Source organism: Bacillus sp. MYb209 (assembly GCF_002975175.1).
Taxonomy (GTDB): Bacteria; Bacillota; Bacilli; order Bacillales; family Bacillaceae_G; genus Bacillus_A.
This window is the reverse complement of the sequence record NZ_PCNZ01000003.1, coordinates 1-115,343: the sequence shown is the minus strand read 5'-3', so window position 1 is coordinate 115,343 and position 115,343 is coordinate 1. Positions and strand designations below refer to the sequence as shown.

The 115,343-nt window shown below is 32.3% G+C and carries 109 protein-coding genes, 11 pseudogenes, 2 riboswitches and 1 other annotated feature (1 of these 123 running past the window's edge); of the genes and pseudogenes, 78 read left to right on the top strand and 42 right to left on the bottom strand.

The window, feature by feature from the left end:
• Positions 1 to 369, bottom strand: partial view of a cell wall hydrolase gene (locus tag CQZ94_RS07500; protein ID WP_105584869.1) — the 5' portion only. It extends 60 nt beyond the left edge of the window; the window shows 369 of its 429 coding nt (coding positions 1-369); the start codon lies at positions 367 to 369; its stop codon lies beyond the left edge, outside the window.
• Between the two features lie 160 nt (positions 370 to 529).
• On the opposite strand from CQZ94_RS07500, the gene CQZ94_RS07495 reads away from it, so the two are divergent.
• The 4 genes from CQZ94_RS07495 to CQZ94_RS07480 all read left to right on the top strand — a co-directional run bounded on the left by CQZ94_RS07495 (position 530) and on the right by CQZ94_RS07480 (position 4,360).
• A complete protein-coding gene (locus CQZ94_RS07495; protein ID WP_105584868.1) occupies positions 530 to 1,444 on the top strand; it encodes an acetamidase/formamidase family protein in 915 nt (304 codons plus the stop codon).
• A 126-nt stretch (positions 1,445 to 1,570) separates the two neighbouring features.
• Complete coding sequence (locus CQZ94_RS07490; RefSeq protein WP_105584867.1) at positions 1,571 to 2,278, top strand: response regulator transcription factor; 708 nt, start codon at positions 1,571 to 1,573, stop codon at positions 2,276 to 2,278.
• Positions 2,275 to 3,258, top strand: coding sequence for a sensor histidine kinase (locus CQZ94_RS07485; RefSeq protein ID WP_105584866.1), 984 nt, complete (start codon positions 2,275 to 2,277; stop codon positions 3,256 to 3,258). The genes CQZ94_RS07490 and CQZ94_RS07485 overlap by 4 nt, the downstream gene beginning before the upstream one ends.
• Positions 3,259 to 3,460: 202 nt before the next feature.
• On the top strand, positions 3,461 to 4,360 hold the full coding sequence (locus CQZ94_RS07480) for a LysR substrate-binding domain-containing protein (protein WP_105584865.1): 900 nt from the start codon (positions 3,461 to 3,463) through the stop codon (positions 4,358 to 4,360).
• A gap of 115 nt (positions 4,361 to 4,475) precedes the next feature.
• On the opposite strand, the gene CQZ94_RS07475 is transcribed toward CQZ94_RS07480, so the two are convergent.
• Entirely contained in the window at positions 4,476 to 5,465 is a 990-nt protein-coding gene (locus CQZ94_RS07475; protein WP_105584864.1) for an aldo/keto reductase family protein, read from the bottom strand.
• A gap of 670 nt (positions 5,466 to 6,135) precedes the next feature.
• Between CQZ94_RS07475 and abc-f the strand changes: the two genes are divergently transcribed.
• From abc-f to CQZ94_RS07450, 5 genes are all read left to right on the top strand, one after another.
• Entirely contained in the window at positions 6,136 to 7,764 is a 1,629-nt protein-coding gene (abc-f, locus tag CQZ94_RS07470) for a ribosomal protection-like ABC-F family protein (protein ID WP_105585136.1), read from the top strand.
• Positions 7,765 to 7,837: 73 nt separating this feature from the next.
• Positions 7,838 to 8,443 (top strand): GNAT family N-acetyltransferase, encoded by a 606-nt coding sequence (locus tag CQZ94_RS07465; RefSeq protein WP_105584863.1) that lies wholly within the window; start codon positions 7,838 to 7,840, stop codon positions 8,441 to 8,443.
• A gap of 440 nt (positions 8,444 to 8,883) precedes the next feature.
• Positions 8,884 to 9,654 carry an ABC transporter ATP-binding protein gene (locus CQZ94_RS07460; protein WP_105584862.1) on the top strand — a complete coding sequence of 257 codons (771 nt, stop codon included), beginning with the start codon at positions 8,884 to 8,886 and terminating at the stop codon, positions 9,652 to 9,654.
• Positions 9,629 to 11,560: an FtsX-like permease family protein gene (locus CQZ94_RS07455; RefSeq protein WP_105584861.1), complete on the top strand. Its 1,932-nt coding sequence runs from the start codon at positions 9,629 to 9,631 to the stop codon at positions 11,558 to 11,560. The genes CQZ94_RS07460 and CQZ94_RS07455 overlap by 26 nt, the downstream gene beginning before the upstream one ends.
• 67 nt (positions 11,561 to 11,627) lie before the next feature.
• Positions 11,628 to 12,299, top strand: coding sequence for a lipoprotein BA_5634 family protein (locus tag CQZ94_RS07450; protein WP_142395775.1), 672 nt, complete (start codon positions 11,628 to 11,630; stop codon positions 12,297 to 12,299).
• 75 nt (positions 12,300 to 12,374) lie between these two features.
• Here the strand turns inward: CQZ94_RS07450 and CQZ94_RS07445 are convergent, their stop codons facing one another.
• Positions 12,375 to 12,716: a DUF3914 domain-containing protein gene (locus CQZ94_RS07445; RefSeq protein ID WP_105584859.1), complete on the bottom strand. Its 342-nt coding sequence runs from the start codon at positions 12,714 to 12,716 to the stop codon at positions 12,375 to 12,377.
• A gap of 279 nt (positions 12,717 to 12,995) precedes the next feature.
• Between CQZ94_RS07445 and CQZ94_RS07440 the strand changes: the two genes are divergently transcribed.
• From CQZ94_RS07440 to CQZ94_RS30845, 9 genes are all read left to right on the top strand, one after another.
• Complete coding sequence (locus CQZ94_RS07440; protein ID WP_105584858.1) at positions 12,996 to 14,237, top strand: esterase/lipase family protein; 1,242 nt, start codon at positions 12,996 to 12,998, stop codon at positions 14,235 to 14,237.
• An 87-nt stretch (positions 14,238 to 14,324) separates the two neighbouring features.
• A complete protein-coding gene (locus CQZ94_RS07435) occupies positions 14,325 to 15,350 on the top strand; it encodes a homoserine dehydrogenase (RefSeq protein ID WP_105584857.1) in 1,026 nt (341 codons plus the stop codon).
• A 96-nt stretch (positions 15,351 to 15,446) separates the two neighbouring features.
• Complete coding sequence (pdxR, locus tag CQZ94_RS07430) at positions 15,447 to 16,895, top strand: MocR-like pyridoxine biosynthesis transcription factor PdxR (RefSeq protein WP_105584856.1); 1,449 nt, start codon at positions 15,447 to 15,449, stop codon at positions 16,893 to 16,895.
• 4 nt (positions 16,896 to 16,899) lie between these two features.
• Positions 16,900 to 17,814, top strand: a complete 915-nt coding sequence (locus tag CQZ94_RS07425) for a D-alanine--D-alanine ligase (RefSeq protein ID WP_105585135.1) — start codon at positions 16,900 to 16,902, stop codon at positions 17,812 to 17,814.
• Positions 17,815 to 17,887: 73 nt separating this feature from the next.
• Positions 17,888 to 17,993: riboswitch (TPP riboswitch) on the top strand.
• Between the two features lie 126 nt (positions 17,994 to 18,119).
• Positions 18,120 to 18,806 (top strand): thiaminase II, encoded by a 687-nt coding sequence (gene tenA, locus CQZ94_RS07420; protein WP_105584855.1) that lies wholly within the window; start codon positions 18,120 to 18,122, stop codon positions 18,804 to 18,806.
• Positions 18,807 to 19,135: 329 nt separating this feature from the next.
• Positions 19,136 to 21,517: a pPIWI_RE module domain-containing protein gene (locus CQZ94_RS07415; RefSeq protein ID WP_105584854.1), complete on the top strand. Its 2,382-nt coding sequence runs from the start codon at positions 19,136 to 19,138 to the stop codon at positions 21,515 to 21,517.
• Positions 21,518 to 21,746: 229 nt separating this feature from the next.
• Positions 21,747 to 22,514 carry a DUF3959 family protein gene (locus tag CQZ94_RS07410; RefSeq protein WP_105584853.1) on the top strand — a complete coding sequence of 256 codons (768 nt, stop codon included), beginning with the start codon at positions 21,747 to 21,749 and terminating at the stop codon, positions 22,512 to 22,514.
• 159 nt (positions 22,515 to 22,673) lie between these two features.
• Entirely contained in the window at positions 22,674 to 23,090 is a 417-nt protein-coding gene (locus CQZ94_RS07405; RefSeq protein WP_105584852.1) for a DUF3995 domain-containing protein, read from the top strand.
• Between the two features lie 988 nt (positions 23,091 to 24,078).
• Positions 24,079 to 24,261, top strand: a complete 183-nt coding sequence (locus tag CQZ94_RS30845) for a hypothetical protein (RefSeq protein ID WP_142395773.1) — start codon at positions 24,079 to 24,081, stop codon at positions 24,259 to 24,261.
• A 213-nt stretch (positions 24,262 to 24,474) separates the two neighbouring features.
• On the opposite strand, the gene CQZ94_RS31655 is transcribed toward CQZ94_RS30845, so the two are convergent.
• From CQZ94_RS31655 to CQZ94_RS07390, 3 genes are all read right to left on the bottom strand, one after another.
• Positions 24,475 to 24,666 (bottom strand): hypothetical protein, encoded by a 192-nt coding sequence (locus CQZ94_RS31655; RefSeq protein WP_000369808.1) that lies wholly within the window; start codon positions 24,664 to 24,666, stop codon positions 24,475 to 24,477.
• A gap of 162 nt (positions 24,667 to 24,828) precedes the next feature.
• Complete coding sequence (locus CQZ94_RS07395) at positions 24,829 to 25,284, bottom strand: MarR family winged helix-turn-helix transcriptional regulator (RefSeq protein ID WP_105584851.1); 456 nt, start codon at positions 25,282 to 25,284, stop codon at positions 24,829 to 24,831.
• Positions 25,285 to 25,521: 237 nt separating this feature from the next.
• Complete coding sequence (locus CQZ94_RS07390) at positions 25,522 to 25,734, bottom strand: hypothetical protein (RefSeq protein ID WP_105584850.1); 213 nt, start codon at positions 25,732 to 25,734, stop codon at positions 25,522 to 25,524.
• Positions 25,735 to 26,019: 285 nt separating this feature from the next.
• On the opposite strand from CQZ94_RS07390, the gene CQZ94_RS07385 reads away from it, so the two are divergent.
• The 6 genes from CQZ94_RS07385 (at position 26,020) to CQZ94_RS07360 (ending at position 31,380) form a co-directional block, all read left to right on the top strand.
• Entirely contained in the window at positions 26,020 to 27,024 is a 1,005-nt protein-coding gene (locus CQZ94_RS07385) for a DUF1835 domain-containing protein (protein ID WP_105584849.1), read from the top strand.
• A gap of 156 nt (positions 27,025 to 27,180) precedes the next feature.
• Positions 27,181 to 27,585, top strand: a complete 405-nt coding sequence (locus tag CQZ94_RS07380) for a hypothetical protein (protein ID WP_002110206.1) — start codon at positions 27,181 to 27,183, stop codon at positions 27,583 to 27,585.
• A gap of 160 nt (positions 27,586 to 27,745) precedes the next feature.
• A complete protein-coding gene (locus CQZ94_RS07375; protein WP_105584848.1) occupies positions 27,746 to 28,981 on the top strand; it encodes a cytochrome P450 family protein in 1,236 nt (411 codons plus the stop codon).
• Between the two features lie 267 nt (positions 28,982 to 29,248).
• Positions 29,249 to 30,532: an MFS transporter gene (locus tag CQZ94_RS07370; RefSeq protein WP_105584847.1), complete on the top strand. Its 1,284-nt coding sequence runs from the start codon at positions 29,249 to 29,251 to the stop codon at positions 30,530 to 30,532.
• Positions 30,522 to 31,151, top strand: coding sequence for a Vat family streptogramin A O-acetyltransferase (locus tag CQZ94_RS07365; protein WP_105584846.1), 630 nt, complete (start codon positions 30,522 to 30,524; stop codon positions 31,149 to 31,151). The genes CQZ94_RS07370 and CQZ94_RS07365 overlap by 11 nt, the downstream gene beginning before the upstream one ends.
• Positions 31,152 to 31,224: 73 nt before the next feature.
• Entirely contained in the window at positions 31,225 to 31,380 is a 156-nt protein-coding gene (locus CQZ94_RS07360; RefSeq protein ID WP_000046091.1) for a DUF1540 domain-containing protein, read from the top strand.
• Between the two features lie 102 nt (positions 31,381 to 31,482).
• On the opposite strand, the gene CQZ94_RS07355 is transcribed toward CQZ94_RS07360, so the two are convergent.
• Positions 31,483 to 31,980, bottom strand: a complete 498-nt coding sequence (locus tag CQZ94_RS07355) for a PadR family transcriptional regulator (RefSeq protein WP_105584845.1) — start codon at positions 31,978 to 31,980, stop codon at positions 31,483 to 31,485.
• Positions 31,981 to 32,120: 140 nt separating this feature from the next.
• Between CQZ94_RS07355 and CQZ94_RS07350 the strand changes: the two genes are divergently transcribed.
• From CQZ94_RS07350 to CQZ94_RS07320, 7 genes and pseudogenes are all read left to right on the top strand, one after another.
• A complete protein-coding gene (locus CQZ94_RS07350; RefSeq protein WP_105584844.1) occupies positions 32,121 to 33,335 on the top strand; it encodes a cytochrome P450 in 1,215 nt (404 codons plus the stop codon).
• 113 nt (positions 33,336 to 33,448) lie between these two features.
• Positions 33,449 to 34,027 carry a cysteine dioxygenase family protein gene (locus CQZ94_RS07345; RefSeq protein ID WP_105584843.1) on the top strand — a complete coding sequence of 193 codons (579 nt, stop codon included), beginning with the start codon at positions 33,449 to 33,451 and terminating at the stop codon, positions 34,025 to 34,027.
• Positions 34,028 to 34,211: 184 nt separating this feature from the next.
• Complete coding sequence (locus tag CQZ94_RS07340) at positions 34,212 to 35,063, top strand: Cof-type HAD-IIB family hydrolase (RefSeq protein ID WP_105584842.1); 852 nt, start codon at positions 34,212 to 34,214, stop codon at positions 35,061 to 35,063.
• Positions 35,064 to 35,395: 332 nt separating this feature from the next.
• Positions 35,396 to 37,174 carry a PAS domain-containing sensor histidine kinase gene (locus CQZ94_RS07335; protein WP_105584841.1) on the top strand — a complete coding sequence of 593 codons (1,779 nt, stop codon included), beginning with the start codon at positions 35,396 to 35,398 and terminating at the stop codon, positions 37,172 to 37,174.
• 249 nt (positions 37,175 to 37,423) lie between these two features.
• The gene (locus CQZ94_RS07330) at positions 37,424 to 39,550 is read left to right on the top strand and encodes a peptidoglycan D,D-transpeptidase FtsI family protein (RefSeq protein ID WP_105584840.1); all 2,127 of its coding nucleotides are present in this window, start codon (positions 37,424 to 37,426) and stop codon (positions 39,548 to 39,550) included.
• A gap of 76 nt (positions 39,551 to 39,626) precedes the next feature.
• Positions 39,627 to 40,156 (top strand): annotated as a pseudogene (gene lepB, locus CQZ94_RS07325) (signal peptidase I).
• 255 nt (positions 40,157 to 40,411) lie between these two features.
• Positions 40,412 to 40,534: pseudogene (locus CQZ94_RS07320) on the top strand (macrolide family glycosyltransferase); the annotation flags it as partial.
• A gap of 119 nt (positions 40,535 to 40,653) precedes the next feature.
• On the opposite strand, the gene CQZ94_RS07315 reads toward CQZ94_RS07320, so the two are convergent.
• Positions 40,654 to 41,337: an aspartate/glutamate racemase family protein gene (locus tag CQZ94_RS07315; RefSeq protein ID WP_142395772.1), complete on the bottom strand. Its 684-nt coding sequence runs from the start codon at positions 41,335 to 41,337 to the stop codon at positions 40,654 to 40,656.
• Positions 41,338 to 41,487: 150 nt separating this feature from the next.
• A riboswitch (SAM riboswitch) is annotated at positions 41,488 to 41,603 on the top strand.
• 139 nt (positions 41,604 to 41,742) lie between these two features.
• Between CQZ94_RS07315 and CQZ94_RS07310 the strand changes: the two genes are divergently transcribed.
• The 4 genes from CQZ94_RS07310 (at position 41,743) to CQZ94_RS07295 (ending at position 45,028) form a co-directional block, all read left to right on the top strand.
• Positions 41,743 to 42,291, top strand: coding sequence for an ECF-type riboflavin transporter substrate-binding protein (locus CQZ94_RS07310; RefSeq protein ID WP_105584838.1), 549 nt, complete (start codon positions 41,743 to 41,745; stop codon positions 42,289 to 42,291).
• Between the two features lie 10 nt (positions 42,292 to 42,301).
• Positions 42,302 to 44,002 (top strand): ABC transporter ATP-binding protein, encoded by a 1,701-nt coding sequence (locus tag CQZ94_RS07305; protein ID WP_105584837.1) that lies wholly within the window; start codon positions 42,302 to 42,304, stop codon positions 44,000 to 44,002.
• Positions 43,995 to 44,795 carry an energy-coupling factor transporter transmembrane component T family protein gene (locus CQZ94_RS07300; RefSeq protein WP_105584836.1) on the top strand — a complete coding sequence of 267 codons (801 nt, stop codon included), beginning with the start codon at positions 43,995 to 43,997 and terminating at the stop codon, positions 44,793 to 44,795. Before CQZ94_RS07305 ends, CQZ94_RS07300 begins: the two co-directional genes overlap by 8 nt.
• Positions 44,796 to 44,929: 134 nt before the next feature.
• Positions 44,930 to 45,028 (top strand): YjcZ family sporulation protein, encoded by a 99-nt coding sequence (locus CQZ94_RS07295; RefSeq protein WP_000007808.1) that lies wholly within the window; start codon positions 44,930 to 44,932, stop codon positions 45,026 to 45,028.
• A 104-nt stretch (positions 45,029 to 45,132) separates the two neighbouring features.
• On the opposite strand, the gene CQZ94_RS07290 is transcribed toward CQZ94_RS07295, so the two are convergent.
• Positions 45,133 to 46,452, bottom strand: a complete 1,320-nt coding sequence (locus CQZ94_RS07290) for a sensor histidine kinase (protein ID WP_105584835.1) — start codon at positions 46,450 to 46,452, stop codon at positions 45,133 to 45,135.
• A 46-nt stretch (positions 46,453 to 46,498) separates the two neighbouring features.
• The gene (locus CQZ94_RS07285; RefSeq protein ID WP_105584834.1) at positions 46,499 to 47,380 is read right to left on the bottom strand and encodes a protein kinase family protein; all 882 of its coding nucleotides are present in this window, start codon (positions 47,378 to 47,380) and stop codon (positions 46,499 to 46,501) included.
• Between the two features lie 126 nt (positions 47,381 to 47,506).
• On the opposite strand from CQZ94_RS07285, the gene CQZ94_RS07280 reads away from it, so the two are divergent.
• The 15 genes and pseudogenes from CQZ94_RS07280 (at position 47,507) to CQZ94_RS31645 (ending at position 62,463) form a co-directional block, all read left to right on the top strand.
• Complete coding sequence (locus CQZ94_RS07280; protein ID WP_105584833.1) at positions 47,507 to 48,025, top strand: GrpB family protein; 519 nt, start codon at positions 47,507 to 47,509, stop codon at positions 48,023 to 48,025.
• A 108-nt stretch (positions 48,026 to 48,133) separates the two neighbouring features.
• A complete protein-coding gene (locus CQZ94_RS07275; RefSeq protein WP_105584832.1) occupies positions 48,134 to 48,664 on the top strand; it encodes a hypothetical protein in 531 nt (176 codons plus the stop codon).
• A gap of 12 nt (positions 48,665 to 48,676) precedes the next feature.
• Entirely contained in the window at positions 48,677 to 49,351 is a 675-nt protein-coding gene (locus tag CQZ94_RS07270; RefSeq protein ID WP_105584831.1) for a response regulator transcription factor, read from the top strand.
• The gene (locus tag CQZ94_RS07265) at positions 49,348 to 50,763 is read left to right on the top strand and encodes a HAMP domain-containing sensor histidine kinase (RefSeq protein ID WP_105584830.1); all 1,416 of its coding nucleotides are present in this window, start codon (positions 49,348 to 49,350) and stop codon (positions 50,761 to 50,763) included. The genes CQZ94_RS07270 and CQZ94_RS07265 overlap by 4 nt, the downstream gene beginning before the upstream one ends.
• A 309-nt stretch (positions 50,764 to 51,072) precedes the next feature.
• Positions 51,073 to 51,672: an undecaprenyl-diphosphatase gene (locus CQZ94_RS07260; protein WP_105584829.1), complete on the top strand. Its 600-nt coding sequence runs from the start codon at positions 51,073 to 51,075 to the stop codon at positions 51,670 to 51,672.
• Positions 51,673 to 51,908: 236 nt separating this feature from the next.
• Complete coding sequence (locus tag CQZ94_RS07255; RefSeq protein ID WP_105584828.1) at positions 51,909 to 54,047, top strand: penicillin-binding protein; 2,139 nt, start codon at positions 51,909 to 51,911, stop codon at positions 54,045 to 54,047.
• A gap of 192 nt (positions 54,048 to 54,239) precedes the next feature.
• Positions 54,240 to 54,498, top strand: a binding site (T-box leader).
• A 65-nt stretch (positions 54,499 to 54,563) separates the two neighbouring features.
• Positions 54,564 to 55,802, top strand: a complete 1,239-nt coding sequence (locus CQZ94_RS07250; protein WP_105584827.1) for an MFS transporter — start codon at positions 54,564 to 54,566, stop codon at positions 55,800 to 55,802.
• Between the two features lie 110 nt (positions 55,803 to 55,912).
• Positions 55,913 to 56,938, top strand: coding sequence for a serine hydrolase domain-containing protein (locus CQZ94_RS07245; protein ID WP_105584826.1), 1,026 nt, complete (start codon positions 55,913 to 55,915; stop codon positions 56,936 to 56,938).
• A gap of 4 nt (positions 56,939 to 56,942) precedes the next feature.
• A pseudogene (locus CQZ94_RS31650) lies at positions 56,943 to 57,124 on the top strand (GNAT family N-acetyltransferase); the annotation flags it as partial.
• Between the two features lie 36 nt (positions 57,125 to 57,160).
• Complete coding sequence (locus CQZ94_RS07235) at positions 57,161 to 57,784, top strand: VanZ family protein (protein WP_181149462.1); 624 nt, start codon at positions 57,161 to 57,163, stop codon at positions 57,782 to 57,784.
• An 81-nt stretch (positions 57,785 to 57,865) separates the two neighbouring features.
• A complete protein-coding gene (locus tag CQZ94_RS07230) occupies positions 57,866 to 58,372 on the top strand; it encodes a DUF3189 family protein (protein WP_105584825.1) in 507 nt (168 codons plus the stop codon).
• A 199-nt stretch (positions 58,373 to 58,571) separates the two neighbouring features.
• Entirely contained in the window at positions 58,572 to 59,378 is an 807-nt protein-coding gene (locus CQZ94_RS07225) for a DegV family protein (protein ID WP_105584824.1), read from the top strand.
• A gap of 157 nt (positions 59,379 to 59,535) precedes the next feature.
• Positions 59,536 to 60,759: a methyltransferase domain-containing protein gene (locus tag CQZ94_RS07220; protein WP_105584823.1), complete on the top strand. Its 1,224-nt coding sequence runs from the start codon at positions 59,536 to 59,538 to the stop codon at positions 60,757 to 60,759.
• 113 nt (positions 60,760 to 60,872) lie between these two features.
• The gene (locus tag CQZ94_RS07215) at positions 60,873 to 62,168 is read left to right on the top strand and encodes an MFS transporter (protein ID WP_105584822.1); all 1,296 of its coding nucleotides are present in this window, start codon (positions 60,873 to 60,875) and stop codon (positions 62,166 to 62,168) included.
• A 163-nt stretch (positions 62,169 to 62,331) separates the two neighbouring features.
• On the top strand, positions 62,332 to 62,463 hold the full coding sequence (locus CQZ94_RS31645) for a hypothetical protein (RefSeq protein ID WP_258166010.1): 132 nt from the start codon (positions 62,332 to 62,334) through the stop codon (positions 62,461 to 62,463).
• Between the two features lie 265 nt (positions 62,464 to 62,728).
• Here the strand turns inward: CQZ94_RS31645 and CQZ94_RS07210 are convergent.
• Both CQZ94_RS07210 and CQZ94_RS31135 read right to left on the bottom strand, forming a co-directional pair.
• A pseudogene (locus CQZ94_RS07210) lies at positions 62,729 to 63,515 on the bottom strand (sulfotransferase family 2 domain-containing protein).
• A 290-nt stretch (positions 63,516 to 63,805) separates the two neighbouring features.
• Positions 63,806 to 63,970, bottom strand: coding sequence for a hypothetical protein (locus CQZ94_RS31135; RefSeq protein ID WP_105584821.1), 165 nt, complete (start codon positions 63,968 to 63,970; stop codon positions 63,806 to 63,808).
• Between the two features lie 421 nt (positions 63,971 to 64,391).
• Between CQZ94_RS31135 and CQZ94_RS31640 the strand changes: the two are divergent.
• Together CQZ94_RS31640 and CQZ94_RS07200 are read left to right on the top strand one after the other, a co-directional pair.
• A pseudogene (locus tag CQZ94_RS31640) lies at positions 64,392 to 64,469 on the top strand (Holliday junction resolvase RecU); the annotation flags it as partial.
• 356 nt (positions 64,470 to 64,825) lie between these two features.
• On the top strand, positions 64,826 to 65,020 hold the full coding sequence (locus CQZ94_RS07200; protein ID WP_105584820.1) for a hypothetical protein: 195 nt from the start codon (positions 64,826 to 64,828) through the stop codon (positions 65,018 to 65,020).
• Between the two features lie 126 nt (positions 65,021 to 65,146).
• Here the strand turns inward: CQZ94_RS07200 and CQZ94_RS07195 are convergent, their stop codons facing one another.
• Positions 65,147 to 65,845, bottom strand: coding sequence for a hypothetical protein (locus tag CQZ94_RS07195; RefSeq protein WP_105584819.1), 699 nt, complete (start codon positions 65,843 to 65,845; stop codon positions 65,147 to 65,149).
• A gap of 518 nt (positions 65,846 to 66,363) precedes the next feature.
• Here CQZ94_RS07195 and CQZ94_RS07185 point away from each other — a divergent pair.
• Both CQZ94_RS07185 and CQZ94_RS07180 read left to right on the top strand, forming a co-directional pair.
• The gene (locus tag CQZ94_RS07185; protein WP_105584818.1) at positions 66,364 to 67,164 is read left to right on the top strand and encodes a GNAT family N-acetyltransferase; all 801 of its coding nucleotides are present in this window, start codon (positions 66,364 to 66,366) and stop codon (positions 67,162 to 67,164) included.
• Positions 67,165 to 67,210: 46 nt separating this feature from the next.
• The gene (locus CQZ94_RS07180) at positions 67,211 to 68,086 is read left to right on the top strand and encodes a glycerophosphodiester phosphodiesterase (protein WP_105584817.1); all 876 of its coding nucleotides are present in this window, start codon (positions 67,211 to 67,213) and stop codon (positions 68,084 to 68,086) included.
• Between the two features lie 30 nt (positions 68,087 to 68,116).
• On the opposite strand, the pseudogene CQZ94_RS07175 reads toward CQZ94_RS07180, so the two are convergent.
• Positions 68,117 to 68,530, bottom strand: a pseudogene (locus CQZ94_RS07175) (hypothetical protein).
• Positions 68,531 to 68,669: 139 nt separating this feature from the next.
• Complete coding sequence (locus CQZ94_RS07170; protein WP_105584816.1) at positions 68,670 to 69,137, bottom strand: DUF2306 domain-containing protein; 468 nt, start codon at positions 69,135 to 69,137, stop codon at positions 68,670 to 68,672.
• Positions 69,138 to 69,304: 167 nt separating this feature from the next.
• Between CQZ94_RS07170 and CQZ94_RS07165 the strand changes: the two genes are divergently transcribed.
• The gene (locus tag CQZ94_RS07165; RefSeq protein ID WP_105584815.1) at positions 69,305 to 69,835 is read left to right on the top strand and encodes a DUF4269 domain-containing protein; all 531 of its coding nucleotides are present in this window, start codon (positions 69,305 to 69,307) and stop codon (positions 69,833 to 69,835) included.
• Positions 69,836 to 69,880: 45 nt separating this feature from the next.
• On the opposite strand, the pseudogene CQZ94_RS07160 reads toward CQZ94_RS07165, so the two are convergent.
• Positions 69,881 to 70,102 (bottom strand): annotated as a pseudogene (locus CQZ94_RS07160) (PLP-dependent aminotransferase family protein); the annotation flags it as partial.
• Between CQZ94_RS07160 and CQZ94_RS07155 the strand changes: the two are divergent.
• The 11 genes and pseudogenes from CQZ94_RS07155 to dnaN form a co-directional block, all read left to right on the top strand.
• Positions 70,100 to 70,405: pseudogene (locus tag CQZ94_RS07155) on the top strand (EamA family transporter); the annotation flags it as partial. The pseudogenes CQZ94_RS07160 and CQZ94_RS07155 overlap by 3 nt on opposite strands.
• A 263-nt stretch (positions 70,406 to 70,668) precedes the next feature.
• The gene (locus CQZ94_RS07150; RefSeq protein ID WP_105584812.1) at positions 70,669 to 71,592 is read left to right on the top strand and encodes a nucleoside hydrolase; all 924 of its coding nucleotides are present in this window, start codon (positions 70,669 to 70,671) and stop codon (positions 71,590 to 71,592) included.
• Between the two features lie 76 nt (positions 71,593 to 71,668).
• The gene (locus CQZ94_RS07145) at positions 71,669 to 72,127 is read left to right on the top strand and encodes a GNAT family N-acetyltransferase (RefSeq protein WP_105584811.1); all 459 of its coding nucleotides are present in this window, start codon (positions 71,669 to 71,671) and stop codon (positions 72,125 to 72,127) included.
• Positions 72,128 to 72,190: 63 nt separating this feature from the next.
• Positions 72,191 to 72,637: an NUDIX domain-containing protein gene (locus CQZ94_RS07140; protein ID WP_105584810.1), complete on the top strand. Its 447-nt coding sequence runs from the start codon at positions 72,191 to 72,193 to the stop codon at positions 72,635 to 72,637.
• Between the two features lie 199 nt (positions 72,638 to 72,836).
• Positions 72,837 to 73,118 (top strand): heterocycloanthracin/sonorensin family bacteriocin, encoded by a 282-nt coding sequence (locus CQZ94_RS07135; protein WP_105584809.1) that lies wholly within the window; start codon positions 72,837 to 72,839, stop codon positions 73,116 to 73,118.
• A gap of 113 nt (positions 73,119 to 73,231) precedes the next feature.
• Positions 73,232 to 74,260 carry a serine hydrolase domain-containing protein gene (locus CQZ94_RS07130; protein ID WP_105584808.1) on the top strand — a complete coding sequence of 343 codons (1,029 nt, stop codon included), beginning with the start codon at positions 73,232 to 73,234 and terminating at the stop codon, positions 74,258 to 74,260.
• A 31-nt stretch (positions 74,261 to 74,291) separates the two neighbouring features.
• Positions 74,292 to 74,435: a hypothetical protein gene (locus tag CQZ94_RS31130; protein WP_105584807.1), complete on the top strand. Its 144-nt coding sequence runs from the start codon at positions 74,292 to 74,294 to the stop codon at positions 74,433 to 74,435.
• Between the two features lie 278 nt (positions 74,436 to 74,713).
• Positions 74,714 to 75,922: an L-lactate MFS transporter gene (locus CQZ94_RS07120; protein WP_105584806.1), complete on the top strand. Its 1,209-nt coding sequence runs from the start codon at positions 74,714 to 74,716 to the stop codon at positions 75,920 to 75,922.
• Between the two features lie 183 nt (positions 75,923 to 76,105).
• Positions 76,106 to 76,522, top strand: coding sequence for a GNAT family N-acetyltransferase (locus tag CQZ94_RS07115; protein ID WP_105584805.1), 417 nt, complete (start codon positions 76,106 to 76,108; stop codon positions 76,520 to 76,522).
• 152 nt (positions 76,523 to 76,674) lie between these two features.
• The gene (locus tag CQZ94_RS07110) at positions 76,675 to 77,118 is read left to right on the top strand and encodes an NUDIX hydrolase (RefSeq protein ID WP_105584804.1); all 444 of its coding nucleotides are present in this window, start codon (positions 76,675 to 76,677) and stop codon (positions 77,116 to 77,118) included.
• Positions 77,119 to 77,148: 30 nt separating this feature from the next.
• Complete coding sequence (gene dnaN, locus CQZ94_RS07105) at positions 77,149 to 78,279, top strand: DNA polymerase III subunit beta (protein ID WP_105584803.1); 1,131 nt, start codon at positions 77,149 to 77,151, stop codon at positions 78,277 to 78,279.
• A gap of 225 nt (positions 78,280 to 78,504) precedes the next feature.
• Here the strand turns inward: dnaN and CQZ94_RS07100 are convergent, their stop codons facing one another.
• Positions 78,505 to 79,467, bottom strand: coding sequence for an MBL fold metallo-hydrolase (locus CQZ94_RS07100; RefSeq protein ID WP_105584802.1), 963 nt, complete (start codon positions 79,465 to 79,467; stop codon positions 78,505 to 78,507).
• Positions 79,468 to 79,771: 304 nt separating this feature from the next.
• Here CQZ94_RS07100 and CQZ94_RS07095 point away from each other — a divergent pair, with 304 nt between their 5' ends.
• The 3 genes and pseudogenes from CQZ94_RS07095 (at position 79,772) to CQZ94_RS07085 (ending at position 82,337) form a co-directional block, all read left to right on the top strand.
• Entirely contained in the window at positions 79,772 to 80,767 is a 996-nt protein-coding gene (locus CQZ94_RS07095) for an LAGLIDADG family homing endonuclease (RefSeq protein ID WP_105584801.1), read from the top strand.
• On the top strand, positions 80,710 to 81,792 hold the full coding sequence (locus CQZ94_RS07090; RefSeq protein ID WP_105584800.1) for a hypothetical protein: 1,083 nt from the start codon (positions 80,710 to 80,712) through the stop codon (positions 81,790 to 81,792). The genes CQZ94_RS07095 and CQZ94_RS07090 overlap by 58 nt, the downstream gene beginning before the upstream one ends.
• Positions 81,793 to 81,905: 113 nt before the next feature.
• Positions 81,906 to 82,337 (top strand): annotated as a pseudogene (locus CQZ94_RS07085) (RidA family protein).
• A gap of 780 nt (positions 82,338 to 83,117) precedes the next feature.
• Here the strand turns inward: CQZ94_RS07085 and CQZ94_RS07080 are convergent.
• From CQZ94_RS07080 to CQZ94_RS07055, 5 genes are all read right to left on the bottom strand, one after another.
• Positions 83,118 to 83,936 carry a YwqG family protein gene (locus CQZ94_RS07080; protein ID WP_105584799.1) on the bottom strand — a complete coding sequence of 273 codons (819 nt, stop codon included), beginning with the start codon at positions 83,934 to 83,936 and terminating at the stop codon, positions 83,118 to 83,120.
• Between the two features lie 78 nt (positions 83,937 to 84,014).
• On the bottom strand, positions 84,015 to 84,422 hold the full coding sequence (locus CQZ94_RS07075; protein ID WP_105584798.1) for a DnaJ family domain-containing protein: 408 nt from the start codon (positions 84,420 to 84,422) through the stop codon (positions 84,015 to 84,017).
• Positions 84,423 to 84,882: 460 nt separating this feature from the next.
• The gene (locus tag CQZ94_RS07065) at positions 84,883 to 85,248 is read right to left on the bottom strand and encodes a hypothetical protein (protein ID WP_105584797.1); all 366 of its coding nucleotides are present in this window, start codon (positions 85,246 to 85,248) and stop codon (positions 84,883 to 84,885) included.
• Between the two features lie 392 nt (positions 85,249 to 85,640).
• Positions 85,641 to 86,012, bottom strand: a complete 372-nt coding sequence (locus CQZ94_RS07060; protein ID WP_105584796.1) for a YxiJ-like family protein — start codon at positions 86,010 to 86,012, stop codon at positions 85,641 to 85,643.
• Between the two features lie 11 nt (positions 86,013 to 86,023).
• Entirely contained in the window at positions 86,024 to 86,875 is an 852-nt protein-coding gene (locus tag CQZ94_RS07055; protein ID WP_105584795.1) for a patatin-like phospholipase family protein, read from the bottom strand.
• Positions 86,876 to 87,054: 179 nt separating this feature from the next.
• Here CQZ94_RS07055 and CQZ94_RS07050 point away from each other — a divergent pair, with 179 nt between their 5' ends.
• Positions 87,055 to 87,432 (top strand): PH domain-containing protein, encoded by a 378-nt coding sequence (locus tag CQZ94_RS07050; protein ID WP_105584794.1) that lies wholly within the window; start codon positions 87,055 to 87,057, stop codon positions 87,430 to 87,432.
• Positions 87,433 to 87,554: 122 nt separating this feature from the next.
• Here the strand turns inward: CQZ94_RS07050 and CQZ94_RS07045 are convergent, their stop codons facing one another.
• The 4 genes from CQZ94_RS07045 to CQZ94_RS07030 all read right to left on the bottom strand — a co-directional run bounded on the left by CQZ94_RS07045 (position 87,555) and on the right by CQZ94_RS07030 (position 90,055).
• Positions 87,555 to 88,079 (bottom strand): GNAT family N-acetyltransferase, encoded by a 525-nt coding sequence (locus CQZ94_RS07045; protein ID WP_105584793.1) that lies wholly within the window; start codon positions 88,077 to 88,079, stop codon positions 87,555 to 87,557.
• Positions 88,019 to 88,540 (bottom strand): YfiT family bacillithiol transferase, encoded by a 522-nt coding sequence (locus tag CQZ94_RS07040; protein ID WP_105584792.1) that lies wholly within the window; start codon positions 88,538 to 88,540, stop codon positions 88,019 to 88,021. The genes CQZ94_RS07045 and CQZ94_RS07040 overlap by 61 nt, the downstream gene beginning before the upstream one ends.
• Positions 88,541 to 88,561: 21 nt before the next feature.
• Entirely contained in the window at positions 88,562 to 89,083 is a 522-nt protein-coding gene (locus tag CQZ94_RS07035) for a GNAT family N-acetyltransferase (RefSeq protein WP_105584791.1), read from the bottom strand.
• Between the two features lie 192 nt (positions 89,084 to 89,275).
• Positions 89,276 to 90,055: an undecaprenyl-diphosphate phosphatase gene (locus tag CQZ94_RS07030; RefSeq protein WP_002119708.1), complete on the bottom strand. Its 780-nt coding sequence runs from the start codon at positions 90,053 to 90,055 to the stop codon at positions 89,276 to 89,278.
• A gap of 158 nt (positions 90,056 to 90,213) precedes the next feature.
• On the opposite strand from CQZ94_RS07030, the gene CQZ94_RS07025 reads away from it, so the two are divergent.
• The gene (locus CQZ94_RS07025; protein WP_105584790.1) at positions 90,214 to 90,420 is read left to right on the top strand and encodes a hypothetical protein; all 207 of its coding nucleotides are present in this window, start codon (positions 90,214 to 90,216) and stop codon (positions 90,418 to 90,420) included.
• A gap of 126 nt (positions 90,421 to 90,546) precedes the next feature.
• On the opposite strand, the gene CQZ94_RS07020 is transcribed toward CQZ94_RS07025, so the two are convergent.
• The 5 genes from CQZ94_RS07020 to CQZ94_RS07000 all read right to left on the bottom strand — a co-directional run bounded on the left by CQZ94_RS07020 (position 90,547) and on the right by CQZ94_RS07000 (position 95,627).
• The gene (locus tag CQZ94_RS07020; RefSeq protein WP_105584789.1) at positions 90,547 to 90,927 is read right to left on the bottom strand and encodes a nucleotide excision repair endonuclease; all 381 of its coding nucleotides are present in this window, start codon (positions 90,925 to 90,927) and stop codon (positions 90,547 to 90,549) included.
• Between the two features lie 77 nt (positions 90,928 to 91,004).
• On the bottom strand, positions 91,005 to 91,568 hold the full coding sequence (locus CQZ94_RS07015) for a GNAT family N-acetyltransferase (RefSeq protein WP_105584788.1): 564 nt from the start codon (positions 91,566 to 91,568) through the stop codon (positions 91,005 to 91,007).
• A gap of 68 nt (positions 91,569 to 91,636) precedes the next feature.
• Complete coding sequence (locus CQZ94_RS07010; protein ID WP_105584787.1) at positions 91,637 to 92,209, bottom strand: YybS family protein; 573 nt, start codon at positions 92,207 to 92,209, stop codon at positions 91,637 to 91,639.
• Positions 92,210 to 92,386: 177 nt separating this feature from the next.
• On the bottom strand, positions 92,387 to 93,817 hold the full coding sequence (locus tag CQZ94_RS07005; RefSeq protein WP_105584786.1) for a PQQ-dependent sugar dehydrogenase: 1,431 nt from the start codon (positions 93,815 to 93,817) through the stop codon (positions 92,387 to 92,389).
• 91 nt (positions 93,818 to 93,908) lie between these two features.
• Entirely contained in the window at positions 93,909 to 95,627 is a 1,719-nt protein-coding gene (locus tag CQZ94_RS07000) for an alpha-keto acid decarboxylase family protein (protein ID WP_105584785.1), read from the bottom strand.
• A gap of 359 nt (positions 95,628 to 95,986) precedes the next feature.
• Between CQZ94_RS07000 and pssA the strand changes: the two genes are divergently transcribed.
• Complete coding sequence (gene pssA / locus CQZ94_RS06995; RefSeq protein WP_105584784.1) at positions 95,987 to 96,478, top strand: CDP-diacylglycerol--serine O-phosphatidyltransferase; 492 nt, start codon at positions 95,987 to 95,989, stop codon at positions 96,476 to 96,478.
• A gap of 458 nt (positions 96,479 to 96,936) precedes the next feature.
• Here the strand turns inward: pssA and CQZ94_RS06990 are convergent, their stop codons facing one another.
• The 6 genes and pseudogenes from CQZ94_RS06990 to CQZ94_RS06965 all read right to left on the bottom strand — a co-directional run.
• Positions 96,937 to 98,052 (bottom strand): NAD(P)/FAD-dependent oxidoreductase, encoded by a 1,116-nt coding sequence (locus CQZ94_RS06990; RefSeq protein ID WP_105585132.1) that lies wholly within the window; start codon positions 98,050 to 98,052, stop codon positions 96,937 to 96,939.
• 125 nt (positions 98,053 to 98,177) lie between these two features.
• Positions 98,178 to 98,831 (bottom strand): YdeI/OmpD-associated family protein, encoded by a 654-nt coding sequence (locus tag CQZ94_RS06985; protein ID WP_105584783.1) that lies wholly within the window; start codon positions 98,829 to 98,831, stop codon positions 98,178 to 98,180.
• A gap of 162 nt (positions 98,832 to 98,993) precedes the next feature.
• Positions 98,994 to 99,761, bottom strand: a complete 768-nt coding sequence (locus CQZ94_RS06980) for an arylamine N-acetyltransferase family protein (RefSeq protein ID WP_105584782.1) — start codon at positions 99,759 to 99,761, stop codon at positions 98,994 to 98,996.
• Between the two features lie 183 nt (positions 99,762 to 99,944).
• Positions 99,945 to 100,313 carry a DUF4180 domain-containing protein gene (locus CQZ94_RS06975; RefSeq protein WP_105584781.1) on the bottom strand — a complete coding sequence of 123 codons (369 nt, stop codon included), beginning with the start codon at positions 100,311 to 100,313 and terminating at the stop codon, positions 99,945 to 99,947.
• A gap of 408 nt (positions 100,314 to 100,721) precedes the next feature.
• The gene (locus CQZ94_RS06970; protein WP_142395771.1) at positions 100,722 to 101,402 is read right to left on the bottom strand and encodes an HAD family hydrolase; all 681 of its coding nucleotides are present in this window, start codon (positions 101,400 to 101,402) and stop codon (positions 100,722 to 100,724) included.
• A gap of 89 nt (positions 101,403 to 101,491) precedes the next feature.
• A pseudogene (locus CQZ94_RS06965) lies at positions 101,492 to 101,748 on the bottom strand (DinB family protein); the annotation flags it as partial.
• Positions 101,749 to 102,057: 309 nt separating this feature from the next.
• Between CQZ94_RS06965 and CQZ94_RS06960 the strand changes: the two are divergent.
• Positions 102,058 to 102,723, top strand: coding sequence for a response regulator transcription factor (locus CQZ94_RS06960; protein ID WP_105584779.1), 666 nt, complete (start codon positions 102,058 to 102,060; stop codon positions 102,721 to 102,723).
• Positions 102,716 to 104,188, top strand: coding sequence for a sensor histidine kinase (locus tag CQZ94_RS06955; RefSeq protein ID WP_105584778.1), 1,473 nt, complete (start codon positions 102,716 to 102,718; stop codon positions 104,186 to 104,188). The genes CQZ94_RS06960 and CQZ94_RS06955 overlap by 8 nt, the downstream gene beginning before the upstream one ends.
• A gap of 244 nt (positions 104,189 to 104,432) precedes the next feature.
• On the opposite strand, the gene alo is transcribed toward CQZ94_RS06955, so the two are convergent.
• The 3 genes from alo to CQZ94_RS06940 form a co-directional block, all read right to left on the bottom strand.
• On the bottom strand, positions 104,433 to 105,971 hold the full coding sequence (gene alo / locus CQZ94_RS06950; RefSeq protein WP_105584777.1) for an anthrolysin O/cereolysin O family cholesterol-dependent cytolysin Alo: 1,539 nt from the start codon (positions 105,969 to 105,971) through the stop codon (positions 104,433 to 104,435).
• 327 nt (positions 105,972 to 106,298) lie between these two features.
• Positions 106,299 to 106,622 (bottom strand): hypothetical protein, encoded by a 324-nt coding sequence (locus CQZ94_RS06945; protein ID WP_181149447.1) that lies wholly within the window; start codon positions 106,620 to 106,622, stop codon positions 106,299 to 106,301.
• Between the two features lie 205 nt (positions 106,623 to 106,827).
• Positions 106,828 to 108,120, bottom strand: coding sequence for a hypothetical protein (locus tag CQZ94_RS06940; RefSeq protein ID WP_105585131.1), 1,293 nt, complete (start codon positions 108,118 to 108,120; stop codon positions 106,828 to 106,830).
• Positions 108,121 to 108,589: 469 nt separating this feature from the next.
• Here CQZ94_RS06940 and bla point away from each other — a divergent pair, with 469 nt between their 5' ends.
• Together bla and CQZ94_RS06930 are read left to right on the top strand one after the other, a co-directional pair.
• On the top strand, positions 108,590 to 109,522 hold the full coding sequence (gene bla / locus CQZ94_RS06935) for a class A beta-lactamase (protein WP_105584775.1): 933 nt from the start codon (positions 108,590 to 108,592) through the stop codon (positions 109,520 to 109,522).
• A gap of 328 nt (positions 109,523 to 109,850) precedes the next feature.
• Positions 109,851 to 110,033 carry a hypothetical protein gene (locus tag CQZ94_RS06930; RefSeq protein WP_105584774.1) on the top strand — a complete coding sequence of 61 codons (183 nt, stop codon included), beginning with the start codon at positions 109,851 to 109,853 and terminating at the stop codon, positions 110,031 to 110,033.
• A gap of 294 nt (positions 110,034 to 110,327) precedes the next feature.
• Here CQZ94_RS06930 and CQZ94_RS06925 read toward each other — a convergent pair whose 3' ends face one another.
• Both CQZ94_RS06925 and CQZ94_RS06920 read right to left on the bottom strand, forming a co-directional pair.
• Positions 110,328 to 111,005 (bottom strand): ABC transporter ATP-binding protein, encoded by a 678-nt coding sequence (locus tag CQZ94_RS06925; RefSeq protein ID WP_105584773.1) that lies wholly within the window; start codon positions 111,003 to 111,005, stop codon positions 110,328 to 110,330.
• Positions 111,006 to 111,016: 11 nt separating this feature from the next.
• Positions 111,017 to 112,453: an ABC transporter permease gene (locus CQZ94_RS06920; RefSeq protein WP_105584772.1), complete on the bottom strand. Its 1,437-nt coding sequence runs from the start codon at positions 112,451 to 112,453 to the stop codon at positions 111,017 to 111,019.
• A 537-nt stretch (positions 112,454 to 112,990) separates the two neighbouring features.
• On the opposite strand from CQZ94_RS06920, the pseudogene CQZ94_RS06915 reads away from it, so the two are divergent.
• Together CQZ94_RS06915 and CQZ94_RS06910 are read left to right on the top strand one after the other, a co-directional pair.
• Positions 112,991 to 113,395 (top strand): annotated as a pseudogene (locus CQZ94_RS06915) (N-acetyltransferase family protein).
• Between the two features lie 522 nt (positions 113,396 to 113,917).
• A complete protein-coding gene (locus CQZ94_RS06910) occupies positions 113,918 to 114,919 on the top strand; it encodes an alpha/beta hydrolase (protein ID WP_105584771.1) in 1,002 nt (333 codons plus the stop codon).
• Positions 114,920 to 115,343: the final 424 nt, after the last annotated feature.

The following is a 115,343-nucleotide window of genomic DNA, read 5'->3' as shown; positions in this document are numbered from 1 at the left end:
AAATTGCCCTGCAAACGGCTGATTATACCATTCAGGCGGACAAGCTCCAACTGGACGGAAATACCAAAGAGCCCATCGTGCTGGCCAGCGCCATTCACCTTGTAAAACTTTTCTTGCAATTTCTTTTTCTGAATCGCGAGCGCGTTGGTAAAAATATCCGTATTGCACTGCTTCGAATCCGCCGGGGCTTTGATATACTGCATCACTTACAGATCGAAGTTGTTTGAAATCTAAGCAATCACAAAATACACGGTTTACTACAACACATCCGACAAGTTGTTCGCCTTGCCGACCTTCACCTTCAGCCTCAGCACGAATTAAACGAGCTAGTAAATCAACGTCACTTTCGTTGTATGGGATAAGGGGCATAGTGATACCACCTTTCTATAACTGTTATAGTAAAGAGTGTATGTTTCAAAATGAGCTAAGTGCTTTTGTAATCTGAAAATAACTTTTAATTTTAACAAGGAGCTTGTATGAATTAAAGCTAATTAGCTATAGAAGATAATAATGAAAAGGGAGAGGTAGTATGTATCGTATTCATAAAGAACATAGCATTTATGCAATGTCACCAAATAATGAGCCATGTATAGAAGTAGACACTGGGAGTCGGATTGTATTTGAAACGTACGACTGCTTTGAAAATCAAATTGACTCGGAAAATGTCGTATTTCAAGAACTCGATTGGAATCGAATTAATCCAGCGACTGGACCTGTATATATTAAAGGGGCAGAACCTGGTGATATATTAGTCGTAATGATTGAAAAGATTAAAATTTCAGAGCAGGGTGTTTTAACTACAGGAGCGAACCTTGGTGTAATGGGTAATGAGCTAAATGAAAATACAGTGAAAATTGTTCCAATCCAAAATGAACATGTAATATTTTCGGATGAACTACAAATACCAATTAATCCAATGATTGGTGTCATTGGCACGGCCCCTAAAGAAGACAGTATTTCATGTGGTACGCCGCATGATCATGGCGGGAATATGGATTGTAAAGAGATAAAAGAAGGAACAACATTACTATTACCAGTCAATGTCCCTGGGGCACTATTAGCGTTAGGTGATTTACATGCTGCGATGGGTGACGGTGAAATTGGTGTAAGTGGAGTAGAAGTCGCTGGGGAAGTAACCGTAACAGTTCAAATTATAAAAGGAAAGCAATGGCCACTACCGATGGCTATCCAAAAAGAAAAAATGATGACTATTGCTTCAGAGAAATTGTTAGATGATGCAGTGAATCGTGCTGTACATAATATGGTGACATTTTTACATGAAGAATTAGAAATGCCTAAAGCTGATGCAACTCTTTTATTATCAGCAGCAGGTAATTTAAAAGTTTGTCAAGTTGTGGATCCACTGAAAACGGCGCGGATGGAACTAGGAATGGATTATGTGGAGAAACTTGGATTTACTTTGAGGGAATTTAATATTAAATAAGAAAAAATAGAAGAAGGATACTTTTGTATAAAAGCATCCTTTTTTAATTTACGGATTTAATGAAAAGAGGTAGTATTTATTTTATATAATTGTATATGAGATTGTAGATCGAAAAGGAGTTAACAAATGGTTAAAATTATGATTGTAGAAGATGATATGAAAATTGCAGAGTTATTATCAACATATGTTGCGAAATACGGTTACCAAGGAATTATTGTATCGGATTTTCAAAATGTATTAGACACATTTTTAGAGGAACAACCAGAGTTAGTTTTATTAGATATCAATTTACCGAGTTTTGATGGGTACTATTGGTGTCGTCAAATCCGTGCGGTCTCCACATGTCCGATTTTATTTATTTCGGCTCGTGAAGGCACGATGGATCAAGTTATGGCGTTAGAAAATGGTGGCGATGATTTTATTCCGAAGCCTTTCCATTATGAGGTTGTAATGGCGAAAATTCGTAGTCATTTAAGACGTGCTTACGGAGATTATGCACCGAAACTAGAAGAACGAATGGTTGAGCAACAAGGTCTTTGTTTATATCCCGAAAGACTTGTATTAAAACTGAGGAATCAAGAGATTGATATTACGAGAAACGAAGCCATTTTATTAGAAATGTTAATGAAAAATTATCCGCGTGTTGTGAGCAGAGAAGTGTTATTAAATAAATTATGGGATAGTGAATCCTATGTTGATGATAATACATTAAGTGTAAATACAACACGTGTGCGTAAAAAGTTAAAAACATTACATATTGAAGGAGCGATTGAAACGATTCGTAGTGTTGGATATAGATTACATATTACTTGGGATAATGGTATAGAAAAATGATAAGGCTGTTTATACGTGATCATATACCACTTATTTGTTTTACAGTGTTCCAACTACTAGCCATATTCCTTGTTTATTGGTTTGATGGGCATAATCATATTACAACGGCATTATATGCAATGTTTTTAGGTGCTTTTTTTATGGTAAGTTATTTAGTATTTCGTTATTTTACACATCGTTCTTTTTATGAGCGTTTAGCAAACCCAATGCAATCTTTGGATGAATCTGTTCAAAAATCTGATTTTGCAGTTTTATCAACTGCTCTCCAAGATTTGCTCGAAGCGCAATATCGTCATTATCAAAATCAACTGCAATTACAAGAGAGAAAAAATAATGATCATTTAACCTTTATGAATCAGTGGATTCATCAAATGAAAACACCTCTATCTGTAATAGAATTAATTACACAAGATGAAGTGGATTCGCGTTTTGAAAGTATTAATGAGGAAACAGATAGGTTGAAAAAGGGGTTAGAGATGGCCCTCTATGTCGCGCGTTTAGAAGCATTTACACAAGATTTTTATGTAGAAAGAGTACAACTACATAAAATAGTAAATCATTCCGTGCATGAACATAAACGCTTCTTTATCCGGAATTTTGTATATCCAGAGCTTGAAATTGATAAGGATATTACTGTAGAAAGTGATGCGAAATGGTTACAATTTTTAATTGGACAAATTATATCGAATGCGATTAAATATTCATCAGGTAGTAGAGAAAAGATTAAAGTGAAAGCATGTAAGGAAGGTAATACAGTTGTACTTGAAATTATTGATAGTGGCGTAGGGATACCGAAGCAAGATTTGCCAAGAGTATTTAAACCTTTCTTTACAGGAGAAAACGGTAGAGATTTTAAAGAATCAACTGGAATGGGACTATATCTTGTATATGAAATTACGAAACAATTAGGACATAGTGTAGAAGTCCATTCAGAAGTTGGTAAAGGTACCGTTGTACGAATTAAATTTTGTAATGTGTAAAAAGTAAACAAGGCTAAAGAACTTTTGAAATAAGTTTTTTAGCCTTGTTTTGTACCCTTGATAAAATTCCAGAATGAAAGGTTATTTACATAAGAGAAGCAAAACAATTTTGTTAAAGATAAAAGTAATACTAGATACATTAAGGTTTTTTTGTAATAAAAGAGAATATTTTTTTATTGATTAATGAAAGGGGTGTATTGAAATGGATATTCGAAAAATGAGATATTTCATAACGGTGGCAGAAGAATTAAACTTTAGTCGTGCAGCAGAACGTCTTATGATGGCACAGCCCCCTTTAAGCCAAGAAATTCGTAAATTAGAAGAAGAATTAGGAGTTCAACTTTTTCATCGAACGAAAAGAATGGTTGAACTTACCGATGCTGGAAAAATATTCTTAGAAGGTGCACGGCAAACGTTGCTTCTAGTAGATAGAACCATTAAAGAAACACAGCTTGCGGATGAAGGGAAGATAGGACATTTAATCATCGGTTTTGTCGATTCTACAGAAACCGTTATAGACATATTAAAAACATTTCGAGAACGGTTTCCTAAAATTCAGCTCATATTACGTGAGATGACAACAGACCAGCAAATAAAAGCACTCTATGAAAAACAAATTCATATTGGATTTATCCGTTCCAAGCAGAATAATGAAATATTAGTTTCCGAAGTTTGTTCTGAGGAATGTTTAAAATTAGTTTTGCATGAAAATCATCCTTTAGTTTCGTTACATAAAATTTCAATCAAATCATTAGTTGATGAACCATTTATTTTATTTCCCCGTCATTTCGGTACAAACTTTTATGATTTAATTATTAGCTACTTTTGGGAACATGGGGTAAGTTTAAATATTGTTCAAGAAGCGATTCAAATGCAAACGATTGTGAATTTAGTTGCAGCAGGAATGGGGATTTCTGTCGTTCCATCATCAGTGAAAAGTTATAAAAAATCGGGAGTCATATATAAAGAAATTCAAGATAATACACCGAAAATAAATTTATATGTTGGATGGAGACAAGATGAAAAGTCTGTAGTGTTAGAGAACTTCTTAACAGTTGTTAGAGAGGTTTATAAGACTTCACAATTTGAATTTAAAGAGTAAAAGCCCATCTTGAAAGGATGGGCATCGGGAACTTGTAAAGGAAAACTTCTATTTTTATTTTAAACTTAGACTACAAAGATATTTCGTGGTTTTTATTAATAAATTCACTGATGATTCAACCTGTTTTGCTCGGATCATACTCAACGAAACCTTTTAGTACATTATCAATCTGATCCATAATTTCAGGTTGCAATTTAACACTAGAAGCAATTACGTTTTCTCTTATTTGCTCCGGATTTGATGCGCCAATAATTGCAGAGGAAACAGCTGGATTTTGTAGTACCCAAGCAACTGCGAGTTGAGATAGGGTAAGATTAGTTTCCTGCGCGATAGGATTAAGTTTCTGAATTGCAGTGAGTACATCATCACTCATCCAACGTTGCACGAGTTTGTGGAAAAATGGTTTACCAGCATCGGAGTTAGCACGTGATTGAGTCGGTATTGGTTTACCAGGTTGATATTTTCCTGTGAGAATACCTTGTGCAAGGGGGGACCATACGATTTGACCAAGTCCCTCACGTTGACATGTTGGTATCACATCAGTTTCAATAACTCGCCACAACATCGAGTATTGAGGTTGGCTAGCGATAAGTGGAATGCTCAATTCTCGAGCAAGTGCTGCACCACGTGTAATTTGTTCCGATGTCCACTCACTTACGCCAATATAAAGGACTTTACCTTGTCTTACAAGATCTGAGAAAGCTAACATTGTTTCCTCAAGAGGAGTTGTTGTATCAAATCTATGTGCATAATAGACATCGATGTAGTCTGTCTGCAATCTGTGTAAAGATGCATTACAATTTTCTAAAATATGCTTTCGTGATAAGCCTCTATCATTTTTTCCGGGTCCAGTCGGATGGCATACTTTTGTACATAGTTCTATACTTTCTCGGCGTATACCTTGCAAAGATCGGCCAAGTACTTCCTCGGCTATAGTGTCCGAATAAACATCAGCAGTATCGAACGTTGTAATTCCAACATCTAGTGCGGCTTTCACACAATCATTTGCAGTATCTTCGTTTACTTTTCCGCCATGGTTAATCCAGTTCCCGTATGCAATCTTACTTACTGTTAAACCACTGTTTCCTAGTTTGCTAAATTCCATTGTAAAATCCCCCCTTAGAAATGATATCTTTATTATAAGAACGGAAATGTAATATGTATAATATATAATTAATGATAAATTTATATAAAAATTATATAAGGGGGAGTGCTTAGAAGTGTACTACAAGGGAAATATAAAGCCAGTAGTACAACAAATGTTGTTTGTGATTGATCGATATGAAGTGCAGAAATGATAAAGTGAAACTATAATCAGTGGGGGTTTTGTTCATCCCCCACTGATTATTAGCCCTCACCAATCGGGCGTTTACGGGCAGTTTATCTCCCACCTAACTTCTTTGCTCCAGCTGGATTTTGAGGTGGGAGTCTTACTGTCCGCAAATAGCAGGATAAATAGACCTAAAAGAAAGCAATTTTTTTAACTGCACATATAATTGCATTTACTCATACAGTACTACCATGGTACAATATGGTTACTAACGACGGAAAGGAATGATGGGTGGACGATGATTAACTAATCTTATTTTTAAATGTTGAAATTCAATAAATTTCAATTTATAAAAAATAGGATTAGTCTGCCCAATTCCATTCAACGGTATTGCTATTTGTTTTGCGTAATAGCTTATTTGGGTATAAATAATGTAACGACTAATCCTGCCAAAATTACTTTGGGAGGATTTTTTTGTTCTCCCTTAATGAAAGGGATCGGTAATATGAAAGAACTTTTAAAATTAAATGATGTTTATGTTGAAATAATGGAAAATACTTTGGTAGAGAAAATGAATGTTACAGTAAAACAAGGGGATGTTATCGGATTAATTGGTAAAAATGGTGCCGGTAAATCAACATTGCTTCAATTAATTAATGGGAAGATTGAGCCATCAAAAGGTACTGTTGAATGGCAGCAAATGAATATGACAACGGCATATGTTGAACAAGAAATAGAATCCTTTATTAGTAATGATGTGATTGCAAAAGAAGCAGAACTTCTTGCGAAATGGGGCGTGCCAACGAACGATTTTCATACTTTAAGTGGTGGTGAAAAGCTGAAAATTCGATTAGCAAAAGGATTTTCCGAAAATCCTAATGTCTTAATATTAGACGAACCGACAAATCATTTAGATGAGATGAGTACGGAATTTCTCATTAAACAAATAAAAAATATGAAAGGTACTGTTATCGTTGTATCACATGATCGATATTTTTTAGATGTTGTCGCAACAAAAATATGGTCAATTGAGGATAAAAAATTAATTGAGCATACTGGTAATTATACGAGTTATATGAAAGCACGTGAGCAAAAAAGAATGACGCAGCAGCGTGAATATGAAAAACAGCAAAAAAAGATAGAACAAGTAGAATCACAAATAAACGAATTAAGTTCATGGTCACAAAAGGCACATGCACAGTCTACAAAACAAGAAGGAGTTAAAGAATTTTATCGTGTGAAAGCGAAGCGAATGGATGCGCAAGTTAAGTCGAAACGAAAACGCCTCGAAAAAGAGCTTGAGAAAAAGAAAGTAGAACGTGTGAAAGAAGAGTATTCAGTTGAGTTCTCTATTCAAGCGAATAAAAAAGTAGGAAAACGCTTTTTAGAAGTAAAGCAATTAAAAAAAGACTTTCATGGAAAAACATTATTTGAAAACGTTAATTTTACAATTCAGCACGGTGAGAAAGTTGCGATTGTTGGACCGAACGGTTGCGGGAAAACGACCTTATTGAAGATGATTATGGGAACAGAAACTGTTCAAGGAGAAATATGGATTTCACCATCTGCAAACATCTGTTATTTAACACAAGAAGTATTTGATTTACCACTTGATAAAACACCAGAAGATTTGTTTTTTAAAGAGACATTTGAAGAAAGAGGAAAAGTCCAAAATTTAATGAAACATTTAGGGTTTCAAGCTTCTCAATGGAAAGAGCCGATTGAGCATATGAGTATGGGAGAACGAGTGAAGTGTAAGCTAATGACGTATATTTTAGAAGAAAAAGATGTTCTTATTTTAGATGAACCGACAAACCATCTAGACTTACCTTCAAGGGAACAGCTTGAAAATACATTAGCTGAGTATAATGGAACACTAGTTATAGTTTCTCATGATCGATATTTTTTGGAGAAAACAACTAACACGAAACTTGTGTTTTCAAATAATACGATACAAAAGCAGCTAGAAGAGTCTATTAAAACAAGAGATGATATTGAAGAGCTACGTTTAACGTTAGAAACAGAGAGACAAGAAGTATTAGGTAAATTAAGCTTTTTAACTTCTAACGACAAAGACTATAACGAACTTGACGAACGATTTAAAGAACTTACGAAGCAGATAAAGGCACTTTAATGTGATTATGAGTACCTCTAGCTAGGAGGTATGTATAATTACTGATTTTTAAACGTGATTAAGGGGGATTATCATGGGAGAAGAAAATTCGACTAAGTTATTTAGACTAGATTGTGGTGATATTTACTTACAAGAATTTTCCATGAAAGATGCGGAGAGTATTTATAAAATATCGAATCAACCAGAAATAGAAAAGTTTTTGCCAGACTGGAAATCAACGAAAGAACAACGAGTTAATTGGGTTACAAATTATGAAATACCAGCAAATAAAGTATTTCTTGATGCTGCTACAAATTCATCAAACATAGATGGTCATTTTTTAAAACTAGGAGTATTTATAAAAGATACTAATGAATTTATTGGATGGTGCTGTACGGGCATTAAAGAAGAACTCCCTTCACCGAACAGAGAAATTATGTATGCTATTTCAAGCGAGTATCAAAATAATGGTTACGCTACGAAAGCGACTAAAGGGTTGATTGACTATTTGTTCAAAAATACAACTTTAGATGTCCTAAATGCAATTGCTTTAATCAACAACATATCATCAAATAAAGTAATTGAAAAATGTGGGTTTACTTATCTGAGTCAACAGACGATAGAAAATCAACTATATAACCATTATATATTGAGCAAATCAGAGTGGATAAAAAATGCTTCTCTAATAGAATCATTATAAAAAAAGAAAGCTTAGGGCTAAAACTCTAAGCTTTTTACGTTCTATTTACTGTTTGATTTAACTTATAAATTATACGTTGTAATTCACCGCTTTGAAGTTATATATTTATTCTTTATAATCTTTCACACTTTGCTAATAAAGAATGTAAGGGATAAAACAATTGCCACTATTAATGACGCTAAACATCACTTCAGTCCACACATATTCTAAACGAGAAATTCATTTAATTAATAAGGTCATGAATATTAGAAATAAGTAGCGTTGTATTTCATACTACTTTACAAATAATATAAGATAAATAGGTATTGGTTATAGATGTATTGTCTGTTTTTTTAGAAATCTTACAAGCGTGTAAGATAAATGAAAGATGAATCAATATGAGCTGTAAGACAATTCCTTTACACTTTGTAGTGAGCAGTGCAAATGAAGGGAGAATATAAATGGAAATTTTACATGCAAAAAGTATTAGTAAAGTATATAAAGGAAAAATACCTTTTAAAGCATTGGTAGATATTGATTTATCAATTCAAGAAGGTGAATTTGTAGGGATTATGGGGCCATCTGGAAGTGGGAAAACAACGTTATTAAATATGGTATCTACTATCGATTCTCCAACATCGGGAGAAATATTAATAAATGGTACAAATCCTTTCCAGTTGACATCAGAAGAATTAGCTTTATTCCGTAGAAAAAAATTAGGATTTGTTTTTCAATCATTTAATCTTCTCAGCACACTTACAGTAAAAGAAAACATTGTATTGCCAATGACATTAGATGGTGTTTCTGTACAAGAAATGAACAAACGAGTGGAAGAAGTTGCAGATAAATTAAATATTACAGATATATTGAGTAAAAGAACGTTTGAAATATCAGGGGGGCAAGCTCAAAGAACGGCAATCGCTCGTGCAATCGTTCATAAGCCGCAATTATTACTTGCAGATGAACCGACAGGGAACCTAGACTCTAAATCTTCAAATGATGTAATGGAGATGTTAGATACTCTTAATAAGGAAGAAAAGGCAACAATGATGTTAGTTACACACGATCCGTATGCTGCGAGTTTTTGCAGCAGAGTCATATTTATTAAAGATGGTCAACTATATAACGAAATTTATTGTGGTGAAAGCAGGCAAGCATTTTATCAAAAGATTATGGATGTCCTTTCTTTGTTAGGGGGGAAAAGGCATGACTTTTCGTCAGTTCGCATTTAATAATATTTTTCGTAATAAGCGTACGTATGCTGCTCACTTTTTAAGTAGTGCATTTTCTATTATGATTTTCTTTACGTATGCTCTTTTATTATTTCACCCTGATTTACAAGGCGAGTTAAAATCGACAAGTGCAACAATAAGTGCATTGGGTACAATGGGATTTACAATTTCGCAAGGTTTGATTTTTATATTTTCATTTTTCTTCATTCTATATTCAGTAAGTTCATTCTTAAAAACGCGTAAGAAAGAATTTGGCATATTAATGATGCAAGGTATGTCAATGAGACAGCTTAAAAAATTATTATTGATTGAAAATATGTTAATTGGATTTGGTTCAATTTGTATAGGCATTCTCATAGGCCTCATATTTTCTAAACTAGTTTTGTTGATAAGTGCAAGTGTATTAACGATTAGTAATGGCTTACCTTTTTATATACCAGTGCAGGCTGTATTATTAACAGTCATCACATTTTTTTTCTTATTTTTAATTGTTTCGCTAGTTACATTTAAAATGATAAAAGTAACAGAACTGGTGGAACTTATACAAGCAGAGGAAAAGCCAAAGCCAGAACCGAAAGCTTCCATTTTATTATCGCTACTTTCTTTAATTAGTATAGGGTTTGGGTATTTTTCAGTATTCCGTTTTATTTCAAGTCATAGTTTTATTTTGCTTGGAACCGGTGTACTTTTAGTAATTATAGGGACGTACTTTTTATATACGCAATGTAGCGTTTATATATTGTATCTTGCGAAAAGAAGTGAATCTTTCTTTTTAAAAAGAACAAATATACTAACATTTTCAGAATTGATTTATCGTATGAAAGATAATGCAACGATGTTTTTTATAGTATCTATTATTTCAGCAGTTGCATTTACAGCAATTGGTACAACAGCCGCTCTTGGAAATCAAGAATTGGTAAGAATGACAAATCCGTATACATTTCTATATATAGGTTCTGAAAAAGACAAAATGGTAGAGAAACATCTCTCTATTATAAAAAAACACCTGTCTGATGCGAATATTTCATATCGAATGGCTTCAACTTCATATATATATACAGAAAGTAACGTATTTGTAATGAAATTGAGTGAATATAACGAACTTGCGAGAGCGCTTGGATATCAACAAGAAACGATTGAAAAAGAAGATGAAATTTTATTAATCCCTGGAGTCGTATCACAAAAACAAGAATTTAAAAATGGGGATTATAAAAAGAATATAGAAGTCATTCAAGGAGATTGGACAAAGACGTTTCATGTGAAAAAAGCTTTAGAAAATTTAGTTTTACCACATGATTCTAGTAGTATATATATCGCTGTTCAAGATCATGTATATGATGGAATTCCTTTTAATGTTAATCAAGATGATATAGTTGGTCAAAATCGTACGTACGGATTTGTTGTAGATGATTGGATACAGACGAAAGAGATTTCGAATCAATTAAATAGTATATTCAGTGAAAATGCTAGTGAAGGTGATTTCTATTTTCAAGCTTTAACATTAAAGTTGTTAGAGGCAAAACAAACAAATGGATTATTACTTATGGCAAGTGTTTTAGTTGGAATCGTCTTCTTTACATTTGCTGCTAGTTTTATTTATTTCCGACTATATACGGATTTGGACCGCGATCAACAGCAATATAAAATGATTTCGAAAATGGGATTAAGTAAACGAGAGTTAAAAAAAGTTGTAACGAGACAGTTATTATTAATGTTTTTCTTACCGATTATCGTTGCAGTGATTCATACTGTAGTTGCTTATACGGCATTACAACAATTAGTCGATTTTTCTATTTTAAATAGCTCTATCGTTATTTTAATTTCATTTATATGTATACAAGTTTTATATTTCTTTATAACCCGTTGGCGTTACTTGCAAAAGCTTTATAAAACTATGGAGCAATAGAGTATATCAGCTAGTAAGATTACACAAAAGTATGTAAAAAATGAATTGAATTATGAAAGGAACTGTGATGAAAAGAACTTTAACTATTTCAATGTTAACTATACTACTTTTAATAAGCTTTAGTGCATGCTCTAATAAGGACAACCCATTTCCTGCAAACGGTGTATTAATCATTGGAGATGAAAATAAAACTTCACCAATTATTAATCGTTATCAGGAAATTACGAAAGAAAATGAAGTATTTTCTGTGAAAACAGGTAAATATGGAAAAGGACAGGTGTTAATTTTAAATGAATCTACAGCACAAGCATTAATTAAAGCACAGGTTTTTCGTAAACGAGAAAATGGATCCAATTTTAGACCTATAGATACGTTACCGAAATTCCCAAAAGAAGGTTCGCTTTTGTTTGCAAATGAAGAAGAAAAGGCTATGAAAAGTATTGAATTAGAAGGAAAAGAGATTCCTGTTACATATGATAGTGACACTTGGATAGGTAATAATCGTAAATATCCAACGCAATGGTATGTGATTGTAGCGAAAAATAGTGTATATAAAGAAATAAAAGTAAATGAAACGAAAATGCAACTTCTTCATCTAAAAAAATCTCTAGGTGATGAAAAACCTAAAATGTCAACAGATAATACATTGATTAATGAAAATGTAAAAGTAGAAAAGTTAATTGAAGGTTTTAAAGGGGAAATATCAGTTCAGTTTGTAACGATTGGAGAAAAATCTTAAAAAAGAGTTCGAAGTTGATAGAAACTTTATCAACCTCGAACTCTTTTTAGTTATAGAGCAATTAGAAAATATGTTTTACATTACTTCATTTAATCGAGTCTCGCTCGTTTCTTCAATCACATTTGAACTTTGAACCGAACTATTTTGAGCTTCCTTTTCTTTACGGGATTTTTGTAGCATTTCAAGTATGATCCATAAAGGAACACCTTTATCTTTCAACATCTTCCATAAATCTAATTCGTTAAATTTATGCTCAGGTTGTTTCATTTCTTTTTCAGATGAACGAATATCAAATTTGATTGGATCATTTGATTTCTTATCTTCAAGTTTAGTAGAAGAGATAGTATTATGCTCAAGACTAGAAGGAGTAATTTTAGTAGGTTGAGATAATGTATGAATGTTTAATCCGATTTGCATGCTTTTTTCCTCCTTTTCAAGCAATGAAATTAGTTTTCTTATGATTTCTAAATCCAGTTAACATGAGGAAACTATATTTAATTATAAATTCAAATAATCAGATTTACAAGTTGTATTGTAAAAAGTAAATACTAACTTGAATTAATATTTATCAACATTTGTGTATGTTTTCTATATATACAACGTATATAAAATACTTTACATTATGTTTAAGTTAATAACTAATTGTGTAAATCTTTTTCATAGAAAAATGTAAACGTTTTATTAGGGGGAGAAAGTATGGGGAAATTATATTTAAAAATATGTTTTTTTGCGTTAGTGACCGCTTGTTCATTCGCAGCGAAAACAACTTACGCTGAAGAGAGACAACAAAATAATTATCAGATCATTTTAGTGAATGGATTTGCTGGATGGGGTAGAGAGGAAATGCTAGGGGTTAAATATTGGGGTGGTGTTCATGATATACAGGAAGATTTAAAAAGAAATGGTTACACAGTACATACAGCTGCTGTTGGGCCTGTTTCTAGTAACTGGGACCGGGCCTGTGAATTATATGCGCAAATTAACGGTGGAACAGTAGACTACGGTGCCGCACATGCTGAGAAACATGGACATAATCGTTTTGGCAGAACTTACAATGGTTTTGCACCAAATTGGAGTGAAACAAATAAAGTTCATTTAGTTGGACATAGCATGGGTGGACAAACGACAAGAACATTAGTGCAGCTATTAAAGGAAGGAAGTTTTGAAGAAAAGAATTATGTGAAAAATCATCCGAACATAAATATATCACCGCTATTTGAGGGTGGTAAATCATATGTTCATAGTGTTACAACTTTAGCAACTCCTCACAATGGTACAACACTTGCGGACGGAAGTCTTCTGTTGCCGTTTGTTAAAGATTTACTCATTACAGCTGCAAGTTTAGGAGGAAACAATAATTTATCATTATATGATTTTAAATTGGAACAATGGGGTATAAAAAAGAATGCTGGAGAGTCCTTTTTCCAATATAGTGATCGTATTCTAAATAGTTCAATTTGGAAAAATACAAAAGATATAAGTCAATGGGATTTAAGTACTGATGGTGCAAAAGAGTTAAATAATTGGGTAAAGACGCAATCGGATGTATATTACTTATCCTATAGTGGACATGCATCGCAAGCAGCACCTATAACAGGTTTACATTTACCTCATATAACGATGAATAAAGTGTTAATGGGTAATGCATTCTTCTTAGGTTCCTTTGCAAGATATGAAGAAAATCGACCATTAATAGATACTTCTTGGTGGCAAAATGACGGTGTAGTAAATACAAATTCTATGATTGCGCCTTCGTCTAATATTGCTGCAAATGATAATGAGTCATTACAGATTGGAAAATGGAATCATATCGAAACGAAAGCAAATTGGGACCACCTCGATATGGTAGGATTAAGCGTTTCAGACACGTTAGGATTTTCTAATATTCAAGAGTTTTATAGAACAATTGCAGAAAAATTATCACGGTTACCGAAATAGATAATAATAAAGCGCTCTCGATGGAATTCGAGGGCGCTTTATATTATATTGAAAGAGGGATTTGGTAGAAAAATATGGGGGGATATTATGAAAATTCAAGTTGTATTATCAGGATATGGGACAGTAGGAAGAGAGTTTATAAAATTATTAAACGAAAAATATTTATATATATATGAAACATATGGAATTCATTTAGTTGTAAGTGGCGTATTAGGTAGAAATATTGCAATACATAATGAGGAAGGTTTATCTATTCATCATTTATTGATGTATGGTGGTGGTACTGCTGCAATTGAAAAATATATAGAACATCATCCGAAGGAACGCGCAACAAATAAGATAAGTGGTAATGTATTAGTAGAATCAACAGTTACAAATCTTAAAGATGGAAATCCAGGAAAACAATATATAAAACAAGCGATTGAGAAACATATGGATATAGTTGCAATTTCTAAAGGTGCCCTTGTTACAAACTGGAGAGAAATAAATGAAGCAGCAAAAATGGCGAATGTACGAATTCGATATAGTGGTGCCACTGCAGCGGCACTACCGACACTAGACATTGGGCAATTTAGTTTAGCAGGTTGCAATATTGAAAAAATAGAAGGGATATTAAACGGGACAACAAATTATATTCTAACAAGGATGTATGAAGAAGATAAAACGTTTGAAGAAGCGTTGCAAGAAGCACAAAATAAAGGGATTGCCGAGACAAACCCGTTATTAGATATAAGCGGGATGGATAGCGCTTGTAAATTATTACTTTTGACGAATAGTTTAATGGGAACAGATTATTCACTAAAAGATATACAAATAAACGGAATAGAGCACGTTACAGCACAACAAATTCAAAATGTAAAGGAACAAAATAAATCTATTAAATTAATTGCATCAGCGTATAAAGATGAGGATGGCAATGTGAACCTTAATGTTGAACCGAATGAAATAGATAAAGATCATCCGTTAGCAAAAGTAAATGGGACAGAAAAAGGAATTACGTTTTTTACAGATTCAATGGGTCAAGTTACTACAATTGGTGGAGCTTCTAATCCACGAGGGGCAGCGGCCGCTGCTTTAAAAGATGTAATCAATTTATATCGAAAGGATTTATAGGCTTTATAACCGTACCGCTATTCATAAAAAATACATATGTGGTGGACCTTTTGAGAATGAAATAAATATGCAAAAATAATTGCAGGGGGTAAGGAATTGTTTAAGGATTTTAAAGTTGTAAAAGATCGTCCCGTTTATATTCAATTAAAGGATTATTTGAAAAAGATGATTATGAAAGGGCATTTGTTAGGGAACCAAAAAATCCCATCAACCCGAGAACTGAGTGAATTACTATCTGTGAGCAGAAATACCGTACTCGCTGCTTATGCGGATTTAGAACAAGAAGGATTAATTTATGCAGTTAAAGGAAAAGGAAATTTTGTTGCGAAGGTGGATATAAGTAACACTTCGTCTGTTGAAATAGATTGGAAAAATAAACTCAATACAGTTACCGCATTAGCGGATGAATTAGATTTAATGAAACATGGTGTTCGCTGGGAAAAAGGAATGATTGTTTTTAATAGTATAGCTCCGGATGAAAAGCTATTTGATGTTGAAAATTTCAAAAGAGCTTTTCTTACTCGCATGTCCATTGAAGGGGATATAGTATTGAACTACGGATATGCAAAAGGTTATAGACCGTTAATGAATTATTTACTTCATTACATGGAAATGAAAGGTGTAGATATTGCGAACAAAGATATTCTAATTACAAATGGATTTACAGAAGGATTAGATATTGTATTATCTTCTTTATCGAAGAAATCAGGGCGTGTTATTTGTGAGAATCCCACTCACCATGCTGCATTGAAGCTTTTTCGTTTACATGGACTTGAAGTTCAGGGAATTAATATGAATGATGATGGTATTGATACGAATGAAGTAGAAAAAAGTTTGCGTGAAAAGGATTTTGATTTCGCGTATTTAATCCCTTCTTATCATAATCCAACCGGTATTGTTACGAGTTCGGAGAAAAGAACGGAATTGATGAGATTATTTTCAAAATATAAAGTTCCTATTATAGAAGACGGATTTAATGAGGAATTACGTTATTCAGGTTCACATTTAGCGCCATTATTAACTTTTGCTGGGGCCGGTAATAATGTGATTTATATTAGTAGCTTTTCAAAGGTACTTTTCCCTGGTTTACGTGTAGGTTGGATCATTGCAGATAAAGAACTGATACATTATTTAGAAAGTGTAAAAAGAGCAAGAACGATTCACACTTCTACGTTAGATCAAGCTGTTCTGTTTCAATATTTACATGAAGGATATTTTGAAAAATATTTAAAAAAAGCAAGATCTGTTTATAAGAAAAAATATGAGTTAGCTGTTGGGGCATGTAATCAGTACATTCCGTTTAAAAGAATGACTGGAGATGGTGGACTTCATTTGTTTATAGAGTTGGAAGAAAAAATTCAAGCCCGCACACTTTTACAAAAGTGTTATGAGAAAGGAGTTACGTTTTCTCCTGGAGATGTTTTTTACTCTGATGGAGGAGGAGCGAACACATTCCGATTAGGATTTTCACGTTTGAAAGAAAAGGAAATTGTTAGCGGGATTCAAATAATTGGTGAAACATTAAAAAATGAAACTTGGAGTTGAGAAAATGAGAATTGGCGTTATTATGGGAGGAGTATCCTCTGAAAAACAAGTATCAATTATGACTGGGAATGAAATGATTGCACATTTAGATAAGAGTAAGTATGAAATAGTTCCAATTACGTTAAATGAAAAAATGGATTTAATCGAAAAAGCGAAAGACATTGATTTTGCACTGCTAGCATTACACGGAAAATACGGAGAAGATGGTACAGTTCAAGGAACACTTGAAAGTTTAGGTATTCCTTATAGCGGCAGCAATATGTTATCTAGCGGTATATGTATGGACAAAAATCTTTCGAAAAAGATTTTGCGTTATGAAGGAGTAGAAACACCAGATTGGATTGAACTTACAAAAATGGAGGATCTAAAGCTTGAGGAGTTAGATAAATTAGGATTTCCGTTAGTGGTAAAACCAAACTCTGGCGGCTCAAGTGTTGGAGTTAAGATTGTCTATGATAAAAATGAATTAATCTCTATGCTGGAAACTGTATTCGAATGGGATTCTGAAGTAGTAATTGAGAAGTATATAAAAGGTGACGAGATTACATGTTCAATTTTTGATGGTCAACAGTTACCTATCATTTCGATTCGACATGCTGCTGTGTTCTTTGACTACAATGCAAAATATGATGATGCTAGTACAGTTGAAGAAGTTATCGAACTTCTAGCTGAAATAAAGGAACGTGTAAATAAAGCGTCACTGGCTTGTTATAAAGCATTAAAATGTAGTGTTTATGCAAGGGTTGATATGATGGTGAAGGACGGAATTCCATATGTAATGGAAGTTAATACATTACCAGGGATGACACAATCAAGTTTACTGCCAAAAAGTGCGGAAGCAGCGGGAATTAGTTATAGCAAACTATTGGATATGATAATTGAAACTTCTTTAAAAGTAAGGAAAGACGAAGGTTTTTAAGATAATTGTACAATTAAAACTTTTGATAGTTCCACGAAGTATGCTATGATAATTACAATACGACAACTAAATATTTATCCACTAGGGGGGCCTTTTATAGGCTGAGATCAAATGTAATTTTGAGACTCTTAATACCTGATCTGGTTAATGCCAGCGTAGGAAAGTGGGGGAGACATGATATTTAATGCATAAATTAATATTGTCTATTTCACTTTCTTTACGCCTGTAAAGAAAGTTTTTTTATTTTATAGCTTTAATAAATGTGGATAAATACTTATATTTTATAAATTATTGGAGGGATTTAAATGACTTTTTCACAATCATTACGTAAAGAAGTAGATTCAATTTGGGAAGCGAGTTTCAATCACCCTTTTGTAAAAAAACTTGGCGAAGGAACGTTAGATTTAGCTAGTTTCCGTTATTATGTGCTTCAAGATTCATATTATTTAAGTCATTTTGCTAGAGTACAAACGTTAGGTGCTGCAAAGGCTCCTGAATTAGAAACGACGGCCCGTATGGCGCATCATGCACAAAATACGTATGAAGCTGAGTTGTCATTACATGAGAATTTCGCAAAGAAATTAGGGATTACGAAAGAAGAAAAAGATAATTTTATTCCTGCGCCAACTGCATATGCATATACATCTCATATGTATCGTGCAGCTTATGAAGGGCATTTAGGAGATATTATTGCGGCTATTTTACCTTGTTATTGGTTATATTATGAAATCGGTGAACGATTAAAAGAATGTCAACCAGAAGAGCCAATTTATCAAGAATGGATTTCTGCATATGGATCGGATTGGTTCCGTACTCTAGTAGAAGAGCAAATCACACGATTAGATACTATTGCTGAAAAAGTAACAGAGGCAGACCGTAATCGTATGAGACAACATTTTATTTTTAGTAGTCAATATGAATATTTATTTTGGGAAATGGCATATACATTAGAAAAATGGCCGGTGAATGAAGAAGTTAAAGGTATTATTTAATAAAGAGTATATAAAAGGTATCGCTATATAAAGAGGCGTTACCTTTTATTATATTTAATTTCTGTAAATATTTTGTAAAATATAGATATAAAATACAATAATGTATTATAATAATTTCATAATATATAAAGTGACATAAGGAGGTAGTTATATGTTAATAGTAACTTTTTATTAATTTAGTTTCTGTAATGTATTATTTGTATAATTTAATTTAATTATTTCCTAAAATATGCTTGGTTTAAATTTGATTCGTTTATGCTTAAAAAAATTGGTATCTTTTCTAGTATTATTCATGATCAATATAAATTAAGAGAGGAAGTATTAATAATATGGAAAAATTACGGTTATTAACATTTAAAAATATAGTAGAACCCCTCTATAATGAGAAAGTATCGTATATTTACTTTCCTATTGAATGGCTTGAGATTGTAGAGATACATTATAGAACATTTTTATTAACGAGCAAATTAAAACTTGTAAATGAAAGATTGTATGATATGTTTTCTGATATATTATTCATTCAGCATAATCCATATATATTAAAGGAAGATACACCTTGGATTGTGGCTAAGGAACCAATGAGACAAGAACAGTTAGACTATATTTTCCAAAGCTGGTATGAGGTTATTCATGATTGGAAACCGAATAAATTAATAGATCCACCACATTTAGAATGGCAGTATGATTTAATTAGTAATTTACCAGTATTACATGATAAAAAAACGTTTTCTAAATGGGTACCAGCTCTAATTACTCATATTTTTTGCGAGCAGCCTTTACGTATGGAAAATAAGAATGAGGAAGAAATATATTTTTCGCCACTGCGATCACAACATGTTTCTGAAGCGATGTCTGAGCCAATTATAGATGAAGAAACACATGATTATTTCGCTTATGTATATCGGTTTGAATACGTAACTCGTGGAGGTGAGAATATTCCGCTATTAAAAGTATCCGTAGGGATTAGGCGATTTTATCAACAATATAATCATAAAGATATTCCTATACTTTTAGGGCGAAAGCGGAGCCAAATACTGATTTCAACTCCTGAATTTGAATTAAATAAGAAAAAGCAAAGGTTTATAAAGTTAAAAGTGCAACAAGCTGAAAAAGGAATAAAGTGGATTAAACGTTTTAGAAATTTAAAAGATGATTATAGGATAGGGGGAGAAGTTAAATTAGAGGACATTCTCCAATGTCCGAAAAAGTATATTAGAGGAACTAATGTAAGAGTGCTTCTTCCATATAATGAAAATATATATAAAGTTCAAGGAACAAAAATAAAATTTGGTATAAAAGTAAGAGAAAAAGAGGAACTTTTTAATGAATTCCAACTAAGCTTCCCATATTTCACATCACTTCCAGAATGTGAAAAAGTATTAACTAATAATGAGAATGAGTTATTACCTTTATTTGCCCCAAAGGGATTAGACACAATTACGTTAGAAGTATGGTCAGATGATATAGTAATAGAGATAGAACAAGCGTTATTAGATAGCAAAATAGTTTTAGCTCAAAATGGAGATTCATCCTATGTATTAAATTCAGATAATCCGGTGTTGTTAAAAATAGTAAGATACAACATTGAAAAATTATTACAAAATCCATATAGAATGCAATATAGCCATAAAAACAAAAAGAAACTAGTAGACGATGTCGTAAAAGCTGTACATGCTACGGCAGGTGAGCAAAATGAATTGAAATTAGCATTAATTGCAATAAAAAATTGTGATGGTCGAGAAAAAATTAATCCAAAGCAAATCATTCGGGAAGGATTCGCTCGAACGCAACGTATTTCAGCATTTATTAATTTATTTATTGGACAAAGTGTATCTAAAAAAGAAATTATTAATGCTATTCTTAGTTTATTAGAACAAAAGGGGTTCTTAAAGCGTAGTTGGAATAAGATAAAATTACCGGGTATAATTGTAAATTTATCAATTGAGAAAATATCTAAATATGATTTCTTACCTATTTTTTCAAAAATAAATGGGAGAGAAATATTATATAAATTATATGGTCAAGAAGAATGGGGCACAATTGATCATACTTTATTAAATATAGGTAATAATAAAGTGTTTTTACCACAACCATCAAAAAGGAATGATATAGGAGTCCGTTTTAAGCAATTTATATCAGAAACATTAGTTGAAATTTCACAAGATGCACATAAACAAAATAAAGAAGTTTATTTTATTGTAGATGCAAATATGAGGAAATATTGGATAGAGGAATTGCAAAATGAAAGCGTTAATATTGGGGTTTCACCTGAAATATTCTCAAATTTTAAAGAGGATATAAACATAATTAGAATTAATACTAACTCAGATGTACCGAACTATATTGTTAGGGACCAAGAATATGTTATGGATGAAACGAGATTATTTGTAGATCAAATAGGAATTTACTATAGCACGGCTGCATACGAATTAAATTGTAATGGGATAGTACAGCAGTACATACTCGAAGTTATCCCGTTTGGTGTAAAATCTGAGGAAAGAGAAGAAATCGCCAAAATGATACATTACATGTGCTGTAAATCAACCTTGCTCTCGGAACAAAATATTCATAATACGCATGTAATGCATATGGTTAAATTAATTAAAAATTATACTACCGATATTGATTCAAGGGAGTTTAAAGAATGCAATGACGAATTAGATGAAGATGTAATAATTTTAGAAAAAGAAGATGCATTGATATTAATATAAATAATAGTATACAAATCCTGCTAGTAATAATGAGCAGGATTTGTCATTTTTTATTGTAAATATAGATGTGATTTGTCATGTATATTTTCGGTTTCATATTTACTTTATTTACTTTCGGGATTAAGATGTTTTTTAGAAATATCACAACTGCATCACAAAGTTTTTTCAATTAATATGAAATTTATATTTTGCGAAACTGAAAAAAGAAATTTGAAAGGAATGGGGAATTGTGAAGAAATTAGATGTATTATTAATGCTACTGAGCGGCCTCTTTCCAATTGCCGGAATTATAAAGCAAATTCCTCTAGAACAATCTTTATATATTGGAGGACTATTATTTTTTACTAGTTTCGGTAGTTACTTTGCGAAAAAGGTATACTCACGTATATGTAGCTGGATAGCGTATGCACCATTTATAACATTACTGTTAGTCATTTGGAATCAGGATATTTCAACAAGTTCAATAATTGCGAACGCGAAAATCGCCGCTTGCGTTGCGTTAATTCCGTGTTTATTCCGGTTTCGTACATACGGGCTTACTTTGGGCTTATTCTCATTATGGGCCGCTTTACTATGGGATATAAAAGAAGTACAGTCGTTAGTCATACTTGAGCGTATGACAAGTTTAATGACAAGCCATTACTTATATATTCTCCTTTTAGTTGGAGGACTTATATTAGGTGGATTACTTGCGATGTTATTACACCGTAAAGAGAAAGACACTAATAAAGAAAATACTAATTTATTTAAACAAAAAAAGAAGCGCAACAAGCCAACATTTAAAATTCGTATTCCTAGATTACCAAAGTTTAAGATAAAATTATTAAAGTTTGGTGGGAAATCTTCTAAACAAAAAACACCAGAAACAATTTATGAGCGTAATTATGATGAACCGGCTCAATCAAATCAAATGATAGAGCAAGAACCGCAATATAAAGTAGAAGCTATCCAAGGACAAACAAGGATGGAACGTCGAAGAAATAGGCATAATGCATAGTAAAATTAGTTAACCCCTTAATGATTTATCGTAGAATTGATAAATTATTAAGGGGTTTTATATGTAGCTCTTAAATACTTTGAATGGAAAATAGATTTCTAAAGAAATTTGTAGCATACTTAATAAGTAAGACTTGAACAAAATAATGGAGGTGCAAAAATGCTTATTGTTACAATAATATCTGTATGTATATTATTCTTAGTGAGTTTTTTACATGTATACTGGGCTTTCGGAGGAAAGTGGGGAACAAATAGCGCCATTCCAACTGAATTTGGAGAAAAAACGTTTACACCCGGTACAGGAATGACATTATTAATTGCACTATTATTAAGTTTGGCAGCAATAATTTTGTTACTACAAGCAAAAGTTATTAGTTTTGCAGTTCCAAACGTTATTATTCAAATTGCCATATGGATTTGTATGATTGTTTTTTTCATAAGAGTAGTAGGTGAGTTTAACTATTTTGGAATATTCAAACGAAAAAAGAATACCCCTTTTGCTAAAATGGACACTCTTTTATATATTCCTCTGTGTGCTTTTTTATCTCTCACATGTTTATTAGCAATTATCCAGTGAAATATATAAACTACTAGTAGTTACATAATACATTTTAGTAATGAGAAGAAATTAATACTTAACAAATCTTTATGTATGGCGGTTTCTGGGTAATCAGAAACTGCCTATTTTATATGGTTGCAAACATCGACTATTTGGAAAATCCCTTTGTTTTATTTGATGGAGATATAGTACCGCATATTGGTCATTCTTATTTAGGGCTATTTATTTCGACGAAGAGGATAGAGTGATTCGAAGCAGTCAAAAAAAAAAGCGTATGAAATATAAATAAAAAAAGGACAAGCAGTCGTACCTACTGTCCATTAAAGGAGAAAAATATTTTGGTTTAGAACTACGAATAAACAGAAAATCTGCTTGTAATTATTGTTAGCCTAAGTGTATTTATCTATGCAATAAAAAAGGGATAAGTAAAATATACTTATCCCAAGAAAGGAAATTCAAAACACCAAAATGGCTCGTATTGGTCTACAGGTTCAAAACTAGTATATATAAAATATAAAATCTCATACACAAAGCAGACAACAATTTTGGTTGTCTGCCAGTTAGTCGAATGAGTTAGTTAATTGTGATAATTTGCTTTCCCATTACAAGAAGAGTGAAGCCGATAGTTCAAACGGCTTGTAGGTAGTGTTTACGATGTTTTTAAAAATATACAGAGAAAGCAGATAAGTGAAGAACCTATCTGCTTCTGCTGTAACAAAAGAAAGAAGTACCAGCCGTGGATACAGCGGCTTGAAAATAGTATGTATTGTTTTTTTGAAAAGTATTCAAGGAGTGAAGTCTGGTGGAATATATTCTATACGGTGTATATGAAATCACTCAGTTAATCAGTGAAGCAAAGGGGAAAAAAATAATGAATATCACACAATTACGTGGAATATAAAAGACGCTAACTAATCGAAAGCACTAAATATGGCGATCAAGGTAGCCTTGTAGATGAATGATATGAGACTAATAAAAGAATAACGAACTTAAGTCACATACGAAATTGACGATATCATCGAGCAAAAAGGTAGATGTTGTTATTACAGTCATTCAGCTAATGAATAAAGCGTGCCCAACTGGTGAAGAGTTACACCAGTTGGATAGATACCTTGATATACAACCGAAAAAAGAGGTGGACAATAAAAAAATACCGATTTGGGAAGATAAAGAAGAAGTGGACAAGTGAAGGGAAACGGTATGAGAGAAATTAAATAGGATGAAGAACATGCCTGAAACCGTTGACGTGAAAGTTATGTCGGATGAAGTTTCTAAAGAAATATAAGGGCACATTTAAAAAGGAAAGACACCAATTCAAAAACTACTGTAAAGATTGCAAGCAGAAACATAACGGTTTGTTATAGAAATTTCATTTTGTTCAGATAGATTTTTGTTTGGAGTTCTAAGACTGTTGCATTTTCTTTATTTTTTTTGTTCCCAAAACACAACTAATAATTGCAAGTAATGCACTTGAAGAGATGAAATTTACGGTCCAATAAATTCCTGTTCCAGTAATTAAGTCGATAATTACAAATTTTTTAATTGCCGAACTTTTTATTGTATGAAAAACAAATTGATTGTTATTGTTATCCAATGTTGTCACGTCCCTTATCTTTTTTTAAAACATATGACAAGGTATGCTTGTTCTAGTCATTTAATCTCAAGAGAACCATAAAAAGAACAGCTAGCAAAAGCTAGCTGTTTCATAAATAAAAAACAAAAAATCAGATTGGTTTTGAAAAATGATTGAGACGAATTATTTAAAATGTTGTAGAGAATTTAGTAAGTCATTATGGATACGTAATAAGGTTTGGATACCTTCTTCAGACAGTTGTTCTAGTGCTAGTTCCATTGCTTTATAAGAAGTAGAGTTTTCAATGGATTTCTTAGATATTTCTTGTCCTTGTGTTGTTACTTTTAATTGTATTTCTCTACGATCTTCATGTGATTGTTTTCGCTCAATTAATCCTAAATTAACTAACTCATCTACATTTACACTCATTGTGCTTTTAGGAACTGAAAGGCGTTCTGAGATATCTTTAAGAGTAGTATTGGGAGTTGCATAAATTGAATTTAAGATGCCCATTTGTTGAACTGTTAATCCTAACGTAGAAGCGTTTTGATGAGTAAACTTTATAATTTCTTTGTTTATTTTTATAAATGAATGGACAATTTCACTGGCTTGTTTGATACCTTGTTTATGTAGACTCAAAGTAATAACTTCCTTTCATTTTAAAATAATTCAACTCGAGATTGTTCATTGTCGAACTATTTTATTTTGAATCAAATTGTAGGGAAAGTCAATAAACGATATTGATAAAAAACCTAATAAAAAATTCATTTTGTAGAAATAAAAAAAGGTGATGAACGTCGCATCACCTTTTGATAAAGCAGAGCACTTTCAAAAATAAAGTATTCAAAATTAAAACAGAAGTTACCATAAATTTATTTAATCTTTGATTTGAAACTTATCTTTAATATTAATAAATAATAAAAATAATATTATGGCAGATATTAAATTTGACAAGTAGAAATCTTGATGGAACAGTAGTTCAAAGATGAAATCGAAAGTGTATAATAAAGCAACAACAGGTAATATGCAAATGAATATAAATCTCCAATTTTTAAAATAATGTTTGTAATAAGTATGTACTTTCTCCATAGATCTTGCTCCTGTAATTTTTATTTTTATTTAAATATATATTTAAATAAAAGGATTTATAAAGCGTTTTAAAAATAAATAAAAAATACCGTGAAAGTGATGTGTAATAGAAGAAGTGTACTGAAATGTTAACATCTATACGAAATAAACATAAATTAACGCTAATATATCACTGTACTAATATAAAATTATAATTAGATATAATCTATAAAAAACTTTAAAACACCGTTACTAAAATGATACACTATAATCTACGTTATTTTAGTAATGAATAGAGGGATTTACATGATAGATAAAATTAAAAATGTTGTTGATGAAATGTATGAGGATGAAGCAAAACATTTACTTCAAAGTATTCTTATACAGCTAGATTTATTAAAAGAGAACTATAGTGAAGATACGATTAAACATTTGATGGATATTCCTAAGCAACTAACGAGTAATACATCTTATAAAAAGAATGTAAAAGAAAGTACACACATTCATATCGCTTTTGATGATTCAACAGCTGGGTGTTTAAAATATATGTTAAGTCAAGAAGAACTATTTGAGGAGAGTGTTGTTGCATTCTCTGAATTCTTTTCAATTGGACCGATTAATCAATTACATACGAATAAAGGGCAACTAGGAAGACAGCAATGGTTATTAAACAACTTAACTTCCTATGATAGTTATTTTGAAGAAGAATATTTACCAAGATTTATGGAAACTTTAGAAGAACTACATTCTATTCCTAATGAAACACCGATTACCATTTGGAAGGCAGATAACGCACATGAACATGTAGGCCTTTGTTTTGTAATGGCGCAATTAAAAGGTAAGAAAAATATTCGGATCATTAATACATCTGAAGCGAGTAGCAACATATTAAAGAAAGAATATGATATACGTGGCACAGGAGAAGTAGCAGTTGAAAGTTTAGCGATTATTAAAAAAAGTTTTATACAATTACCATATTTAACTGAAGAGAACAGAGTAAGTCTTGAGAGTGAGTGGAATAATTTATCGAATAGTACGGAGTTTTTAAGAGTTTGGAAAGACAATGAAGTGCATTCTGTACAAGAAAACTATTTTGATGAATTCATTATTGAGTGTGCGAAAAGGGTAGGTGCTGACAAAGAGTTCCATAAAGCTCCAAGAGTCATTGGGGAAGCGCTTGGCCTTGTGGAGCAATTAGTTGGGGATACGTTTTTAGAATATCGCTTGAAAGAATTAATTAAACAAGAGGTATTTGAATTTGAAGGTTTATTAGAAGAAATGCGTTTTTATAGTGTAAAGTTGAAAAAATAAAAATATATTCCGTTTATGAAAAAGCTCGTATTTTTGAAAATAAAGATACAAGCTTTTTTTATTGAGTTGAATTTGGGCTATACATAAGCTTCCTATAGGTGTTATATCACATATGAATGTTAAAGGTAATGAATGAAAAGAAGGTGATTTGTTAATATGTATAACCAACAAAATTATCCGTATGATCAAACGATGTATTATAATCCACAACAATACGGATATGAACCTGATATCGAAGTTAGAGAGGTTGAACTAGAAGATTATAGACCAGATGATGCGGAAGATGCTCCAACGTCACCACCACCGTCACAAGCTCCGTCTTTACCATCCACATTTGCTTCTCCTGCACAAGCGGGTAATATGAAATCATGGATGTGTAACTGTTTAGGAAGATGGGGATATTTACGTTTACATCGTCCTGGTCCATTCGGAAGAGACTTATGGTTTTTTCCGACAGAAGTAAGAAGAAGTGGGGTATCCGGCTACACTTGGCAAGCTGGTCGCCGCCGTAAAGTAAGTTATCGATATCAACAAATTAGTAATTTTATGTGCTTCGCATAATGGGAAGTGAGAGGGTAGAATGATTTTACTCTCTCACTTTTTTATTTTTCAATATTCGAAGTAAGATTTTAATTGAAAATTTACAATTTTTCAGTTCTTATTGAAGTATAATTCAAATGTTGGGTTGATTTTTAAAAACAATTGAGAGTGAGGGGATGTAATGTCAATTAAAAATAAGGTTGGCCGAAAAATAGAGGATGGCATTAATTTAGCTTCTGCTCAGTTTAAAGAAGATGCTTATGAGATTTATAAAGAATCGCGAAAAGTACAACCTATTTTATTTGTTAATAAAGTCGAGATTGGTACAGAATGGCTCATTACAAGATATGAAGATGCCTTGCCACTTTTAAAAGATAATCGCTTAAAAAAAGATCCAAATAATGTGTTTTCTAAAGATACAATGAACATGTTTCTTTCTGTTGACAATAGTGATCATTTAACAACGCATATGTTAAATTCAGATCCACCTAACCATAATCGGTTACGATCTCTAGTACAAAAAGCTTTTACTCCGAAGATGATTACGCAATTAGAAGGAAGAATTCAGCAAATCGCGGATGATTTAATAAATGATGCCCAGCAAAAAGGTACATTAAATCTTGTAGATGATTATGCATTTCCATTACCAATCAATGTAATAAGTGAAATGCTCGGTATTCCAAAAGAGGATCAAGCAAAGTTTAGAATTTGGTCGCATGCTGTCATTGCCTCCCCAGTAACACCTGAAGAAATAAAAGATACTGAAAAGCAACTATCTGAATTTATTACATATCTTCAATATTTAGTTGATGTAAAACGACAAGATCCTAAAGAGGATTTGGTGAGTGCTTTAATACTTGCTGAAAGTGAGGGACATAAACTTAGTGCCCCGGAACTATACTCAATGATTATGTTACTTATCGTAGCTGGACACGAGACAACTGTGAATTTAATTACAAATACGGTATTAGCACTTCTCGAAAATCCTGATCAATTACAGTTATTAAAAGAAAATTCAAAACTAATTGATTCAGCTATAGAGGAAGGATTGCGATATTATTCTCCAGTTGAGGTTACAACTGCAAGATGGGCGGCTGAGCCGTTTCAAATTCACGATCAAACAATCCAAAAAGGAGACATGGTTATTATTGCATTAGCTTCAGCAAACCGTGATGAATCAGTATTTGAAAACCCAGAAGTATTCGATATTACAAGGGAGAATAACCGTCACATTGCCTTTGGACATGGTAGCCATTTCTGTTTAGGAGCACCACTTGCTAGGTTAGAAGCAAAGATTGCTATTACTACTTTGTTAAAACGTATGCCTGCAGTACAAATAAAAGGTAATCGTGAAGAAATTAACTGGCAAGGAAATTACTTAATGCGTTCTTTAGAGGAATTACCTTTGACTTTCTAGAATAGTTACATTAAGACATGCATACATCGAAAACGATTTACATAGAGTATGTATGTATTATTTAAATTCGAAACGGAAGGGTGAAAACATCCCAATGATTAACTAATTCTATTTGTAAGAGATCTTCGTTAAAAAACGAAATATTCTTCTGAATAGGATTAGTATGTGCATTTATAGAAAAGGGATGTATTTCGCGCTGCGAATATATAGTCTTTTTATATGATTTGTGCTGCCTCCTATTTAGAACACAAAATAGGAGGCTTTTTTATGTCGACGACTGCAGAAACGAATCAAAATCATGGGGTATCACAAGTATTAAAAAATCGATTTGTGCAAGGAATTCTTGCTTCAGCATTATTTTTACAGATTGGAATATGGGTTCGGAACTTTGCAGTATTACTTTATGTTATGGAAATGACGCAAGGTGATGCTTTTGCAATTTCGATGATTTCAGTTGCCGAATTTGCGCCGATTTTTATCTTCTCGTTTATTGGTGGGACCTTTGCAGATAGGTGGAAGCCGAAGAAGACAATGATATGGTGTGAAACTTTAAGTTCTATATCAGTGTTCGCAGTATTGATTACTCTAATGTTTGGTACGTGGAAAATCGTGTTTTTTGTGACGCTCATATCTGCGATTCTTTCACAGTTTTCCCAACCATCTGGAATGAAATTATTTAAACAGCATTTATCGACAGAGCAAATTCAGTTAGCAATGTCAATATATCAAACAATATTTGCAATATTTATGGTGTTAGGGCCGATTCTTGGAACATTTATTTTTCACAGTTTTGGAATCTATATTTCAATAATAATAACTGGTATCGCTTTTTTACTTGCAGCAATTGTACTGTTATTTCTTCCGAAAGATCTCGAAAACGAAGAAGAGAAGAAAGAAATCAGTCTGTTACAAGAAATGGTGGATGGTATTAAATATGTAAAAAAGAAAAAAGCATTAACTTTGCTTGGACTATGCTTTATGGCAGCTGGACTTGGTATAGGACTTATCCAGCCACTTGGAATATTTATTGTGACAGAACAACTAGGTTTATCAAAAGAAAGTTTACAATGGTTATTAACAGTAAATGGTGCGGGGATGATTGTCGGCGGAGCTTTAGCGATGGTATTCGCGAAAAACGTTGCCCCGCAAAGGATGTTAATTGTAGGTATGCTCGGTCAGGCAATCGGAATTGGTATTATAGGTTATTCCACAAATTTATGGGTTACACTTACTGCACAACTTTTTAGCGGATTAGCTTTACCGTGCATTCAAATCGGGATTAATACGCTCATTATTCAAAATAGCGATACGGATTTTATAGGGCGCGTGAATGGTATTCTAAGTCCATTATTTACTGGTTCTATGGTAGTAACGATGAGTATTGCTGGAGCGTTAAAAGAAACCTTTTCTTTAAGTACAATGTATGAAGGGACAGCTCTATTATTTATAATTGGATTATTGTTTATTTTACCTATATATAATCTAAAGCCAGTTATAGCAACGGAAAGTGAAATGAATGATAAAGGAAGTGCTATACAACATGAATCCTAATCCAAACGTTAAATACCCAATTGAAGGGAATACAGACGTCCATTTTATAAAAAACACAATAACGAAATCTAATATAATCGTTGGTGATTATTCTTATTATGATGCGAAGCATGGGGAAACATTTGAAAATCAAGTATTATATCATTATGAATTTATCGGGGATCGTCTCGTTATTGGAAAGTTTTGTTGCATTGCATCTGGAGTTACCTTTATTATGAACGGAGCGAATCATCGAATGGATGGATTTTCGACATATCCTTTTAATATTTTCGGAAACGGTTGGGAGAAGTTTACACCAAAGCTGTCTGATCTACCGTATAAAGGAGATACAGTTATAGGAAATGACGTTTGGATTGGCATGGATACAACGATTATGCCCGGAATTAAAATAGGAGATGGTGCAATAATTGCAGCTAAATCTGTTGTGACTAAAGACGTCACACCATATACAATTGTTGGTGGAAACCCTGCAAATAAAATAAAAGAGAGATTTTCAAGTACAATAATAGAAGAATTATTGCAAATTCAATGGTGGCATTTTGACATTGAGAAAATAACTGAAAATATCGATGCTATTATATGTGGAGATATAGAATCATTAAGAAAGCTAAAAAGGTAATAAAAAATGGATGACAAAGAGTATCATACCTCCGAATTTTGTTAATGATAATAGAACAAGGAGGTGTGATACTATGGCACAAGACGTTTTATGTGAAGTAAACAACTGTAAATTTTGGGCTAACGGTAATAAATGTAGTGCGGATGCAATTTATGTAGTAAGTCATAAAGGGAAACAAGCATCTACAACGGAAGAAACAGATTGCAAAACTTTCGATCCAGAAGTGTAAATTTTTGAAGGGTAGCCAAATCGTGGTTGCCCTTTTATTAATTATAGTATTGATAATAAATCTCATTTTCATTCATTGTTTTTAACTTTTCTTGTTATTTTTTTATATTTTCTTCATAAGTGATGTAATCCAATGTATTTCATGTTCAATACGTGATTTACTAAATTCGATGACTTCTGTAATAAAAGATGATATAACATCAAGGGATTGAATAGCGGTAAGTTGTTTATGAAGTACGTCTTGGCGCATAGTCAAAATTTCTTTTCTGGCCTCATAATCAAGCTTTTCGAATAGGGCGATACGCACAAGGAATTCAGCATTGTTTGTCGCAGTTTTTTCGGGAAACTCTCTTAGCATTTCATAAAAAATTTCTTCTCCTGTTTCTGTTATGGCGTACATATTTCGGTTTGGTTTTCCGATTTGTTGATGAACTTCTTTCGTTATAGCACCTATATCTTCAAAACGCCGAAGAGTGGGATAAAGCATGTTATGGTTTAATTCAAAATTCTCACCTAAACGATTTTGGATATTTTTTTTAATTTCATAGCCGTGTTTTGGCCCTATCGTTAATTCTGCTAGCAATAAAATATCAACGTACATAATAATCCCCCTAATATGTTTCTCAAGTTCCTATTTGGAAATTTTGACTCTGCATATGTTAAAATAACATATGTTAGTCTATACAACTTTGTGAAGCCGACCTATCACTTTTATTGTAAAAGAAAAGGGAGGAAAGAACTATGAATTCATCTGAAAATGTGATTTTAATTCATGAAATTTCGAAATTAAAATCAAAAAAAGAGTTATGGGATCCTTATGATTGGTATCAACATATGAGAGACAATCACCCTGTTTATTATGATAAAGAACAAGACGTATGGAATGTGTTTCTGTATGATGATGTGAACCGTGTTTTATCAGATTTCCGTTTGTTTTCTAGTAGAAGGGAACGTAGACAATTTTCAATCCCACCTTTAGAAACGAGGATAAATATAAATTCTTCTGATCCCCCAGAACATCGTAATGTACGTTCAATAGTTTCGAAAGCATTTACTCCAAGAAGTTTAGAACAATGGAAACCTCGTATACAAACTATTGCAGATGAACTTATAAACAATATAGAAAAGTATGATGAAGTTAATATTGTTAATCAATTTGCTGCACCTTTACCTGTTACCGTTATATCAGATCTATTGGGAGTACCAACTACAGACCGTAAACAAATTAAAGAATGGTCTGATATTTTATTTATGCCTTATAGTAAAGAAAAGTTTAATGATCTGGACACGAAGAAAGGAATTGCTTTAAATGAATTTAAAGCTTACCTTCTTCCGATTGTTCAGGATAAAAGATATCACTTAACGGATGATATTATTTCAGATTTAATACGAGCGGAGTATGAAGGTGAAAGGTTAACTGATGAAGAAATTGTAACTTTTTCATTAGGGCTTTTAGCTGCTGGTAATGAAACAACAACAAATTTAATTATTAACAGCTTTTATTGTTTCTTAGTGGATTCACCTGGAACATATAAAGAATTAAGAGAAGAACCGAAGTTGATTTCAAAAGCGATAGAGGAGGTATTACGCTATCGTTTTCCTGTTACATTAGCTCGAAGAATTACTGAGGATACAAATATTTTCGGACCTTTAATGAAAAAAGATCAAATGATTGTTGCATGGGTTAGTGCAGCAAATTTAGATGAGAGGAAATTCTCAAAAGCTTCTAATTTTAATTTACATCGAGTAGGGAATGAAAAGCATTTAACTTTTGGAAAAGGTCCTCACTTCTGTTTAGGCGCACCGCTTGCACGTCTTGAAGCTGAGATTGCATTAAGTACTTTTTTAAAAAATTTTGAAAAGATAGAGTTATCTCCATCTTTCTGTTTAGAAGATTGTATACTGGAAAATGAACAAACATTAAAGTACTTACCTATTCGATTGAAAACTAAATAAAAGGCTAGACAAGGTGCATATATTTGCATCTTGTTTTTTGTTTCTCAATTGTAAGTTTTTGGGTAATCCCGTAATATGAAAGTGCATGTAAGAAAGAGTGGAGGAGGATGCTTATGTTAACGCGCAATGGGAGTGAAACGTTTCAAAGATTTATTAAAGGTGTGACAGATCTAATGGATAGTAATTTATTTGAGGACCAGATAGTGTGTGAAATTGAAAAATTACTGGAAGAGCTTTTAGAAAAGAAAACATGGCTTCCGTTAGAGAAACAGAAGGCGAACTCCGCTCAATATGCACGACACTTATTGTATGAAGATCCATTAAAACGTTTTGAAGTGCTAGCACTTGTATGGAAAGATGGACAAGCTACACCACTACATGATCATGATGGTGCTTGGGGAGTTGAAGGAGTTTTTTCCGGAAGGATAATGGTTCGAAACTTTTTACAAACTAAGCAACTCGGAAATTCACTATTTTATTTAACACATACAGGGAATATTTATTTGGGAGAAGGAGAAACAGATAAAGTAATTCCACCGGCTGATTTTCATATTCTCGAAATAGGCAATCACGAAAGCGTTGTCACTATCCATGTTTACGGAAAGCAGTTAGAAAAGTTTAAAGTATTTATCCCAACTAAAGAAAAAAATGTGTACATTTGTGAGACGAAATATATTACTTATAATTCATAGTGTAAAATGCAGAGCTTTCTTTAAAATAGAAAAGCTTTGCATTTTATATTTTATTTAGTAATATTTCTTGACCTGAAACGCTTTTCATAAATTATAAATAAGAAGTACTTAACGAGCTCAATATGAAAACGATACCTTTTTGTTAAATAGATCTCGTGTATTTATAGAAAGTGGTGAAGAAATAATGAAATTAATAGCAATTGACTTAGATGGGACCCTTCTTTCCGGTAATAAAATGATTAGCAAAGAAAATGCAGAAGCAATTCGAAAATGTCAGGAAGCAGGACATGTTGTGGCTATTTGTACAGGACGTTCGATCATTGATATTGAACGCTTATTGTTAGAAGTGAATTTAGACTGTCCAATTATTGCGGAAAATGGTGCCCTTATTTATACAGATAAGAAAATGATGAAGAGATATCCAATTCAAAACATCCATGCACTTGAAATTGTGGAATATCTTGAAGAAAGTGGTATGTATTATCAGCTCTATACTGATAAAGGAGTATATGTACCTCATTACGGAACTGAAAGTGTACTTAATGAAATTGAGAATGTGAAGAAATCCAATTTAGATGTCGATTTACAAGAGCTAGAAACGATTGCCGCATTATATATTAAGCATACAGCATTTCATAATGTTGAAAGTTGTAAGGAGATTGTAGAAAGTGATTTATATGTGCATAAACTTTTACCATTTTCTTATGACATAGAGAAATTAAAAAAAGTAAAAGAAAAGTTTCTATATAATACAGATTTAGCAATTACATCTTCATATTGGCATAATTTAGAGATTAACCATCGTGATGCTCAAAAAGGAAATGGCTTATATACTTTAGCAGAACATCTCAATATTCGATTTGAGAATACTGTAGCGATAGGTGATGGATTAAACGATGTTTCAATGATGGAAAAAGCAAATATATCGATTGCGATGGGGAATGCAGTAGATGAAATAAAGGCGATTTGCCATTTTGAAACATTATCAAATGAAGAAAATGGTGTTGCACATGCTTTATATAAGTATGTAATGTAATAAAAAAGTAAAAAAGAATCCTATTTGGATTCTTTTTTACTTTTTTATTAGGGGTAAGGTATTCTATGAGATTCATAGAAGCCTTATTACACTTTATTATATAGAATATATTGGTATAAATGTTTAAATTCTTCATATTATTTATGATTTTTTTATGAACTTTCTATATATTTTGCATTTTAATGCGCTGGATATTTTTTATTTTTAATTGAAAAATAAAATTTATTTGAATAATTATGCTATCACTATATACCTGTACGGACATTATTCGTATAATGGAGAAGTATGAATTTTAAACTGGTATTAAATTTACATATAGAGGTGAAAAAAGAATGAATGCGCGGCTAATGGAACTCATTGATGTGAATACAATAGAAACCATGGCAGAACAATTTTATAAATTGACAAATATATCACATCAACTTCTTGATGCTGAAAAAGAATGTGTTTTTTCATTCGGAATAAATGAAGTGAAAAAGAGTAAACTTCCAAAGGTAGAAATCCCCATTTTCTTATACAATCAACATTTAGGGTCTTTTGTTGTGTGGTCTAAAAAAAGTGAAATTTTCAATTGTCAAAAATACTTTGAAATGCTTTCGAATCTTATTATAGATGGAGCTGCAAATGCTATTCAAAGGAAAAATAATAATTTACTCTCTCGAAAAGAAGCGGAATTATTTATGATTTTACAAAACATGCCTGTTATGGTTGATGCGCTAGATTATAATGGAGATTTTGTTTTATGGAATCGTGAATGTGAAATTGTAACCGGTTATAAAGCCGAAGAAATTATTGGGAACCCAAATGCACTTCGAATATTATATCCCGATCATAACTATCGTCATCAAATACAGAAGAAATTTTTAACACACGGAAAAAATTTTAGAGATTGGGAAATGCGTTTAACATGTAAAAACGGTGAAATCAAAACGATAATGTGGTCCAACATTTCAGACGATTTTCCTGTGACAGGATTTAGCTACTGGGCTGTTGGTGTAGATATTACACATTTAAAAGCAATTGAAGAGCAGCTAAAACAACAAACTTCTGAATTGGAATTGATTTTTAAAGCTTTACCAGATTTATGTTTTTTAACAGAAGCTGATGGAACAATTATAGAATATAAAGCAGGATCCCCTACAAAATTTTACGTACCCGCAGAAACTTTTATGGGAAAAAAGTTTTACGAAGTATTACCATCTCCAGTAGCACAGCAATTTCGAGAAGCAATTCGTCAAGTAAAAGAGAAAGAATCTACAGTAATTGTTGAGTATCCACTGACACTTAATGGAAGTATCGATTTTTTTGAAGCTAGATGTTTACCATTATTGCAAGACAAAATTATGATTATTGTACGCGATGTTACAGAGCGGAAAAAGACAGAAGAATTGCTAAATAAATCAGATACACTTGCAGCTATTGGTCAATTAGCAGCTGGAGTAGCACATGAAGTGAGGAACCCTTTAACTGTAATAAAAGGATTTATACAATTATTCCAAATTAACAAAGAGGATCAAGAAAAATATTTTAATCTTATGCTTTCTGAAATCGAGAGAATTGAAGCAATCCTTCAGGAATTTTTGTCGATTGCTAAAACAGATAAAATCCCTACTGAGAAGAAAAATATTTGTCAAATATTTAAAAATGTTGTGTCGTTAATTAACACAAAAGCAATTATGACAAATATTCAAGTTGAGTTATTTACAGATTCCAAAGAGATGATTATTGAATGCTCTGAAAATCAATTAAAACAAGTATTTATTAATATTTTGCAAAATTCAATTGAAGCGATGCCAGATGGTGGGAAGATTTCAATTCATATTAAAGAAATGAATGAAGGCGGTATCATAATAGATGTAGTAGACGAAGGAATAGGGATACCAGAAGAAAGAATTAAGAGATTGGGTGAACCTTTTTATAGTACGAAAGAAAAAGGAACAGGAATCGGATTAATGCTAAGTTATAAAATCATTGAAAGTCACCATGGGACTATTAGTATTATGAGTGATGTTGGTGTCGGGACAACTGTAACAATTTACTTACCAAAATTTCAAAATGAACCGTCCATATCAAAGAGTGAAGATAGATCCGTAACAATACGCTCTATATAACTCGTAAATAATTAAATACGCAATAACAAAGGGCTTAGTGAAAACTAAGCCCTTTGTTATTGCGTATTTTTAAACTTTATTTAGTAAACTTTACCTTTTCTTTACCATTGCTTAAATTTCTATTAAGTTTTAAACATTATATTAATATTCATACAACGTAATGTTTAAAAAATAATATTACTTACTATATGGAGACTACATATAGTAAGTAATGAAACGAAAGTGATGTAGGGAGGAGATTATAACAAGGTGAAAAAGCAAAAAAAGAAGAACGGTCGGCCAATACCAATACGGTTAAATATTTTATTCTTTTGTGTGTTTTTATTATTTTCTGGAATTATAATCCAGTTAGGTAAAGTGCAAATTTTCGATGGAGAAACATATAAAAATGAAGTAGAGAAGAGGGAAAATGCAACAGTTAATCTTACAGTACCACGCGGGAAAATTTATGATCGTGAAGGTAAGCCAGTTGTTGATAATAAATCTTTACGTACAATTACATATACGAAGATGAAAGGTGTAAAGTCGGAAGATATGTTAAAAACTGCGAGACAACTTGCAGAAATAATTGAAATGCCGCAAGAAGATATAGATAAGTTAACCGAGACAGATAAGAAAGATTTTTGGATGCAATTAAATCCAAAAGTTGCTCAAAACTTAGTATCTAAAAAAGAAATAGATAAGTTTAGAGAAAATGATATTGCCGGAAAAGAGCTAGATAAAAAAACTGAAGAGTTAAAGAGAAAACGAGTTTCAGATAAAAACCTTCAAGAATTAACAGCTCAAGATATAGAAGTGTTGGCTATTAAAAGTAAAATGACTTCAGGATTTCAAATGGCACCTCAAATTATTAAAAAAGATGTTAGTGAAAAGGAATATACTGTGATTAGTGAAAACTTAGCAAACCTCCCAGGGGTAGATGCATCAGTTGATTGGGAGCGTTTCTATGTTAATGATGGTTTATTCCGCTCGGTACTTGGAAATGTTTCGAATGCTGATGAAGGATTACCACGTGAACGATTAGATTATTATTTAGTGCGTGATTATAGCCGGAATGATCGGGTCGGGAAAAGTTACATCGAACAACAATATGAAGATGTACTTCATGGTACGAAGAAAGAAGTAAGAAGTCTTGCTGATAAACAAGGTAATACGATTAGAACGGAAACAGTTTCCGAAGGGAAAAGCGGCAAGAATTTAACTTTAACAATAGATATGGAATTACAGAAAAAAGTTGAAGAGAGCATAGAAAAAATATTAAAGGCATACAAAGGTTCAGAATCGATGTTGGACCGTGCTTTCGTTGTAATGATAAATCCGAAAAATGGTCAAGTATTATCAATGGCTGGGAAAAAGTTAGTAGAAAAAGACGGGAAAACTGAAGTTGAAGATTACGCTTTAGGCACGATGACAAGTTCATATGAGCTTGGATCAACTGTGAAAGGTGCGACAGTGTTAACAGGGTTTGAAACAAAAGCTATAACACCAGGTACATACTTTTATGACGCACCTATGAAATTCAAAGGAACTAAGGAGAAAAAGTCTTGGAAAGAATTCGGAAATATTGATGATCTAAGAGCTTTACAAGTTTCTTCTAACGTCTATATGTTTAACACAGCATTAAAAATTGCAGGTGTGGATTATGTTAGAAATAGTTCACTAGATATTAAACAAGAATACTTTGATAAAATGAGATATTATTTCAGGCAATTCGGTTTAGGTGTTCCAACGGGCATTGATTTACCGAATGAAACAGCTGGACAAATAGGGAGAAAAGATAATCAGCCTGGTTTCTTATTAGACTTTTCCATTGGTCAGTATGATACGTATACACCACTTCAGCTTGCACAATATATTTCTACTATTGCAAATGGTGGGTATCGTATGAAACCACAAATTGTTCAAGAGATTAGAGAACAAACCGTGCAGAAAGATGAAATCGGCAAAGTGGTGCAATCAATAGAACCAGTTGTTTTAAATAGAGTGGATATGAAAGAGGATTATATAAATCAAGTAAAAGAAGGGTTTAGAAGGGTTTTCCAAGAAGGGGATGGAACGGGAGTAAGGGCGTTCCAAAAAGCACCATATAAACCTGCTGGTAAAACAGGAACCGCACAGACTGTATATGGTGGAGAAAGTAATATTGGCAGAAATGATAAAGGTGAACGTAGAGAATGCTATAATTTAACATTAGCGGGATATGCGCCTTATGATGATCCAGAAGTAGCATTTTCTGTTGTTGTACCATGGGTTATAAATGATAAATCGGGTATTAACTCTGATATTGGAAAAGATGTTTTAGATGCTTATTTCGAATTAAAGAACCAGAGGTTAAGTGGTGAAGCTACAAAAGTAGATAATTCAAAAGAGGATTAGAAAATTTGAAACGTCTCTAGTATTTAAATGAACTAGAGACGTTTTTACATATGTATAGATTAGAAATGAGGTATGTATGAATCGGTTTATATATAAATGTTTTGGGAAACTATGCATCTTTATTTTAGTGATTGGAGCGCTTATTTTAATAAATAAATCCTTTTTATTTTGCATGGTAGAAGGAATTTCAATGCAACCAACTTTAAATGAAAAAGATCGTATACTAGTTAATAAAGTTAGTGTATATTTATCTTCCTTTCATCATGGAGATGTAGTGATAATAAAAAAGAAAATGAGCCTACATACTATGTGAAACGAATTATTGGATTACCGGGGGATAAAATACTGCTAAAAAATGATGTAGTATATATAAATGGAAAGAAACAAGTTGAGTCGTATATAAAGTTAGATGTGTTACAAATATCAAATCGTTTTTCAAACTTTCCAGAAATAAAAGTACCCTCACATAAATTGTTTGTATTAGGAGATAATCGTAATCGTAGTAAAGATAGTAGGAATACGCTCGGACTTATTGATGAATCAAATGTAATAGGTAAAGTAGAAATGGTATATTATCCGTTTGATCAAATAAAACGGATAAAGTAATTTCGTACAAAATAATTCTATTAAGTATTCACCTTTTATAAATAAATACATATATTGATAGCATAGGACAAGCCAAAAGGCTTGTACCTTACCTCACTGAACACTCCTTATCACAGCTAGGCATCTACTTTTGTAGATGCCTTTTTTATATTGATGACTGACAATTATTTATCAATCTAAATTGGCAAGAGTCTTAGGTCTTTTAGGGGAAGTTTATCTGTAATAATAACTGTATACTTAATAAAAGAAAATGAAGTTCTTTTAAATGAAAAATATAAACATGGCATACGAAAACTTAATGATAGTTTTTTAGATTGTGGTGGCTCAAAAAAAGCAATTGCAGTCATTGATACACTTTTAAATAAAGTGAAACTTTAATCAGTGGGGTTTTGTTCATCCCCCACTGATTATTAGTCCACACCAATCGGGCTTTTGCGGGATAAATAGTTTTGAAATTATATAAGCATAGAGGCTCTCACTTTTATGCTTATATAGTGTTAACCCGCAAATTGTACAGCAGTATTCGCATGTAAATAAGCAGTATCAAAAACAGGAATCGATAGGTCGTTTTGAGAAATGAGCAAAGGAATTTCTGTACAGCCAAGTAGTATTCCTTCAGCACCGCTTTTAATTAATGTATTTGTGATTTGTAATAGCTTTTCTTTTGATGCATGTGAAATAATACCTCTACTTAATTCGTTTAATATGACATGATGAATAAAAGTTCTATCTTCTTCACTTGGGATAATTGTCTCAATGTTGTAATTTGCTAGTCGTGATTTATAGAAGTCTTGTTCCATCGTTTGTTTCGTCCCTAAAAGCCCAATACGTTTTATATTATGTTCTACCATTTTCTTTGCACTTACATCTCCAATATGAAGGAGTGGTATTGAAATTGCATTCTCTACTTCTTCAGCAAATAGATGTACAGTATTAGAACACATTAGTAAACATTCAGCTCCAGAGCCTTCCACCTTTTTTGCCACTGTGACTAATTCATTTTTCACTTCTTCATATTGATGATTTTGCAATAATGTAGTTACCTCCCTAAAGTCCATGCTATATAAAACAAGCTTCGCATTTTGATCATATTGAGAGAGAGTAAGTGTATTAATATGTTTATAATATAACGATGTCGATTCCCAACTTAGTCCGCCAATTAAGCCAATTACTTTCATCATGCATTCCTCCCGTAACAATTTTGAATTCATTATTTCATAATTCCGATAAGAATACAATGATTTAGATTAACTATTTACCGAAAAATAAAAATAGTAAGAAAAGTATTGAAATTATTTATTGTTAGTGCCATAATACAGATTACAAATACATACTTATCCAGAGAGGTAGAGGGAACGGCCCTATGAAGCCTCAGCAACCCCTATGTAATTACATAGGAAGGTGCTAATTCCGCAGAGGACACTATGTGTCTTTTGAAAGATAAGGGGATTCTTGTACGTGAAAGAAAATGACCTCTTATTTAAGAGGTCATTTTTTGTTGTATAGAAAGAAAGTGTCGATGCATAATTCATTTTCAAAATAAATATAGAGTATTAAAAGTTGAATAATACGAGAGGGGAATTGTAATGAACAAATTAACGACAAAGCTAGTAGTAGCTATTGGAATTGGAGCAGCTTTATACGGGGTATTAGGGCTTTGGGGATTTTCTATCGCACCGAATACATTTATTAAACCCGCATTGGCTATTTTAACAGTTTTTGGAGCGTTATTTGGCCCGGTAGCAGGACTTTTAATAGGACTCATCGGTCATACCGTTACAGATACGATCGCTGGTTGGGGTATTTGGTGGGGATGGGTTATTAGTTCAGGTATTATTGGTTTTGCAATGGGACTCATACAAAAAAGAGTTGGTTTTAGTGTAAAACATGGAACGTATAATAACCGTGATATTTCTTATTTTGCAATTGCAGGGTTAATTGGTATTGTCATAGCTATTATATTTGCTGGAGCATTCGATATTATTGTGATGGGAGAACCGTTTGACAAAATAGTTATACAAGTACTAGGCGCAACAATTGCAGACGTTATCGTATTTTTAGTTCTTGGCTTACCAATCACGATCGGTCTAGCGAAATCAAATAAGAAACATACACATTTAAAAATTGAAAGGTAGGGATGAATACATGCAACCAATTATTTCTTTTGAACAATTTACCTTTCAATATAGGCATGCCACGCAGCCTACTTTAAAAGATATTACATTTCAAATATATCCTGGGGAAAAAGTGCTAATAGCTGGACGAAGTGGTTCAGGGAAGTCAACATTAGCTCATTGTATAAATGGGCTAATCCCATTTTCTTACGAAGGGATAAGTACTGGTAACATTTTAATAGCTGGAAAGGATCCGAGAGAAGGCAGTATTTTTGAACAGAGTAAACATGTAGGAACAATATTACAAGATCAAGATTCGCAATTTATTGGCCTTACTGTCGAAGAGGATGTAGCATTTGCATTAGAAAACGATTGTGTAAATCAAATAGAAATGAAAAAGATTGTGACGGATTCTTTAAAAAAGGTAAGCATGCAGGAGTTTCATGCACAAAGTCCACATGAATTATCAGGAGGTCAAAAACAGACAGTCTCTCTTGCAGGTCTGCTAACGACAAATGCAGATATATTATTATTTGATGAACCGTTAGCTAATTTAGATCCTGCATGTAGTTTGAATACTATACAACTCATTAAAAATATACATGAGAAATATAATAGAACAATTTTAATTATTGAACATCGAATAGAAGAAATTTTAAACCTTGATTTAGATAAAATTATTTTAATAGATGAGGGAGAAGTTATTGCGATTGGCTCACCGGATAGTATTCTAAATTCTAATATATTACCAAATATCGGACTAAGAGAGCCTATTTATATAGAAGCTCTAAAGAAATTAAATTTTGACAGTAATAATGTTGGGGTATTTCCAATTGAAAATCTACGTAATGCAGGCGTTCATAACCTATTAAAGAACTGGATGTGGAAGCAAGTGTCATCTAAAAACACGTATATTAAAAAAGCCTTATGCAAGATAGAAAATTTATCATTTACGTACAATAACAAACATACAGCCTTAGAAGATATCAACCTTTCAATAGGAGAGGGAGAGATAGTAGCGTTATTGGGTCATAATGGAGCAGGGAAATCGACATTAGCTCATACTCTTATAGGAATAAATAAAACAAAGAATGGGAGAATAACATTCGATGGAGAAAATATAAATTCTTGGTCTATTCGTAAACGCGGGGAAGTTATTTCTTACGTTATGCAAAACCCAAATCAAATGATTACACAGCCCACTGTTTTAGAAGAAGTTTCATTTTCATTAAAATTAAAAAAAGTTTCTAAAGATGAGATTGAGAGTAGAGTCGAAAAAGCTTTAAGAATTTGTGGATTATACCCATTTCGTAACTGGCCAATTCAGGCATTAAGCTACGGACAAAAAAAGAGGCTTACTATTGCATCTGTACTTATAACAAACCCGAAACTTATTATATTAGATGAGCCGACAGCTGGACAAGATTATTACCATTACAAACAGTTTATGTCGTTTATTAGAAAACTGGCTGAAAAAGGCATATCCTTTATTATTATCACACACGATATGAATCTTGCTTTAGAATACGCAGATCGAGCGGTAGTTCTGCATGAAGGGAAAATCATTGCGGACAATACTGTATCCGCTGTATTAGGGGATCAAGGAACGTTACAAAGAGCTAATCTACGGGCGATTTCATTAATAAAACTAGCTAAATTAAGCGGAATTCCAACTCCAGAAAAGTTTGTGAAACTTTATATTGAGGCTAATAGGAGGGAGGAATATGCATAATACGTATTTTCATCGTATGGATGGTGCAATTAAATTATCTTTATTTATATTTTGTATGACACTTACTTTTTTATTTTTTGATTTTCGTATATTGCTAATTTTATTTATTATTGGATGTATCGGCCTCTTAATTGCAAAAATTCAATTGCGTAAAATTATAGTTATTTTCAGCGTTATATTTACATTTAGTTTATTAAATTCCGTTATGATTCTTTTCATTACGCCCACCCATGGATCGGAATTAACGGGAACGTATACCTCTTTTTTTCATATAGGTTATGCAACAATTACATATGAAACTTTATTTTATGCAGCTACACTTTCATTGAAATATTTTACGTTATTACCATTTACACTTCTTTTTATTTATACAACTCATCCAAGTGAATTTGTAAGCAGCTTAAATAAATTTGCTGTTCCTTATAAAATTACATATGCAATAAATATTGCACTGCGTTATATACCAAGTATTCAATCCGAATATATTATCATTAGACACGCACAGGAAGCAAGAGGCGTACCTTTTGAAAAAGGAGAAGCGAGCTTGTGGATTCGTATGAAAAACCGTGTTTTAATTTTTTGGCCACTTATTATTCATTCATTAGAAAGGATTGATACTGTTTCAAATGCAATGGATTTAAGAGGGTTTGGAAAGAAGGATAAACGAACGTGGTACTATGCAAAGGACGCACAAAAGGAGGATTACATCACACTTTTTGTTGGTATTATCATTTTGATTATTGCAGTTTACTTAAAGCTGAATGTATTCCAAAGTTTCTGGTACCCATTTTAAAGCACTCTCAATAGAGTACTTTTACTAATTTTATGAAGACATGCTCAAAAAAGGGAGATACACATACTGTATAATACGGACCAGTTAAAATGATCAACTACCTATTAGTTTTCAAACCAAAAGGAGGAGAAAATATGAGTTTCGGCGGTTCTTGTGGTTTTGGTGGAGGTTTCGCATTATTAGTTGTGTTATTTATTTTATTAATTATTGTTGGATGTAGCTGTTGGAGCTAAGGGTACTAATTTCTAATTAGTCTCTAAAAAATGTAAACTTTAAAAAACATAGCAGATACTTTTTGTATCGAAATAAATGAAAAAGGAGCTTAATAGCTCCTTTTTCATTTATTATACGAAATCTCCTCATTACTGTATTTAGGTAACGTGATGGTTAAAGTAGTTCCTTTATTTATAACACTTCGGATTTTCAATGTGCCTCGCATCGTTTCGATAATTTTTACAGCAACCATCGTTCCTAAACCCGTACCTTTCGTTTTTGTACTAAAATATGGTTCGCCAAATCGATTAATTTGCTCTTGCGACATTCCAATTCCACTATCTTGAATCCTTATTATGATCTTATTATTACTAACAGTTACAGAAATAATTAGATTGCCGCCACTTGGCATTGCTTCTATACTGTTTTTTATTAAATTTAAAAAGCATTGATGGAAGTGCTGTGTATTACCAATAATTGTTCCCTCTGAGAACTCTTTTGTAATATTAATATTATTCATGTTACAAAAAGGCAACATCATATTAATAACTCGATTTAACTCGTGCTCCACTGAAATATGATTTAGTCTTTCTGAAGCCGGTTTGGCAAAAGTTAAGTAATCATCAATAATTGCTTGTGCACGGTTTAACTCTTCAAGAATATGTTCAATATACTCATCTTTGGATTGTTGAGTTATATTAGGTGTTTTTAAAAGTTGGGTAAATCCTTTTACAACAGTCAATGGATTCCTTACTTCATGTGAAATACTTGCAGCGAGTTGGCTGACAATCTCCATTTTTTCAACTTTTATTAATTTTGATCGCATGAATATTGCATCTTTTAAAACCTCATTAAAATAGACCATAAATAATATTAAAATAGTTGGTAATAGAATGAAATAAATAATGTACAAATTATTTACTTCAAAATCTGATAGAGTTAAAACAATTACTGTTGTAAATATTGCAAGGAAAAAAGTTAAAAACATAGATGAAGCTACTTTCATTTTCCGATTGTATGTATTAAATTTTGATGATGAGAATGCTGTAATTATTAACATCGTTCCATAAACAATGATTGTTAACAGGCTAAAACCATAAAACATAAAACGTGTTATTAATAAAATCATGAGTAATGCAATACCGACAGGAAATCCACCATAAAGTGTACCAATTAAAAAGGGGATTTGTCTTAAATCGTGAATACAATCTTCATCCATATAGATGGGATACCGCATACATAAAATTAATGGGATGCTCGTACAAAGAATGATAAGTAGTTTCTTATATTTCTTCCCGAAGTACCCACTATCATAAATAAAATAAAAAATAAATATACTGCTTAAAATATAAAGAAGATTATTTAAAACATTTTGATTAATGTAAACAAAGTTCATAATACATGCCCCGTTATCCTGAATTTCAATTCCATATGTATTATACATTATAAAAGTACGAGTTTTACATGTGCTTTTATAATGTATGTAGTTTTTATAGCTTTTCAGCGTTATATACTTTTAACCATTCATTATTAAATTCTTCCATTGACGCATAGCGCTCACTGCGATTTTCATTTACAGCACGGTATGCTAATTCATATAAGCCTTCACTAGCTTCCCATTTTATAAAGGAACGATCTTGCCCGCCACCTAAAAGTGCAAAAGCTATAGCCCCCATATTAAATACGTTTGTTTTTCCGTCTATTATAGAGTTAAGCTGAAACTCTTCAGGTGACATAAAACGTGATGAACCCCAAAGTCTTCCCATTGTATTTACATAAGGTTTTTTACTGTATAAATCAATGTCGCAAATTTTTGTTTCATTTGTTTTAAAGTTATATAAAATACTCCCATCGTAAAAATCAATTGCCACATAGTTTTTTTGTTCTACATAAACATGGAAAGAAAAAATAGAGTTTAATGAAATTAGTCGATCCCTAACGGATAATCTCTTATATTTATAAAATGGTGAGTTAGGATCATTGTATTTTGCTGGGGGTGGGAAACTCCAGTGCGGGTGAAGACATTCACCGTCAAACCAATCAAAAATTAAAGCATATCCATGCTGTACAGGGTAGTGATCAATTAAATTTATAAGAGAAACGTGTTTTAATTCATTGTATATAGTAACTGAGTTTTTTAATCTTTTTATAGCTTCATTTGCAGAAGCGTTATATGCGAGTGTTTGTGCCCCTGCATATTTAATAAACTTCTTTTTCCCATTCTTTTCAACACCGAAACTTATATTACCGGAATCTTGTTGGTCAAAAACTGCAAATACTGTTCCTAGTTTCGTAAGCCAATCAAAATTATGATGTTTTTTTAGTTGGAATGTGACAGTATTTAACTGGATTTCAACTGGAATATCTTTCATTATTCACCTCATATTTAATATACTTAAGTTGTCTATTACAGTATTCGACATATTTTGTGAAATCCCTAGGTTAATAAACTTAAATTTTATAAATATAATGATGTACAGTTATAAGGAGGAAAGAAAATGGATGGAAAAATCATAATTAAACCGTACCAACATTATTGGCATACAGAGTTTTTAAATGAAAAAAATAAAATTGTGCCGTTACTAAATGAAGAAATTATCACTATTGAACATATAGGAAGCACAGCCGTAGAAGGATTAGGGGCTAAACCTCTTATTGATATGATGATCGGCGTAACAAATTTACAAATTACCGAAAATTGGAGGGAACCACTAGCAGAAATTGGCTATGAATATGTTCCTAAAAAAACACCTAATTGGCGTTTTTTTAGAAAGGGTAAATGGAGAGCTGGTACCCACCATTTACATGTTTATATTTATAATAGCGAGGAATGGAGGAACAACCTTTTATTTCGAGACTTTCTAATAAATCATGAGTGGGCACGTGAAGAATATAGAAAATTAAAAGAGATGCTTGCTGCTACATATCCTTTTGATCGTGTTTCATATACAAATGCAAAGGCCCCATTTATTCAAAAGATAATAATTTTAGCGAAAAATGATCGATACAAAGTTTAAGTAGTTTTGAAATTCTCATTTTATTTTAATCTTTCTCTCATGCTCCTTTCTTTTTTATTTGATAGACTGCTGATTACAGAGCCTTTAAAAGCAAGGGGATTAAATAAAATGGAGAAAATACTTAGAAATAAATATTTCCATATTTATGTTAAAATAATAGGTATTACTATTATTATTTGCAGTGTAGAATTGCTATTTATTAATGTTATGTACGGGAACGTATTAAATGTACAATGGTTAAATAAGAAATTAGGTTCTTTCGGTGAATATGGGGCAATTATAGCTGCATCATTATGGTTCTTACGTCATATATGGTTATTTTTAAAGAAGAAAAATATACACGGATTTAAAATAATTAAAGAGCTATATCTTTTTATAAAACATTTTCACGTATTAATTGGATACGCTGTAATAGCTGTTGCGACTACTCACGGTGTTTACTTTTTAATAAAAGGAAGTCGTCATATAATACTAATATACAGTGGTATATTTTCTCTTTTAACCTTAATAACATTAGGGGTTGCGGGATTTGTTTTACAGAAATCTAATCAGAAAACAAAATTGAAGATGTATCGAAAAGTACATCAATTCATTGCGGTTATATTCGAAATAGGATTACTTATTCATTTAATCGTATAGGAGGAAGTGTCGTTGCAACATATATTAATTATTGAAGATGAGGAAAGCTTAGCAGATTTTTTAGAATTAGAATTAAAGTATGAAGGATATAAAGTAGATATACAACTTGATGGAAGAAAGGGATTAGAAGCAGCACTTGAAAATAGTTATGACCTCATTTTACTTGATTTAATGTTACCAGGATTAAATGGACTGGAAGTATGTCGTCGACTAAGAGCAACTAAAAATACACCTATTATTATGTTGACTGCTCGTGATAGTATTATGGACCGTGTGACAGGGTTAGATAGTGGAGCTGATGATTATCTTCCAAAACCGTTTGCGATTGAAGAACTTTTAGCACGTATGAGAGTTATATTTAGAAGAGAAGAAAATATAGAGCATAAGCACACATCTTCTCTTACGTTTAAAGACTTACAGCTTCAAATTGAATCTCGGACTATAACTAAAGGAAATGAAGAAATCGAACTTACAAATAAAGAATTCGAGCTATTGCTTATGTTTATGAAAAATATTAATCGAGTACTTACCCGTGATATTTTACTTGATCAAGTATGGGGATATGATGCAATGGTTGAGACGAATATCGTTGATGTATATGTTCGTTATTTACGTAATAAGTTACATAGTGTAGATAAGGAGGAGTATATCCAAACGGTCCGCGGTGCTGGATATATAATGAAATGATTAAAAATATTATGTACCGAATTCGAAATCTACCTATAAAGTGGAAATTAACACTTTGGTCCACTACACTAGTATTCATTTTGTTTATTTTGTATAGCGCTTTACAATTCATTGTAATTAATAAGTGGACTATAGATTATGAACAGAAGCAAATAAATAGACAAGTGACAGAAATAGCGGCATATTTCCAAGATAAAAATGATACGCTCTCGAGCAAAACATTTGAAAACAGTAAAGAATTTCTTAACAACATGATTGATAAACATCAAATGATTCGTATTATAGGAAATGATGGAAAACCCATTGTTACTGTTTCGCGAGATTTTAATGAAGCGTGGATAGAGCCAAAAAAAGTTACACAAGATGAATCATTTATAAAAAGACATATAGAAGATCGAATATTAGTTGAGCGCATTCCCATTCAAACAAAAAAATTTACTGGAACTATTGAACTTGCGAAAAACTTAGAGACATTTGATCATTTATTAAAAATAATTTTAGTGGTAATGGTTATCGCTGGGATATGTGGATTAGTGTTTAGTTTTTTAGGCGGGATACTTATAACGAAAAAGCTTTTATCGAGTGTTCAAAACATAACGGATACGATGAAGCGGATTAAGAAAAACGGACTAAATGAAAGGGTTCTAGTACGAGAAAATAATGATGAACTCGCAAAATTATCGATTCTTTTTAACGAAATGATGGATGAAGTAGAAACTTCTTTTACACAGCAAAAACAGTTTGTGGAAGACGCATCACATGAATTAAGAACACCATTAACAATTATTCAAGGACACTTATCACTGCTGAATCGATGGGGGAAAAATGATTCAGCAGTATTGGATAAATCTCTTCAATCCAGTCTGAAAGAAGTAGATCGATTAAATAAATTAGTTTCAGAATTGCTAGAGCTATCAAGAGCTGAATCAGAACAGATGCATCCAATAGCAGTCGAACGAGTCCATGTTAATAGCGTATTAAAACAAGTTACACAAAACTTTGCAGTACTTCAAACTGACTTTCAATTTGATATGAAATTGGATGCAGATGAAGCATATGTTTCAATGCCCTCATCTTACTTAGAACAAATTATTATTATTGTAATGGATAATGCAGTGAAATATACAAAAGAAGTAAATCAGTATATTTGCATTGAATCAAGTTTACAATCGGGAAAAATTAAAATTTGCATAATAGATCATGGAGCGGGCATACCTGAAGCAGATTTACCTTTTGTTCTTAATCGCTTTTATCGAGTTGATAAAGCGAGAAGTCGAAAACAGGGTGGAAATGGTCTGGGTCTATCTATTGCCAAAAGGCTTGTAGAAAAATATAACGGAACTATTCAATTAGACAGTAAAGAAAATGAAGGAACAATTGTTACGATTACATTTCCTTACGCTACTCATTGATAGTAAAAGGTAGAAAACCCCATTCAGAAGAGCTCTTCAAAAGGAGGAATACATCATGTATTCCTCCTTTTTTAATATTTAGTATATTCATGCATAGAGTGTTTACCCTACTATATAAAATATTTTACAACCTTTATACATATTTAGCTCGTGTAAATAGTTACACGATTGTCAAATGAATAGTAACAAAATGAGAATTAGATGAGAAAAGTTTAAGCCCATTTTCATATTGATGTTGTATACTGTGTAAATCAAGAACACTTGTATCTTTATTTAAAGTACAATGAGAAATAATAAGGAGAGAGTAATATGAATTACACAGTATTTCAATGGATTAATAATTTTGCTGGATCATCCAAGCTATTAGATACGCTAATGATCGCTATTACAAATAGTGTTCCATATGTAGCTATACTATTTATGCTTATCTTATGGTTCAATAATGGAAAGAAAGAGAATGCAATTAGAAAACAATATACAGTGTTATATACGACACTTTCAGTTAGTATTGCATTATTAGTAAATGTTCTTATACATGCGGTATATTATCATCCGCGTCCTTTTATTACACATCATGTAAATCAATTAGTACCGCATGCAGCAGATTCATCATTTGTAAGTGATCATTCTGTACTTGTATTTTCGATTGCTTTCGTATTTATTCTAAGAGGAGAAAAGCTTAAATATATCGCGCTTATATGGGCAATATTAGTCGGTGTATCACGCATGTACGTAGGTGTTCATTATCCTCTAGATATACTTGGTGCTGCGTTCTTAACATTTATTACAAGTGGATTAGTAATACAAAGCACACGTATACTTGAACCATTAGCTAGTTTTATTTTCAAAATGTATGCACTAGTAGCAAAACGAGTTCCTTTTTTAGCGAAATATAACCATATAGCTTAATCGTAAGAACCTACAAAAAGTAGGTTCTTTTTATTTGAAAATTCTTAAATTTCACTTACCGTATTTTATGTTAAAAATACAAAATTAATAAAAAACAAATAGCAACAGAGCTGGTTTTCTTATTGTTATAGAGGAATTAGTAAAAAAACTTCGAAAAAGATAGTATCTAATATAATAAAGAACATATTTAGTAGCGCATATTCACATTAATACATTGGAAAGGCGAGGAGATTAGTATGCATAAACTTCAAACGAATAAAGGCGCTCGATATATGATGATTGTTTTTATTGTTTTGTTCCTTACTATGCTTTTACGTATATTTTATATTCAAGCAGTAGGAGTCGTGCATAGTGTTAATGTAAAAGATCTTGCGAATGAACAACAAAACAAAAATGGAGTTTTAGAGGCAAATCGCGGGACAATTTATGATCAAAACGGTAAAGTATTAGTCCAAGACTCAACGACATATCGCATCGTTGTAAACTTAAAAGGAAAAGATAAATTAAAAGATAAAGAAGATACTGCACAACGTTTAGCAGATGCGCTTGAAGTTGATAAAGAGGAGATCATGAAAAATTTTCATGAAGGACGTACGCAAGTTGAAATTGGTAAAATTGGACGTAATTTATCTAGAGAAGCGAAGGAAGAAATTAATAATTTGAAAATACCAGGTGTATCGTTTACAACAGAAAAAGCCAGAGTATACCCAAATGAAGATTTCGCCTCGTATATACTTGGTTTTGCAAGACCGGACGATAAAGGTAATGCGGAGGGGAAGTTTGGGCTTGAAAAAAGTTTAGATAAATATTTACGCTCTACAAACGGAAATGTAGAATATGTAGGTTCACGAAGAGGTATCCCACTTACAAATGATATAGGAAAAGTAGAACCTGCTAAAAATGGAAATAACGTATATCTTACGCTTGATAAACAAATTAATAGTTTTTTAGAAGACGCGATGAATAAAGCGGAGCAACACTATGATCCTTCTATGTTAGTAGGAATCATTGCAGATCCAAAAACAGGTAAAGTTTTAGCAATGTCTAGTAAGCCTAGTTATAATCCTAATAAGGGAGACATTGAATATTTTTTAAATGATCCAATTGCGAACGCATTCGAACCAGGTTCTACAATGAAAGTTTTCACATTAGCTGCTGCAATTAATGAAGGCGTATATAACGGGAAAGAATATTTCCAATCAGGAAAATACGCAGTTGGTTCAGCGGAGATTAAAGATCATAATGGCGGCTATGGATGGGGCTCAATTACATTTGATGAAGGGTTTGAACGGTCATCAAACGTTGCTTTTTCTATTTTAGAAGACCAGTTACTGAAACCAAATAAATTCAAGCAATATATGAACAAATTTGGTTTCAATCAAAAAACAGGGATAGATTTGCCTGGAGAAAGTAAAAATACATTATTGTTAAATACTCAAATTCAACAAGTTACTACTTCTTTCGGTCAAGGTTCAACTGTAACTCCTATTCAAATCGTACAAGCGGCCACAGCTATAGCAAATGACGGGAAAATGATGCAACCTTATATTGTTGACAAGGTTGTAAATCCAACAAATAAACAAGTTATTATGGAAAATCAACCTAAAGAAATAGGGAATCCGATTAAAAAAGAAACTGCAGATAAGGTAAGGAACTTAATGGAGCGTGTTATAACATCATCTAAAGGAACGGGAACGATGTATAAAATTGATGGTTATCCGATTGGTGGTAAAACAGGGACAGCGCAAATTCCGAATCCTGAAAATGGACGATATATGGAAGGGAAAGATAATTATATTTTTTCATTCTTAGGAATGGCTCCAATTGATGATCCGCAATTAGTCGTATATTTAGCCATTAAGCAACCTAAATTAAAGGGGAATGAATACGGTGCTCAGCCTCTTGCTGAAATTTTTAAACCAGTTATGAAAAATAGTCTAGAATATTTAAAAGTGAAACCATATACAGAAAAGCAAATGGCAGATGCAACAAAGCAATCTGAAATAAAAGTACAAAATTATGTAAATCAAACGATGGATACTGTAAAAAATATTGCAGAAAAAGAGAAACTTCAGCCGGTATTATTAGGAGAAGGAAAGATAATAAAACAGTATCCACAGACTGGCGAAGTAATGAGTGAAGGAGATCGCATATTTCTAGTAGGAAGTAATGTGAAAATGCCTAACCTAAAAGGTTGGTCAATGCGTGATGTTATGTATTTCTCTAAGTTGTTGAAATTAGATGTAAAAACAACAGGTACTGGATATGTCACGAGTCAAAGTATTGAAAAAGGACAAGATTTACAAGAAGGAGACACTTTGATACTTAATTTAGAACCGCCTTTAGAACCATTAACAGAAGCGAATACAAATTAGTATAGAAGTTCGTAGGGGCCTACAGTAGAATAGGCTCTTTTTGTTTGAATTATAAGTAATTTCACGCACCGTATTTTTTAATTAATAATAAATTAAATCAAAAAATTACAAGGGATGTTTTCTTTTGTAAAAAACTGATTATTCTATTTAATCATTTACAATATACTACCCTCCATGATATTATGGATAAAATTACATGCGATGATGAGAAGAGTAGATAAAATGAATTTTTCACAGAGAGCTCCATTTAGCTGAAAAGGAGCAAAAATTCTTTATTGAATCAAGCCTCTGAGCAGCACATCGGAGCCTTTAACGAAAGGGGGTGGTGTGACGGGAGCTCCCGTTATAGAGCTAAGGTATAAGCATTTTTAAATGCAGTACTTGATAAGGTTAATATGGCAACATATTAATAAACTAGGGTGGCACCGCGATGATAAATCTCGTCCCTAAGACTTTAAGTCTTGGGGGTGGGATTTTTTTATTGGTTTAAAACAATTTAGAAAGCGGGTGCTTAAAGTGAAAAAACTACTTAAAGATTGGAAATATCCTTTATTACTACTGTCCGGAGTTGGTATTGCAAATTTAGGTGCATGGATTTACTTAATGGCACTTAATATACTTGTCTATAAAATGGGCGGATCAGCCTTAGCTGTTGCTACTTTATATGTAATTAAACCATTTGCGACCTTATTTACAAACACTTGGGCAGGAAGTATGATAGATCGTTTAAATAAACGAAAGTTAATAATCCATCTTGATATATACCGCGCAGTATTTATCGCTATTTTACCTTTGCTTCCATCTCTTTGGATTATCTATCTTTTAGTATTCTTTATTAGCATGGCTAGTGCGATTTATGAGCCAACTGCTATGACGTATATGACGAAATTAATACCAGTAGAACGAAGACAACGTTTCAACTCACTACGTAGTTTAATAGGATCTGGTGCATTTTTAATTGGTCCAGCGGTAGCAGGCGTATTATTAATAGCGAGTACACCAGAGTTTGCTATATATATGAATGCTATAGCATTTTTGTTATCAGGGTTAATTACATTACTTTTACCTAATCTTGATAAAAAATACGATTCTAATATATCAGGTGATAAGTTATCTCTAACTGTACTAAAAAAAGATTGGAACATAGTTTTAAATTTTAGTAAAAAATCTTTGTATGTCGTATGTGTGTACTTCTTATTCCAGGGGATGATGGTATTAGCTACCGCAAATGATTCACTGGAATTATCATTTGCGAAAGAAATTTTATTGTTAACAGATAGTGAATATGGCTTTTTAGTTAGTATCGCTGGAGCGGGTTTTATTTTAGGAGCCCTAACAAATACAATTTTATCAAAAAAATTAGCACCTTCATTTCTAATTGGGATAGGATCATTATTCATTGCAATCGGATATTTGATTTATGCTTTTTCAAGTGAGTTTTTAATAGCTGCTATCGGATTCTTTATTTTATCTTTCTCTATGGCATATGCAAATACAGGATTTTACACATTTTATCAAAATAACGTTCCGGTTCATATGATGGGACGAATCGGGAGTATATACGGGCTCGTTATAGCTGTTTTAACAATTTTTATAACGATTCTGTTCGGCGTTGCAACTCAATTCACTTCTATACAACTTGTAGTTATTGTAGGAGTATTAGTAATGCTACTTATTACTATCATATTGTGCGTGTTTACTTTATTACCATCGCAGTCTAAGATAAATTCCGCTGAATCAATAAATGCGAAATAGTTCCATTGGTTTTTATTTGAAATTTAGGGGGGGAATAGGAGGTTTCTTCCCCCTATATATGGAAAAATGATAAGGGGAAAGAAAAATACTGATAAACAAGGGTGGTTATTATGCTAAAAACAAAAGATCAAATAGAGAAAATTGTAAAAGGAATACATCACAATATAGATTTTTCTGGGGTAGTCTTAATAAAAAAAGATGATGATATTATCTATGAAAATTCGTTTGGATATGCTAACCGAAGTGAATGTATAAACAATACACTACAAACAAGATTTGGAATTGCCTCAGGATGTAAATTATTCACTGCTATCAGTATCTGTCAACTTGTTGAAAGAGGTGTAATTACTTTTCATACAAAGTTAAAAGATTGTCTACATATTAAATTCCCAAACTTTAATGAAGATATTACAGTACATCAACTTTTAACGCATAGTTCGGGTATTCCAGATTATTTTGATGAAAGTATCATGGATAACTTTGAAGATCTTTGGAAACAGACCCCTATGTATCTTTTAAAAAGTTTAAAAGACTTTTTACCATTATTCCAAAACAGTAATATGATGTTTACACCAGGAAGTAAGTTTTACTATAATAATGCAGGTTTTATTATACTTGGATTAATTATAGAACAGCAGACAGGACTTGAATTTACGGAATATATAGAAAAAAACATATTTGTTCCAGTTGGCATGAATGATTCAGGCTATTCCTCTTTAGATAATTTACCGAAACATACCGCTCTCGGATATATAAAGGATGTAAATAGTCAAAAATGGAGAACAAATGCATACTCTATACCCATAAAAGGAGGTTCTGATGGCGGTGCTTACATTACTGCACCAGACATGGTGCAATTTTGGGAAGCTCTATTTAACAACGAAATATTGAGCCACGAATATACGAAGTTACTTTTAACTCCTCATATTTTGGTGAATAATTGCCAGTCTTACGGCTATGGAATATGGATTGAGAAAAGACAAGGAAATATTTTTAAATATCATGTAATGGGATATGATCCAGGCGTGAGTTTTCGCTCGGCCGTATACCCGGACTTAGGAATTACATTAGTTATTCCATCAAATAAAGGGGCAGGACCCGAAAAGTTTATTGTAGAAATAGAAGGAGTTTTTTAATTACATGGATATAAAAATTAGAGCATATAAAAACGATGAAATAGGCTCGATTCGTTGCCGTTTGTTATCTTTTTTAGATATATACTTAGAGAAAAGTATGAAAATCTTGTTATTGAACTAATAGCTATACATGCAGACCGAGTAGTAGGGTTGATAGATTTTGAATACGAAATAGAAGAACATACGCATGGAAGTGTAAGGATATAAACCAATAATATGACGATGAAAGGGTGGATTAACGATTTGTATATGATCAGTGGTAGTTGGTTTATTATTTTGGGAGTCTGTTGCTATTTGATTGTACGAAGTATATTAATTGTGATAAAGGATAAAATGCAAGTGTATTGGTTAAAAGAATGTATTAATTTTCTTTTTGTAATATACATCTGTATGGTTGTTGCAGTAACCTTATTTCCCTTGCCAATCGGGTTTCCTTCTAGTGTTGAAAATCTTAATCGTTCAGTCAATATTATTCCTTTTGCATCAATTATTAAAGAAATCGGTCAAATAGGAAGTGCCTATGATGGTGATGTCCTATTTATGATTGGTCTAATCGTAAGAAATATAGGCGGGAATGTTTTATTATTAATGCCTTTAGGGTTTTTAGCACCAATAATATGGGATAAATACAATAAATTAAAAAACACTATGATTCTAGGATTAGTTATATCATTCAGCATAGAAATACTACAATTGATAGAATCATTAATGAGTGGATGGGGACGAATTACTGACATTGATGATATAATTTGTAACGTTTTTGGTGCTATTATTGGATTTTATATTTATAAAATGCGCTGTTATATTTTTGTTAAATATAAAATCCAGTCATTATATAAAGCGTAAAAAGAACATCGTCCTTTGTTTAATAAATAATTATATGGTGATACTAATAAACATTGAACATTTCTAATAAAGGATGATAATATGATATTCATTTACACAGATTTCGGTGGAACGCATACAACCTCGCTAGCTGCAGCTTATCATTTAAATAAATTGCCAACTGATCGGAAGTTAACGAAAGAAGAAATTTTAAATGTGGAGTACTTTAATAAATTGAAAACAGAAGATATGGGGAAAATTATTTTTCATGGACAAGATGAATATGGAAATCCTGTATATACAATTGGATGCGGGGCATCAAAAGTCGTTGTACCTGCGATGAAGCATTTAGGAGAAATTCTGCAAAAACATTATCAAAACCATGATAAGATTATTTTTTCTAATACATCACCAACAGTTCCATTGCCAATGACTTTAGGCGGTTTGTTTTCTAGAAGATTTCATATTGATTTTATTGGTGTACCGTTACTCGTATGGGGAGCGAAAATTTGCTGTGATAACATACAACGGCTTGTCAATTATACGAAAGAAGCTGGACGAATGACTAATGATTATGTTGTAATTTTAGATAATGAAACTTTTAAATAATGTATTATTAGAGGGAAATCGGGGAAATATCCTGATTTTCTTTTTTATTTGTGAAATAGACAAACAATATTCACATTTATTATACATCTACTATAGCCAAAATAATAAAGTCCTGTTACTATTACAGGGGATATTCTCTTTTCGTAAGATAAATATATAGAAAAGTCAGAAAAGAGGAACAGGATAAGGGAGGAACAACATGAAGCGTGTTGCTTGGTTTACTGATAGTACAACTGCGAGTTTTACAACAGGTGGTGATAACTTTGTTATCCCAATTGAAGTTATTATTGATGGAGTGTCTTATAAGGATTGTGAAGAAGGAGTTCATAAACGTCTTTATGAAGCGTTAAATGACGGAAGAACAGTTACTACTTCGCAACCTAACATAGGGGAAATGGTAGAATTATTTACTAAATGCAAAGAAGAATATGAAGAAGGCTTTGCAGTTGCTATTAGCGGAAAAGTAAGTGGGACCTATCAAAATATGAAGCTAGCTGCTGATATGGCAGGTTTCCCTTTAACTGTATTAGATAGTGAAACGACAAGTTATCCAATGGATGAACTTTTGAGAAAAGCTAAGACGTTATACAATGATGGTATGACTTTACAAGATATACACAAAACATTAGTAGATGAAAAAAGAAGACCTTATTATGTATTTCCAAAGAGTTTAAAAGGTTTATATGCAAGTGGTCGTGTAAAGGGAGTTCAATTTTTACTTGGAAGTTTATTAAGTGTCAACTTAATCTTAGAAGTAAAAGGCGGAGAACTTTTACTTGAAAAGAAAGTTCGCAAAATCCAAAAGTGTAGAGAATATATTAAAAATGAGCTTGAAAAAGAATTACCAAAAGTACTCCATATGTTCCATGCTAACGATAAAGCCGGAGCTGAAGAATGGATTTCAGATATTAGACAAGCATTCCCTGAAATGGATTTCAAACTGTATCCATTGCCAATTTCATTTGCTGTACATGCAGGTGAGGGAACAATAGCAGTTAGTTATTAAAGTAAAACCCGTGAATTATTCACGGGTTTTTTATTATATAAAACCTTAATTACATCATCCTCGTATCATAAATAATAATGTATAGATAAAAGGATTTTCTACTTTTAAAAAAGAAGTATGTATAAACAAAAATTATAATGGTAGTGGTAGTGATATTATGAAAATCGGAAAGTTTGGAGAAATAAATAATATAAGTATAGATACGATTAGACATTATATGGATCTCGGACTAATTATCCCTGAAAAGAAGGGTGGCCATTATTTTTTTGATGAGTATTGTCAAAAAGATATAGAGCTTATATTAGAATACAAATGGCTAGGATTTAGTTTGAATGAAATTAAAGAACTTTTTCTTTATAAAAGTTTAGCAAAATCTATGAATTACGAAAAAGATACTTTTTACCAATCTTTATTTAAATTGAAATATGAAAAGATTGAACAAGAAATACAAACTTTAGAGGAGAGAAGAGATAAATTAAAGGAAGTGTTAAATGATTTATCTATAACAAATGAAACTCCGAATTCTATTATAGGGATAGATTTAAGCGTACTTCAGTTACTTACATGTTCTAAGTGTAGCGAAAACCTAATTCTTCAAAATGGAATTATTAATAGCAATCAAATTATAGAGGGGAATTTGACTTGTAACTGCGGCGAAGAATACGTTATTACTTCAGGGATTATAACAGCTGATAAATTATTTAAAGCATATGAGCGAACGTCACTTGAAGATTCTATTTCGGATTATATCTATGAAACTGATACTGCATATTTGGAAAATATGAATAGAGAAGGAGAATGGGCGAAAAAGAAACTAATACAATTAGATTTAAATAACAAAATATTACTTGATATAGGATCGGGTCTTGGGTTCTTTTTGCGGAACATTTATGAAGAATTACCCGAAGATTGCTTATTTGTTGCAGTTGATCGAGATTTGAATAAACTACTATTTTTAAAAGATGTATTAGAGAGAAGAAATCCGAAAAGAAACATTCTTTTTATCTGTACTGATTTTTTGAATATACCTATTCAGAATCAGTCTGTTGATATTGTAATTGATCAGTCTGGTACTAGCAATTATAGTTTTGAGCATGAGAATTTTTTACTTCACGAATTAAATTCTCTTTTAAAACCTAATTGTTATTTATTAAGTTTATTTATTTTATTTAAAAATTTTAGCATAAACAGCCAAATTATAACTAGGTTTCGAGAGAATTTTACACTTTCAAAAGTAACGAAAGAAATCCAAAATCTACATTTTCAATCCATTGATGAAAGAACTTCAAATTATTTGGAACGAGGCGGAAAATACGAGGATTTCTTTGTTCAAGGAGAAGAAATTTATACATATTCATTTTTCGGAAAAAGATGGGGTTAACCCCATCTTTTTTTATTTTCTTTTAAAAATTTTAAATTTGCACATATTGATATTGGGTTGACCCGAGAACTTACACTGTACGTAATACAAAATTAAGCGGGAGGAAAAAAGTTATGGGGAGTTTACGAATACATTCACAGAATGAAAAAAGCAATCAAGAACTAAGAAATATTTGTCTCTATTCAATTGGGAAAACAGTATCAATATTTGGTAGCTCTATTTATAGTTTCGCATTCGGATTATATGTTTTACAAATAACCGGATCAGCATTAAATTTCGCGATTACGCTCATATTAGGAACTATTCCAATGATTGTTATGAATCCATTTGCCGGTGTAATTGCAGATAAGGTTGATAAAAAGAAGTTGGTTGTTTGTATGGATCTATTAAATGGAAGCTTATTAATCGCTGTTTATATATTAAGCAGCAATTATGGATTAAACTTATTCATCATTTATGCTACTACCTTTCTTATGTCGGTATTTACAACATTCTTTGGAATAGGGTTAGAAGCCGCAAAACCAAATATCGTCTCTAAAGAAAGGCTAATGAGTATTAACTCTATAAGTAAAATTATCGATTCTGTATCTTTAATTCTCGGTCCTATGTTAGGTGGCATCGTTTTTGCAGTCTTTGATATTAAAATTTTTATAATTATAAACGGTATATCATTTATTCTTTCAGGGATAGCAATATTATTTATTCATTTTAAACTGTTCGAGTACAACATAAATGAGAAATGTTCAAAAAAAGGAATTAATTTTATTAAAGATATAAAGGAGGGTTTTTCTTACTTAATTGAAAAGGAAAGCTTAAAGAATACGTTTCGTATTTTGATTTCACTTAATTTCTTCTTAGGTTTTGCTGTAACTGTTCCGTTGCCATACATTATAAACACGGTTCTTGATCTCAGTTCTAAAAAATTAGGTATTATACAAGGGACTTTCCCTATAGGGATGATATTAGGGGCCCTATTAGTTAGAAAGATAACTGATCGTTTTTCTTACTCCTATCTTTTGAGACAGCTAAGTTTTATATTGGCAGTGTTTATGATTATTTCAGGGATACCAGTTTTATTCAAAAGTTTTGAAGTAAATGATTTTATATATGTTTTTACGTATTGTATTATTATGTTCTGTTTAGGACTAATTATAGCGCTAATAGATATCCCTTTAGCTTATTTCATGCAAAAAGAGATTCCTGATGAATATAGGGGAAGAGTACTCAGTATTGGATTAAGTATAGGTAAAATGATGATGCCTATAGCAATGGCATTATCAGGTATATTATTAAACTATGTTCCAGCCTATACTATTCCAATTGTAGGAGGAATCTTTTATCTAATATTGAATAAGGTTTCTTCAAATCATTTAATATTAGAAATTCATTCAAAAGATTATAGTGTTTAGTAGCTTCTTAAATTATTTATTAAGAGGTGTTATAAAATTAATTATAGAACAGTATCTTGTCATATTCTGTCGAAAGGAAACAAAAAAAGAGAGTACAAGATTTCCCATTTTTTATGTTACGGTTAAATAAGAAAAGATTACGAGAGAAAGCGAAGGATTAAAAATGAAATCTAAAACATTACTAACTATTGGAACGATGATCGTTGCAGGAAGTGTATTCACAGCTTGTGCAGTGACGAAATCGGACGAAAAGATGAAAGCAAACCCAAACGAAGATAGTGAAACGGAAAAGTAAGTCAAGAACGTTAAAGGGGTTTGTTGGAAAAATATCATCATTGGCTTGAGTTTTAGCACTATCAATGTGAGATTTTACTTTTTTAATTCCTCCATAATTTGAAGTTGGATTTGTTTTATCCCATCCATTTGAAATTTATTAAAAAAGAGCACTATAAAGTAGTGCCCAACTTCAACCCGCAGGAGTGTTATGAGGAAACTTAAGTAAGTGGACTTAAGTTTCTCTGTAATAATTATAAATTTGTGACTAGGAATAGACCTATATTTTAAAGTGGAGTTAGGGGGTATTTGTATATGGTGAAATCTTTGTTAAAAATGTCTTCAACTAATTGGATAGTTTCGGAGTCATAAAAACTATCATATGTTGGGAATCGTGGGAATAAAGGATCTGTAATGTCAGCATCTGCATAGTCCCCTTTCAAGGGCGCTCTTACTTTGATGATGCCATGACTTAGTTAATACATCTAAAGGGGACTTCTTTAGACCATATATATTTTCTAAATTTGAAATTTCAGAAGAGAAGTTTTCAAGATAAATATAGTTTGTAACAAATTCTTCTTCATCTTGAACATATTGTTGCACATAGTGCGGGTTCACGGTGTCTAAATTTTTCATATGTGCTTTTAAATAATATAAGAAAAGTTTAAAGGAGATTTTTTTATTACAATGTTCATCTTGATATAAAAAACGGCGGATTGGTTTCCACTCGGGATGGTCAATATTTGGTGGGGGAATTAGTGAAATAAATGAACTTACTGCCCTTTTATAGAGGTTTCTTACAAGTTTATATGTCTGCTTTTCATTTGTATATAATGCATTTGCAAGCCCAGTAAAGTAGTACGCTGAATTTTTGTATATATCGAATTCATAATTATGGATGAATGGGTTATATTTAATTGCTTCCTTAAACAAGTTGATTTGATAAAAAAACCAATGAGCAAGTGAAGTACATCCACTTTTTTGACTCCAAAATAATATTATGGGGAAATCTTGATGAAAATGAGGTCCTCGAGCGTATTTCATAATGAAGTCGTAAATATTTGAGGTAGTCATTTTTAGCCTCCCATCGTATTTCTAGAAATTTTACCTTTGTATATGGTATGGAGGACATACTTATATATGAGAAAAGGCCATGAAGATATATAAATAACTTTATAAAAGCGTTATATAAAATATTTTATGTTTTTCCTGTCAATTGATTGCATCCTTATAAATAAAAAAGCAGCTAGCAAAAGCTAACTGCTCGGTTCTCCAAGGGGGAACAAGGAGAAAGTAACTTAATGGGTTGTCTACATTATTAACGGAATATTGAGTTTTATTCAGAGGAGATTATATTTTACAAATTAGATTATGATAGTCGCTATTCTCCATATTGACCAGAAAAGGACTAAAAATTCTAGTGAAATTCCAAGTGTTTTTTTCCTAGTTTTTTGAAATTCTTTTATTAAATAGCCAACAGCGCTAATCGCTATAAGAATGACAAAAATAAGTTCTAGTGTAACTGGCATTATATCTACTCCTAATATTTAAATTTAATTTATCATATTACGATTATAAGATATTTTGATGATTAGTGGTGAGATTTAAACAAAATAATCCTTTTACGAAAAAAGGTCCTGTTGTCTCCAACAGAACCTTTCCTAAAATGGCAAAGAGTAACTCTTACCTTACTCTTCCGCTATATAATACACAAAATACGTATAGATGTGTAGAACAAGAAATTCCAATATAATTATTCGAATAAAGTGTTTAAAAGTATTCTTTCAGGGACTAATATAAGGGATTAAATTACAAATATTGATTTATCAATGGTTTGTAATGATGCACTAGCAAATGATAGTTAGTAAAGAAAATATTACAATAATAAAATATGAAATGTTGCATATTCAATTGAAATAGAAAATTACAAGTGGAAAGCGAGGAATAAAAATGGGACTAGGAAACCGTGGGATGGTATTTGAAATGCTTATTAACCTAGCGAATGAAATGTATCAAAGAGGAGGAATGGTGGAAAATGAGTAGCTACACAAAATGGTATCACTACTTCTAGTTGATGCCAATAATTGCAGTGTTTCTTGAAATACCTTGGGTAGTTTTAACAATCGTTGATTCTGTCTCATTTAAAAAATAGGGATGATGTTAAATGACTAAACCAATAGCAATTATCGTAGGCGCTGCCGTGATCTGGGTGGCGTCTTGTTTGTTGTTAAGGAAAGATAAGGGATGAAATAGATTTGAAACTTAAAGATTAGATAATAATATTATTACTTTAAAATGCAGAAAGTAGACTAATAAACAAGCTGTTTTTGTTTTTTAGCATAGAATATGATGAATCTAGAGTTTAAGAGGAGGTAATTATATTTATGGGATGTAATGGTGATTTCAGACGTTTCCGAGATTGTGATAGATTTTGGGATGATTTAATGTTCTGCAGACGCAGACATAGAGATTGTGATGACCGTCGTTGTAGACGTGACCATGACTGTGATTGTGATGAGTGCCGTCGCAGACGTAATCATGATCGTGACTGTGATCGCGATAATCGTCGAGATTGGTAAAGTACTTTGAATGAGTGCGCTTCTTCATAGCGCTCTTTTTTGTTTATGGATTTTTTAAATCAATACTTATTAAATACGAAGAATGTAGTATTATAAAAAAACGCAGAAGCATCATCCTGCGTTTTTTTATCGTAATTCAGCTGTCTTTCTAATAACAATCTTATCAATATCATCTTCTTCATCACCAATAAATAACCCGCGCTCTTTTAAATATGTTTCAAAATATAAATCTGCTTCTGCACGTTCATCATATGGCTTTACAGATAGAACGAAACCTAATTTATTTTGCTCCTCTAAATGAGAAGTGGAGATGTAAGCCGGTACATTGTGGCGTAAAAAGAGCTCTTTAACCGGAATAATCATATCTCTCATTAATTTCGTTAACATACCCATTTCAAACTCAAAATTAAAGCGATCTATACTAGATAAATCCGCGAATACTACACCAATAAAACCTGTATTAAATACTTCTTGATATTCTATTTCTTCGTTACCGTAAAAATTCTTTTCGATTAAATAATTTATAAAGTAAGCAACGCCATCACTTTGTTCAAACGGTTTTGTTGAAAGAACAAAGCCGATTTTCTTTTGTTTATGTAAATACACACATGACATGTATGCGGAGATATTATGTTCTTTAAATAATGCACTCGTTGCCCCAGATAGACCATCTAGTACGTGATGAACAATTTGAAGTTTTTTACGAGCGAAATAATAGGATTTCTTTTGTAACTCCAATGTATCAATAAAGACAGAGCCGATAAAGCCTGTATTTGAAATAATAGGTGTTTGCTTTTTTCTTCCTCTGCGCTTTGCTTGAGCCATTGTTAAAATCATCCCTTCATGTACAAATAAATTAAAAAGAACGTTTGTTCGTATATTTATATTTTACTATTAAAACGCTCTAAAGTAAAGGGTTTTTGACGAAAAAACAATAAAAAAGACACCTGTAAAAGGTGTCTTAAACGCTGTAGGGAATAGGGTTCATCCCGATTATTTATATTATGATACAGATACAATCTCTTCTGTATCTTCTACATCTAAATGACAGTCCATAGTACGAACATCTTGATCTTCATGACTTCCGAAATAAATAGTAATTTTCATATGTATCGCTCCTTTATTCTAGGAATACCTAAAATAATTACTAGTAATGTTAATATTTATTATATACCACTTTTTTCATTCCGACAATGTTATATCATTTTTTATTCCTTCATACTAAAACGTGTGATTTAAAGGTGTTAAAATGGGCGTTTTCAAAAAATATGTAAAATTCCTTATATGTTATATTTAATATAGGAGTTATTAAATTATTACTTTCTATGAAAGGAGCACGATTGATGAATTATCAAAAGTTACTTATAGATAATTTCACATATAAAACTACATATGTTGCTCGTCATGTGCAAGGGATGAGTGTAAAGGAAACGAGAGATTATATTGCCGTTGACTGTGGGTTACCAGCAGATACATTTAATATTATCACTACACTAAACAACAACTTAACAGACGGAAACGAGGCGTTATGTGCGGAGATTGAACATTTTAATCAAAAAAGGTTTCCTGTGAGTGTTTGGTATTGGGATGCAATGCAAGAGAATAATTTTAAGAACGAGTTACTAAAACTTAATTTAATAGAAGCGGAACATAATATTGCTATGGTTGCAGACTTAAAAATAATTCATCCAATAATAGACATTCCAGTAGGTTTTACATTACAAAAAGCAACATCACCAAAACAAATACAACAATTTGGCGAAACATTAGCGGCTTTATTCGGTACATCAGTAGAAGGTACTCACGTTCAAGCATACTATAATCAAATTTCTTCTTTAGATTTATGGAATAGCGATGACATGAAACTATACTTAGGTCTTTATAAAGGTGAGGTAGTATCTGTTGGCTCTTTAGTATGTACGAAAGATAGTGTCGGTATTTATGATATAGCGACTAAAAAAGAAATGAGAGGGCAAGGATTCGGCTCTACTATGTTTAATTTCCTGCTGCAAGAAGCAAAGCGACTAAAAGAAACTTACTGTGTATTACAAGCTTCATCTGATGGAATAAACATCTATAAAAAATCTGGCTTTCAAGTTGTAGGACTAATGACTGTTTTTGAAAATCGACATTTATTTGAGTAAATCCTCTAAGTCAAACTGCATTAAATATGGGAGTTAATATTTTGTTATGAAGAAAATATCTATCATTACAATCATTTGTTTCTTTATTGTAATAAGCATTTTTGTTTTTCATCAAGTAAATGAACAAAAATATACAAAAGCAATAAATCAATCAAATCATATTAAAAACATTGCACATAGAGGTGCTTCTGCATATGCACCTGAACATACAATAGCGGCTTATAAATTAGGACAACAATTAAAAGGTGACTATATAGAAATAGATCTCAAAATGACAAAAGACGGACATTTAGTAGCTATGCATGATGAAACATTAAACCGTACAACTAATGGTATGGGATTAGTTAAAGAACATACATTAGAAGAAATAAAGAAACTAAATGCAGGATCTTTTTTCAATAAAAAGCATCCAAATTTAGCAAAGAAAGAATTTGAAGATGCTACAGTTCCAACACTTGAAGAAATTATTGAAACGTTTGGACATAATGCTAACTATTATATCGAAACAAAATCACCAGATGAATATCCTGGAATGGAAGAAAAACTATTAGAAATTATAAATCACTACCAAATAAATGATAAAGTTATTATTCAATCATTTAGTGAAGAAAGTCTGCGAAAGATTCATAGTTTAAATGCTAATATACCGCTAGTACAATTATTATCATATAAACAAGCAGTTCAATTAACCGCATCAGAAATAGAAAAGTATAAAACATACTGCATGGGTCTTGGTATGAACTACAAATATATTGATGCAGCCTATGTTAAAAAAATAAAGAAATACGGATTAGAAGTTCATCCATTTACAGTAGATAATGAAAAAGATATGAAAAAGTTACTAGTATGGGGTGTAGACGGCATGTTTACTAATTATTCGGATCGTTTACATTCAATATTGGATTTAAAAAATCATAAGTAAAAAGAATCCAATAAAAATATTGGATTCTTTTTATTTAGTTCTATGCACCCATCGTGAAACAATAGGATAATGAAATTCTTTATTTTGTAATTCATATAAAATCCCTTTAAGTGGTCCTAAAATTACAGCAGCTAAAAGTATTATATATAGTGGAATTGTTCCAAAAATAACAAATAAGGAATTTGTACTCAAGTCAATGTGTAATAAGGAAAGCATGATCGTACGGATTACTATGAAGTTCCAAAGAAATACAGCGAGCCATACTCCAAATTGAAAAAGGGCTGATTCTAAATTCATCTCTTTTATACTTTGTGATTAAAAAACGAAATAAAGTATGAGCGGTACAAAGAAAAGTGTATTACCAAAGAGGAAAAAGGCCAAGAAAGATAATAAAGTAATTCCATGTATCACTAGTTTAATGTTTTTATCTTGTGATAGTATCATTAAAATCCTCCTATATTTAATTTATATGAAATAATATAACCCATTATATCATCGGAAACATGGAATCAAAATAATAATACTACTTGCAGTATTCAGCATGATTTTTCATAAGCTTACTTAGAAAGTAATCAAAATGTAATTAATTCTTCCTTTGTTTTTTATATTTTTTTGATACACTGGCTACGAGAGGAATGCCAATTAAGGTAGGTAAAAACCAAAACCATATAGGCGGCAGTAAATTAATAATTGGAATATGAATGCCGACGTTTACTAAAAGCGCGGTTACGGCACCGATATAGGAGCCTAACATACCTCTAATATGGTGGCAAATCCAATTTTTCCAACGCTTTTTTCTTGCAAGGTAGCCATAAATCGCAAATGAATAAGAGAAAATTGCTACATAAAATAAATATGCGATTTTATCCCAGTTTATAATGGATAATAGTATTGCAGTAAGGGTGATGACAACATACGATGCATGATATATTTCGCCCCATTCCGTATGTTTGCCTTTCTTTTTTTGAGCAACCATCGCTACAATACCAGTAATTAAACATATGGTTCCAAATAATATGTGTATGGTCAAAAGAATGTTGAAAATGCTCATAAAAGTTCCTCCTTTTTTATTTTTATAGTATTGCAGTATAGGAGAAAAATATAGTTAGTTCGCCTTAATATATTGAAATAAGGGTACTCCTAGAACAAAATGAAATGATTAAATTTTTTCTCAAATTTAGTGAGATGAGTATTACGTTAAATGAAGGAGAGACTTTTATGTTTACATCTATCACATACTTACAATCTGGGAACGATAAACAACAAAAAGTTTACGAAGTTATGAATAAACTAAACATAATGGCGGATTTAGCTTTATATAGTCCTGTACTTTGCGGGACAATCCCTATTAGAATTGATACCCTTCACTCTGACTTAGATATTGTAATGGAAGTACATAATTATGATGTTTTTGAACAGAAAATTAGATCTTTGTATGGTTCATATGAAGGTTTTGAAATGAAAAAGAAAAACATTAGAAATATCTTAACAATAAAGGCAACTTTTCAATTTGAAGGTTTTGAATTTGAATTATTTGGTCAACCGCAGCCAGTGCGTAACCAAAATGCATATAAACATATGATAGTGGAGCACATGCTATTAATGCAGCATCCCCATATTAGAAAAAAAATCATCCAATTAAAAGAACAAGGCATAAAAACAGAACCGGCTTTTGCACAAGTATTAAAAATTGGCGGAGATCCTTATGAAGAACTTATTTTATTAGGACAGGAAATGAGATTGTGGTAAATAAGGTACACAAAAAAATCCTCTTTATATAAAAGAGGATTTTTATTATGCCATTAACTTACGAATCAAATTACTTAATATATAAATACCTTGAGTAATTTGTTCAGGAGAAGCATATCCATACGATAAGCGTATGCACTGATCCGATTCTTCTTCATAAATACGTCCTGGGTTTAAAAGAACTCCCTTTGATAGTGCCTCTGAAAACAGTTTTTTCATTGGAATGTTAGGTACAACCGTTAGCCATATAAAAAATCCACCACTTATCAAGAAATCGTAGCAGCTCCTATTGAGGTTACTTTGAGCGTTATATATTTAGGTGTGTTCCCAACAGTCCTTCCGTATATTGCATTAGCATATATTACATCCCATGCCGGTGCATCTGAGGCAACAAGTTCTCTATATTTAACACCAGTAACTGCATGCTTTATTGCTTGGGTATGGTTAGGTGAGGTGCCAACCTTTGTTTCGATAATTGGAGGGATAATTACTATACTTGGAGTTGTGATTGCTCATTTAACATTTAAAAAAGATAATTATAAGCAAATTGGGAGCGAAAAAATATGGTAAGACACCTCTGCGAGTAGTTGCACAATATTGAACTAATATGGGGTTTTTAATATAGATATAACGGAAAATATCTATATTAATCTGCACTAGTCCAGCATTTGTACGGAATTTAATTATACTGTTAGATGATTACCAGAATAAGAACTAGTATAAGTTCTTTTTTATCGACACACTACTCACCATTAATACTTGCTTAGAATTGTATAGATTTAAATTTTTTCCACATATACATAATTATCTTACCTATGAAAGGGGAACGTTTCTTGAAGAAAGTTTTATTTTTCGGAGACCCAGGTATTGATGATTCATTTGCAATTATGTACGGATTACTACATCCTGAAATTGAAATTGTTGGTATCGTAACTGGATATGGAAATGTTGAACATATACATGCCGCTCATAATGCAACTTATATTTTACAGTTAGCAAACAGACAAGATATTCCTGTAATTAGCGGGGCGACAAAGCCACTTACAAATGAAATTACAACGTATTACCCTGAAATTCATGGACCAGAAGGATTAGGACCCATACATGTACCGGAAAGTGTGTTATCTATTCCGATATACAATTTTGGTAGTATTGCTGCGATTCTTGTAAAGTATGGAGAAGATTTAACAATTGTCGATGTAGGAAGATCTACCTCGTTAGCAATTGCTTTTAATTTATGGAACGATTTGATGTTAAATGTAAAAGGAATTTATTTTATGGGTGGTGTCTTTTTAGAAGCAGGGAATGTTACTCCATTAGCAGAGGCAAACGTGTACGGAGATCCTATAGCAAGTCAAATTGTATTTCAGCAAGCTAAAAATATAACGTTATTCCCTTTAAATGTAACAAATAAAACAGTTTTAACCCCAAATGTATTTACTTATATTTTAGCTAATACAAAAAATCCATTTAAGCCGATTATGAAACCCCTGTACGATTATTATTTATCAGCATACCAAAAACTCAATCCATCTATTGAAGGGCCATTATTACACGATGTACTTGCTATTAGCGGTTTGGTGAATCCTACATTTTTAAATTATACATCCCGAAAAGTGACCGTGGATATATGCGGTGAAACGAAGGGACAAACTTTTGCTGATTTTCGCCCACACTCTAAATCTGAAGGGGCTCGTATAGCGTTACAATTAGATGAGGAAAAATTTATCCAGGATTTTATGAAAATCATGTTATAAGTTGATGTCGAAAAAGGGATTTATTTCACTCCGTTGAATATAAAAATACATTCTCTTTATAAAGGAGCTTAAAATCTTGAATATCCAATTAAAAGTTGTTACGAGAGAAAATTGGGAAGAGGCATTAAACTTACAAGTTAAAGAAAACCAAACAACATTTGTCCCGGCGGTGGCAGTATCTCTTGCTAAAGTATACATAAAACCAGATGGTGAAAACGTTGAATATATTCCCTTCGCTATATATGATCGTGATCTTATAGTTGGTTTTATTATGCACGCTTTTGTACAGGAGACAACAGACATGTATTGGATAAATGGATTTATCATTGATAAAAAGCAGCAAGGAAAAGGGTACGGCAAAGCAGCATTGCGAGAAATCATTAATTTAATAAAAAATAGATTTAAAGAGTGTAAAGAAATTAGATTAACTGTACATAAAGAGAATGTTTCTGCAAAAAAACTATATGAACGGTACGGTTTTCAGCCATTAGGACATGATTATGACGGTGAACAAGTGTATCGTTTATTTATTTAACTTTAAATAAGATAAATGACTATTTTAATCAAGTTTAAAGTAAATAACTAGGAGGAATATCAATTGAACAGTAAATTCCATCACATTGTACGAGCTGTTATGATTAAAGATGAAAAATTGCTAGTTGCTGAATACATAGGACATCACTATTTTTTACCTGGAGGTCATGTTGAAGTTGGTGAATCAGCAGAGAATGCATTAATAAGAGAACTAAGAGAAGAGCTTGGAGTAAATTGCAGTATAAAACAATTTTTAGGAGTCATAGAAAATCAATGGCAAGACAAAGAAACGCTTCATCATGAAATCAACCACATTTTTGAAGTAGATTCACAAGAATTACATACTGATTTAACACCAAAGTCTAGAGAATCTCATTTAGCATTTCATTGGATAGATTATAGTAAAGAGGCATTAAATACTTATAAAATCATGCCAATGCCTTCAGTTAAAGACTTACTTGAAAGAAGATTAAGTGATGAACTACTAAATTGTTGGATTAGTAATCTTTAAGTCGCTCTATTTATAGTAAATACGTCCACCGAAAAGATATAAAGAAAATAGGCTCAAAAACAAGGTACATCACCTAATGTAAAGTCATATTTTGTTGATGTACGCATTTAGTCTATAGCCTTGTTTCTACTTTATTTTAGGAAATAAATATACTTAAAATTTTGGACGGAATTTATATTTATAAATGGAGGGGTTCGTAATGAATGAGTTTCAACAAGAACTACAATCATTAAACCTTAATGCTTATCAACCTGGTAATATTGTGTATTGGGATCAGCAACAAAATCAATATCCATATTATTACATCCAAGATGATGCACGTCGTTGCGGCGGCTGCGGCGGACGTTGTGGTGGTTGTGGTGGTCGCTGTGGTGGTCGCTGTGGTGGTTGTGGCGGCGGACGTTGTGGCGGTTGTGTAGGCTGTGTTGGTTGTGTCGGTTGTTTCAGCTGCTCTAATTGCTGGAGCTGGTGGATTATTTAAGTATTACAAATCAATAATATTTTACATGAAAGAAAAGTGCAGATACAAGATTAAATAGTATTGACGCTTTTCTTTCATATTGTCATGCTTATACGCTTTAGGGGGATGTTCATTTGTACACATTTGAGAAGTTGATTTCATGGGTAGAAAGCATTAAAGAGACAAATCAAAGTTCTGCAGCAGCACTTTGTATTATGAAAGATAACAAAATTGTATTAGAGCATTATAGTGGAAAGCATTCAAACACATTGAATAGTAAAAAGATAACAGCAACTTCACAGTTCAATGTCGCTTCCGCTAGAAAAAGTTATTTAGGACTAATGGTAGCTTATGCACTTTATGAGGGGAAAATAAAATCTCTAGATGACGAAGCAGTAATTTATTGTAAAGACTATAATCCTTCGTTACTCGGTAAAACAACGATAAGACATTTAGTAACCCATTCGCACGGTTTAAATGAAAATGATGATGGAACAATTTATCGTGAATTTGAACCTGGACAAGCTTGGGCGTATAGAGATATTAATGTAAGAATGATTACACGTCTTATTTATCAGCTTTATAATAAAAGTTTTCCTGAACTGTTAAAGGAGCGTGTATTTAAGCCATCTAACTTCAAAGAAACAGGATGGAGGATACAGCAAGATGATAATTTAGTTAATGTTATTGTAAATCCAAACACGGACGCGATATGTAGTATTGGCACAGTAGATGATGGTACGGAAAAAAACCTTTTTGTCTCTGCTAGGGAATTTGCTTATTGGGGAAACCTTCATTTAAATCAAGGTGTCATAAATGGTAAACAAATTGTGCCAAAAGAAGTTATAGAAATTGCTACGAGTTTGCAGAGTCCAAAATATATAAATAAAGAACTGCCACAAAACGGGTTGTTTTGGTTTGTTCAAAATGAACCTGCCTTATTTAGTGAGCTTGGTGAACGAGTTCCTAAAGGTTCTTATCAAATATTAGGAATTACAGGACCAACCATATTAGTGATTCCAGAACATAATGTTGTCGTCGCAAAAATGTACAACAAAAGATATAACTATGGCGGGGAGAATTATTTATATTATTTACGTGAATTTAGTAATTTAGTCGCTGATACATTTAGCAGCAGTAAAAATAATACGATTAGGGCATAACTACTCCTATAACGTAAAGGAGTGAGGTTTAATGAAGAAAGAAGTGAACAACAATAAAAAGCAAAATATAAAAGATGTAAATATGGAACAAAATGCGATTTATAGCGATCCAAAAGATGCAGCTAATATGCAAACTGTACCGCAACCGAAAGATTTCGAGGAAATTGAATATTAATTTTCTCTCCGACTTATTTACGAAAGAAAAATACGTCTTAAGTCTCATCACTTTCAGCAAATTATTTGATAACATATGTACATAAGCATTCGAAAATGTCTTATCTTAACAAAGCTTTCTTTAAATGCTGTATATAACCTACAAAAAGGCACTTCTTTATGACGTGTCTTTTTGTGTAAACTAACTTAATTTCCATTTTCCGTACAGTATCTTGCAATTTATCATGGATATACTAACTGAGAAAATTCATGTCATGAAAAAAGAAGAGGACAGTTAGTATGAAACAAAAATCAATAAATCCGCTATTAATTGTTCTAGGTACAATCATTGTTCAAATTGGCCTAGGAACAATTTATACATGGAGTTTATTTAATCAGCCCCTTGTAAGTAAGTTTGGATGGAACCTTAATTCAGTCGCAATCACTTTCTCTATTACGAGTTTTTCTTTATCATTTTCAACACTATTTGCAGCAAAGCTACAACAAAAATTAGGACTTCGTAAACTTATTGCTACTGCAGGTATTGTTCTAGGACTCGGTTTAATACTCAGTTCACAAGTTTCATCATTACCATTACTTTATTTATTAGCTGGTGTTGTTGTCGGTTATGCAGATGGAACTGCGTATATTACATCACTATCTAATTTAATTAAATGGTTTCCGAATCGTAAAGGGCTCATTTCTGGCATATCTGTTTCAGCATACGGAATGGGTAGCTTAATCTTTAGATATATAAACGGGAATCTTATTAATAGTCTTGGTGTATCACAAGCATTTTTATATTGGGGTATTATCGTCTTACTTTTAGTATTAATCGGATCGTTCTTCTTACGCGAAGCAAATGTAAGTAACACCGTAACTGAAACATTACACAATGACTATACTCCGCGTGAAATGATGCGAACGAAACAAGTATATCTCTTATTTTTTATGCTGTTCACATCATGTATGGGTGGTTTGTATTTAATCGGAATGGTAAAAGACATTGGGGTGCAGCTCGTTGGTCTTAGTGCAGCAACCGCAGCTAATGCCGTCGCAATGATTGCCGTCTTTAATACAGTGGGGAGAATTATTCTCGGAACGTTATCGGATAAAATAGGTAGATTAAAAATCGTATCTGCAACATTTATTATTATTGGATTGTCCGTTTTCACTTTAAGTTTTATTCCATTGAATTACGGTATTTATTTTGCCTGTGTAGCAAGTGTTGCTTTTTGTTTTGGTGGTAACATCACTATATTCCCAGCCATCGTCGGGGATTTCTTCGGATTAAAAAACCATAGTACGAACTACGGAATTGTTTACCAAGGCTTCGGATTTGGTGCACTCGCAGGATCATTTATCGGAGCACTACTCGGCGGATTTCAGCCAACTTTCATTACAATCGGTGTTTTAAGTATTATATCATTCGTTATCTCTATATTAATCCGGCCTCCAAATGCAAAAAAGAAGAAGGAAATAAAACAATTAAATCGAAAAATAGCTTAATGCTAAAAAAAGAGTCCTTATGATAGGACTCTTTTTTCATTACAAAATATTGTATAAAAAATGGATTCCACTCAAAGTATTTAATTTTGTCCTTTTATTTATTACATAACCTACTATAAAAAAAGACAGGACAATTCGATTATTAAATTGAATTGATACAATAAAAGGAGCGTGATACTTAAAATGAAAATAGTAAAGCAATGGGTACAAGAAGATAGTGATTACATAAGAGAAAAAGTAATTGAATATAACCAAAAACAACTTTCGAATGAAGAAAAAACACCTTCAGAAAAGGTTAGTTTTATAGTAAAAAATGAAAAAGAAGAAATAGTAGGAGGGATAACGGCAATCACATTTTGGCACCATGTACATGTTGATTTCCTATGGGTTTCTGAAGAATATAGACACGGAGGTTACGGAAGCAAATTAATGAATCTTATTGAAGAATTTGCAATTGAAAAAGAATGTAGGCTAATCAACTTAGATACTTTTAGCTTTCAAGCACCTGATTTTTATAAAAAGCATGGATATAAAGTAATTGGAATAAGTGAAGATCATCCAAAAGGACACAATCGTTACTATTTAGAAAAAAGGTTATAAAATGCATAGAATTCATTAATGTTAGTTTATAAAATCCCTCAAATAAAAGAGCGTACTTTGAATAATCTTTTCAAAATACGTTCTTTTTAATTTGTATGTATCTGGTAGATTGAAATAGAGACAGAAAATCCCTATTATTAGGGGAGATAAATATGAAAAAAGTTAATGTTACATATGCACTTTTGTACGACAAAACTAACGAAAAGATTTTAATGGTAAAAAACAAAGGGAAAAACGGCTCTTATTATACATTACCAGGTGGCTCAGTTAAATTCGGGGAAACGTTAGAAGAGGCAGTCATTCGGGAAGTGAAAGAAGAAACGGGACTAGATATATCCGTAAAAGGAATTTGTTCCATTAGTGAAGCTTTTTTCGAGGAGAGAGGACATCATGCAATCTTCTTTAATTTTTCAGGAGAAATAATAGGAGGGGAAATCTGCATATCACGGCCAAAAGAAATCGAAGAAATAACTTGGATGGAATTGTATAAAGCAGAACCTTATTTACGTATACCAGAACACTTAAAAGGCCTTTTACAAAAGAAAGAAAAAGTTCCTTATATTTTTAATGGCACTATTATTCATCAATCTTCATAAAGATATTATTTCATTTAAGGCGGGGGAAAAATGGAGTTTATCGTTAATCACAAACAATTTACACAAGCTCTTTCAGAAGTAAGTAAAGCTATCTCAACAAAAACTTTAATTCCTATATTATCCGGAATAAAAATAACAGCAGATCAATCTGGAATTACTTTAATCGCAAGCAATTCGAATATTTTCATTGAAAGATTTATACCTATTTCAATTGAAGACGAACAAATTGCAACTATTTTAAAAGAAGGGAGTATTGTTGTACCGGCAAAGTATTTCATTGAAATTATTAAGAAAATGCCAATTGAGATTTTAATAAAAAGTATGAATGAGCAGTTGATTACAATTCAATCTGATGAAATTACTTTAAACTTAAATGGCTTCTCGGCGAATGAGTTTCCTAATGTACCATTTTTAGACGAACATACAGAAATACAAGTAGAAACAGAACAGTTGATTGAAGTATTTAAACAAACTGCTTTTGCAGCTGCTAAAAATGAATCTAGACCGGTTCTTACTGGCATACATATCGTTTTTGAGCATAATAAATTAATTTGCGCTGCGACTGATTCGCATAGACTGGCTTTACGTGAAATATTAATTTCATCTCATGCGAAAGCAAATTGCATTATACCAAGTTCAACTATTAGTGAACTTCTAAAATTAATGAACAACAATTCAAACTTTGTATACATATATCTTTCAGAAAGTCACATTATTTTTAAATTCGGTACAATTACGTTGTATTCAAGGTTAATTGAAGGGAAATACCCTAATATATCTAGCCTAATACCAAATGAATTTCAAACGGTAATTAACATAGATAGAAAAAAGATTTTACAAGGTGTAGATCGATCTAGTTTATTAGCAAGTGAATGGGCGAATAACAACGTAAATTTAGAAATCATCGACGAATCCACAATACAAATCTCTTCTAACGCTTCTCAGGTCGGTAAGATATCCGAAACACAACAAATAGATGCGATTCATGGAGAGAAGCAATTAAATATCTCTTTTGATGGACGTTTTATGGTTGACGCTTTAAAAGCAATGAAAGAAGAAACAGTTACTTTAAGTTTTGGTGGTTCTATGAGACCGATATTAATTGAAGCAGGTGAACAATCTGCAGCAGTACATCTTATATCGCCAGTTAGAGCCTATTAAGAGAAGAGAAATGAAAGAAAAAGAATTTGTCATTTAATGTGAGAGAAACAGTCTAGAAAACACAGCAATGAATTCATAATTTAGAGGAGAAATTCATTATGTGGAAAACAAATCAAATTGAAACATCACGTGTGAAGTTTGAGCAGTTTGTAAAGGATACTTTATTATAAGTACATAAGTAAAAAGCGAACCAGTCTTGTATAGGAGGTTCGCTTTTTACTTTGATTAGACCTCTCGCCACCAAATAGACGTAGGATAATCTTCAGATTTTAACGTAATAGATTCACCAATTTGTGGCGTTGTAATTTTCACTCCTAATCGACTTGCTTCTTTCGTAACTCTTTCAATAGGATCGCTCCATTCATGTAACGCTAAAGTAAAAGCACCCCAATGGATAGGAACGAGCAATTCTCCTTTAACGTCTATATGAGCTTTAACTGTTTCTTCGGGCAACATATGAATAGCAGACCATCTCGTATCGTATTGCCCGCATTCCATTAAAGTAAGATCGAATGGACCATATTTATCACCAATTTCCTTAAAGTGAGGAGCATAGCCACTATCGCCACTAAAGAAGACTTTCGTTTCTTGACCAAGGATAACCCATGAACACCATAACGAACTATCTCTATCTGTCATACTACGTCCTGAGAAATGCCTTGCAGGTGTACAAACTAATTTAATATTATCAAACGCAATTTCATCCCACCAATTATGCTCACTAATTTTATTAGGTGAAACACCCCATTTAATAAGATAACGTGCAACTCCAGTCGGAACATAAAAGTGCTTTGCACGATCTTTTAATTGCATAATACTTTTGTAATTTAAATGATCGTAGTGATTATGAGAAATGATAATCGCATCAATTTCTTGAAGGTCTTCACGTTCTAAAGAAAACGCGCCACTATACCGCTTACTATTAAAAACAGGAAATGGGGAAGAGGCATCGCCAAACATAGGATCTAATAATAGTTTTTTACCTTCTATTTTTAAAAGAGAAGCAGAATGACCAAACCATGTAACACTCTCTACAGACTCATTATCTTTATTCGATAAAACAATAGGTAAATTCTTTATAGGACGCAGCTTTGTTTTCACTTTAAAGTAATCAGTCATTAAACCTATAATATCTTTCGGTTTAAAACTTACATCAGTATGAATTTGATTTATATATTTCTTTTTCATTAGTTCTCCTTTTTACGTTTAACAATATACGTATGTTGTTATTGTAGCTATTTGTAGTTTAAACTATATTATTTTACCTTTCATCTTAAATGCAGTACATTTCATAAATTCGTCAAATTCATTATTTGTATATATAAAATAAAATTCATTTAGCAGCAGCTAAAACTAATACTATTGTATTTGTAAATTGTTTTGTTTAAGTAAATTCTTTCTCATAAACAACAAAGAACATACGTTTCGTTATATGTTTAAGAAGCAGATATTCATCTAATTTCTAATTACTCAATAGAAGGAGAGTCTTTACATGCATGAAAAAAGAAAAAAGAAGTCAAAATGTAAACTATCAAAATCTGAAATAATTCATCTGTATACAGAAGGGGAGAGCACCTCAGAAATTGCCTTACTTGCCAATGTGTCCGCTGGATATATTCGTATGGTTTTAAAAGAAAAAAACGTGTCCAGACGAGCTATAGGTAGCTGGAAGAGAAAGTATGACTTAAAAGAAGATTATTTTAAAACTTGGTCAAATAACATGGCTTATATTTTAGGATTTATAACAGCAGACGGTGTTATACCAAAAGAAAATCAATGCGTCAGTATCTCGCAAAAAGAAAGTGACATTCTAAACGATATAAAAAAAGAACTAAACACAAACCAGCCACTTTATCAAAACAAAAAAACAGGCGTATATATGTTAAACCTCAATAGTAAAACAATTAAAGAAGATCTTATGAATATCCACGGAATCAAGCCGTGTAAATCATTTACTGTAGAATTTCCATTCGTACCAGAAGAATATCTGCATCATTTTATTCGAGGGTATTTTGATGGGGATGGTTACGTTAATTACAAAACTTATACAGTAAGTTTTGTAAGAGGATCATATAACTTTATGAATTCTTTAAACCAAGTTCTGCAAAATTACAACTTAAATTCTAACCTTTTAAATCAAAATACACATTATCGTGTCATGCTGACTGGGAGAAAACCAATTCAGCTTTTTGCAAATTGGATTTATAAAGACAAAGATATATATTTGCATAGAAAATATGAAACATTTCATAAAGAACATGTAAGTTTAGAACAATTACAAGATCGAAAATTAAAAAGAACTCAAGCTGCAGTTATGCAAAGAAAAGAAAACTTCCTTAAAGATTATGAGAAAAACCAATGTATTACTACCGCATGTTCAAATATAAATATTAATGAATTAACATTTAAAAGCTGGATAAAAAATGATAAATGCTTGTTAATAATACTCCAGAGAAAATACTACAAACAGATTATGAGACTAAAATGATTTCATCTGGAGACAACTCTCCATCTATAAAAATAAGTGGAACAAATCTTCAACATTTACTTGTAATGCTCCATCTGGGCATAGAATCAAATGCTATAAAAATGAAGCTAAATTGGACTGACGAGGAATTCGAAAAACAAATGCATGCACTAGAACTAGAAGGTTTATTGAAAAAGACAGAAGGGAGTTACTATCCAACGTGTATGGTTATAACAGCTAATGAAGGAGAAAAGCTGTATAACCTATGTGAGCCTCTAATTAAACCTACACTTAACATAATTGAGAAGTATTATAATCAAATTGATGCTATTTCCAAAAGAATCGAGACATTTAATCATTTATCTAAAGAATCGTATAGTCTTTTACTTTATAGCGGTGTGTTATTAGATTTTGGACAAATAATTAACATTGAAGAAAACTATTTAGAAACAGAACGGCCTTTGAGAAACAATAAAAGATATTATTATGCGATTCAAGAACAAGAACAAACAGACAAAGAGGCCTTTGGAATGTATGGTAATACGTATTTGGATTTAGAAGAATATCAAATTGGACTTTATGGAAACACTCGATATACAACTTTGAATTTAATAACTGCGAATAAAGAAACGTTTAAAGAATATTTTCACGATGCTATTACCGATATTAATTATATGAAAAAGCAATTAGTTGAAAATTTTGTAGCAGCAGATAGACAAGTAGACTTAAATTTAAATGTATTATACGAAAAATTAGGCTTATATAAAAATTCACAATCAATTATCCCAGTGTTTAAAGCTGCAGACTTATCTATACTCAGCGAAATCGCGAACACGATCAGTGAAGATTTGATCTTATTATGTAAAGAAAATGAGAAACCTTTAAAAGAATACTTTGCAAACAGCAGATACTCAAAAGAAATAACTTACGAAGAATTTTTTATTTGGTGGTATCACTTTTTCTGTACAAAAGTAACTGAAGAATTAATAAAACAAGGCATAATTAGAATCAGCACTCAAGAAAATGAAACATATATAATCTATTAAATACGCTAAATACCTAATTTTATAAATATAAGCAGCATATTATAACTTCACATATGTAGCAGAAGGATATGTGAAAAATCATTTGTAAAATAGATAGTCATCTAAAATTGAACATGAAGAAAATACGATATAAAAAGGGGAGAGGCACCTTGCAAAATAAATTTATCAATCCAGAAAATATGCCAGCACCTTTCGGATATTCGCACATAGTCGAGGTCAATAATGCTAAACGCATAATTTACATATCTGGACAAGTAGCGATTAATGCTGATGGTCACATAGTTGGAATTGGTGATTTAGCCAAACAAACGCGACAAGTATTTGATAATATTAAAATTGCATTAGAAACTTCAAAATGTAATTTTTAATGATGTAGTAAAATTTACATTTTCTTAACAGACATTTCACAGATGGCCATTGTTAGAGATATTCGAGATCAATACATCAACACAAACAATCCACCAGCAAGTTCAGCTGTAGAAGTTAACAAATTGATTAACGATAAATTATTAATCGAAATCGAAGCAATTACTGTAGCAAACTAATTTTAAAAAACTTATTCTTAATCATATCAACGCAATTCGTTCACTTTAAACGAATTGCATTTTTTATTAACTAAAATATAAATTATACACGGAAACATTCTTATCAAGAACACAACATAAATAACTTAAAACAACTTAAAAAAACAAATAACCACACAATCTATAACATATTATTAACCCAATTAAAAAGGGGAGACTAACAACTAAAACTAATATATAATAAGTTTATTACTTTTTACTAGTTAACATAATATATATTATACAAAGTTGCATAGAGTAAGTGTTTCTCGGTATCAAAAACCAAGTAAACTATACTTAATGAGACGGAATAGAGATTTTCAATGAGATTTATACTAACTCAAACTTAAATGATTTTTTACGTTTTTATCACTAAATTTATATTTAATCCGTTCATAACAAATTCGAATTTAAAATTCATGAATCGTTCTATTTACAAACACAAAAAAATTTTACGTAACGATATATTTAAAACAAAAATTTAAATTCGTTTAAGTGCTTTTATTGCTAATAAATTTTCCACTGATTGATTTATCATTTTTAGCTACATATATAATTTGCTACATTATTTTTATTTATTTCATATCATCACTTGACTTTTATTACGATTGCTATCTTTTAATTTAGTTAACATAATTAAATATTCTTAAAACAAAAATCTTCCTAACTGTTAGGAAGATTTTTTAGCACTTAAACATGTATACACCAACAAATTGGGTCCTCTTCCTTATTTAAACATAAGCAATGCTCTAAATTGTTATTTTAATAGCAATCCCAATTGTAAATTACATTAGAAAAATCCAAATTCACTAAGTCTTCCATACGTATAAAGAAATTAGCAACACCGGAATCTCCCCACATAATATTTAAAGTATCATCCGTATCGATTTGTAATAACAAAACATTATGTTCTCGATACTTTTCTTCCCATTCTCGTGGATCTGTCTGTGTAAAAAACGGATACCCACCAATTTTATGCCCTTGACCCTCGAAATAGTCATCGTACAGTTCACCTCGCTCTATTTCATTTTCACCATCAATAATTTCTTCTTCTAAATCAATTTTATCTTTAAATATCTCTTCAAATCGATAGTCTCTTGTTGTTACAGGTTGATAACCTAATTCAAATGTTAGTTTAGCTGCTTCAGGTATGATAAAATCCTCTAAATTTAAAGTGTTTAAATAACTAAAATCAGTGACAATTTTGGTTAAATCTTGCGTTATTTCAGGATGATAAATAATACGAAAATCCTTTTGTATAGTTGGCTGATCAAAGTCTGCTCCGAAAAGTTCATCTTCTGCACTAATAAATAATTGTAGTAGTCCCTTATTTGGCATGAATTCAATATGAGGTATTTCTTGAAAGTTTAACTGCGCAAGTAGCATCATAGGTTGTCCATGTGAGTCTTTTGGATGCTCATCATTTATAGGTAAATACGGATACCCACCAAACTTACTCTCAAAAAGCGTTGTTTCTGCTTGAGTTCCAAACACTTTAATATAAGGTTTCACACTTTCTTCTAAAATACTTTGATACTGCTCTAGTTCTGTTGGTATCTTAAGCTGATACGTATTCTTCATTTCTTCTGCCTCCCTTTAAAGATAAATAATAAATGCCTACCTCGATTATATTGCAAAAGGTGGTTTCATTAAAAAAAGCTAAAATTCCGTTTTCACCCTCATTTTTTGCGCGCTTGGCGGACAAAGTAAATTATGTTCTGAGATCTTTTTATTAATAGTTGTAATTAACTTAGCTGCTTCTGCAGTATCCGTTTGTTCTTTTAATTTTTCTTTTAAATTATCAATTTCCTTTGAAAGCTCAATCCACCTAGGCAAAACATGATTATTTTTCAAAGTTCTATAAAGCTGCTTTTCAGGATTGTATGAAAGGTCTTTATCAAGATTAAGAGGTTTCCCTTTGCCAGGTAAATCATTAAAAGCACCTGTCTTTTCTGCCTGTTTAACGATAGAACTAATATGATCCTCATACGTAACGGACCAAACTTTCTCATCTTTCACTAAAATTTCTTGTTTTTTTAGCTTTTTATCTAGCTCATCTTGATTCATAGATTCATTCCTCTTTTCATTTTATAGTGTTGTTTTTGAATGTTTTAATACTCTCAATCCATCAAGCAGCTGTTTACGCCACCAAATGCCATCGTGACCATCTTGAAACTCTTCATAAGTGGTTTGGTGTCTTTTTTCTTTTGAAACTCCATACAAGATTCTATTCGCCGTTAAAAGAGGTTCACTTTCAAGGTATCCTGCTGTCATATAAAATTGAAGATGAAATGTATATTGATTAGCCGATGTAATAAGAAGTTCTTGAAGGTGTGAAGTGTGAGAATAATGATGTGGTGTATAAAGATGAATCTTACGTGTATTATTTAAATTTGAACTATAGAAAGAATATGTTTTAAACTTACTGTAATTAGAGCCTTGCTACATTTTATTTGTAATAAGGCTCTTTAAAGTTGTTTAATTCTTATTGAACTAACTCACCCGTTACTCTATTTAGTTAGATCAGTTATTTATTAGAAAAATTATCAATTGCTTGAATAGCTAGTTCCAACGCTTTTATTCTTCTTTCTAAAAGTGTTTTTTGAGGACTACCAGCCTTTGACTTATCATACGCCCTCTCAATTGACGGAAGCAAACCAGTAAGGACATTGCGAGCTTCTGCTAAATTTTCTAGGGTGTAATGATGGGTTCCTTGATTCCAAACGTTTTCTAGCATTGCTAAGCCGATGCAAACAGCTTTGAGCCGTTTCTTTACTAAGGTAGTATTTGCGCCTTTCTGAGTCATCTGTGACAAGGCATTTTCGAGTTTATTGATTGTTGATTGTAAAGATTTTATTGATTCCAATTTATCTACATTTGATACGTTTTCCATGTTTGTACTGTCCCTTCTTCGATTCTGAATTATTTCGCTTGATACTTTATAACATCGATAAGAACCTGATTTCACTCGGAATATCTTAACATAAATAACTAACAATATTTGAAAATAATTCTCAAGAATCCGACACAATTGTTGAACAAAAGTTAACTAACCTGCCTGATAGTCCGATAAGAATTAAAAAACTTTTTTGTCACTTAACATTTACATGATGAATAATGATTTAAAGGAAAACGACCGCTAAACTAAACTCCGCTTCCCTCCTCTACAGTATTCTATAAGTACTTCTTTCTTCTCATTAGAATTCCTATATAAACAAGTGAATAATGTTGTATATTTTATGAACTAAAAAACGCACAAGCTATTTAACCTGTGCGTTTTCGTCTTTATTCAGTAAGGTAGTAAAGTAACAGTTTCCGAGCCTTCTCATAATTCATGAAATCTCTATATAAAATAGGATACCTTACAATTTCTGTTTCAAGAAAACGATATTGCGGAAACCATTCGAAAAACGATTTTCGTAGCCACTTTATTTGCTGAAACGTAATATTCTCTTCGTTTTCATTTAGTACAGAACTTAAAGTTCCTGCCGTATGCATCCAATAATGATTAAAATCAGCATTTATCACGTCATCTTCTGTAAATTTACTTTTTAAGTCTTGCTGCAATTTTCGTGTATCACAATACGGAAACGGTTTATGCAGTGGACTATGCATTTTCTGCAATTCATTAAAAATAACCTTTTTTCCTAATACCAACGTTCCCCCCTTTATTTTTCCATCCAATTCAATAAGTTTTCATAATGATTATGAGCATCCTTATACCCAAGATTATATAAATTAACGAGCTTTTCTTTATTTCTTTCTATTCCGCTTATAGGAAGCTGTGCACTTGGCTGAATTACATAAAAATTATCTTTTTGTTCGTTGTGATTCATATAAGATACAGTTTCATTATAAAAACGATAATGTTCTACTAAATGCTCTGCGATTTTCGGATATCTTCTATATAAAATCTTAGCCAGCCCAGAAAATTTATTACACTGCTTCTCGTATCCTTCTGGCTTTGTCATTATAACAACGTTTTTTAAATAACCATCATTTTGTGCTTTAAAAACTGGAATAGGATCTATAATCCCTCCATCTAATAATTTTCGATTATCATATTCTACAGCAGGTGCAATAAATGGCACAGAGCTTGATGCGCGAATAATTTTCAAAATATCATTTCCATGTTCTGTTTTATTATAATAAACTGCCTGTCCTGATTCGCAATCTGTCGTTCCGATTACAAACTGTTCATTTGAACTTAGGAAAGTTTGAAAATCAAAAGGTACAATTTTGTTTGGTACTTCATCAAATAAAAAATCCATTCCAAACAATTCACGTTTTCTAATTAAATTTCGATAAGATATATAACGATGATCTACTACTAGTTCTGTATTTACTTTCTTATTTCTTCCTTTTTGACGTGACAAATATGTTGCTCCCATACACGCTCCAGCGGATACACCGACTACATACGGAAAGAATAAGTCCCTTTCCATAAAATATTCGAGGACTCCTGCAGTATATAACCCTTTCATTCCGCCGCCTTCTAATACTAAACCGATATTCTTCATGCTCAATCCCTCTGCTTCTGTTTTCTTAATTACATGTTAGCACAAGATTTTAGGATGAGGTTATATAAATTAATTGCAACAATAACAAAAAACTATTGAAGCAATGTCATAATGTCTTATCCAATAGCATGGTACAATATAAGAAACTCATTCCACATATTATAAAGGAGGAATTTCATATGGGTTTATTTAGTGGTATTTTAGGAAATGCATCAAGTGCGAGTACAGAAAGCGTTGAACGTGATTTAGAAAAGATTATGCTAGATGATGAGAAAGTTGAGCATGCTTATAAATTAATTCGTGATTTAATCGTATTTACAAATCGCCGTCTTATTTTAGTAGACAAACAAGGAGTAACTGGTAAAAAAACAGAATACCATTCTATCCCTTATAAAAGTATTACACAATTTAGTATTGAAACAGCTGGGCATTTTGATTTAGATGCAGAACTTAAAATATGGGTGTCTAGTTTGAGCTCGCCAATTACGAAAGAATTTAAAGGCGATGATAGCATATTAAGTATTCAAAAAGCGTTAGTAACATATACGACAAAATAGTTCATTCTTTGCATATTTATTCAAATTCTAAATTACTAACCCGAATACTTTGGAAGAATATACAACATTTTTGTATATTTAATCTAAAATGATGTAAAAAGGTAAAGCATTTGAACTGTGCTTTACCTTTCTTTTTTATAATAAATTAGAGTCGCCTTATCATTTAGTTTCTTTTTTAACTCTGTTCTTCGATACCCCATTTTTTCGTATAGGAAACAATTTCGTTTTTCCTCTAAAATTGTAGCAAGCTCCCAAGTCGTTATTTCCGGAAACATCTCCTCAATTAAAATTAATACTTTTTGAGCAATTCCGTTCCCTTGATAGTTTGGAATAATAAACATCGGGCTTATCCAAAATTTAGATGCCTCTTCTTTACGTGATATACATATCGCTCCGACAAGATTCGTATTTACGAAAATTTTATAAAATCCACCGTCCAGATTATTGATTCTTGAAATCGTTCTTTCAATAAGTTCATTTGCCGGATTTGTTTCATAGTCCTTATACTTTTCTAATAATGAACTAAATGATTCTACTTGCATTTGAAATATAATCTCTGCATCAATTTCTGTCGCCTTCTCTAATGTTACCAATTTAAACGCTCTCTTAAAGAAGTAATATGAGCTGTATGATGACGACCGTGCCATGCATATAGTCCAATTGCGGCAGCAAGTTTTTTTTCTCCTGATTCTGGATGATTAAATGTCTTTTCTAAATCTGCCGGTTCTAAAGAATATAATAAGTTAACCCATCTTTTATGTAATGAATCTAGCATTACAAGTGAAACATCTACTGGTAATTTTGAGTCAGGTAGCTCTGCCCATTTTTCTTCTTTGTACGGTTTAATAGTTGGATTCTTTTCTGTCAGTGCTAATTTAAAGCGTATGTAGCTATTCATATGACTATCAACAACATGATGAACGACTTGACGAACAGTCCATCCACCAACGCGATACGGTGTATCTAACTGCTTCTGATCTAAATCTTTTATCGCTCTTGCTAATTCATTAGGTAAATCCTCAATTTCTTGAATCCATTTATCAATTATTTCTTCTGTAATAGTGCCTACATAAGTAAATTTGCCTATTGGATAACGTAAATCCTTCATGTACATGTCCCCCTATTATTTTTAATCCTTAGTAGTCCTCCAAATATAATGTACGAAATTTACGTTTTCCCCGTTTAAATCTACAGTAGTTGTATCCGCTTCCTTTTCACGAGAAAATCCGCTCTTTTCTAATACAATTTGTGAAGCTATGTTATTTGTTGTTGTCTTAGCATGTATTTCATTAATTTCATAGACTCTTGCTTGAGCCAAAATCAATTTTACAGATGCTGCCGCAACTCCTTTTTTAGTAAACTTCTCTCCAACTCGGTAGCCTAACGACCCAATTCGTTTTTCCTTATCTAAATCAACTAAATTTATACGTCCTACAATTTCTTTTTCTGTATTACGTATGAGATGAAAATAAGAAATCCCCTCTGTTTGTTCTTTTAATAGTTCGTCAAATTGCTTTTGAAAGTATTCATACACGTAATAATTAGAGCCACGACTTGGTACCATTGTTTCAAAAAATGATTTGTTCGTGAGTTCAAAATTAAATAAATCTTCAGCGTCTTGATTCTTTAATTGTTCTATGTATATTTCCATCCCGTTTCCCCCTTCTTGATTTACTAACTGTTATACATTCTTTTTTAAATGATAATTTCCCTGCTATTTCTTTCGTCTGAGTAATACAGTAAGTAATACTCTAGGATGAAAAAGTGAAACGGACAATGAAAAGAGATCCTGTCGTGTATGAATGGAACAGGATCTTAACTAATAATTCCTTGATAATTATATTTAAAACACCTGTGTGAATTGCAACGTTAAAATTAAAATACCTAATCCCCATACGTAATACGCAAATACTTTTAAAGAATGACGTTTTAAATATTGAATCATCCATGAAACTGCTATGTAACCAAAGAACGCTGCTGATAATGTTCCGACAATTAATGATGTACTAGAAATAGATTCTGCTTTCCCTTGAAAAACATCTGCAAATTGCAAGATGATAGCTCCGACAATAGCTGGTGTTGATAATAAAAATGAAAAGTACGCCGCTGTTTCGCGGTCTAACTTTCTCCATAATGCAGCGACAATTGTCATTCCAGAACGAGAAATTGCTGGAAATATAGCTACTGCTTGAAATGAACCAATTATGAATGCATCTTTATATGTAATATCATTCATTTTTTTACGACCGTTCTTTTGTTTATCGGCCATATAAAGAAATAAACCCGTCACTAAAAACTCCCAGCCTATTGTTATACCTGTTTTTGAAATATCTTCAAAAAAGTCTTTAAATAATAAACCAATTACAACCGCAGGTATCGTCCCGACAATAAGTAAAAACATAAGCTTTGAAAACGGATTTTTAATTAAATATATAAATTCTTTCTTATAATAAATAAACACCGCAAGTAACGTTCCAATATGCAGCATCGTATCTAAAAATAAACCTGCTTCATCTAATTGAAAAAGATGTCTCCCTAAATAAAGATGCCCTGTACTGCTTATAGGTAAAAACTCTGTCAGTCCTTGAATAATTCCTAAAATAAAAGCTTCTAGCCAATTCATGATGATCTCCTTTCTCATTTGCTTGTACCAATATATGATGCTTTAATTTTTGTTATGAAAGAAAATATATTTCTCTTGGGGATTTACTTTAACCTTTATTTAGAAGTTATGGATTACAATACCTGTGGATATATATGTAAAAATAAAGGAGGGTTTATATGGATAAACACACAAAATCAGGAAACGTATTACTTTGGATTGGACCTATTCTTGTGTTCTTAGGGTTATGTATGACAAATGTAATTACAGACATACCTTTCTTCGAAGGAAAGCATAAAACTCTTGGAATTATTATGTTATTTATAGGGGTACTTTGTTTAGTTGCCGCTCATTACTTTAAAATACGAAAAAATTCTGCCGATTAAATAATATATTCCCTTATAAGGAGGAACAAATGCGAGGAAAATCATTACGGACAAAAATTACAAAGCTATATAAATAAAAACAATCCTAGTGTATGTACTAGGATTGTTTCATTTCGCTAATGTTGTTTATTTATTAAACACTTTATCAACGTTATATTTCGCTTTGTATTCATTAATGATGTAAGTTTCGTAAATTTCTCTTTCTGTTGGATCTTCTACGATACATGCATCGATGCGGTATACTTCATCACGATAATTTTTGATTGGTGAAACATTATCTTCAAAATGCTTTTTAATACGTTGTCTAATTTTACGAGCTTTACCTACGAAAAGGAGTTCGTCATTAATATTGTAAAACATAAAAATGCCGCCTTTATCTCTAGGGAACAAGTGGAAATCGATAAAACCGCTAATTGGAGTAATTAATGGCTCGTCTCCTTTAATAACTTGTTTACGTTCAGTAATTGAAACATCAGCTTCAGGAATATTAATTTTAATCAAGTTCATTCACGTCCTCTTTTATTATAAAGATAAATAATAGCATAAGTATGTAAGAAAAGCTATGTTCAGATGCATATTTCATTTCATAATTTGAATATTATAGGTATATCATGCAAACTTTTGTTCCAAATCATATGATCAATTGATTCACCCCAATAATCCTTCAGCACATAACTAGGTTTTCCAAACTTTTTCGTCCATATACTTTGTGCTTTTTTGTATCCACTATCTAAACAGTATTCGATTATTCCTCTGCTAAGTAATGTAAGATACATTGTATTTAGTAGTAAACTCCCTATACCTTTTCTTTGATACTCCGGAAGTATAAATACAGTTCCTATTTCATACAAATCCTTAAGTACACCGCCTGTACAACTATTAATTAATGTACTTGCTGGACCGATTTCAATCGTTCCAATGATTTTATCGTTACTTGTATCTATTGCTAATAAAAAGTAACGACTTTCTCCATTACTATCAAAATCATTTTTCAAATATTGCTTTTTCATGTTAATTTCACTTTCTATGTCATCTAATAATTGTGATAACCCTTCGTTTTTATAAGTATTCGTAATAACTATACGAAAAAACAAATTTAGTTCATCAATATCATCCGAATTCGGCCTTCTAATTTCAACGTTATACATGACTTAAATCTCCAATCTTTGAAAATATATGAGAAAGTGTATTCGTTCAAAAAGATTTTATACAATTGTTAAGACCATACTTTATATACTCTATTCATTATTATTCTACACAGCTCTGCATAGATCCAGCAGTATAGAAAACTCAGTATAAATATTAATGTAATAATTTTTATATCCATAGTTGTATGCACAGTAGGACCAAGTACTGGAAAGCGGAAGATACCGAGAACGATCATAATCCCTATAAGTAGACATATCGCAGAAAAGGAAATTACCCAAATCCTCCTCTTGAATTGTAAAAAGGATACCCCTAACGCTATACCTAATAATCCTGTAGTAAAGGGAAAGACAATTAGTTCACTTGGCTGAATAATGAATAATAGGAAAATAGTAAGAATATAAGAGCGTACTCCCTCACAAATAGAATAACAAATAGCCAGAAAAATCGGTAGCGTCGCGAAAGGACTAATAAATAACCCAATTCCAGGGATTAAGTTCCCCGCAGATTGAAAAATAGCAGCAAATGAACCTAATAAAGCTGTAATGACTAACCTACTTGCAGGAGTCATCTTTCTTTTATGAACAAAATTCGCATCATGCTCTATCATCCATTGATACCAATAGCATCTAAAGCGATTCATCAAAATACCTCCTAAAGATACCTAATTCATCACTTTCTATAGTATTCATACACTTATAGTTTATGTGTTACTTTCTGCTAGTCGTTTATACATAGAAGTTTTTTAGGGGGACAACAGGTCGTGCATTTTGAAGAAGAATGAATTTCTTATATTTTTAGACTTAGAGTTTATATCGTATCAAGGAACAATTTCATAAATAGTACCTTTGTTAAAATCAGTTACTTTCATAGAACCGTAAGCTCCTAAATATAATCTAGTTTGATCTAAGTTTGTTCCTAAACTAACATAATAAGCTGATTGAGAACCAAAATCATAATTGGTTTCAATAACATGAAAATCATTACGTTTATCATCTATACTTGCCCTAGTATATGCTAAAACACCTTTAACCGGAGACCGAGATTCTTCTTTTTTGGCAAGATCGGTAAACACGACGCTACCAGTTAAATTTGGTATTGCAGTTCCCATATAAGGCTGAACTCCTGTAAGTGAAGTTCCTCCAAACTTATCCGGTCTGGAATCTTTATGAAAATAACTAATTAGAGGCTGAATACGTCTCACTGACGTTTGAATTGTTTCATTATAATAAGCCATTGTTCTCTCATCCAAAGTAGGATTCTCAGAACAGTGCCTTATAAAAGAAGTAGGTAATTCTCCTTCCCATCCTCGCCAACCAAAATTAATAAATCCATCTTGATTGGGAGTGGATCTCATTAAATGCGTTTGAACAAGTTCGGTAACCGGTATGGGTTTATAATGAACAAACGAAAAAATAGACTCTACAATATCCTGTCCGACATTTCCAGCATATTTGATGTATTGATTATAAAACCTTTGGAATGAAATACCTGTTATATTCCGAACCCCTTTCGCAATTACCGTAAGTGTTTCTTGTATAGATAAAGGAAACTCATTAAAGCGCGTAACTACTGGAGGGTTATTTATGAATGTATTTTTACTTACATCGATTTCAATTATTTTACCCGCTATTTCTAAATCATTCTGGCTTAAATTAAATGGATCATAACCCGATCCACCATCTCCATTTGTAAAAACAAGTTTTCCAGTCTCAGGTGAAAAGTTTAAACTATTGACTCCGTTATGATTAAAAAATGGCCGTTTTATGTTAAGTAATGTTCTTCGTTTTTGAGGTTGACCATGTGATTGTAAAATCCATTCCTCAACCGTATCAATATGATCATATTGAGTATCTCTATTTACCCACTTTAAGTTTAAAGTTTTCGGATCACATGGATTAGGTTTAAAAGGTTCAGAGAGGGCACCTGGACCTTGAGTGCCAGCTACTGAATAATGAAGGTAAAATAAACCGTTTTGATAAAATTGTGGATGAAACGCTAGTCCTAGCAATCCTCGTTCATCGTAACCACTACTAGAAACCCCTTCTTCAGATGTGCCTAATTTTATGATTCGCGGGCGAATATCTAAAAAAGTCCTTATAACTCCGTCTCCTATGTAAAAGATTTCTCCTACCTGGGTTGCAATAAATAACCTTTCAATTGAGTCACCTGGTAGTATAGTTGTTTTCAAAACAGTAGGTAAATTGAACTTACTTGCAATGGGTCGTAAACTAACCTTAACTTTTGTCAACTTACTTTACACCCCTTTAATTGCGTTTTATTAAAAGAATATGATTAGAACTGTTCAATTAGTATCCAATTAGGGACTAGGGAATTGGATATTATTTCTGACTGCGTTGCATTTCCTGCTTCTCCATATAACTACGCATCCGTCGCATATATTCAGGTGCGTCCATCGGATTCCCTGCGATTATTTCAATTATACAGAGTCTTTCGGCGCTTTCCTTTTCAGCATGGATTATAGCCTGATCAAGCTCTCCATAGGTCCGGACCGTAACGGTAAACGCGTTACCTCCAAAAGCTTCGGCTAGCTTGGTGTAAGACCATCGAGGGATTTGGTTGTACTTTTGATCCTCTGTTTTGACATTTAAATATTTCTCAATTGTATAACCATCGTTGTTCAATATAAAGATTATGGGCTTGCAGCCGTAATAGAGCATAGAGCTGATTTCCTGTGCTGTTAGCTGCAGGGCGCCGTCACCTGTAAACAGCAACACTCTGCGTTCAGGAGCAGCCATAATAGCACCGAACGCAGAAGGGGTTGCGTAACCGATAGACTGCCACCCTCCTTGTCCAATATATGTTACATTGCAGGGCAGTCTCACCTCCGTCATTCCATTATAAAACGTCCCGGTCTCGGCGATCACAATATCGCCCTCTTTCAGCATGCGCTGAAAACGTGGATAATAGCCGGCCGCCATTAAAGGCCCGTCAGTATTAGTTGTGAATTGATTGTAAGGGAATGACAATTTTTCTACCAAACCTTGGCCCATATAACCCACCTTCTGCACAGCAAGCAGTATGTCGGCCGCAAGAACATTCGGATATTCTGCCTCAGCGATCTTAACCATATCTGGTTGAATATTGACAGTTACTAGCGGGTTCAGCTTTGCGGTAAAATTTGCGGTGTTGGTGTCAGCCGATACCATACCTATCGCAATGATACAATCTGCATTTTCCACTGTATTTTGGACCTCAGAATTTCCAAAAGAGCCTAAGTACATTCCGATATAATTTGGGTGGGTCTCGTCGAATCCCCCCTTCCCGTACATCATCGTTACAACAGGCACTTTCATGGCATCGGCCAGTTGCCGAACTGCTGTCTGAAGGCCGAAACGCATAGTTTTCACATCCACCAGGATAACCGGACGGTGAGCACATTCCAAAAGCTGATGGACATGATTCACCGCAGCCTGAAGGGTCTTCGGGTTGGACGTTGGACGTGGTGGTACCGGCTCTTCCCAGACCTTAATCGGCTTGGTCACTAAATCATTGGCCACAACCAGGTATACCGGCTTTTTCTTTTCTTTAGCAATGCGAATCGCAGTCTGAATTTCAATCTTGGCATTTTCCGGTGTAAGCACTGCGGTATACGCCGTAATCTGCTCATACACCTTGCGAAAGACGTCAAAATCCCCGTCCATTAGGGTATGGTGCATCAGCTTATGCTCTTTTTGATCCTTCTCAGGAGGCGCACCCACAATGTGTATTATTGGTACATGCTCGCTGTTGGCTCCCGCTATCGCATTGCAGGCGCTGAGCTCTCCTACCCCAAAGGTCGTAATAAGAGCCGATATTCCTTTGATTCTTGCATAGCCATCTGCAGCGTAGCCCGAGTTTAGTTCGTTTCGTCCTTCTATAAAACGGATGCCTTTATAACACTCCAAAGTATCAAGAAGTGTAAAATTATAGTCCCCTGCGACACCAAAAATTTCGGTAATGTCCTCCAGTTTTAGGCAATCAAACAAATACTGGCCAACCGTTTTTTGAGCAGGTCCCCTTTGTAAACCAAAGTTGCCCGTATTAATCATGTTGTCCATCGCTTGCTCACTCCTTATCCATTTCTTTGGCTTGTTCTGTTTAATAGTACCCTTTCTGATAATTCCCTTTAATTAAACCGGTTATCCGTTGGGCAACAATTAATGGGGAAGAAATGCTCCTTATCTCTGGAGAAAGTCATAAAACAGGAGAAGGAGCAGAAACACTAAAACATTACGAAGCTTTGGAAGTATTCGGATGATCAAACATGTTTATAAATCAACATAACGTACAGGAAATCGGCTTTTCTCTTGTCGAAATTTACTTAGCATACAGTGGTCATATATTTTCAAGAATAACGGAAGAATATATAGAAAATGCTACATAAATGTGAAGTTTGATCAACTTAGGGGGGACAACCTTGTTCAATCAGATAGTAAAATCTGTACCCAATTTATTTACGATTGGAAATTTATTGTGCGGTGTTTTTTCAATTACCATGAATATGAGTAACTACTTGGAAGTAGCCTCCATTTTTATTTTCTTTTCAGCTGTTTTAGATCTCCTTGATGGAAGAATTGCGAGAAAATTAAAAGTGAACAGTGAGTTTGGTGTACAATTGGATTCCTTAGCTGATATTGTTAGTTTCGGAGTTGCTCCTGCACTTTTATTTCATTCGATAGCAACACCATCTATTTTAACTTCTTTGGCATTTATCCTTTTCCCAACGATGGGTGCTTTAAGATTAGCTAAATTTAGTGTAAAACCAACCATTGGATATTTTAAGGGATTACCTATTCCAGCTGCTGGATTACCATTGGCTGGCATGGGATTGTTTTCATATAGCAATGCATGGATTACATTAATCCTCGCTCTCTTAATGGTAAGTCCAATTAGGTTTAAAAAATTTTAATTGGGATCCCGCCTATCGCTTTAATTTCATTTGTGAAACGGTTCGCTAATATCCATCAAGTTGAGGGGTTTGATGTTATTCATCATTTTACGGATTCAGCGATGGGACAAACTTTAAAGAGCGTACCTATTGTAATTGCTCATAATAGATTGTGAAATTGAATAGCCTCCAGTTTTTGAGGCTATTGTTTATATTTCTGATATGTATAAAAAAAGGATATTCGCCTCTATATTGAACGAATCAACCTTTCTTCTCTAATGCCTCAAACGATAAAAATGAACTTCGTTGCTATAAAAGGCAAAAAATTTTCGTTTTGGGGGTTATCTATTTTCTTAGCTTGATTGCGATGTGGTGGTACCCCTTGTTTAAAAGAACTCCTACCTCTCAAAATACTTAGTTACGCCCAAATAACATAACAAAAAGATTAGGAAATCACTCCTAATCTTTTTTGTTTATTACTATTCCATTGCCCCAGCAACATCATAATCATTTAAATCTAATTCAATCGGTTGCCCTAACGCAAGTTTCGCAAGTTCTGATCCTAAGTATGGACCTGCTGTTAATCCTGAAGCACCTAATCCGTTCGCAATGAGTATGCCTTCAAAATTAGGGAGTGGGCCAATAACAGGTAAGAATCCTGGCGTAAATGGCCTGAAGCCAACTCTAGTTTCAAGCATTGTGCTATCTTCCAAGCCGGGCGCAACTGTTAATGCTTTATGGAATACTTCATGTAAACCACCTGCAGTAACACGGTAATCGAACCCTGTATCATTTTCGTGTGTTGCACCAATTACGACACGACCATCTTCAAAAGTTAAAATGTATTGATCGTTTGGTGGCACAACAACTGGCCAATTTTCTGTTTTTGTATTTTCCATATGTAAATGAACTATTTGAGCTTTTTGGAACGTAACTAAGAAATTAACACCTAATGGATTTAAAATGTCGTTCGCCCACGCTCCTGCAGTTACAATAACCTTTTCTGCTAGAAGTGTTTTTTCGTTTACTTTAACACCAGTAACATGATTATTTTCATGAATTAAGACTGCATTTCCTTTTACGAAAGTAGCACCATGTTTTTTCGCAGCGCTTACTAATGCGTTGCGTAATGATCTTCCGTTCACTCGTGCAGCTCCACTAATATGAACAGAACTATATTCTTCTGATAATGCTGGGAATAATTTTTTCGTTTCTTCAGCTGATAAGCGCGTGATTTCACCAATCTCTGGCGCATCTTCACGTCGTTTATAAGCTCGCTCTTCCATTTGATCTAGCTTTTTTTCGTCAGTATGTAAACTAATTGCACCTACACGGTTGTATCCTGTATCCGTTTCACCATCTTCTTCTAATTGCTGAATTAATGAAGAATAGTAACGTGCACCGCCTTTAGCTATTTTATACCACGCTTTATTACGACGCTGTGAAAGCCATGGGCATACAATACCCGCTGCTGCATCAGTTGCTTGACCTAACTCTTGACGATCAACAATTGTTACATTTGCACCGGCCTTAGCAAGATGATAAGCAGTAGACGCTCCTAAAATTCCAGATCCAACTACAATATACGATTTCATTTCAAACACCTTTTCTCTTTGCTAATTATATAAATATAAGAACATTCCTTAGTATAATGGAAGGAATACTTTTTTCAATGTACTCATCGCAATTAATTGTTGCATCATTGTGACTTTCCTAATCGTTATTTTTTCTTCTTACGGAATAATTCAATTGTTTTATAGCCTTGTGAAAGGATTTCAATCATTTTCTCAAGACGTTTTTCACGTGTTTTTTCTTGTTTAACAGAAAATAAATTACGCGCCCAATCTTTTTGATATCCAGGTGTTAAACTTTGATAAAACTTAAGTTCATTCGGATGATTAGCTAATAATGCTTCAACATCTTGAATTCGATCTGCATAATCAGCAACACATTGACTCGCAGCAGGCGTTTTCTTTGCTTTTTTCCTTTCACGCTTTAAACCAACAACAGTGAAAACGTCATCCATACTTACCATTCGTGCAAATTTAATATCACTATTTCCTACATATCCATCTTCTCCAACATTTAACGCTGGAAACATTTCATCACGATGAATAAAAGTGCTGTAACGAGCATTACCTTTTTTCGGGTAAGCAAAAAATACATAACCTTTCTCAAGTAACAACTCTTCATTTTTAATAATGAAATTTGTATGCTCTACCATCTCATCAAGCGTTTCTACAAAAATAAAAACAGCATCATGCTCTTTAGAAAATGTAGTTGGTTTATCTCCAAATACTTCATAATCGTTTGGTTCGTTAATAACCACCATATTCGTATACTTATTAAGTTTTAATTTATCGATAACTGACATGATAATCTTCCTCTACATTCAATATTCATTTTATATATTTTTTATACTGTTCTAGTGTATTATATCTATTAAGAAAATCAAACTTTAAATTAAGAACGAAATCTACTTGGCTCGTAATAACAAAATAGCCGATTCCAAATAGGAGTCGGCTATTTTGTTATTTCATAATTCAATATTAAAAAGTGAATGTAATAGTTCTCTATATTGATTTTCTGTAATTTCACGCTTGCTTTTTTCCCCGTAAATGATTTCAGTTAAACTAGCATTCGTCAAGGACATATGACCAAAATCCGTCAACTTTACTGCACTCGGCCCTTTATTGAAAATAGACTTCTCATCTTCTATCACCTTTTTTTGAACCTCATTTACAATTGACTCATCAATAACATAATTATAAAAAGCATGACAGACTTTCCATTCTTCATCAACATCCATTCTTTCTAAAACATGGTTTCCTTTGCTAGTATCTTTCCGTCTCACACGGTACATACCATTATTAGAAGAAACCGGTTGCCCAGAAAAAGGAACCGGAACAAGAGGTACAAACGAAGCGATCCCTACATCAATTAAATATGTTTCATTATCAAAATCTATAATAATAGTAATATGTCCGTCCTCAAGTGCCCATGCATTAATATCATTTTTATAAACTGTTCCTAATGCTAGCTGAGCATTAAAACCACAATCTTTTAAAAAATAGTAGAAAAGAGAATTTAATTCATAACAAAGCCCGCCGCGCGAACTTGTTAATATTTTCTTCTGTAGGTTCTCTTTTGAAATTTCGTTTGTATTACCTGCTATAACATCTAAATTCTCAAACGGTATTGTATGCGCAAATGCAAAGAGTATTGTACTTAATTCTTCAAATTTTACTTCAGTACGTTTTTCAAGGTTCAATCTTGTAAAAAGTTGATGTTGTAAATTTGTCATATTCAGCACCCCTTAAAAATTATAAGTTAAACTAATATATGCTAATTGTAAATTTTATGAGGTACTGTATCCATGCACATTTACAATTACTGTACCGGTACAAATTTCAAAAACATATTTGTATCAGAATACAAATATGAGGCACCATAACGGATGCCTCTTTCGAAATACACTTTATATCATTTACTTCAATGAGCGTAACTTTTCAATTGCTTGTTGTTCAGTTGCTAAATAAAAAATATCATTTCCTTTATTACATTCATAAATGAAGTCTTTTAAGCTTTCACTAGCATACATAGAAAAATCCCCAACGATAGCAATCTTTGCCCTGTAATTTATAAACTTTTGAAGAATATCACCCGCAAGACGTGTTTTTAAATCAAAGAAACTTTCACTTATTAATGATTTGTGGATAATAATAAGCTTCGCATCTACCTCGTATTGAACTGTTGCCATAAGATCCAATGCAGATTGAACGTCGGATATTACTACTGTATCGTTTCTTATGATGGCAATATTTATTCCACCGATTACTACTTTCTTTATTTCCATAGTCTCACTCCTTTATAATTTACACATTATGTAGTAAACATGTTTTACAGCTCTTCATATTAATCATGACTCAATATTCCCTCTATATCATTTAGCCATTACTTGAGTAATTTGTGTAATACGTAGTACATCATGAAAATGCATCTTTTATCTTAACTACAATAAATATAGGGTGGTATCTTGCTAATTAAAAATAAGATTTAAGTTTGTCTATTGTTGTTTTTGGGTTACCATCTATTAGGAATGTCAAACAGGAAATGTACACTGTACAAAAATAATAGCCGCAGATATTGTAAAATCCGCTCTCTTTTGTAAATAAATATAGTTTTTAAACTTTTCATACGGTCAATGAAATTAAGGGTAATCTCTCTTTTTAATATTTTGAAATTTCATCTCTTCAAATTGTTTTTACTTGTTATAAAAATATTGTGGAGTAACATAACTTAACAAACTATCAAAAGTATTAATCTCGGCATATGGTTGTATTTCGGTAGTATTCTTGATCATATGAGGGTTAAACCATACGCCCTTTATATTTGCATTTTGACAACCAGCAATATCTTTTTCTATGTCATCTCCAACAAATAATGTATCTTCCGGTTGCACATTAAGCTTATTTAATGCTAATTCAAATATGCGCTTGTCAGGTTTACTAAATCCCACTTCTTCAGAAATAATTATTGTATCAAAACAACCATTTAAATTAGTGTTAATTATTTTAGCTTTTTGTCTCTGAGTTGAGCCGTTTGTTATAATTGCAACTTTAACATGCTTCTTTATAGTATTTAAGATATTTATAGTATTTTGGTTTATAGAAAAACAATGAGGAAAATTATTATTCCAAAAATCTTGAATGTAATTGCGTGGCAATCTATATTTTGGTGGAAATTCATCAAAAAATGATTCCAAAACTTTTACTTTGTCACTATGGCCATAGCTTTTTTTATCATATTTCTTGAATTTCTGTAACATTTCATTTTTTACTGAATGTTGTTTAAAATCCAAATAAAACTTCTCTAAAATAATTGAAAACAATTTATCTACTGCTTTATCCCTATCAAGTAACGTATCATCTAAATCAAATAGCATCGCTTTATAACCCCTCAAATAACCTCACAGCCTTTCTCGCATTAAATAAATAATCCCTAGTTCGTACCTTTAAACTTTGGTTTACCAAGAGAGTTGTTATTTAGGTAAGAATAACGATCAAACAGAGGAAAGGATTTATTTTCACCTTCCCGGAGAATAAATTCTAGCCTTGGAATCCCGTTGTTCTTCTCCGCATCAATTAGATGCTCAACCACTTCGAATGTATTCCAAGTTCCTTCTCCTTCATTACATTGTAGCCATTCGTCGGATAATCTAGATATAAAAACTCCAAAGTTTGTGGCGCACGCTCCAGAATTTCGGTAGCTTCTTTTACATTGAAATTCATTTACTTTCCCCCTTCTGGTAAAGAAACAAAAGTATACTTTCATACAGTTTAAGAAATTAGATCCAATTTACATTATTATACATTAGTTTTTCGTAAATATTAATCGTTCATCTTTTTTATACGATGAGTATTTTTTCAAGCATACAATTATTTATCCATAAAAAAGTAATGTGGCTATTAATACTTATTAGCTGATAACACACAATCTTGAACGTGGAGCTAACACGATAAATGTCCTGTGAAGTCTCCTAATGCATCTCCACATAAACTCCAGATAGTAAGGCTATAATGACTACCAGAGGTGATATTATGAGGAACTATCATATTCTCGTGGTAGAGGACGATCAAGAAATTCAGGAATTAATTAAACAATTTTTAATGACACAACAGTATACAGTCGTAGTTGCATCAGATGGATTAGAGGGTATGACACAATTTAATAAGCAATCCTTTGATTTAATTCTTCTAGATGTAATGATGCCCAATCTTAATGGATTTGAAGTTTCCAAGATGATTCGAAGTCAGTCAAATATACCAATTATTATGCTAACTGCGTTAGAAGAAGAAGAAGCTCAAATGAAAGGGTTTGATCTTGGAATTGATGATTATATTACAAAACCCTTTTCGTTTCATGTTTTGATTAGACGAGTCGAAGCCGTACTGAGAAGGAGTTATGATAAAAATGTAAATAATCATTTGGTTTTTAAAGAAGTGCGTGTCGATGTTGATGCATATAAAGTATATGTAAATGAGGTTGAAATTTTATTAACGACAAAAGAGTTTGAAATTCTACAACTGCTATTTCAAAATGAGAGAAAAGTACTCACAAGAGAAAATATCGTAGAAAAAGTTTGGGGATACGATTATTTTGGAGAAACACGAATAATTGATACACATATTAAAAACCTACGTAAAAAATTAGCTATCCCTTACATTAAAACAATAAAGGGTATTGGTTATAAAATTGATGAATAGAATTGTAAAAATCATGAAGATGAAGCAAATTACTTATAAACTCTTTATGACTACATCTCTCATTTTGTTATCCTTTGCAGTCTTGATTTATTTAACTTTATATTTCTTTCTCCCTACGTTTTATGAGCAATACAAAACAGATCAACTTCAAACAGGGATAAAAGAAATAATTGATAAGTCTAAAGATCTTACGTTTCAAGATGCTATACCACTTTTTGATGAATATGCAAAAAAAAATAATGCGATGCTTTCGCTTCAAAATAAAGAGGGAATAATTATTTACTCTCCTTCATTTTCTTTTGTTCAAAGTGGTACGCAAACAACAGTGGTTACTAAAGCAACACGATTCGAGAATGCAGGTACCCTTAGCAATTCATATAACGTTACTAAACCAATTCAATTCCAAGATGGAAGTTTAACACTTGTAGTGTTCGCAACATTTCAACCGATTGATGAAGCTTCACAGGTTTTAGTACGCTTTCTTCCCTATATTAGTATCATTGTACTCGTAATTGGTGTAGGGAGTGCTTATTTCTATTCCAGGTTTATTACAAAGCCACTTATTTATATTAATGAAGGTGCACAAAAGATGGCAAATTTAGATTTCTCCGAAAAAATTGAGGTTCGCTCTACAGATGAGTTAGGAGAATTATCTAATAGTTTGAATGACATGTCTATTAACTTACAACAAGCTATGTTTGATTTAAAAAAAGCAAATCAACAATTAAAAAATGATATTGAAAAAGAAAGAGAAATAGAAACAAAACGCAGAGAGTTTTTTGCGATTGTAGCACATGAATTAAAGACCCCTCTTACTGTAATGAAAGGATACTTAGAAGGGATGATATACAATATTGGCCCTTATCAAAATCGTGACCAATATTTAAAGAAAAATCATCAAATTATTGAAAGTATGGAACAATTAGTTCGTGAAATTTTAAGCATGTCGAAATTAGAACAACACACCTTTAAACTAAAAGTAGAAGAAGTTAATCTGTCAAAGTTAATAGGTACAATCACAAAAGATCTCGAATTTTTTGCTTCTCAAAAAAGCATCCAAATAATAAAAGAAATTGATTCTGACCTTTTTGTTTATACAGATCGTGTTCTTTTTGAAAAAGCATGTAAAAATATTATCCATAATGCGGTTATGTATTCACCACATAATGAAAAAGTCTATATAAAGTTAAGTGAGGATTCTAAACAAGGTCAAATCAAAATGCAAATTATAAATACAGGTGTCAATATTAAAGAAGAAGATATGCAACAAATTTTCAAACCATTTTATCGAATTGAAAAATCAAGGAATCGAAATACTGGAGGAAGTGGTTTAGGGCTATATATTGTTAAACAAATTCTTGAAACGCTAGATATAAAGTATTCTATAAAAAATCTGGAACATAGTGTACAATTTTGCATGAACATTCCATTATCTAAACAAAAAACAAACAAACTCCCCTCTTAGTAGGACGAGTTTGTTTGTTTTTTGTAGTAAGTATAAACTTATTAAGAATCAATTGGCTGGATTTTCGTTTTATGACGTATGCTATTTTCTAAATGGCGACCGTAATAAGTAGCGATAACAATTAAGGCTCCCCCAATCCACTGTATCCAACTTAAATATTCTCCCCCTACTTAAGTTGACTCGCTCATTTGTTGCGTATGATCTATTAAGAAAAAGCGCCCTGTACAGGGCGCTTCACTTTTATCTAATGACTAATATTAGCAGTTGGGTATAACGTTGTTCCTCCAATTGAAACCTTTATTTCATTTGTTAATGGAACGTTTTGTTCATTAATAATTGTTCTCCACCATTCCCATGCAAGACCAGTACATTCTCTCGCTACGACTTTTACATTTTTTGAATTCGGTGGAAGCGGTATAACGGTAGAGTAATGAGCCGTTTTGTCTTTGCCGCTTCCATCCCATGTTTTATGTGTTAGTACTTCTTTCCCATTTTCATCATATGAGAATTCATCCCAAGATACATCAAATTGAGCAACATATGCACCGTAATGATCAAGCGTCATTTTAGCACTTGAATATTCTGTAGTTGTAGTCTCAATATAATCTGTATTGTTATGAACAGCAGCCGTTGCATTATCTTTTAAGAAAGTGCTTGTATATGAAATTGGGTATGCTGGATTTTTAAGACTTAATTCCGCATTATCTTTAATAATATTTCGGATTTCATCAAAATCTTTTGTAACAACCTTGTTATGCTCTTTCGCATCTCCGCCTAATACTACAGCAGTAAAGGTACTTTCTTCAAAAATATCTTTATACTGTCCACTCGTTTCGACGCTATTATTCTTAAGTAAAGCTTTAAAGGCAGTTTGTACATCTTTGCTCTTAGACGTTGTTTCTAATTTCACATAAATTGTTCTACCATACGCTACATTTGACACCATAACAGGCGGGGCCACATTACTTACCCCTTTACGAGTTAACTCATCAAACGTAACACTATTATCAAAAAGGTCTGATGGATTGTTTGGTAGTTCTGCACTTACGGTATAAAAGATTTGCTTATATGCCGCAACCATCACTTTTTTCTCTCCATTTGCAACCGCATTAAAATCAATGTTCAGTGAATTGTCAAGATATTTAGCGTTAACATTAAGAGCACTTGCTATTTGTGACTTACTATAAACCATAGATTCTGTATACTGCATTCTTGCAGGTAACGTATGTGTTGTTGAATACTTTTCATTCCAAGTAGATACTAAATCATCTACTGCTCCAGATACATTACCATATGTTGGATTTTGGACAGTTATTGTATTTTCTTTTCTCATGCCAGGTAAGTCTATACTAATATTCAAAGGCTTTCTCTTAGCCACTAATAAACTAGGTTGATTATCTGCAAAAGCTTTATTTGCAAGTTGTACTGCTCCTGGATAAGTACGATTAGCCACAGAATCAATAATCGAAATATCGACTGGTGAAGTTGTAAGTGATTTTTTCTCACGTTCAACTACTACAAATTTACCATTTGAATTGATACTTTCTTTCGGAACAAAACTCTCTACTTTATCCCCATTTACTGCTAAAATATCTCTACTGTCATACTTTAAATTTGCTATGCCAGTATTAATGTCACTAGCATTTTTTGTTGCATCAGTAGCATTACCTGTATGTGTTTCCGCGAAAGAAATAGATGAATAATTAATAGTGCATAAACTAACTAATAAACATGCTAGGAATTTTATTCTTTTATTACCTTTCTTAATTTTCAGAAAAATCACTCCGTTCTTTTTTTATATTAAGATATGATAATAATTGCTAATTAATAAACTTACATAAATGCTTTTAAAAGTTCTTGAACTAATGGAATTACTCCACCTAAAAATTTCAAAACTGCCATTGCGATTTCCATATTACTTCCTCCTCTTTGTTGTATTAAGATGTGTTGAATATTTATGTTTTCATTATAATAAGCTTTTACATTTGCATCAATTCGTTTTCATATGCAATGTTGCATATGAAAATACAGCCAGTTCCCCTAGTTTCTGAATCGTATATATTTTAAATCCCTCCCATTAGGGGTCACCATACATGCCTATCAAGTGGAACTAGAAAACTAGGTTTTGTATAACGAAAAAACACGCAGTTCCATTCGGATCAGATTCATTAAATGGAATTAACGAATCGTTAGAAATACCTGCGTGACTAATAAAGATATTTTCATTCTCCCAAAATAAAGGAAACTTCATAAACCACTCAATATCAATCTCAATCTTTCTGTTAATTTGATTATATTGTAGTAAAGTTTTTTCACCTACTTGACTAAGCCAGTTTTTATTGGGAGGATTTAAAAAGTGATCGATTATTTCATACTCATGATTTCCTTTCAAAAAAGTGGCAAGCGATATGGGTACTGACATACTCGTGACCATAATACGAATGGTACCCCTTTAGTTTTTTAAATTGATCTGACACTTCACATAACATAAAAAAAACGAGATGCGATTACATCTCGTTTTTTTACGCCCTTTATTTTTACCATCCACCTATGTTACTTAGATCGTGGACAAACTAAAAGCTACAATCAGATATTTGTGGTACTCCATTTTTTAGTACCGATATTTTTCGAGATACTTTTTAAGCAATATTGGGATTAGCTTTTTTACCAATCCACATACCTAAGCCCACCATGCCAAGCCAACAGCAAATTGCTAACATAAACATCAATCGTTGTACGGATAACCCTTCAATCTGCATTTGACTCTTCCCAACAATTGTTTTGAAAAGTTGCGACCATTCGACATCATAAAAAACCCCTACTCCCACAATCACAATCAATATAAAAAATTGTAAAAATATATTCCCCATATTTCTCCATGTTGTGTAAATGAGCAAAGAAAGCTCTCTATGTGTAGCATTCACCATATATACTTTCATATTATTTTGAGAAGAAATACTATTAATGGCATAGCTCCCAAATGTAACGCTAAGGACTATAAATAGTGGAGAATACAACCCGAATATCATGATTAAGGTACTTACTAAAAACAAATGGATTGGATTAACTTTCTTAGCAGCTTTGATATCTAAAAATATGGACATTAAAATCCCTAATAGGTATGGGCCAACTACAATGAAAATACAGGTTAACATATTATAGAAAGTAAAACTATAAAAAATACCCATCAAAAATAAATATCCATTTCCTAATCCAAGTAAAAATGACTCTGCCTTTAATCGAATTGGTAAAGAAGATGAAAGTTTATGAAAGAACTTTCCTTTCAACAAACTCAAAAACATGAAACAAATAAGCGCTATAGAGAGTAGAAAAAAACAGAAAATATATTGTTCATTATTTATGTTACGACTTGTTCGTATCAAAAGAATAAGCATTGAGACAAAAAGAAACTTTCCTACTACCGATACGATGGAGATAGGTAAAAGCCCTTTGGCTAACTCTGTTCTCGGCATTTTTTTTATAGCAAAAAGGATACTGATTAAACAAATCCCATATATGCATGTTATCAGCGGCGGCGATAGAAAACTAATCGCTAACAATATGATGATCAGTAAAAGAAAAACGATACCAATAATAATCGCTTGTTGATTTTTATTATAAATCTTTCCCCCGCCTTCAACATGTAGAAACAATAAAGTACTCGTCATGGTAGAAATTGTACTAACTGCAAAACCAGAAACTAACGCACTTATTTCTAGCCATTTTGAACTCCATCCAAAGAAAGTAATACTAAGTAATGATACTATCAGAATAGAAACAGCCCAATATAAGGAGCGTTGAATCCCAGCTTTATTCACAATAGGTATCCAGATAAACACACCCGTCATATAGGTTGTATAAAACAAGATTGATGGCCAGTATCCCTCAAAGCCTTTCGAGATTTGTAATCCATAAACAATGTAAATAAGCATGGGTGTAAAGATAGTCGTTATTAGTAGACTAAATGTAGTTATACTTTGCACCACAAGTCTTTTTTGTTTTGTCGTATGTATCATATAACACCTCACTTAAAATGAAATCAGTAGTTGTTATTACCTATTCTATCCGAAACGAGGTTGTTATATATGCACTATCCAATTGAGCTTCCCGTTACGAGGGAAGCTCAATCTAAATCCAAATTAAATTAAGTGGAGTTCAAAAAAGGAGGATTTTGTGATTCTTATAAATAAAATTAATGGATATATTCGAAACCTTAATCATAAATGGAACAAATGTGTTACTTAGATTGTCTATTACGTATAAAAAAGGTGTTCTTGGTAGTTTTCTCATTTTGTAATGCAAGAAATACAAGAGGAGTGCTATCCAGTACATTTGTTAATTGTATCGGTATGTAAAATACCTAAACAAAATCCATAAATTCTTGAAAGAGGTTGAAAATGTATGATAGTTTCAAAGAAGTTTTTTCACATTTCACATTATAAAAAGATGCTACCTGTAGTATTACTTTCATGTGCAACGCTTATAGGCTGTTCCAATAGTAATATTCAATCTGAACCACCGAAACAAACCAAACAAGAAAATACAGGTAATCATTCTTTTGTTCAGCTTGAAAAAGAATATGATGCTAAACTTGGTATTTATGCATTGGACACAGGTACGAGTCAAACCGTTACTTATCGTTCAGATGAACGGTTTGCATACGCATCTACCCACAAAGTCCTAGCTGTGGGAGCACTGTTACAAAAGAATTCAATAGAAGCTTTAGATCAAAGAATTAAGTATACTAGCGAAGATCTTGTTAATTACAATCCAATTACAGAAAAATATGTAGATACAGGTATGACTCTGAAAGAGCTTGCGGATGCTTCCATTCGATATAGCGATAATACTGCACAAAATCTTATTCTTAAACAATTAGGTGGGCCAAGTGAATTCAAAAAATCACTGAGAGAAATAGGAGATACTGTTACAAATCCTGAACGTTTTGAACCAGAATTAAACGAAGTACAACCAGGAGACACTCGTGATACTAGTACCCCTAAGGCATTGGCTACTAGTCTTCAAACTTACGCGCTAGGTGATATACTTTCAACTGAGAAACGGAATTTTTTAATAGATTTGATGAAAAGAAATACTACGGGGGACAACTTAATTCGTGCTGGAGTTCCAAGAGAATGGGAAGTAGCCGATAAGACTGGCTCTGGCTCTTATGGAACCCGAAATGATATCGCAATAATTTGGCCACCAAATAAAAAGCCAATTGTTCTTGTGATACTTTCCAATCATGCTAAAGAGGATGCTAAACACGATGATAAACTTATTGCAGACGCAACCAAAATAGTATTAGATGCTTTAAAAGTAACGAATAAATAATTGCTCCTACTTTACGGCACATATAGTTTGAAAGACATGTACGTATCTAAGCACTAAAAAATATAAGTAAATTTATCCAAATTATTCAATACCGAATAAAAAGCATCTCTTGGTAAAGGTTTACTATGTTTTAAATGAGCAAATACTTTAGAATATATAGCTTTTGAGTAATCAAATTTTAGTTTTTTGAAATATAGTATGCTGCACGGGAAAACAGATTAATCCACTATAATTGTCGAATCACTTTTATTTTGTCGAATTTTCTGTACTTAGTTATCTCCAGGTTGATATACTATAAACACAATATTTCTAGAAAGGTGATGATGTTATGTATGAACAACGAAATAATAGGGATAGAGATCAAAAAATGATGTTTTCTATGCAAGGAGTTCCCACAAATAAAGTTAACATGAATCAATTACCTAAATGGATTAGAATTTTCGGCTATTGTGCTTTTGGTTGGATGATATTATTTAGTTTAATTATGATTGCAGGTTTAATTCTTCAATAACTATATAGATAAACAGTTAAACGGGACAGTATTTAGATCATACATCTAGGTAATGTCCCGTTTTTTATATGTAATTCCTCAATGATATTGTTAATCGATCATAACAAAAAGAACCTGTAGAAAATCCTACAAGTTCTTTTTCAAAAATTGTTAAAAAGGAACAACAAACTATCTCAACATTCAATACAGGGTGACCATTTTGGTTATGGCTTGGTCTTATTGTATATCAAATATAAATATTTAAAGAAATAGATTTTCGAAAATTATGTGAATTAAAAAACTAGTGTGTTTATATTAGATTTCATTTACTACCAACTTCTTCTTACTTAAATAAACTGCACGATCCGATTTTTTAGCAACTTCCTGTGAATGCGTCACAACGATTATACATTTTTTCTCTTTATGTGCAAGTTCTTGAAACAGCTCTATTATATCCATTGCCGTTTTTTCGTCGAGGTTTCCTGTCGGCTCATCTGCAATAAGTAAATCAACATTGCAAGATAACGCTCGAGCAATTGCTACACGCTGTTGTTGCCCCCCACTTAGTTGCAGGACATTTCGTTTCGCTTCTACTTCTGTGAGTCCTACTCTCTCCAATAATTCTAATGCCCTTGCCATTTTATTTTGCATTTTAACACCTGTAATTTCCATTGCTGTTAGGACATTTTGAAGAGCAGTCATATAGGTAATCAAATTATAAGATTGGAAAATTACAGATACATTTTGATTACGGTATCGATCTAAACCAATTTTTCGAATATCCTTGCCATTATACAGTACATAACCATTTTTAGGTATATCGAGCCCACACCCTAAGCTAAGAGTTGTGGTTTTACCAGATCCAGATGGTCCTAAAATCGTGTAGAAATGCCCTTTTTGAAAAGAAAAAGTAACATTATCTAGTATCGTTACTTTTTTTCCGTTACTTTCATAATAATAATCTAAGTTTTTAAATTGTAAAATTGTCTCCATATTGAGCCTCCTTATTCATCTTTTAAAAGAATTTGTTTTGGGTTTAAGCGTAGAATAGATAATGCTGGAAGAAGCGTTGCTAATACCGCAATAGCTAGTCCAATTCCACCCATTTTTCCTACATCCTCTCCCGTTACACTTACATCAATTTTATCAATTGGATCCTCTGTTTGTTTTTGTAGAGCACCACCAGGTCCTGAAACCATTACAGTACTAGTACTACTTTGTGGGGTTTCTTTTTCTTCACTTGCTGTAGAAATTTCATTAGAAAGTAAATTATCCCCTATGAATTGAGAAACTTTAGCTCCTGTTGCTAGGGATAAGCCAAATGCTAAAACAGCAATGCATACGACTTCTACTACGAACTGCGCCATCAATTTCCATTTTTTCTCTCCAATAGACAATAGAATCCCCATTTCCTTACGACGTGCTTTAATTGATAACATAATGATTAACCCTAATATAATCGCACCTGCAATTGATACAATATAAATAATTATTTGAGAAGTAGATGAGATATTTTCGATAGGCCCAATCATTTGTTTGTACAATGAATCATGTGCATCTAATTTAAAATAATTAAAATCAATATCAGATTTTTTTGCTTCTTTTTTAAATGCATCAATGTATTGTGGATCATTCAAGAGGTACACAACTTGAATGCTACTCATACCTTCACCTGCTTCTAATTTTTTCAAAGTAGAATGAGGCATATATAGTTTATTAGCTGGATCCATTATAGGAGGAGCCTGTTGTCCCATTGCTTGTTCATTCGTTTCGTAAATACCGATAATTTCAACTTCAAGAGTTTCCTTCTTATCTCCTGATTGAACTTTAACTTTGTCTCCTACTTTCAAATTGTTTAGTTCCGCTAATCGTTTTTCCATTAAGGCTACATTCTGATCTTTCATCTGTTCAGTAATTGGTTTCCCATCAATGATTTTACTTTTTCCGTTTTTAAAGCTTTCTTGTAAAGCAGTCTTGCGAACCCCCTCTATCATAAAAGAAGCGTTCATATCTATTTCTGTACCTGAGCTTGAACCGCCTCGTACAGCCGCCATTCCCGCTTTACCTTTTCCTTCTTCTTCCCTTTCTGAAGCTCCTACTAGTTTAAGTCCATCCGAAATTCCGAAAGTATTGGTTATGTAATTATAGTCTTTTACATACTTTGACTTCGCTATTTGATCTGCTTCTTTTGTGTTGAGCTGCGGCGGATTAGGCATCTCTCCAGTTTCCCTAGCTTGTTGACCTAATTTGTCAAAATCAAGACCTAAAGTAACATCTGCACCTAGTTTTTTTCTTGCTGCATCAGCAGCTTTTTTTGATGCATTTTGGATTGTGAATCCTGCCAACACTAAATTTGTAACAATTAGGAAGACTGCCATCAAAATTAATGATGTTCCTACTCTTTTTTTCATACTGAGAATTGCACGTTTCATAAAATTCATTTTTTCTTACCTCCTTGATAACTTATATTCTATATAGGTTATCTAGAGTCTATATGGAGCTAATCGGTAGTTTATCTAGAGATATAAGGAGTTTATGTGTAGTTATTCAATGACCTGGTCAAGCAAAAATGGAACACAAATTCAAAAAAGCAATCGTTTTTGAATATTGGTAAGGAGGCAGTCCATTTAAGGAGCTTTAGAATTGAGGTTAAGCTTCATTGAATGATAGCATACAGATCCATGCTTATTATGTAATTTCTATACAACAAATGAAAAGCACCCTATTTGGATGGTTATATGTGTGTTTATTAAATATGAAAATTCATTAAAGAATATGGAGTTTTATTGAAGTTGGTCGGATTTTCTAATAATAATATTGTGTTAAAAAGCCTAACTTATAATTTTATAAGTTAGGCTTTTTTATGCTATCTATAAGAAAAAGTTATAGAGACTCATAATATTTTATAATTTAACCTATTGCATTTAAACAAGTAAAATAAAAGTAACAAGTGCATACATTAAGGAGGCTTTTTGATAGTGACAGAAACTATAACATTTAGGATTGCAACGGCAGATGATTTAGATGAAATTGTAAAAATGCTTGCTGATGATGTTTTAGGAAATAAAAGAGAACGCTATGAAACACCACTCCCTGATAGTTATATAAGAGCATTTCATGCTATTGATTGTGATCCAAATAACGAGTTAATTGTAGCATGTGATGGGACAGAGATTATTGGTCTTCAACAAATTGCATTTACGCCTTACATTGCACGTCAAGGGGGTTGGAGAGCTACAATTGAGGGTGTACGAACAGCCTCATCAAAATGTGGTAAAGGTATAGGAAGTAAACTTATTAAATGGGCTATTCAACGTGCTAAATTAAGAGGGTGTCATTTAGTACAGTTAACAACAGATAAAGAATGACAAGAAGCTTTGTAATTTTATAAGAAATTAGGGTTTAAAGATTCTCATGAAGGATTAAAACTCTTTCTCTAATGAATATAGCTATTTATATACCAGAAAGACGCATATTATAAGGTTAATTGACTATCGGCTTCGAAAATTATGGTAACTATCACTGTATAAGATATACAAATTGACACATTGTCTTTCATAGAAATCACGTCACTTCAAAAGGTGTACCTTTGATACGAAAATAAGCAAGTTAATGTTCTCTTATATGAATGAGAATATTAACTTGCTTTTTAGATTTTAGTATAAATTATTTATGGCTTTATTTTATTGCTAGCTTTATAATATACAAATTTAGCAACTGTCTTTATTATTCGAGCAACTGATATTAGGATAAGAGAATATTAGATAAATTGGTATTCTTCTAGAAATACATTTAGATTATTCATGATGAATAATTCTTTTAATATTTTATAATTAATTTACAGCATAAATAAAACATAAATTTTGCCCATATTTTAAACAATATGTATTTTGGAGGAGGTTAAATTGATTTTTTCAAAACTCATTGATCGATACGCCTTGTATGATTTGCACAAAAAAAGAAGTGGAGAGTTTCAGTATGCTTCTCTTTCTAACACCTCACTAGATATAAAGGACATAGATTTTTTTTATAAAGTAAAACCATCTGATATTCATTTTAACATTAAGCATTCAAAACAGGAAAAGGAATACATGGTTGGACAATTCAAATATAAAAGCTCGGTTCAATCTGGTGATTCACGCAACGACTCTGTAACTGGAGAATTATTCTTACATAAAAATGAAGATGCACCTCATGTCATCTTTGTTCATGGTTGGAGAATGGATTCTAACGAACGTGTAAAAAACATATTTCACGACCATATGACCAACTTGAGGTGGAATATGTATTATTTCACTCTACCATATCATTTTGAAAGAAAACCCAACCAATCCCTATTCAGTGGAGAGTACATGGTAAGTGCCAATATTGAACGAACTGTACAAGCAACTAGACAAGCGGTAGCTGATTTACGAACTTTGATCAAATGGATTAAAGCAAATAAAAATGGTCCCCTGATTCTAATAGGAATCAGTTTAGGTGGGGTTATTACTAACCTAACATCTCTTGTTGAACCAGAGATTGATGTATTAGCATCCATTTTCTACGCGAATCGACTCTCTTATTCTATTTGGAAGACAAATCCAGGTAAATTTATTAGAGAAGACTTGGAACACCATGGTGTAACGTATGATGAATTAATAGATTATTGGAAAATCACTGAACCGAGTCAAGCGTTACCAAAAGTAAAAAAAGAAAATATTTTATTAATTTCAGGTAAGCACGATCTATATGTGCACTCTGAGGATACGGACTATTTGTGGGAATCTTGGGAAAGACCTACAAGATATATTTATACATGTGGACATGCTGGGATTGTTCTTAAACGTAAAAAAATTGCAACTGATACTATCAATTTTATTCAGAATCGATTGAACTCCCCTCACTTACCCAATGTCATACCTTAATGCGAGAGATTACTATGTACAGAATCTTATACTTGCAATGTTTCATTTTTTATCAATCTCATTTGTAAATCTTCCTTTCTTCTGTCGTCTCCCTTAACCTTAGACGATTGGAAAATGATATAAAATATAGAAAATAACTAAGAAACAAACTCGCCATATGGAAAAGCGCTACTTATCATTTTCACCAGTGTCTCCTTTTTATCAAAAGAAATTATTGCTGCCTACCCTTCTTATGCAATATTACATATAAAATTCTTTATTTGTTCTGTTATAATTTTAAGAGTAAATGATTCATCCATTAATTTACACCATCCATATCTATAGTTATGGAAACCCTAATTACACATAAAAAAGAGAAGAACATTGGTGTAAAATGTACCCTATAGAATAGACACTTAAAAAAAGTCTATTCTATAGGGTATTT

Coding starts and splice junctions, on each gene's coding strand:
- CQZ94_RS07495 (WP_105584868.1), top strand. CDS start 530: ATGTATCGTATTCATAAAGAACATAGCATTTATGCAATGTCACCAAAT.
- CQZ94_RS07490 (WP_105584867.1), top strand. CDS start 1,571: ATGGTTAAAATTATGATTGTAGAAGATGATATGAAAATTGCAGAGTTA.
- CQZ94_RS07485 (WP_105584866.1), top strand. CDS start 2,275: ATGATAAGGCTGTTTATACGTGATCATATACCACTTATTTGTTTTACA.
- CQZ94_RS07480 (WP_105584865.1), top strand. CDS start 3,461: ATGGATATTCGAAAAATGAGATATTTCATAACGGTGGCAGAAGAATTA.
- CQZ94_RS07475 (WP_105584864.1), bottom strand. CDS start 5,465: ATGGAATTTAGCAAACTAGGAAACAGTGGTTTAACAGTAAGTAAGATT.
- abc-f (WP_105585136.1), top strand. CDS start 6,136: ATGAAAGAACTTTTAAAATTAAATGATGTTTATGTTGAAATAATGGAA.
- CQZ94_RS07465 (WP_105584863.1), top strand. CDS start 7,838: ATGGGAGAAGAAAATTCGACTAAGTTATTTAGACTAGATTGTGGTGAT.
- CQZ94_RS07460 (WP_105584862.1), top strand. CDS start 8,884: ATGGAAATTTTACATGCAAAAAGTATTAGTAAAGTATATAAAGGAAAA.
- CQZ94_RS07455 (WP_105584861.1), top strand. CDS start 9,629: ATGACTTTTCGTCAGTTCGCATTTAATAATATTTTTCGTAATAAGCGT.
- CQZ94_RS07450 (WP_142395775.1), top strand. CDS start 11,628: ATGAAAAGAACTTTAACTATTTCAATGTTAACTATACTACTTTTAATA.
- CQZ94_RS07445 (WP_105584859.1), bottom strand. CDS start 12,716: ATGCAAATCGGATTAAACATTCATACATTATCTCAACCTACTAAAATT.
- CQZ94_RS07440 (WP_105584858.1), top strand. CDS start 12,996: ATGGGGAAATTATATTTAAAAATATGTTTTTTTGCGTTAGTGACCGCT.
- CQZ94_RS07435 (WP_105584857.1), top strand. CDS start 14,325: ATGAAAATTCAAGTTGTATTATCAGGATATGGGACAGTAGGAAGAGAG.
- CQZ94_RS07425 (WP_105585135.1), top strand. CDS start 16,900: ATGAGAATTGGCGTTATTATGGGAGGAGTATCCTCTGAAAAACAAGTA.
- tenA (WP_105584855.1), top strand. CDS start 18,120: ATGACTTTTTCACAATCATTACGTAAAGAAGTAGATTCAATTTGGGAA.
- CQZ94_RS07415 (WP_105584854.1), top strand. CDS start 19,136: ATGGAAAAATTACGGTTATTAACATTTAAAAATATAGTAGAACCCCTC.
- CQZ94_RS07405 (WP_105584852.1), top strand. CDS start 22,674: ATGCTTATTGTTACAATAATATCTGTATGTATATTATTCTTAGTGAGT.
- CQZ94_RS07390 (WP_105584850.1), bottom strand. CDS start 25,734: ATGGAGAAAGTACATACTTATTACAAACATTATTTTAAAAATTGGAGA.
- CQZ94_RS07385 (WP_105584849.1), top strand. CDS start 26,020: ATGATAGATAAAATTAAAAATGTTGTTGATGAAATGTATGAGGATGAA.
- CQZ94_RS07380 (WP_002110206.1), top strand. CDS start 27,181: ATGTATAACCAACAAAATTATCCGTATGATCAAACGATGTATTATAAT.
- CQZ94_RS07375 (WP_105584848.1), top strand. CDS start 27,746: ATGTCAATTAAAAATAAGGTTGGCCGAAAAATAGAGGATGGCATTAAT.
- CQZ94_RS07370 (WP_105584847.1), top strand. CDS start 29,249: ATGTCGACGACTGCAGAAACGAATCAAAATCATGGGGTATCACAAGTA.
- CQZ94_RS07365 (WP_105584846.1), top strand. CDS start 30,522: ATGAATCCTAATCCAAACGTTAAATACCCAATTGAAGGGAATACAGAC.
- CQZ94_RS07360 (WP_000046091.1), top strand. CDS start 31,225: ATGGCACAAGACGTTTTATGTGAAGTAAACAACTGTAAATTTTGGGCT.
- CQZ94_RS07355 (WP_105584845.1), bottom strand. CDS start 31,980: ATGTACGTTGATATTTTATTGCTAGCAGAATTAACGATAGGGCCAAAA.
- CQZ94_RS07350 (WP_105584844.1), top strand. CDS start 32,121: ATGAATTCATCTGAAAATGTGATTTTAATTCATGAAATTTCGAAATTA.
- CQZ94_RS07345 (WP_105584843.1), top strand. CDS start 33,449: ATGTTAACGCGCAATGGGAGTGAAACGTTTCAAAGATTTATTAAAGGT.
- CQZ94_RS07340 (WP_105584842.1), top strand. CDS start 34,212: ATGAAATTAATAGCAATTGACTTAGATGGGACCCTTCTTTCCGGTAAT.
- CQZ94_RS07335 (WP_105584841.1), top strand. CDS start 35,396: ATGAATGCGCGGCTAATGGAACTCATTGATGTGAATACAATAGAAACC.
- CQZ94_RS07315 (WP_142395772.1), bottom strand. CDS start 41,337: ATGATGAAAGTAATTGGCTTAATTGGCGGACTAAGTTGGGAATCGACA.
- CQZ94_RS07310 (WP_105584838.1), top strand. CDS start 41,743: ATGAACAAATTAACGACAAAGCTAGTAGTAGCTATTGGAATTGGAGCA.
- CQZ94_RS07305 (WP_105584837.1), top strand. CDS start 42,302: ATGCAACCAATTATTTCTTTTGAACAATTTACCTTTCAATATAGGCAT.
- CQZ94_RS07300 (WP_105584836.1), top strand. CDS start 43,995: ATGCATAATACGTATTTTCATCGTATGGATGGTGCAATTAAATTATCT.
- CQZ94_RS07295 (WP_000007808.1), top strand. CDS start 44,930: ATGAGTTTCGGCGGTTCTTGTGGTTTTGGTGGAGGTTTCGCATTATTA.
- CQZ94_RS07290 (WP_105584835.1), bottom strand. CDS start 46,452: ATGTATAATACATATGGAATTGAAATTCAGGATAACGGGGCATGTATT.
- CQZ94_RS07285 (WP_105584834.1), bottom strand. CDS start 47,380: ATGAAAGATATTCCAGTTGAAATCCAGTTAAATACTGTCACATTCCAA.
- CQZ94_RS07280 (WP_105584833.1), top strand. CDS start 47,507: ATGGATGGAAAAATCATAATTAAACCGTACCAACATTATTGGCATACA.
- CQZ94_RS07275 (WP_105584832.1), top strand. CDS start 48,134: ATGGAGAAAATACTTAGAAATAAATATTTCCATATTTATGTTAAAATA.
- CQZ94_RS07265 (WP_105584830.1), top strand. CDS start 49,348: ATGATTAAAAATATTATGTACCGAATTCGAAATCTACCTATAAAGTGG.
- CQZ94_RS07260 (WP_105584829.1), top strand. CDS start 51,073: ATGAATTACACAGTATTTCAATGGATTAATAATTTTGCTGGATCATCC.
- CQZ94_RS07255 (WP_105584828.1), top strand. CDS start 51,909: ATGCATAAACTTCAAACGAATAAAGGCGCTCGATATATGATGATTGTT.
- CQZ94_RS07245 (WP_105584826.1), top strand. CDS start 55,913: ATGCTAAAAACAAAAGATCAAATAGAGAAAATTGTAAAAGGAATACAT.
- CQZ94_RS07235 (WP_181149462.1), top strand. CDS start 57,161: ATGAAAGGGTGGATTAACGATTTGTATATGATCAGTGGTAGTTGGTTT.
- CQZ94_RS07230 (WP_105584825.1), top strand. CDS start 57,866: ATGATATTCATTTACACAGATTTCGGTGGAACGCATACAACCTCGCTA.
- CQZ94_RS07225 (WP_105584824.1), top strand. CDS start 58,572: ATGAAGCGTGTTGCTTGGTTTACTGATAGTACAACTGCGAGTTTTACA.
- CQZ94_RS07220 (WP_105584823.1), top strand. CDS start 59,536: ATGAAAATCGGAAAGTTTGGAGAAATAAATAATATAAGTATAGATACG.
- CQZ94_RS07215 (WP_105584822.1), top strand. CDS start 60,873: ATGGGGAGTTTACGAATACATTCACAGAATGAAAAAAGCAATCAAGAA.
- CQZ94_RS31645 (WP_258166010.1), top strand. CDS start 62,332: ATGAAATCTAAAACATTACTAACTATTGGAACGATGATCGTTGCAGGA.
- CQZ94_RS31135 (WP_105584821.1), bottom strand. CDS start 63,970: ATGCCAGTTACACTAGAACTTATTTTTGTCATTCTTATAGCGATTAGC.
- CQZ94_RS07200 (WP_105584820.1), top strand. CDS start 64,826: ATGGGATGTAATGGTGATTTCAGACGTTTCCGAGATTGTGATAGATTT.
- CQZ94_RS07195 (WP_105584819.1), bottom strand. CDS start 65,845: ATGGCTCAAGCAAAGCGCAGAGGAAGAAAAAAGCAAACACCTATTATT.
- CQZ94_RS07185 (WP_105584818.1), top strand. CDS start 66,364: ATGAATTATCAAAAGTTACTTATAGATAATTTCACATATAAAACTACA.
- CQZ94_RS07180 (WP_105584817.1), top strand. CDS start 67,211: ATGAAGAAAATATCTATCATTACAATCATTTGTTTCTTTATTGTAATA.
- CQZ94_RS07170 (WP_105584816.1), bottom strand. CDS start 69,137: ATGAGCATTTTCAACATTCTTTTGACCATACACATATTATTTGGAACC.
- CQZ94_RS07165 (WP_105584815.1), top strand. CDS start 69,305: ATGTTTACATCTATCACATACTTACAATCTGGGAACGATAAACAACAA.
- CQZ94_RS07135 (WP_105584809.1), top strand. CDS start 72,837: ATGAATGAGTTTCAACAAGAACTACAATCATTAAACCTTAATGCTTAT.
- CQZ94_RS31130 (WP_105584807.1), top strand. CDS start 74,292: ATGAAGAAAGAAGTGAACAACAATAAAAAGCAAAATATAAAAGATGTA.
- CQZ94_RS07120 (WP_105584806.1), top strand. CDS start 74,714: ATGAAACAAAAATCAATAAATCCGCTATTAATTGTTCTAGGTACAATC.
- CQZ94_RS07115 (WP_105584805.1), top strand. CDS start 76,106: ATGAAAATAGTAAAGCAATGGGTACAAGAAGATAGTGATTACATAAGA.
- CQZ94_RS07110 (WP_105584804.1), top strand. CDS start 76,675: ATGAAAAAAGTTAATGTTACATATGCACTTTTGTACGACAAAACTAAC.
- dnaN (WP_105584803.1), top strand. CDS start 77,149: ATGGAGTTTATCGTTAATCACAAACAATTTACACAAGCTCTTTCAGAA.
- CQZ94_RS07100 (WP_105584802.1), bottom strand. CDS start 79,467: ATGAAAAAGAAATATATAAATCAAATTCATACTGATGTAAGTTTTAAA.
- CQZ94_RS07095 (WP_105584801.1), top strand. CDS start 79,772: ATGCATGAAAAAAGAAAAAAGAAGTCAAAATGTAAACTATCAAAATCT.
- CQZ94_RS07090 (WP_105584800.1), top strand. CDS start 80,710: ATGCTTGTTAATAATACTCCAGAGAAAATACTACAAACAGATTATGAG.
- CQZ94_RS07080 (WP_105584799.1), bottom strand. CDS start 83,936: ATGAAGAATACGTATCAGCTTAAGATACCAACAGAACTAGAGCAGTAT.
- CQZ94_RS07075 (WP_105584798.1), bottom strand. CDS start 84,422: ATGAATCAAGATGAGCTAGATAAAAAGCTAAAAAAACAAGAAATTTTA.
- CQZ94_RS07065 (WP_105584797.1), bottom strand. CDS start 85,248: ATGGAAAACGTATCAAATGTAGATAAATTGGAATCAATAAAATCTTTA.
- CQZ94_RS07055 (WP_105584795.1), bottom strand. CDS start 86,875: ATGAAGAATATCGGTTTAGTATTAGAAGGCGGCGGAATGAAAGGGTTA.
- CQZ94_RS07050 (WP_105584794.1), top strand. CDS start 87,055: ATGGGTTTATTTAGTGGTATTTTAGGAAATGCATCAAGTGCGAGTACA.
- CQZ94_RS07045 (WP_105584793.1), bottom strand. CDS start 88,079: ATGGCACGGTCGTCATCATACAGCTCATATTACTTCTTTAAGAGAGCG.
- CQZ94_RS07040 (WP_105584792.1), bottom strand. CDS start 88,540: ATGAAGGATTTACGTTATCCAATAGGCAAATTTACTTATGTAGGCACT.
- CQZ94_RS07035 (WP_105584791.1), bottom strand. CDS start 89,083: ATGGAAATATACATAGAACAATTAAAGAATCAAGACGCTGAAGATTTA.
- CQZ94_RS07030 (WP_002119708.1), bottom strand. CDS start 90,055: ATGAATTGGCTAGAAGCTTTTATTTTAGGAATTATTCAAGGACTGACA.
- CQZ94_RS07025 (WP_105584790.1), top strand. CDS start 90,214: ATGGATAAACACACAAAATCAGGAAACGTATTACTTTGGATTGGACCT.
- CQZ94_RS07020 (WP_105584789.1), bottom strand. CDS start 90,927: ATGAACTTGATTAAAATTAATATTCCTGAAGCTGATGTTTCAATTACT.
- CQZ94_RS07015 (WP_105584788.1), bottom strand. CDS start 91,568: ATGTATAACGTTGAAATTAGAAGGCCGAATTCGGATGATATTGATGAA.
- CQZ94_RS07010 (WP_105584787.1), bottom strand. CDS start 92,209: ATGAATCGCTTTAGATGCTATTGGTATCAATGGATGATAGAGCATGAT.
- CQZ94_RS07000 (WP_105584785.1), bottom strand. CDS start 95,627: ATGGACAACATGATTAATACGGGCAACTTTGGTTTACAAAGGGGACCT.
- CQZ94_RS06990 (WP_105585132.1), bottom strand. CDS start 98,052: ATGAAATCGTATATTGTAGTTGGATCTGGAATTTTAGGAGCGTCTACT.
- CQZ94_RS06985 (WP_105584783.1), bottom strand. CDS start 98,831: ATGTCAGTTATCGATAAATTAAAACTTAATAAGTATACGAATATGGTG.
- CQZ94_RS06980 (WP_105584782.1), bottom strand. CDS start 99,761: ATGACAAATTTACAACATCAACTTTTTACAAGATTGAACCTTGAAAAA.
- CQZ94_RS06975 (WP_105584781.1), bottom strand. CDS start 100,313: ATGGAAATAAAGAAAGTAGTAATCGGTGGAATAAATATTGCCATCATA.
- CQZ94_RS06970 (WP_142395771.1), bottom strand. CDS start 101,402: ATGCTATTTGATTTAGATGATACGTTACTTGATAGGGATAAAGCAGTA.
- CQZ94_RS06960 (WP_105584779.1), top strand. CDS start 102,058: ATGAGGAACTATCATATTCTCGTGGTAGAGGACGATCAAGAAATTCAG.
- CQZ94_RS06955 (WP_105584778.1), top strand. CDS start 102,716: ATGAATAGAATTGTAAAAATCATGAAGATGAAGCAAATTACTTATAAA.
- CQZ94_RS06945 (WP_181149447.1), bottom strand. CDS start 106,622: ATGGTCACGAGTATGTCAGTACCCATATCGCTTGCCACTTTTTTGAAA.
- CQZ94_RS06940 (WP_105585131.1), bottom strand. CDS start 108,120: ATGCTTATTTACATTGTTTATGGATTACAAATCTCGAAAGGCTTTGAG.
- bla (WP_105584775.1), top strand. CDS start 108,590: ATGATAGTTTCAAAGAAGTTTTTTCACATTTCACATTATAAAAAGATG.
- CQZ94_RS06930 (WP_105584774.1), top strand. CDS start 109,851: ATGTATGAACAACGAAATAATAGGGATAGAGATCAAAAAATGATGTTT.
- CQZ94_RS06925 (WP_105584773.1), bottom strand. CDS start 111,005: ATGGAGACAATTTTACAATTTAAAAACTTAGATTATTATTATGAAAGT.
- CQZ94_RS06920 (WP_105584772.1), bottom strand. CDS start 112,453: ATGAATTTTATGAAACGTGCAATTCTCAGTATGAAAAAAAGAGTAGGA.